Below are 112,438 nucleotides of genomic sequence, written 5' to 3' on the forward strand. Positions count from 1 at the left end.
GCGCGCGAATCCACTGGATCGGTTTCATTGGCCCAGACATCCGTCACGCCCTGAATGGTTGTGCCGGGTCGACCAGTGATTTTCAGCGGCTTCTTTGGGTTTACCAATATGGGCTTGGCGAAATAGGTGCCGGGCGCCCCGTCGAGATCGCTGTCTTTCGCCAGAATGGCTTCGCTCTGGTTCTTTGCGCAATCGTCCAGCCATTCGGCAGCGAGTTCCGAATTGTCGTCATTGTCGGTGCGCCCGCCGACCTCATTGAGCGTCAACTGGCCCCGCGTGCGCTTGATCGCGGGAGCGGTGACCACCGCGACATTACCGTCCGCAATGACCTTTTGGCGCTCGATGCACGGCATATAGACGGTCTGACCGTTGACGTTCCTGACCGGGTAATAGCCAAGATCGCCGACCTTCCCGCCGACAGAATTGAAGCTGGCAGGATCGTCCTTTGTGCCCGCAAGCAACATGACCTGCGCGTCCGCCCAATCATTTTGCCGGCCAATCACCGTATTGGTGCGGGCAAGCAGCGCCGAAAGATCGCTGTCGATGCTCATGCGCCGCCTCCGATCGGCACGACCGCGCCGTCCACGACATGATGCGTCACGTCCCAGTCGGGGCGGAACGCGGGCACTTCAAGGAAGGGCCGACCGTCCGCCTCGATCCAGGCCTGCGGCGACGATGTGCATTCAAGGATGCGCCCGTCCTGGGCGTCATAGAAAATGACAATCATGTGTAGACGATCGTGGTTGAGAGGTTGCGGCCATGGACCGACATGTTCGACGGCCCGGAGAAGTAGATTTCGACGGCGTGGGTGCCCGCAGCGAGGCTATGCGAGCCGGCAAGGATGATGCTGATTTCCGTGGTCGCCCCGCCGACCGAGAAGATCGGCTGGCCACCGATCACCAGCGAGAAGGCGGAGTTGCTGACCGACCCGGCATAGGCCACGGCGATGGCGGCAACCGCCTGGATCGAGGCCGGCGCGAGCAGTTCGATCGTCTTGGTGAGGATCAGGATGTCATTGCCGAAGCCCGAACCGGGCACCGATGCACTGGCCGCCGCATTGGCGAACTGGGCGCTGTTGCCCGATCCGGCCTTGATCTTGTCGACCTCGACATCGTGCATCTTGAGCACGCCGCCGCTGTAGTCGAACACCGCCTGGCTGATCGTGCCGTCCGCGTCCCAGATGCGAAAATAGTCGGCGACGAAATCGAAGCCGCCTTCCTCGCCGTCATTGTTCGCCATGAACCCGACGATATGCCCGTTGCTGTCGAGCTTGAGGCCATAGCGCAGCAGCACGCCATCGACGGACTCCAGCAATTCGGTGATGCTGGCGCTATGATCGCCCAACGTGGTCTCGACGCCCGTGATCTGCGAGGCAAGCGCCGCGTCGGCCGACACGCGGGCACTGGTTTCGGTGATGACGGATGCTGCCACATTGTCGATATCGCCCTGGAGCAATGCGACGGCCGCTTCGCGCGCGGTCACCTCGGCCGCATCGGCGCTGGCCCGGGTAGTGGCCTCTGTCGTCAAAGCCGCATTGAGATTGGCGTCGGCGCTCTGCAAGGAAGATATCGCCGCCTGCCGCTGGGAGGTTTCGGCCGCGTCATTGGTCGCCCGTGTCGTCGCCTCCGATGCTATGGCCGCCTCCAGATCGGTGACATGGCCGTCCATCGCCGTCGTGAGGCTGGAGATAGCCCCGTTGCGCGCCGTCGTCTCCGCCAGATCGGCGCTGGCGCGGGTGGTCGCTTCCGACGTGATCGCCGCCATGACGGTGCTGATTTGGCCGTTGATCGTGGTCTGGAGCGTCGAGATGGCGGTGTTGCGCGCGGCGGTTTCGGCAAGGTCCGCCGTGGCGCGGGCCGTGGCCTCATCCTCGATCGCGGCATTCGCGGCGGCGATATCACTGCCGACCTGCGCGGCCAGCGCCTGCCGGGCTGTCGCCTCCGCTTCGTCCGCTGTGGCGCGGGTGGTCAACTCTGTGGTCAGCGCCGCGTTCAGATAGGCGTCGGCGCTCTGCAAGGAAGATATCGCCGCCTGCCGCTGCGACGTTTCGGCCGCGTCATTGGTGGCGCGCGTCGTCGCCTCCGATGCTATGGCCGCCTCCAGATCGGTGACATGGCCGTCCATCGCCGTCGTGAGACTGGAGATAGCCCCTTCACGCGCCGTGGTCTCCGCCAGATCGGCGCTGGCGCGGGTGGTCGCTTCCGACGTGATCGCGGCCATGGCGGTGCTGATCTGCCCGTTGATCGTCGTCTGGAGCGTCGAGATGGCGGTGTTGCGCGCGGCGGTTTCGGCAAGGTCCGCCGTGGCGCGGGCCGTGGCCTCATCCTCGATCGCGGCATTAGCCGCGAAGATGTCGCTGGCGACCTGGGCGGCGAGCGCCTGCCGGGCTGTCGCCTCCGCTTCGTCCGCCGTGGCACGGGTGGTCGACTCTGTGGTCAGCGCCGCGTTCAGATAGGCGTCGGCGCTCTGCAATGAAGATATCGCCGCCTGCCGCTGCGACGTTTCAGCCGCATCATTGGTGGCGCGCGTCGTCGCCTCGGTAACGATCGCGGCGCTCAGACTGGCATCCACCGTTTGCAGCGAGGATATCGCCGCTTCGCGGGCCAGCGTCTCAGCGGCGTCGGCCGTGGCGCGGGTGGTCGCCTCCGACGTGATCGCCGCCCGCGTGACGGCCATGTCGCTGTCGATGCGCGACACGGCAATCTGCCGCTGTTCAGTTTCGGCCAGATCGGCGCTGGCACGGGTGATAGCCTCGGTGGCGATGGCCGCCGTGACGACATCAATCTGGCCGTCGACCTCTACCCGCAGTTCAGAAATCGCCAGATTGCGCTGCTCGGTTTCGGCCAGGTCCGCATTCGTCCGCGCAAGGGCTTCGTCCACGATCTGGCTTTGCACAAGTGTAACGCCGTCCGCCATTTCGGTGCGGACCTCGGCAATCAGCACTTCCCGCGACAGCGCTTCGGCACTGTCCGCATTGGCGCGGGCGGTCGCTTCCTGCTGCACCAGCGCGCGGACCGCCTGCTGGTCGACCGTCATGACCGCTTCCAGCGTGACGATGGTGGACGCCAGCGCCTCGTATCCCTCGACGCGCGCCACAGTTTCCTCTGTGATCTTCGCGCCGACGGGCACGCCGTCCAGATGGGTCAGATTGTCGAAATATTCGCGCCGCTCCTGGTTGAGGAGCAATTGATCCAGGGCGGCCATGTCGGCCGAGCGGGCGCGATCGACCAGCGCCTGTGCGCCTGCCACAATGTCATCGGCGTTGGTGGCCTGCGCGAGCGCCTTGACCGCATCGGCCAGCGCCTGCGCGCCTGTCACGATCTCGGCGGCATTGGTGGTCAGCGCCAGCGCCTTGACGGCGTCAGCCAGCCTCTGCGCACCCGCGACCACGTCGGCCGGATTGGTGGTCAGGCCGATCGCCTTGATGGCCGCGACGATATCGTCCACCGTCACGTCGCCGATATTGGTGCCCGATGGCGAACCCGCCGTGGCGCCCGGCTCGGCCGGCTTCAAATCCTCGACACTGGTCCCGTCCTCATAGACGACATCACTGGCGAGCAGCGTGATCGAAATCTCGCCATCACCATGGACCCGCTCATTGCGCTTGTAGCCGACCTGCCGCGAATAGACGGGCGGCACCGTGCTTTCACGGCTGATGAAGGTCGCGCGCAGCGTCTCGATCGGGCCGTCGAAGGTCCAGGGCTGGATATCCACCTGGCCAAGCGGCGTCAGCTGCCAGATCAGCGTTACGCGCTGGAGCAGCCGGTCGAGCGCCGTCGCGCATGTTTCGGTGCCATCGCCGATATGCAGGCCGCAGGCGGCCGGGCGCAGGGCGGACGCAGCCGCAAGGTTCGCGATTCCCGGCCCGCCCGCCGAGGCCAGCAACTGCGCGGCGATGCCGGCAGCGGTCTGCGAATAGCCCGCCGCTTCGCCCAGCAGGTCGGCGGTGAGCGGCCCGGCCGGCTGGGTCCACCATTTGCCGCAGGCGATCGACGGGGCGAAAACACCGCCGCCGCGTTCCGGCGTGGCGAGCTTGAGAACGGCCAGCGTTGCATCAATGCTGCCCTGCCAGGCAACGATGCCCAGCGGCCCGGCGCGTCCCATGTCGCGCAGCGCGCTGCATCCCTGCAACGGGAAGGCCGGGTCGCCAAATTCATAGATATTGTTGGCGGCGTCGAGCAGCCGGCCTTCGACGTTCCACACCTTGCCGAAGCTGCGGCGCTTGACACGGCCGGTCGCGGACTCGCCGCCCTCGATGCCGCCCGTGCCGGCGAAGGTGCCGGTCGCAAAGGGCTTGTCGAGGCGATTGGAAAGGTCGGCGCAGGTGATGACCAGCACGCCGTCCTTGATCGTCGCCTCGGCCACGGTGCCGGTCAGACGGCGCTGGATCGCATTGCCGCTGATCCGGTCCACCTCGATCGCGGCGTCGCGCCAGTAGAGCGCCGCGACGGGATCGAGGCGGGACGGCTCGGCCGGTTGCCAGCCGATCGCGCTGACCGCCGGCACGGCGCGCGCCGACCAGCCTTCCTCATCGAAGCTGAGCGCGGCCTCGAACCGGGGATGCGCGACGATCCCGGCCAGATAATGATCCGACCCGTCATAATGCGGCGCGCCATTATTGCCGCCCGCCAGGAAGATCGCCACCGCCGCCCCGGTCAGGGCGTTGCGCGGCCAGGCGCGGATGCGGGTGACGACGCTCATGCGCTCCTCGCCACAAGATCGGTGTTGGTGAGGATCGTGCCGCTATAGGAGGAAGACACGGCGGAAAGCAGGCTGTCGAGCGTGCTGCTGATCTGGACCAGTTGATCGGCCTGCTCATTGGCGATCTGGTTTGCGGTTTCCAGCTTGGCGTTGGTGACCCCGGCCGCATCCTGCGCCGCCGCGATCCGGTCGCTTTCCGCCTTGATGACGGCCTGGGCGTCGGCGATCGCGCTGTCGCGGTCGTTCGTATATTCGGTGCCCGCCGTCCCATAGGCGTTGCGCGACAGCTCGATCAGCTGGCGCGACAGCGTGGCGAGCGTGTCGGCCGCGCCGTCCTCGCCTGCCTCGGCCGCAGATCGCGCCTTGGCGATCTCGGCCAGCAGTGCGGTGCGCTGGTCGGCGGCCGAGCCTTCGAAGAGGTCGCCATAGGAAAGGTCATCCAGCATGTCCTGGAGTGAACCGACCCGCGACGAGAGGATTTCATCGACCAGGGCGGCCCGGTCCTCGGCATTCTTCTTCTCGATCGCGACGATATCGAAGCCATATTCGGTCGCGATTCGCAGCCGCTCCTTGGCCTGCGCTTCGAACGTCTTGAACTGGCTGGTCATCTCGGCGGTGATCCCGCCCAGCAGGGTTTCGACCTCCTGCACCTTGAGCGCTTCGGCCAGCGCGTCTTCCAGATCGTCGGAAGATTTGAGCGCCTTTTCAACGGCCGCTGAAAGGCCTGTCACAGCCCCCTGGGAGACGGCCAGCTGGATCGCATAGGCGATCGCGCCCGCCTGATCGTCATCAAACTCCTTGGCGCCCTTCGCGACCTTGAGCGAGCCGGTGCCGCTGCGCACGCGCCAGTCACCATGGCGCTGGCCGATGGTGACGTTGAACGACCCGATCGCGCCGCCCAGCATCTCTGCAAGCTCGGACAACCCGTCCTGGACAGAACTGGCAGCGCCCGATGCGGCCTGTTTGTAGGCGGAGCTGTTGCCGCTCAGCGTAGCGTCACCATCGACGCTGGTGATGTTGGCCGACCCGGTCTTGGTCTTCTTCAACAGGCCGCCCACGACCGAACCAAGGGTGCCGCCGACGATCGAGCCGATAGGACCGGCAATGGCGCTGCCGATCGCGCCGCCGATCGCGCCACCCGTTGAACTGCCCTTGATCCCCAGCAGGCTGGTCGCCAGGCTGCCGGCCGTCGCACCGGTCTGCGCGCCCGCAGCAAGGCCCCCAAGCGTCTTGCCCAGCGACTTGCTGAACACGCCGCCGTCCCCGAAAATGTCGGAGAAGATGGAACGGAAATCGCCCTTCAGGTCACCGAAGAACTGGCCATAGCCTTCCGCGAATCCCCCCTTCGACCCACCGCTCCCTGCCGTGCCGCCGCTTTTGAACAGCGCCGCCATCGGCCCCGTGCCGAACAAGGCCCCTTCCATGGCGGCGGCCGAAATGGTCTTGGCCAGCCCGCCGATCACGTCGGTCGCTTTCTGGCCGCCCTCAATGATCGCGCTGAAGGCGTCGCCCGCCGCCCGCGCCAGCTGTTCCTTGGCGCGCTGCGCGTCCTCGGTCGCCTGCCGCATCGCCTCGGTCGCGTCGCGTTCCTTCAGCGCGTTGGCGATGCGCCCTTCGGCCGCCGCCCGCTCCTCGGGCGAGAGGGCCAGCAATTCCTTGCGATAGCCCAGCATCGCGCGCTGGACGGGATCGAGCGTCGCGAGCGCGGTGGTTTCGTCTTCAATCGACTGGACGATCTGGTCGATCGCGCCCGATGCGTCGATCGCGGCCTGCTCCTGGGCGGCCATGTCCTTGATGTCGCCCAAGGGGAGCGCCTTGCTCAGATAGGCGGCGCTCGCCTGGGCGCGGTAATTGGCGACATCCTCGCCCGAAATCTTGCCCGCCTTGGCCAGCGCCGCGATCCGCTCCAGTTCATCGGCATAGTCCTTCGCCGCCTTGCGTGCCGGATCATAGCGGCCGATCACCCCCTCCAGATCGGCCTGGAGCTTCTTCGTCGCCTCGGCCGCCGCGCGATCGGCGGCGGTCGCGGACGCCCGCGTGCCGGCCAACGTCTTGCCGCTGGCGCTGGCCTTGCGTTCCGCCTCGCTGACCGCGTCCAGCGCGGCGGCGCGATCCTTGTCGAGCTTGACCTTCGCGCGCGCATAGTCCTGCTCGGACATCTGATCGCGACGGCTGTCGAGCCGGGCTAGCCTCTGATCGTAGTTCAAGCCGACGCGCGCGCGGGGATCGGTTGTCGCCTCGATCCCCCGATCTACGAAGTACTTCCTGTTACCAGCAACGAGCTTATTGGCTGACACCAATGCAGCCTCGGCGTCCGCGAGTTGCGCTTGCAAATCCCGCACATTGGCGTTCGCCTGCATCGAAGCAGCCTGCTGGATCGCCTGGCCAGGGCCAGCCACCGACCATCCAGGCGTTCTCTTCTGCTCGGCAATTGAAAGATTAAGCGCCGCCTTGGTCGCTTCAATCGTGCGAATCGCCAATAGCCGCTTAGCTTCGGCATTTTTCAGGGACTCGACGCGCGAGGTATATTGCGTCTGGGTTTCTCGCTTCAGCGCCTCGTTGAGTGCGTCGATCTGCTCGGTGAGCGAGGCGGCGGCGTCCTCTTCCTCCGCCATCGCATCCGCACCTTCCAGCGCCTCGGAGGCAAAGCCCGACAGGAAGCCAATCACCAGCGGCAGCACCAGCGCCAGGCCGCCGGTCAATATGCCCTCGACCGCGCCGGCCGACACGCCGAACGCAGACATGGCCGTGGCCGCCGCGCCGCTCGCCTTGGTGATGGCGCCCTGCGCGGCCGAGGACTCCAGCGCGCTGTCGGCCAGGCCGCCCAGCTGCTCTTCCAGCGCGCCCGCAAATTCGGACGCCTCCTCGGAGGAACCGCCGACATTGCTGAGCGCGCCGTCGAGGCCCGCCGCCTTGGCGACCGTGTCCTTGATCGCGCCGCCGATATTGCCCAGCACATTGTCGAGCAGGCCGGCATCATTGGCCGCCGCCCGAGCGCTGTTCCCGATCTGCCCGATCGACCCGTCCGCCGCCGCCGCGCGATCGGCGACAGCGCCGGCACTCGCTGCGACACTATCCAGTGCGCCGTCCAGCTCGCCGATCGCGCCGGTGGCGGTGGCGGCGGTGGACGCCACCGATCCGACCGCCGTCTCCATCTGCGCGGCGGCCGGCGCGGTGTCCTTGGTCCGCGTGCCCAGCTGCTCGACACTCTGGGTCAGCGCATCGACCGCCGCTTTCGCGGTGGCGCTGTCGCCGGTGATGATGAGGGAAGTCTTGAGGCTCATCGCGCGCTCACCCGCGATAGCCGTTGAGCGCCGCGACGGCTGCGCGCTCCATCACGCGCAGCCAGGACCATTGATGCGGCAACAGTGCGATCTGCGCCTGGCGCAGCCCGGCGCGTGCGCCGGCATAGTCCAGGGAACGGAGCAACGAGCGCGCGATACAGGGCAAGGTCATCGCGGATCGTCCGCTTCGACATACCCAGCGCTTCAGCCGTCGCGTCCTGCCATCCATATACGGTGGCAAAGTTTGCCGCCGTATGGTCGACCTCGGCATCATTCAAGTCATCATCACGCTCGACCCCCGGCGCTTTCGCCCTCATCGCATCCCAACGGGCGCGCACAGCGATTTGCTGCTGGCTCAGCCCTTCATGCTGCCCCTGCATCCGCCGTTCTGCTGCATCGGCAATGGCGCGGACGAAACATGCCCTTTCGATCGGGCTGCGGTTTGGCCGCATATTTTCCATAGCTTCGATCGCTGCCAGATCGGCGGCGTCATCAGCCACGATCGCATTGATCGTCGCCAGACCTTGCAACCGCACACCTTCCAGCCGGTGATGGCCAGCAACCAAAGTCCACGGCGTCTCTGCGCGCGCACGCGGTCCACTGGGCCGCACGACGATCGGGACGATCTGACCATCCTGCGCGATCAGCGCGCCAAGACCGGCAGCCTTATCAGGCCAGAACGCACCCAATCGCTCGCCGACCAGAATATCATTGGGGGAAAGCGCCATGACGGTACGGGCCGTTTCCACGACCTTCTTCGCTGCGGTAGCCATGTCTATCGGGCCTCCGCATTTTGACGGTGCCTGCGCTTAACCAGTCTGCTATCAAACTCCACGTTGGTGGAATTTCTGGAGATTGTCAGTTGGTCGGGCGTTACCCCCAACTCCTTTGCGACGGCAGGCTTTGCGGTGGACGATTGTCCACGCAAGAAGTCCCGCAACGCATAGCGTTTCAGCCCCTTATTCTCGGAAAACCGCTCCATTGTACCGTAGCGCATGCGCAATATTCCGCGCACCACATCGGGATGGAGGCTCAAGTCTGACATGAGCGCTGCTCCTGCATCTAATTCCACGAATGTGGAGAATAGTTCCACGTTAGTGGAGAGGCAAGACACATTTGTAGTGGATATGGCGCAGCGTGTGCGAGATCGCGCTAATGAATTGAATTTAAACGCAACTTCTTTGGCGGCGAAGCTGAACGTAAAATCTTCTGCTATGGGCAATTATTGGAACGGCAAGCGTCCATATCCCGCCGAAGCGATCGCACGAATGTCCAGTGCACTTTCCACGAGCGTGGATTATCTCATAAGCGGTCGACGAATCGCATCTGTAGCGGTCGCAAGCGTGGAAGACGCAGAGTGGGAGGACGTCCCGTTTTACGACCTTCGCAATGTCACCGACACCGGGAAAGGCGATGCGCAATCTTGGACGCCATTTCGGAAGGACTGGCTGAACCGAACGCTAGGAACGTCTTTCGATCTTTACCTAGTGCGCTTGCTGTCTGATTACCGCAGTCGCAACGGCGATCGCGATCTGGTCGAAGGTGATTTGGTTTTTGTCCGCGAGATCACGTCAGGTGAGCTGGCTGATGGCCATGTTGTAATTTGGAGACGAGAAGGCGGCCTTACCGTAGCCCGCTATTCGCTAAGAGATCGGGACGATGGCGATGTCATATATCCGCACGAAGTCGCAGATGACCTATTTGTCCCAATCTGTCGCATATATGGAAAATTCTTACAGAGAATTTAATGCCTTAGAGTTCGGCCAAGCTGCACTCAATGTCTGACCTCAACTTCCAAATTTTGTATTTTTCTTCGTTCTTGGCATTCAGATATGCATCCGCAACACGCTGTCCCTGTTTGCAGAGTTCGCGAGCACGATATTTCTCTGGATACGTGGCGTTCTGGCGCTCGACCATTTGATATTTTTGTTCTTCTTCGGCCCCAGCGTCAGAGCAGGCGGCAAGGGTGCAAATGGCAAGGATCACAACGCTGCGCATTCTTGATAACTCCGCGATTCGCCTGGATCGTACAGGCAAAGCATTAAAACGAAAGATAGCTCAACATCGCATTCTGTCCCGGATTGACTCATTTGTTCTCTTTATGTTCTCATCCATCAACCGGCCCGAGTCGGTGGATGGAGGAACGTTATGGAACATGCAGGTCCGGCGCAGTTCGCCGCCGGTAAGAAGCCGCCCTTCGGACAGTGGTTGATCGAACAGGACAAGCGCACCGGCGCCATCGGTGATCTGGCAAAACATGCCAGGGCGGATCGGGCCTTTCCCAGGAACGGCGGCGTCAAGGATGTCTGGAAGCGGCTGAACAGCATCCAGGTCGAAAGCGAAATCTACGATGCTATGGAGGAAGCAGAACTGGACTATCTGGCGCTATGATTAGTCGGCGCCGCGAACCCGCTTATTGCTTCGGCCTCTTCGGCAAGGCCAAGGCGCCATGGCGCCCGACCTTGCTGGAGGCCGAGGCGGACGCTGTTGATGCCGGATACGGCTCATGGTGCGAGCATCCTGTTCCGGCCGGCAAGGTCGGCAAGATTTACCTCGACCCGCTCGCCGAAATCTGGACCACGTCCGACCTGGTGCCGGCCTTGCCGCGCGAAGTCTCGCCACCAGGCAAGCCGGTCCCGATCGCCGAGGATGACTATGCCGGTCTCAGCCGCATTGACCGCATAATCGCCCGGCGCGAAGGGCGCCGCTGAAACGACAAAAAATTCGGCCCGGTTCGATCGGTGCAGCTTCGATCGTCACCTGTGTCCAGAAACAGAAAAGGCGCGGATTTCCGCGCCTTTTCCAAACTGGGACCTGTTTGCCGAACTGGGCCCCCCTTGGTCCCAGTTATTTTTTGATTTCGCCGGTCCATCCGATGGCGGGGCACCCAACCAAATATCCCTTCAAAGGCCTCAAAGCCCCGTTTGAAGCGGCTTCAAAGGATTTTGGAACGCTGTCCTTTGAAAGCCTTTGACGCCACCCGGTTTAAAAAAGGTCTGGTCCCTGCAACGTCAATTTGCCGATCCATTATAGACACAGCTTCCCGGCCAGGTTTTTCGGCGATCCTTAGAAAACCCCAGATTTTGGCCGTTCCTGTCCACGCCTCCCCGCGAAATCCCGGACTATCCCGCCTTCCAACCCCACCTGTCCCCTTTCATTCACATTGCCGCCTATGACGCGAACTTTGTCTGCTTCGACGGCGACGACGATATCGCCATGCGACGGATAAAATCCGTCGTTTTGATAGGAGGTCGCAGCCTGATCATAGGTGAAGCTGCTGGCATATTCCCGACCGGCGCAGATAATGTCCCCGATTTTCGGTTTATATTGTTCGTAGCGGCGCGCGGCATAGGCAAATCCTTTACCATGCTGCGCTTCTTTCATTGCCGCAGAAATATAATGGCAATGCGCTTCCTTATATATGAATTTGCCGCCTGCTCCTGCCTTCCCGACGCAATAGGCCACGAAAGCGGATGACCATGCAGGCTTTATCCCATGTTCGACCGTCTTTCCGTCCAATTTGCTATTGCCGATGCTCAGCCAATAATCCTTGACGAACAGATAATAATCCTTCGGCGCGCCGTCTATTTTTCCTTTATCTTCTTTACCCGCGCCATCATCCCAACGTGCATATTCATGCAGACAAATATTGGCGAGATTTTGACAGAAGGTCATGATCCTATCCTATGATTGGATTATCGACCATAATTTGTTTTGAAAATTCATTGCCGTCAAGAAACGATCAGAATAACATGATCCAATACAGATGTATTTTCTTGGCGGTGTAGAGATGGGGTCACCGCTTCCGCGTCAGTTCCCGCATGGCCGCGTCGATGCCGTCGATCGTCAGCGGATACATGCGGTCGCCGATCAGGTCGCGGATCATCTTCGTCGACTGGCTATAGCCCCAATGGGCTTGCGATGCCGGATTGAGCCAGACGGCGGCAGGATAGGTCTGGAAAGCGCGCTGGAGCCAGACGGCGCCCGCTTCCTCATTCATATGTTCGACCGATCCGCCGGGCTGGATGATTTCATAGGGGCTCATGGCGGCGTCGCCGACGAAGATCAGCTTATAGTCATGGCCATATTTGTGGAGGATGTCCCAGGTGGGAATGCGTTCGGAAAAGCGGCGGCGATTGTCTTTCCATACGCCTTCATAGAGGCAGTTATGGAAGTAGAAAAATTCCATATTCTTGAATTCGCCGGTCGCGGCGGAGAAGAGTTCCTCGCACAGCCGGATATAGGGATCCATCGATCCGCCGACGTCGAGGAAGAGCAGCAGCTTGACCGCATTATGCCGTTCGGGCCGCATGCGGATGTCGAGCCAGCCCTGCCGCGCGGTGCCGCGAATGGTTTCGTCCAGATCCAGCTCGTCCGCCGCGCCTTCCCGCGCGAAGCGGCGCAGGCGGCGCAGCGCGACCTTGATATTGCGGGTGCCCAGTTCCCGGCTGTTGTCGAGATTGGCGAATTCGCGCTTTTCCCAGACCTTGATCGCGCGCTTGTGGCGGCTTTCGCCGCCGATCCGGACGCCTTCGGGATTATAGCCGCCATGGCCGAAGGGGGAGGTGCCGCCGGTGCCGATCCATTTATTGCCGCCCTGATGCCGCTCCTTCTGTTCCTCCAGCCGTTTTTTCAGCGTCTCCATGATCTCGTCCCAGTCGCCTAGTGACCTGATCTTCTCCATCTCCTCGGGGCTCAGATATTTTTCGGCGACGAGGCGTAGCCATTCCTCGGGAATGTCCGCCTCTACTCCGTCCTGACCGAGCACGCCCTTGAAGACCTTCGCGAATATCTGGTCGAAGCGGTCGAGAAGGGCTTCATCCTTCACATAGGTTGCGCGGGCGAGATAATAGAAATCCTCCGGCCGGCGGGCGATGACGTCCCGGTCGAGCGCTTCGAGCAGCAGCAGATGCTCCTTGATGCTGGCGTTGATGCCGGCGGCGCGGAGTGCGTCGAGGAAGTTGAGCAGCATGGCCCCTTGTCGAACAGGACGGGGCGCGGCGCAAGATCGGGTCATTGGCCGAATATTAAGTGTTGCAGTGCAAGGTTAATGCGTCACTATCCAGACATAATCGATTTTGCGGGGCGCAATTGGAAAACGGGGATTTGCTGGCCGATCTGGGGGAGAGGTCTAGCGATATAGCATTGCAGTGCAGCGAGACGGCAGGCTTTCTGGGGGAACTTAATCGCCGCATTCAGGGCGATTCGTCGCGTCTGAGCAATTTGCAGAGCAATATGGACATGCTGGTCGCCAGCCAGAGCGAAAGCGTCGCGGCCGCGCAGGAACTGAGCCTGACCGCGCGGCGGGCCGGGCATATCATCGCGGACGGCCATGATGTGATCGGCCTGTCGCTGGGGGAAGTGGCGGGGCTGGTCGAGCATGTCACCGGACTGGAAGGGCATTTGCGCCGTTTCCTGAAGGTGATCGAGGCGGTCGGCGATATTTCCGAGGATCTGGGCGCGATTGCGCGGCAGACGCGGCTGCTGGGCGTCAATGCCGCGATCGAGGCTGCACGGGGCGGCGCGGCGACGCAGGGCTTTGCCGTGGTGGCGGACGAAATCCGGCGACTGGCGGGGCAGGCGGGGGAGTCCGCCGCGTCCGTGGGGGACAAGCTGGGACAACTGGACCGCGATGCACGCGCGCTGATCGGCCGGGTCGAGGCGAATATCGTGCGGGGGCGCGATGTCGGCACGCATATCGACCGGCTGCGGCTGAGCATGGCGGAAATCGCATCGCTGGTGACGCAATTTGGCGAGCGATCCGATGCGATCGTGACCTGTACCGATGCGGCCGATGGCGATGTCTCCGCTTTGCGGCAGGGGTTGTTCCTGTTCAGCCGGTCCTCCAGTGAGAGCGCGGCGCGGGTGGATGTGGCGCGCGAGCAGGTGGAAGGGCTGGAGGGGATGGCCAACGCCATGCTCAACAGCGCCGCCCATGGGCCGCAGAAGACGCGCAACAGCAAATATATCGCCCTGGCGGAAGAGGGCGCGGAGGAAATCGGCGCGCTGATCGAGACGGCGGTGGCGGAGGGGCGGATCAGCCTGAGCGACCTGTTCGATACCGGCTATCGGCCGATCGAGGGATCGGAGCCGGCGCAATATCTCAACGGCTTCACCCATTTCGCCGACGCCGCGTTGCAGCCTTTGCTGGACCGGCATACGGCGCAGGACGGGGCGATCATCGGCTGTTGCCTGATCGACATGAACGGTTATCTGCCGACCCATGTCAGCGCGCGCAGCCAGCCGCAGCGGCCCGGCGCGCATGACTGGAACATGGAACATGCCCGCAACCGGCAGATCTTCATGGACGCCCAGACGCGCCGGGCGCTGGATGAGGAGGGGGATTTCTTCCTGTTCACCTACCGGCAGGATCTAGGCGAGGGGCGCTATCGCGCGCTGCGCAGCGTGTTCGTGCCGCTGGTCTTCGCGGGGCGGCGCTGGGGGCTATATGAGGTGGGCTATCTGATCTGATCCTGGTCCGTGCGGATACCGTGGATCAGTGACACGAGCACGAAGGAGATGATCATCAGCAGATACCAACTGCCCAGCTTGGCGAGGCCGACCATCTGCCATGTGTGCCGCTGGTCGGGATAGGTCCAGGCATTGGCGAAGGTGCCGATATTTTCGGCGAACCAGATGAACAGCGCGACGAGGAAGAAGCCGAGCAATAGCGGCATCCGGCGCGGTTCGCGCCAGGGCGTGAAGATGATCCAGCTTCGCCCCAGCAGCAGGACCGCAGCAGCGAAAAGCGCCAGGCGGATATCCGGCAGCCAGTGATGGGCGAAGAAATTCCCATAGATAAGGCAGGCCAGCAGGACCGTCGTCCAGACCGGCGGATAATGGGTGAAGCCAAAGTCGAAGATGCGCCAGATGCGGGCGATATAGCTGCCGACCGCCGCATACATGAAGCCGGAGAAGAGCGGCACGGGGCCGATATGGAGCAGGCTGGCCTCCGGATAGAGCCATGATCCGGCCTGTGTCTTGAAGAGTTCCATGATCGTGCCGATCAGGTGGAAGGCGAAGATCACCTTTGCCTCTGCCCAGCTTTCGAGGCGAAAGGCCAGCATGCCGGCCTGAATGACGAGTGCCGCCAGCGTCAGGAAATCATAGCGATGGAGTGGCGCGCCGGGTGGGTAGAAAAGGTGGGTGGCGAGCAGCAGCGCCAGCATCAGGCCGCCGAACAGACAGGCCCAGCCCTGTTTGAAACCGAAGAGCAGAAATTCGAAGGCCCAGGCCGTGGGGCCGGGCGGAATGCGGATGGCTTCGAGATCGGCGCGGATGCCCGCGAAGCGGGTCGCGCCCGGTAATCGGATCATGGCAATGATCTAGACCGGGCGCGCCGTGGAAGGAAGTGGTCAGTGGGCGGCGGAGGTCAAACGGCTGACCGTGACGTCGCCATTGGCGGCATAGGTGGCGGTGGCTTCCGCTTCGGCCGTCTGTGTGTCCTTGCCGTCCAGGATCGCGGCAACCTGATGCGGGGTGGGGACTTTGTCATAGACGCCATAGAGGTCGGTCTGGCCGACCATGTGGATCGACAGCTTATAGCCTTCGCCCTGCGCTGCGGGATCGAAGGCCAGCACGGTGCCGCTGTCGTCCACCGGCACGATGATCGCGCCGTCGCTGCGGCCGGCCTGCTGGAGCATGTCATAGCTGCCGTCGGCGGTGGTCACGGCGCCACGGATGCAGAGCGCATCCTTGCCGTCGCGCGGGATGCGCACTTCGGCAGGGATGGCTTCTTCCCCGGCCTTTGGCGGGGTCAGGCGGGCGTCGGTGGCGTCGGCGACCGGGCAGGCGGCGAAGCTGGCGGGGGTGGTGGCGTGCAGGCTGGCGGCATCGTCGAAGTGCAGACCGGCCAGCATGCCGTCCAGCCCGGAGAGGACTTCGGCGCGGCGTTCGGTGGGGCCGGTGATGCGGATCTTGACGATCCAGCGCCCGGCATGGACGAAGCCCGCCGCCGTCGTGAGTGCCCCATCTGCGGCATGATCGTACACGGCGCGGATGGCGCGACCCGCCTGTCCAGCGGCAGGGGCGCTGGCATAGGCGGTGCGGCGGGTCTGGCTGCCGAACCGCTCCATCACTGCCTTGTCGGTCATATAGGCGGCGAGAGAGGCGTCGGCATAGGTCGGCATATAGACATAGAGGGTCGCCTGAATGACCCCGTCTTCCGACAGATATTGGGCATAATTGTCGACCGCGCGGCCGCCATTGGAGGCTTCGCCGCTCTTGGCGAGGGACAGGCCGGCGACGGTCTGGGGCAGGCTGATCCCCGCAGCGGTCGCGCGGATCGCGGTATCGCTGGGGGTCCAGGCTTCGGCGTCAGCCGTGGCGTGCGCGGGGACGGCCAGGCACAGGCTCATCGGCGCGAGAAGGGCAGAAATGATAATTTGGGCGCGCTTTGGCATTCAGCATCCCTCTCCAGATCCAGACCGTCTTGGCGCGGCCTTGAACTATGACAGGGAGGCTACAGACTATGCGCGCGGGCGCAAGGGCGAAATTCAGGCGACGGGCGGGATTTGTGCGGGATAATGGGGCAGGTCGGGGTCGTGATGCGCCCAGGCGGGGGCGGCTTCGGTCCATATCTCCGCCTGCGGGCCGATCAGCGAAGGATCGTCCAGCGCGCCGGCGCGGATGAAGGTTAGATGCGGGCGCGATTCGGCCATGCTGAAGAGGGGCGTGCCGCAGGTGGGGCAGAAGCCGCGCTTCATGGCGTTGCCGCTGTCGGCGACGCTGTCATGCCAGCGGACCTCGCCGGTCGTGGTTACATACTCGGTGGGGAAGCAGACATTCACCGTGGCCGATCCGCCGCCCAGATATTGGCACAGGCGGCACCAGCACATGCGGGCGGCCATGGGCTGCGCGTCGATGGTGATGCGAACGGCGCCGCAGAGGCAGCCGGCGGTGTGGGCGGCGGTGTGGGCGGCGGTGTGGGCGGCGGTGTGGGGCATGGGGAGGTCCTTATAGTGGTGCGCGGGGGTGGCCCACCCCGCTGCGACTAACTCGCTGCGCTCGTAAGTCTCGCTGCCCTTGGCCGGAGACACGTGTCTCCGGCCAACGTTTACGGGAGGGGAATGGTTCTTTCAGCGCCCCTGACGGCGGGCCATGAAGGCGAGGCGTTCGAAGAGCATGATGTCCTGCTCATTCTTCAGCAGCGCGCCGTGGAGGGGCGGGATGGCCTTGGTCGGGTCGCTGTTCTGGAGGATGTCGAGCGGCATATCCTCGTTCAGGAGCAGTTTCAGCCAGTCGAGCAGTTCGGAGGTGCTGGGCTTTTTCTTGAGGCCGGGGACGTCGCGGATCTCGTAGAAAATCTCCATCGCCTTGCTCACCAGGATTTTCTGGATGCCGGGGAAATGGACGTCGATGATGGCCTGCATCGTCTCGCGGTCGGGGAATTTGATATAGTGGAAGAAGCAGCGGCGCAGGAAGGCGTCGGGCAGTTCCTTTTCATTGTTCGATGTGATGACCACCACCGGCCGTTCGGCCGCCGCGATCGTCTCCCCCGTTTCATAGACGTGGAAGGCCATGCGATCGAGTTCCTGCAACAGGTCGTTGGGAAATTCGATATCGGCCTTGTCGATCTCATCGATCAGCAGGACGGGGAGTTTGGGGGAAGTGAAGGCCTCCCACAGCTTGCCCTTGCGGATGTAGTTGGCGATGTCGTGGACGCGCGCGTCGCCAAGCTGACCGTCGCGCAGGCGGGCGACGGCATCATATTCATACAGGCCCTGATGCGCTCGCGTCGTGGACTTGACGTTCCATTCGATGAGGGGGGCGTCGAGCGCCTTGGCGATTTCCTGGGCGAGGACGGTCTTGCCGGTGCCCGGTTCCCCCTTCACCAGCAGGGGACGACGCAGCAGCACGGCGGCGTTGACCGCGACCTTCAGATCGTCGGTGGCGACATAATCCTGTGTGCCTTCAAAGCGCATCATCCCGTCCCATTCGGTTGTCGATGACAACCGGACTAGGCAATGCGGCAGGCAGGTGCAATCGGTAAAGGCGCGATCAGCCCTGCTTCGCGCGCACATCGGCGCGGGCGGCGAGCAAGTCCCACAGGCCGCGATGCTGGTTCAGAAGCTGGCGGGCGCCGAACTGGATGGCGCGGTCGATCGCATCGTCCCCGCCGATCGAGCGGGCGACCTCCAGCGTGAGGCTGCGTTCGGGGAGGGCGCAGGGATGGGGTTCGATACCGGCGCGGATCGCCGCCATGTCGAGCACATGGCGTACGGCGCGCCAGTCGAGCACCAGCGCCATCGCCGCGCCCATGGCGCAGCCGCGCCGGTCGGACTGGGCGAGCATATCGAGCGCGTGGCGTTGCTGGCTGACGACGGTTTCGCAATCAGCCTGACCTGCCGTGCTGGGGGCCGGACCGGCAGCGACCGTGACCTGAGCCAGATAGGCACGTTCGCGGGCGAAGCCGTCGGCCGCTTCGATCAGCCATTGGCGGGCGGCATTGTCGGCCGAGCGGGTGGCGGCATGATCGATGACGCCGGGCTGGCGACCGTGGAGCAGGCAGAGATAATAAGCGGCGTCGGCCAGATCGGCGAGCGACAGCAGGGTTTCGCGTGATACGCCGGTGCTGGCGCGATTGGCATAGGCATGGGATGCCGTTCCATCGGCGGCGACCAGCGCCTCAAGAATGCGCGCTATGTCGCCAAACTGATATCGCGGTGCGGCTTCGCTCATCCCAGACCCCTGTACTGCCCGGCGCGCCGGGTGAAGCCAGACAATAGACTGGTGCGAGTAAACGTCCGGTTTACGGAATCAGAAAGGGCGACCGTGAAAGCCGCCCTTTTCCGTCAAGGATGGTTAATTTAAATTTACCGATCCAAATTAATTTTACTGATCCAAGAAAGACCGCATCTTCCGCGAGCGGCTCGGGTGCTTGAGCTTGCGCAGCGCCTTCGCTTCGATCTGGCGGATACGTTCGCGGGTCACGCTGAACTGCTGGCCCACTTCCTCAAGAGTGTGGTCGGTGTTCATGCCGATGCCGAAACGCATGCGCAGCACACGCTCTTCACGCGGGGTGAGCGAGGCCAGAACGCGGGTGACGGTTTCCTTCAGGTTCGCCTGAATAGCGGCATCCACCGGGATGATCGCATTCTTGTCTTCGATGAAGTCGCCCAGATGACTGTCTTCCTCGTCGCCGATCGGCGTTTCGAGGGAGATCGGCTCCTTGGCGATCTTCATCACCTTGCGCACCTTTTCGAGCGGCATCGACAGACGCTCGGCCATTTCTTCCGGCGTCGGTTCGCGGCCCTGCTCGTGCAGGAACTGGCGGCTGGTGCGGACCAGCTTGTTGATCGTTTCGATCATATGGACCGGGATGCGGATGGTCCGCGCCTGATCCGCGATCGAACGGGTGATCGCCTGCCTGATCCACCAAGTGGCATAGGTGCTGAATTTGTAGCCGCGGCGATATTCGAACTTATCCACCGCCTTCATCAGGCCGATATTGCCTTCCTGAATAAGATCAAGGAATTGCAGGCCGCGGTTCGTATATTTTTTAGCGATGGAGATGACGAGGCGCAGGTTCGCTTCGACCATTTCCTTCTTGGCGATGCGCGCTTCACGCTCGCCCTTCTGCACCATGTTGACGATGCGGCGGAATTCGGACAGCGACATGCCGGTCGCCTGGGCGATTTCGCCGATCTCGTTACGGATGCGATCGACAGCGCGTCCTTCGGCAGCGGCAAAGGCGGCCCATTTCTTGTCGAGGCCTTGCACCTTTTCCAGCCAGGCGTCGTCCAGCTCATGATTCACATAGCGGTCGAGGAAATCCTTGCGGCTGACCTTGTGACGCTCGGCCAGACGCAGCATCTGGCCGCCCAGCGCGGTCAGGCGCCGGTTATAGGCATAGAGCTGGTCGACCAGATATTCGATCTTCTGCTGGTGGAACTTGACGCTCTCGACCTCGGCAGTCAGGTTTTCGCGCAGCTCGTGATAGCTGTCCTCGGCCTTCTGGCTCAGGCTTTCGCCATTGGCCATGGCGATCATGCGCGCTTCCTGCGCCTTTGAGAACGCGCGGAAAATGTCCGTGATGGTCGCGAACTTCTCAAGCGCCATCGGCTTGAGCGTCTCTTCCATCTGAGCAAGGGACAGGGTGTTGTCCTCTTCCTCTTCTTCCTCGTTGCGCCGGGCGCGGGGCGCACCATCCTCATCCTCGCCGTCGGCGGACTCCTCCTCCGGCTCTTCTTCTTCCTTGAAGCTGGGACCGGCGGTCTTCTCGCTGATCTCGCCATCATCATCCTCGGCGCCTTCCTCCAGATTTTCCGGAGCAGGATCCTTGGAGAGCATGGCGTCGAGATCGAGAATCTCGCGCAGCTGCATTTCGCCATTGTTGAGCGCGGTCGACCATTCGATGATCGCGTTGAAGGTGGTCGGGCTTTCGCACAGACCCAAGATCATCGTGTCGCGACCAGCCTCGATCCGCTTGGCGATGGCGATTTCGCCCTCACGGCTGAGCAGTTCCACTGCGCCCATTTCGCGCAGATACATGCGAACGGGATCGTCGGTGCGATCGACCGTTTCCTTCTTCTTTTCGGTGACGAGCTTGGGCCCGCCATCATCGTCGCCCGAATCGTCGTCGGAGTCGTCGGCTTCTTCGCGCTCGCGCTGTTCGTCGCCGTCTTCGCCGGCTTCTTCATTCTCGACGATGTTGACGCCCATTTCGTTGAGCGCCGACATGATGTCCTCGATCTGATCGGTGGACATCTGATCCTGGGGAAGAGCCTCGTTCAGCTCGTCGACCGTGATGTAGCCGCGCTTTTTCGCGCGCGAAATCAGCTTCTTGACGGAGGCTTCGTTGAGGTCGAGCAGGGGGGCGTCGCCGCCATCCTCTCCGTCACCCATACCACCATTTTTGCTGTTCGCCTTGGTCGCCATTTATTCGCCTTAACTTCGCTGCCCCTGTTGAAAGAGCTAGCTTCAATCAAACAATGTCTTCGGACTGCGCCAGTTCCGCGACGCGGCGATCATGATCGGCTTTCAGCACGCGGATGCGTTGCTGCTCAGCGAAATTTTCTTCGCTGAAGTCGTTCTCGAACCGCCTCGTCGCTTCCACCAGAGCTGCTTCCAGTTCCGGTCCCTGCGCCATCACCCGAACGGCCTCCTCCAGATCGCGCGCAAGGCGGTCAGGGTCGGTGGTCATCCTGTCGGGAGTGAGTGTAAACGCGTCGGCCCGGAGCATTCCCTTGGCCATATTATACAACTCACCTTGCCCCAATATGGTAAGGAGGGCCTGCGTTTCAACTGTTTCTTTTCGGAAGGACGCAGAGATCATCGCGGCAAGCAATTGGGCAAGCAGCGAATCGCCGATTTGCAGGGCCGAGAGCATCTCCCGATGGGGGCCAATCTGTTCGGGATGGCGCAGCAGCGCGGCCAGGATTGCGCGCAGCAGCCGCTGCTCCATGCCGCTGGCGCCGATGGCGCGTGCTTCGGTGCCGGCGGGGGGAATGGGGGCTTTCCAGTTGCCGCGCTTGTCGCGTTGCCAGCGTTGGCCGCCGCCGCTGAAGTTACCGCTGCTGCGCTGTTGCGGGGCTGAGTTACGCCGCGCGAAGAAGAGCGCGTCGTACCGCTCGCGAAATTCATGGGCGTAATGGGCGCGTACGTCGGGATGGGCGATCGCATCCGAAATGGCGCGAAGCCGCTGCTTGAGCGCGGCCTTCTGTTCGGGGGTTTCGAGTGGCGCTGCGCTGATCTCCTGCTTCCAGAGCCGTTCGATCAGCGGTTCGGCGGCGTTCAGCACCGCTTCCATCGCCTGGGGGCCGCTGGCGCGGATCAGGTCGTCGGGGTCTTGCCCGGTGGGGAGCGTCGCGAAGGCGAGACTGTGGCCGGGGTGCAGCAGGGGCAGGGCGCGGGTGGCGGCGCGGATCGCGGCTTTCTGCCCGGCGGAGTCGCCGTCGAAGCAGAGGATGGGCACGTCCACCATCTTCCAGAGGCGTTCGATCTGATGTTCGGTCAGCGCCGTGCCGAGCGGAGCGACCGCTTCGCCGAAACCTGCCTGGGCGAGGGCGATGACGTCCATATAGCCTTCGACCACGATGACGCGGCCGGTCGAGCGGCTGGCGGGGGAGGCCTTGTCGATATTGTAGAGGGTGCGGCCCTTGTCGAACAGCGGCGTGTCGGGCGAATTCAGATATTTGGGTTCGCCAGAGCCGATGATACGGCCGCCGAACGCGATCACGCGGCCGCGAATGTCGCGGATGGGGAGCATGAGGCGGCCACGGAAGCGGTCGTAGGTGTCGCGTTTTTTTGTTTTACCGCCATCCGGCTCGGCACCATCGGGATCAATGAGCAGCCCGGTTTCGACCAGCATGGGTTCGCCGAAGTCGCGCAGGGCGGTTTTCAACTTGCCGCGCGAATCCGGGGAATAGCCGAAGCCGAAGGCGCGACGGGTGGCGTCGGTGATGCCGCGCTTCTGCATATAGGCGCGTGCTTCCCCGCCATCGATGCCGCCCAGTTGCTCCTCGAAGAAGCTTTGAGCGGCGGCCATGGCGTCATGAAGCCCCTTGGCCTGTTCGGCGCGTTTGGCGGCGCGCGGGTCGGCGGCGGGGACGTCCATGCCGGCGGTGGCGGCCAGTTCCTTCACGGCTTCCATGAAGGGGAGGCCGCGCTGATCGGTCATCCAGCGGATTGCATCGCCATGCGCGCCGCAGCCGAAGCAATGGTAAAAGCCCTTCTCGTCGTTGATCGTGAAGCTGGGCGTCTTTTCATTATGGAAGGGGCAGCAGGCCTTATATTCCCGGCCAGCCTTGGTGACCTTGACGGTCTTGCCGATAAGGGTCGACAGCGACGTGCGCGCGCGCAGTTCGTCCAGCCATTGGGGGGTGAGGGTCATGCGATCAAAGCCCCTCCCTTCCAAGGGAGGGGTTGGGGTGGGTGATCTTCTGCCTCTCGGGCAAGGCGCTCGCGCGTTCTAGGATGACAGTCAGCACGCCATCCAGATTGTCACGAATGTCGGCATTGGAGAAACGCAAAACGAGATAGCCCTGATGAGCGAGATCAAAGTCGCGATCCCGATCCTTGATCGGATCATGGCGATCATCATCGACTTCCACGATCAGTCCGATGGACGGGCAAAGGAAGTCACAGATATAGGGTTCGATCACGGCCTGCCGGCGGAATTTGAAGCCACCCAATTGTGAAGCGCGCAAGGCGCCCCATAGGCGGCGTTCATAATCGGTGGGTTCGCGGAGCATGTCGCGCGCATATTGGCCGAGTTTCGCATTGATGCGTAGCGCCATCACCCACCCCAACCCCTCCCTTGGAAGGGAGGGGCTTTTTTATGTCAGCCCAAAGCCGCCTTCACCAGCCCGCTCGCCTTGCTCATGTCGATCACGCTGCCGTGGCGTTCCTTCAGCACGGCCATCACCTTGCCCATGTCCTTCACGCTTTCCGCGCCGATTTCGGCCTTGATGCTTTCGATCGCGGCCTTGGTTTCCTCTTCGCTCAACTGGGCGGGGAGGAAGCTTTCGATCACGTCCAGTTCGGCCTGTTCCTTGGCGGCAAGTTCGTCGCGGCCGCCGCTCTTGAACATGTCGATCGATTCGCGGCGCTGCTTCACCATCTTCTGGAGCACTTCGACCACCACGGCGTCATCGTCCGGCACGGTGGATGCGGTGCGCAGTTCGATGTCGCGATCCTTCAGCTTCGCCAGGATCAGGCGCACGGCAGCGAGGCGTTCCTTGTCGCCGCCCTTCATGGACTCGATCTGGGCGCTCTTTACCTGCTCGCGAATCATCGGCGAATATATCCTGTCTCTTCGGGAAAGGAGCAGATATAGCGGCAAAAGAGATTTTTAACAGACGTTGACCTGTAGAGGATGCACGCCTACCTGACCGGCCGTTTAACCCGCAGCAGACGGGTTCCCGCAAAAGCATAAAGGACCGCGACCATGGCAGACGCCAAGACCCTCATTGTGCCTAAAGGAGCGACAGGGGTCGTGGTTTTTGCCGATGGCAGCGCCGTGTTCGGTCGCGGTTTCGGCGCGGTCGGCGATGCGGTGGGTGAGCTGTGCTTCAACACCTCGATCACCGGCTATCAGGAGATCATGACGGACCCGTCCTATGCCGGGCAGATCATCAACTTCACTTTTCCGCACATTGGCAATGTCGGCACCAATCTGGACGATGTGGAGGCGAACAGCCCCTATGCGCTGGGTTGCATCGTGCGCCAGGACGTCACCGCGCCGAGCAATTTCCGCAATGTCGAACCGTTCGATCAGTGGATGCGCGAAAATGGTCGCATCGGTCTGGCCGGGGTCGACACCCGCGCGCTGACCCGCCTCATTCGCATCAAGGGCGCGCCCAATGTCGTCATCGCCCATGATCCCGAGGGCAAGTTCGATATCGCGGCGCTTGCCGCCAAGGCCGCTGCCTGGCCGGGGCTGGAAGGCATGGACCTCGCCATCGAAGTCACGGGCAAGGAAAGCCGCCTGTGGAAGGACGGCGTGTGGAAGCTGGGCCATGGCTATGGCCTGAACGAGGCGGGTGATGAGCGCCCCCATGTCGTTGCGATCGATTATGGCGCTAAGAACAACATCTTCCGCAATCTGGTGCAGGCTGGCGCGCGCGTGACCGTGCTGCCCGCGACGGCGACCTTTGAACAGGTTTCGGCGCTGAACCCCGATGGTGTGTTCCTGTCGAACGGGCCGGGCGATCCGGCGGCGACCGGCGACTATGCCGTGCCGGTGATCCAGAGCGTGCTGGCGGCGGACATTCCGGTGTTCGGCATCTGCCTTGGCCACCAGTTGCTGGGTCTGGCCGTGGGCGCGAAGACGATCAAGATGCATCAGGGCCATCGCGGCGCGAACCATCCGGTCAAGCGCCTGTCGGACGGTCTGGTCGAGATCACCAGCATGAACCATGGCTTCGCGGTCGATGTCGACACGCTGCCCGCCAATGCGCGATCGACCCATGTGTCGCTGTTCGATGGCAGCAATTGCGGCATCGAGCTGACCGACAAGAGCGCCTTTTCAGTGCAATATCATCCCGAAGCTTCGCCGGGGCCGCAGGACAGCTTCTATCTGTTCCGCAAATTTGTTGCGGGCCTGAAAGGCGCGGTCGCGGCGTGAGCCAGAACCTGCCCCCCGTCGACGAAGCGCGCCTCGCCGCAGAGTGGGAGGCGGACAAGGACGTCCTCGCCAATCTGAAGCGCAATGGCGATGTGGCGCGCATCGCGCGGCCCGTGGACGTCAGCTTCCGGGGCAGCGAGAAGGATTTCGAGCGCGTCCTGATCATCGCCAGCCAGTTCGGCTTTGTCGAACTGGATCGGGAAGAAGATGAGGATGGCGACCTCTTCCTGTTCCTGGAATGCGTGCAGCCGGTCGATGAAGCGTCGATCCGCGCACTGACCAAGAAATGCCTCCAGATCGAAATCCTCTGCGGCGTCGAATATGACGGTTGGGGCTGCGAGGCGCAGGCGGGGGGCGTGCATTGAGTATGAAAAGCAATTTGTGATGCAGGCCGATACGCCACCTCGTTTTGACAATCTCGCGCAGGTTGAGCGTATCGATTCCTCGTCACCCAGTCTGGTCTTCGGATTTCAGGCGTATGGCGAGGAAGGCGATCTACATCGGCTTGAAAAAGCGTTGAAGGCGGCTCGTATCGAGTTCCAAAGGTTTGATTATCATACGAGAAGCGTCGTTGTGTCCCCGCCATATTCCGTCGCTGCTTCCATGGTGACCAATATGTGGAAGAAGGCCGCATCGGGTGAGTTCGGTACGCTTCGCGTTGACATATTGTTGGTAGATAAAGATGCCGCTGCGGACGGTGTCGAAATTGATGAACTGGAAGTAGTGCGTCCTGACGAAATTCGTTGATAGCACTTAATTCCGATTTGGTTGAACTTCGTAGCTAAGGTCAAATAATCGTGCCCAAACGCACCGACATCTCCTCCATCCTCATCATCGGCGCTGGTCCGATCATTATCGGCCAGGCGTGCGAGTTCGATTATTCGGGCACGCAGGCGGTCAAGGCGCTGAAGGAAGAGGGCTATCGCATCATCCTGGTCAATTCCAACCCGGCCACGATCATGACCGACCCGGAATTTGCCGACGCGACCTATGTCGAGCCGATCACGCCCGAAATCGTGGCGAAGATCATCGAGAAGGAGCGGCCCGATGCGGTGCTGCCGACCATGGGCGGGCAAACGGCGCTGAATACCGCGCTGGCGCTGTTCAACGACGGTACGCTGGAGAAGTTCGGCGTGCAGATGATCGGCGCGGATGCCGAGGCGATCGACAAGGCGGAGGACCGGATCAAGTTCCGCGACGCCATGGACAAGATCGGGCTGGAATCGGCCCGCTCGCGCATCGCGCACACGATGGAAGAGGCGCTGGAGGCGCTGGAATTTACCGGTCTTCCCTCGATCATCCGTCCCAGCTTCACCATGGGCGGCACCGGCGGCGGCATCGCCTATAATCGCGAAGAGTTCGTCAACATCGTGCGCGGTGGTCTGGACGCATCGCCGACGACCGAGGTGCTGATCGAGGAATCGCTGATCGGCTGGAAAGAATATGAGATGGAGGTCGTTCGGGACAAGAACGACAATTGCATCATCATCTGCTCCATCGAGAATGTCGATCCGATGGGCGTCCATACGGGCGACAGCATCACCGTCGCGCCGGCGCTGACGCTGACCGACAAGGAATATCAGATCATGCGCAACGCGAGCATCGCGGTGCTGCGTGAAATCGGCGTGGAAACAGGCGGTTCCAACGTGCAGTTCTCGGTCAATCCGAAGGACGGCCGCCTGATCGTGATCGAGATGAACCCGCGCGTGTCGCGTTCCTCCGCGCTGGCGTCGAAGGCGACCGGCTTCCCGATCGCCAAGGTCGCGGCGAAGCTGGCCGTGGGCTATACGCTGGACGAGATCGAGAATGACATTACCGGGGCGACCCCGGCGTCGTTCGAACCGACGATCGACTATGTTGTGACCAAGATCCCGCGCTTCGCCTTCGAGAAGTTCAAGGGCGCCGAGCCGCTGCTGGGCACGGCGATGAAGTCGGTCGGCGAAGTCATGGCGATCGGCCGCAACATCCATGAATCGATGCAGAAGGCGCTGCGCGGACTGGAAACCGGCCTGTCGGGCTTCAATCAGGTCGATCATCTGGTCGGTGCGCCCAAGGACGACATCATCGCCGCGCTGGCGCAGGCGACGCCCGACCGGCTGCTGGTCGCCGCGCAGGCGCTGCGTGAGGGGCTGTCCGTTCAGGAAATCCACAATATCGCCAAGTTCGATCCCTGGTTCCTGGAGCGGATCAAGGAAATCGTGGACGCGGAAGGCGAAGTGCTGGAAAACGGCCTGCCGCAGGATGCCGATGGCATGCGCCGCCTGAAGTCGATGGGCTTTTCCGACAAGCGGCTCGCCTATCTGGCGCTCAAGTCGGCCAATCTGCGCGGCATGGAACGCGGCATCGCGCGCGGGTCGGGCCTGATCCACGAAGCGGTCAAGGCGATGACCGGCGGCGTGACCGAGGATGAAGTGCGCAAGCTGCGCCACAAGCTGGGTGTGCGCCCCGTCTTCAAGCGCATCGACACCTGCGCCGCCGAGTTCGAGGCGAAGACGCCGTACATGTATTCTACCTATGAAGCGCCGCTGTTCGGCGAGGCGGAGAATGAGGCGCAGCCCAGCGACCGCAAGAAGGTCGTCATTTTGGGCGGTGGTCCAAACCGGATCGGGCAGGGCATCGAGTTCGACTATTGCTGCGTCCATGCCTGTTTCGCGCTGAGCGAGGCTGGCTATGAGACGATCATGGTCAACTGCAACCCGGAAACCGTGTCGACCGACTATGACACGTCCGACCGCCTCTATTTCGAGCCGCTGACGGCGGAAGATGTGCTGGAAATCCTGCACGTCGAAATGTCGAAGGGGACGCTGGCGGGGGTGCTGGTGCAGTTTGGCGGGCAGACGCCGCTGAAGCTGGCGCAGGCGCTGGAGGATGCGGGCGTGCCCATATTGGGTACTTCGCCTGACGCGATCGATCTGGCCGAAGATCGCGAGCGTTTCGCGGCGCTGATCGACAAGCTGAAGCTGAAGCAGCCGGCCAACGGCATCGCCCGCAGCCGGGAGGAAGCGATCGCGGTCGCCAATCGCATCGGCTATCCGGTGCTGATGCGGCCCAGCTATGTTCTGGGCGGCCGGGCGATGGAGATTGTCGACGGTCAGGCGCAACTGGAGGAATATATCACCACCGCCGTTCAGGTGTCGGGTGATTCTCCGGTGCTGATCGACCAGTATCTGCGCGATGCCGTGGAAGTGGACGTCGATGCGCTGTGCGATGGCGACGATGTGGTCGTGGCCGGCGTGTTGCAGCATATCGAGGAAGCGGGCGTTCACTCGGGCGACTCGGCCTGTTCGCTGCCGCCCTACAGCCTGTCGGCGGACATCATCGCGGAAATCGAGCGTCAGACCGAAGTGCTGGCCCATGCTCTGTCGGTGCGTGGCCTGATGAACATCCAGTTCGCGGTGAAGGATGGCGTGGTCTACCTGATCGAGGTCAACCCGCGCGCCAGCCGTACCGTGCCCTTCGTCGCTAAGGCGATCGGCACCCCCATCGCCAAGATCGCGTCGCGCGTGATGGCGGGCGAGAAGATCAAGGATCTGCCCAAGATCGATCGGAATGCGATTTCGCACGTCGCGGTCAAGGAAGCGGTCTTCCCGTTCAACCGCTTCCCCGGTGTCGATCCGGTCCTGTCACCGGAAATGAAGAGCACCGGCGAAGTTATGGGAATCGATAGCAATTTCGCGACTGCTTTCGCCAAGGCGCAGATCGGTGCGGGTACGATATTGCCGACCGAAGGCACCGTGTTCGTATCGGTCAAGGACAGCGACAAGCCGGTGATCCTGCCGGCGGTGCAGAAGCTGTCGACGATGGGTTTCACCATCATCGCGACTGGCGGCACGGCCGCTTATCTGGCGGACCATGGCATCACCATCGAGACCGTCAACAAGGTGGCCGAAGGACGCCCGCACATCGTGGACCGGATTACCGATGGCGACGTGCAGTTGATCTTCAACACCACCGAAGGCTGGCAGTCGCTGAAAGACAGCAAGGCAATCCGCACGTCGGCGCTGCGCGCGAAAGTGGCGATCTTCACCACGGCTGCCGCCGGTGTGGCCGCAGCCGATGCGATCGAGGCGCTTCGGGGGCATGCCCTTGAAGTGCGCTCGCTCCAGTCCTATTATCCCCTGTCGCACGCCTGAACCCCTGAACCAGGAAACATGCTGCGGGTGGCCCCATGGTCGGGGCCGCCAAAGGGAAGTTTTGACGAAGGATTTGCAATAATGGCGACCGTCGAGAAGATGCCGATGCTGCAAATGGGCTATGACAAGCTCAATGCGCAGCTCCGCGAACTGAAGGCCGAACGGCCTTTGATCGTGGACGCCATCGAAGAAGCGCGCGCGCACGGTGATTTGTCCGAAAATGCCGAATATCACGCTGCCAAGGAACGGCAGGGTCAGGTTGAGGCGACGATCAACGATCTGGAGGACAAGATGTCCCGCGCCCAGATCATCGATCCGACAACCCTGTCGGGCGACAAGATCGTGTTCGGCGCGACCGTGACCTTGCTGGACGAGGAAGACAAGCCGGTCAAATATCAGATCGTGGGTCAGGCCGAGGCGGATGCCAAGCTGGGCATGATCAGCTATAACAGCCCGCTGGGCCGGGCGCTGATCGGTCGTGAGATCGGCGACGAGGTGGAAGTGTCGGTCCCGTCGGGCGACAAATTCTACCTGGTCGACAAGATCGCGTTCATCTGACGCCGTGAAACTGCCATCCGGTCGCGCCACCAATGGCATAGCGGCGATCAGCATCGCCGCCTTTGCATTGCTGTATCTGGGTGGATGGGTGAATGATGCCGCCATTGTCGGTGGCTTCATTCCCGCGCGTCTGGGGCAACCCGCCTTGCTGGATGGCATGGCGGCTGCTCCTGCGTGGTTGACCCCGATCAGTTGCACATTGATCCATGCGGGCTGGATGCATATCGGCTTCAACATGTTCATGCTGCTGTTTTGCGGGCGGCAGGTGGAACATGTGCTGGGCTGGGGCGGGACGCTGTTTCTCTACGGCGTCGGCGCCTATGCCGCCTGTCTGGCGCAATGGGTGATCGATCCGGCGTCGACCAATCCGATGGTGGGGGCGAGCGGCGCGATTTCCGCGATTATCGCCACCTATTCGCTACTTTATAGCCAACAACAGGTGCGCCGCATCGGGCCGCTATCGGCTAACGTGGTGCGCGTGCTGTGGCTGGCGGCGGGGTGGATCGGCATCCAGTTGATGATCGGGGTGGCGACTGCGGGAGGTTTTGGCGATCTGGGTCAGATCGCGATTGCCGCGCATATTGGCGGCTTTCTGGCGGGGTTGGTCCTGACGCGCCCGCTGTTGCGCTGGCGGTTTCGGAAAAAGCCGCGGGCGGTGCATTAAAAACAAAACCCGTTCGCCGGGGCGAACGGGTTGAGTTGAGTAGCCAGAAATCAGGCGCTCGGCAGTTCCGGTTCCATCAGGCGGTGCAGGTGCACGATGACATAGCGCATTTCCGCGTCGTCAACGGTGCGTTGGGCCGCGCCGCGCCAGGCCTTTTCGGCCGAAGCATAGTCGGGGAAGATGCCGACCAGATCGACCTTGCTCAGGTCCTGAAATTCCAATGTCTGCGGGTCAGTGACGCGGCCGCCCATCACCAGATGCATCTTGCTCATGGTTTATCTTTTCTCCTTTGGCTGATAGCGGCGCTTTAGCATCGCGACCGCTGCCAGCCAAGGAGCGCAGGGGCATGGATCGATTGCGTTTCCCGCAATCGCGATTAGTTTTTCGGCAATCGTGCCTTGATCGCGTCACTCAGCGCGTCGACCTTGGCCGCAACCAAGGCGGCCACGTCATCGGCCAGCTTCGATGCCTTGGCCGGCAATTCCGCGGATACGACGCTGTCCTTCGCGCTGGAGGCGACATCGCCGGCGGCATGAAAGGCAGTGCTGGCGCCCTGCTTCACGGTTTCGGCGCCATCGACCGCCACATCGCGTGCGGCAACCGCCGCCTCGGCTGCGGCAGCACGGGCGGCGATCGCGGCTTCCACCACCTTCGCGCCGGCGGTGGCGGCGAGGCCCGGCAGCGCCTTCATCGCGCGGCGGCTCTTCGGAAACATCCAGGCGACGACCGCGCCCACGGCCACCGCGCCGGCGACGGCGACGATCGGATGTTCCTGCACGATCTCATTGGCGCGGGCGGCGACACGCTGTGTCTTGTCGCGAGCGTCGCTATAGGCTTCATTCGCCTTGTCGCGGCTGTTCTGGATCAGGTCGCCGGCGCTTTCGCGCGCCTTTTCGGTGCCGTCCTTGATGATGTCGGTTGCGCTGATCGCCGCATCGTTGGCGGCTTCGCGAACGCGGGTCAGTTGGGCGCGGATGTCAGCCATCGTCAGTCTCCGAAATATCCGGTGTAGGGTCAGTAAAGCGAACGTATAGCCGACGGAAAAGTGCCGCCAGCGGACGCCGCGCGAGAAAAAGGGCAAAGGCGCCGGTCGCTGCGCCGAATGCGACGGGGCGTTGCTGCACCTGCACCGCGACCCGCGCCACGCCATCAAGTGCGGCGTTGCTGATCTTGTCCTTCACATCCTGTTTCAGGCGGGCAGGGGCGACGCGCGCCTTGGCGGCATCTGCGCTGGCCATCAGTTGCGCGCGGGCCGCATCCACCCGGACGCAGGATTCGCGATAGGCATTTTCACGGCTCATGCTTTGATCGCCTTTGCCATACGACTGATGCAACCCTTGGCCAGTAGCAGCAGGATCATAGCAACCGCCAATGCACCGCCGACCACGATTAGCGTCGCCCAGATCGGCGCCATATCCTGCGCCAGGGTAATCACCAGACCCACGAGCAACGCAACGATGCTGGAAAAGACCAGTATCAGCGCGATGATGCCCAATATGGCGGCATTGCGCACGCCCACGCCGACAATGCCGAGGCGCAGCTTCTGCCGCTCCGCCTCGGCTGAGGCATAGGCGCGACCGTCCTGATAAAGGCGATTCAATACCTCGCCCACGCTCTCCTGCGGCGGCGTATCTGCACTCGCGCCCGATTGTTCAATGGGCGTGCCGTCAGGCTGCCCGTCGGCGTGCGGCGTTACTACCGTTTCCGCTGGCTCGTCTGTCAATTAACCCTCCGCCCCGCCTTGCGGGCCTGTGCGTCGGTGTTGGGAAAGGACCGGTCAGGCCTTGTCGTCGTCGGAACCCTTGGCAAGGCGCATCAGCACATAGCCGACCACCGCTGCCGCACCGATCGCCACCGCCGGGCTTTTCCGCACGAAATCGCGCGCTTCGCCGAGCAACTGGTCGACATCCTTGCTGTCGAGCGTGTCGGCAGCGCCAGCCACCGATTCCGCCGCCTGACGGGCATAGTCGCCATATTGCGGACCCAGCTTCGCATCGACCGTGCCAGCGGTGTCGGAAATCAGCTTGGCAAGGCTTTGCAGCGTGGTGCCGGTCTTGTCCTTCGCGACGCCGGCAGCGGACTTGGCGGTCTTGCCTGCCTGCTCCTTGATCGGATCGATATGCGCTTTCCAGTCGACGGCATTCAGCTTGTCGACAGCCGCCTTCGCCGTCTTTTCAGCCTGCGCCTTGATCGGCGCGATCTGTGCTGTCCAGCCCTGTGCTGTGGCGCCATTGCCCGGTTTCTTGGGTGCTGCGGCCTTGCGGGTCGCGACCTTCTTGACCGGCGTGGCTGCCGCAGCGGCGGGCTTGGCGGGCTTCGCCTTGACGGGCTTGGCCACAGTCGCCTTCTTCACGCGCTTGACGGGCGGGGTTTCCGGTGTGTCGGCCATCGTCCTCAATCTCCCTTTCATGTCAGCAAAAATGCCGCGCTGCGCGACGGGGTATATGACCCAAATGCTTGGCAACGGCCTACAGTTCCGTTGCCGTTACATTTAGACCATCGGCATTTTTTGCATCTGCGCAACCCCCTGCATTGCCAATATGGAGGGCGCTGTCTAAGCGGGGCGCGAATTCACAGGCCATAGGTCCGCGTTACGACCGCAAGAGCAGGAGCGATCATGACTGCCATTCTTGATATTCACGCCCGTCAGATTCTGGACAGCCGTGGCAACCCCACCGTCGAAGTCGACGTCATGCTGGAAGATGGCAGCTTCGGCCGCGCCGCCGTGCCTTCGGGTGCGTCCACCGGCGCCTATGAAGCGGTCGAAAAGCGCGACGGCGACAAGAGCAAATATCTGGGCAAGGGCGTGCTGACGGCGGTTGCCGCCGTGAACGACGCGATCGCGCAGGAAATCATCGGTCTGGAAGCCGAGGATCAGGCCGAAGTCGACGCCGCGATGATCGCGCTGGACGGGACGGAGAACAAGTCGAACCTGGGCGCCAACGCGATCCTGGGCGTGTCGCTGGCCGTGGCGAAGGCTGCGGCGGATGCGCGCGGCCTGCCGCTCTATCGCTATGTCGGCGGCGTTTCCTCCCATGTTCTGCCGGTGCCGATGATGAACATCATCAACGGCGGCGAACATGCCGACAACCCGATCGACTTCCAGGAGTTCATGATCATGCCGGTCGGGGCGGAAAGCATCGCCGACGCTGTGCGGATCGGCTCGGAAATTTTCCACACGCTCAAGAAGGGGCTCCACGACAAGGGGTTGGCGACGGCGGTCGGCGACGAAGGTGGCTTTGCGCCCAATATCGCCTCGACCCGCGACGCGCTCGACTTCATCATGTTGTCGGTCGAGAAGGCCGGTTACAAGCCGGGCGACGACGTCGTGCTGGCGCTGGACTGCGCTGCGACCGAATTCTTCAAGAACGGCAAGTACGAGATTTCGGGCGAAGGCCTGTCGCTCTCGCCGGTCGAGATGGCCGATTATCTGGCCGCGCTGTGCGCCGACTATCCGATCAAGTCGATCGAGGACGGCATGAGCGAAGATGATTTCGAAGGCTGGAAGGCGCTGACCGACAAGATCGGCAACAAGGTGCAGCTGGTCGGCGACGACCTGTTCGTGACCAACCCGGCGCGTCTGGCCATGGGCATCGGTAAAGGCCTCGCCAATTCGTTGCTGGTGAAGGTCAACCAGATCGGTACGTTGACGGAGACGCTGGCGGCCGTCGATCTGGCGCACCGTTCGCGCTACACCGCAGTCATGTCGCACCGTTCGGGCGAGACCGAGGACGCGACCATCGCCGACCTCGCCGTCGCCACCAATTGCGGTCAGATCAAGACCGGTTCGCTGGCCCGTTCGGACCGGCTTGCAAAATATAATCAGCTCATCCGTATCGAGGAAGAACTGGGCGATGTCGCCGTCTATGCGGGTCGTTCGATCTTCCGTTAAGCTGTAAGAGAATCGGCTGGTCGCAAGCGTTTGAATTTTCGCTTGCGGCCAGCCGAATCCTGTGATTCATCTGACTTATGGCGCATATCGCGAAACTCCGTCTTCTGCTTTTCTCGGCCCTTGGCCCTGCGATCGCGCTGCTCTTGCTGCTGTTCTTCGCCGGCTATGTCGTGCTGGGATCAAACGGGGTGTTGGCATGGGGCGATTACACGCGCCAGCTGCATGCGGCGCAGGCGGAACTCAAGCAGACCCAGCATGCGCAGGCGGAATTGCGCAATCGCGTGGACGCGCTGAACCCGCGTCGGGTCGATCCCGATCTGGCGGACGAATTGATCCGCCGCCAGCTCGGTGTGATTCACCATGACGAAGTGGTCGTGCCGCTCAATTGACGTTACGGAAGCGTAAAGCCTGCGAAATGATTTTGCGCAGAAAAGCATGTCCTAGCAATTTTGCTGCGAGCGCGTTTTGCTGGTCTGTGACACAGCCGTTCAAAGCCATCAATTTTCGGTAATAGCTATTGGTTCTGGCCGGATTCCGCGGGGTCCGCAGTTGCAATATATGCAACTCTGCCGCTATATCGGACTTCCTTCCATCCTACCTCCACGCAAAAGGATAATAGCCTTGGCGAAACCAACCACGCCGCGCGCTGCGAGCGCAAAGGCAAAGGCGGCTGCACCCGCCCCTGCCGGTGCGGACCATAACCGGCCCCGCCCGGAAACGCCGACCGACTATAAGGCCAGCAAGGAAGAACTGCTGGAATTCTATCGGCAGATGGTCCTCATCCGCCGTTTCGAGGAAAAGGCCGGCCAGCTTTATGGTCTCGGTTTCATCGGCGGCTTCTGCCATCTCTATATCGGTCAGGAAGCGGTCGCCGTCGGCATCCAGTCGGCTTTGAAGCCCGGCAAGGACAGCGTCATCACCGGCTATCGCGACCATGGCCACATGCTGGCCTATGGCATCGATCCCAAGGTCATCATGGCCGAACTGACCGGCCGCGAAGCGGGTATCTCGCGCGGCAAGGGCGGTTCGATGCACATGTTCAGCGTCGAACATAAATTCTTCGGCGGCCACGGCATCGTCGGTGCGCAGGTGTCGCTCGGTGCGGGCCTCGGCTTCGCGCACAAGTACAACAATGACGGCGGCGTCTGCGTCGCCTATTTCGGTGACGGCGCGGCCAATCAGGGCCAGGTCTATGAATCCTTCAACATGGCCGAACTGTGGAAGCTCCCGATCATCTTCGTGATCGAGAACAACCAGTACGCCATGGGCACCAGCGTCAACCGCGCATCGTCGGAAGACCAGCTTTATCGCCGTGGCGAGAGCTTCCGCATCCCCGGCATCCAGGTCGACGGCATGGACGTGCTCGCCGTGCGCGGCGCGACCGAGGAAGCGCTCAAGTGGGTGCAGGAAGGCAATGGCCCGATCCTGCTCGAAATGAAGACCTACCGCTATCGCGGCCACTCCATGTCCGACCCGGCCAAGTACCGGTCGCGCGACGAAGTGCAGGCCGTGCGCGAAAAGTCCGACCCGATCGAGGGCGTGAAGAAATATCTGATCGATGCCGGCGTCAGCGAAGACGAGATCAAGGTTATCGATCAGGACATCCGCAAGGTCGTGGCCGAAGCCGCCGACTTCGCCGAAACTTCGCCTGAACCCGAAGCGCATGAACTCTATACCGACGTGCTGGTGGAGCAATATTAATGGGTATCGAAATCAAGATGCCGGCACTCTCGCCGACGATGGAAGAGGGCACGCTGGCCAAATGGCTGGTGAAGGAAGGCGACGAAGTGAAGTCGGGCGATATCCTGGCGGAAATCGAAACCGACAAGGCGACGATGGAATTCGAAGCTGTCGATGAAGGTCTGATCGGCAAGATCATGATCGCTGAAGGCACCGAAGGCGTGAAGGTCGGCACCGTCATCGCGACGATGGCGGGTGAAGATGGCGAGGCTGCCCCGGCCCCTGCTGCTCCGGCGGCCGCAGCGCCGAAGGCGGAGGAAGCGCCCAAGAAGGCCGAGAGCGGCACGTCCAAGCTGGCGTCGGAAGCCCGTGCGACCGTGCAGGACCCGGACCTTCCGGCCGGCACCGAATTCGTCAAGACGACCGTCCGCGAAGCGCTGCGTGACGCGATGGCGGAAGAGATGCGTGCCGATGAGCGCGTGTTCGTGATGGGTGAAGAGGTCGCCGAATATCAGGGCGCCTATAAGGTGACCCAGGGCCTGCTGGCCGAATTCGGCGACAAGCGCGTCATCGACACGCCGATCACCGAATATGGCTTTGCCGGCATCGGTGCGGGCGCGGCCATGGGCGGCCTGCGCCCGGTCATCGAGTTCATGACGTTCAACTTCGCCATGCAGGCGATCGACCACATCATCAACTCGGCCGCCAAGACCAACTATATGTCCGGCGGCCAGATGCGCTGCCCGATCGTGTTCCGTGGTCCCAACGGCGCGGCCAGCCGCGTCGGCGCGCAGCACAGCCAGAATTATGGCCCCTGGTATGCCGCCGTCCCCGGCCTGATCGTCATCGCGCCTTATGACGCGGCCGACGCCAAGGGCCTGCTGAAGGCCGCGATCCGCTCGACCGACCCGGTCGTGTTCCTGGAGAATGAACTTCTCTACGGTCGCAGCTTCGACGTGCCCAAGGTCGACGACTATGTCCTGCCGATCGGCAAGGCCCGCATCATGCGTCCGGGCAAGGACGTGACTTTGGTCAGCTATTCGATCGGCGTGGGCCTGGCGCTGGATGCAGCGGAAACGCTGGCGGCCGAGGGCATCGACGCCGAAGTGATCGACCTGCGCACGCTGCGCCCGCTCGACACGGCGACGGTGCTGGAAAGCCTGAAGAAGACCAACCGCCTGGTCGTGGTGGAAGAAGGCTGGCCGACCTGCTCGATCGCGTCGGAAATCGCCGCCGTCGTGATGGAAAAGGGCTTCGACGATCTCGACGCCCCGGTCCTGCGCGTCACCAACGAGGATGTGCCGCTGCCTTATGCCGCCAACCTCGAAAAGGCGGCGCTGATCGACGCGGCCCGTGTGGTCGAAGCGGCCAAGAAGGTCTGCTACAAGTAAGATCGGCTATCGTCGGAAACAGGAAAGGGCGGCTCGAAGGAGCCGCCCTTTTTCATATCCCGTCGATGTCGTCTCTGCCTGTGGTTCAGGTGCAGGCGGCGGTCGCCGACGTTGCAAGACTGCCGGCATTCTTGATCGCCTGGTCGGTTCGCTCGCGCACATTGAATGCGCTGGAATAGCGAATGACCTTGTTGCCGAAGATGGCATTGCTGATCAACGGCTGATAATTATAGGCGACCTCAACGAACATGACGGCCGTGCCGCTGGCGGACTTCACCTTGGTGGAGGCCGTCGTGCCCGGTCCCATGCCGTCCTTCATGCTGGCACTTGTCTTGCCGTCATTGGCGACGCCATAGCTGGAGACGAAAGGCCCGCTGCCCCAGCAACGTTGCCACCGTATATACTGGCCTTCGTTCGATCCGGTCAGGCCATTGGGTTCCAGGTCAGACAGGAAAACCCGACCATTGTCCTTCAGCTTCAGCGATGCCGTCGACAGATCCGCGCCGGTCAGGATTTCATTGACGTCCGCTTCATCGATGGATGTGCGCACGCGCGCGGCATTGTCCGCGATCAGCATCGCGACCTGACTGACGCGTAGATGGGCCAGCGCCAGATTGGCACATTCCAGTCCTGCCATGCACAGGATGACCAGAACCGGCAAGGAAAAGGCGAATTCGATCAGCGCCAGGCCGCGATCATCGCGGCGCAGGCGGCGGACAAAGCGATATAGGCGCGTGATATTGCTCATGAACAACGGATCGTTGGTGTGCTCTGGTTGGACCAGGGCTGGTTGCGGACCATGGTGGTGGCGGTGGCGGACTGGGTGGCGCTCCATCCCAGCATCTTAGCCATGGGGAACAGGCGCGGCATCGATACCGTCACTTCATAATAGACGATGTCGTCCGCACCGCCCAGACCGCTGGCGCCACTGTTTGTATCGTAGCTGCCATTATTATTGGCATCCTCATAACAATCACCGGCGTTGTAGGTGCCGAGCGGCGCCGTGTCGGTGGTGATCTTCTCCGGCTTGCCCACGCGCGAGAAATTATAATAGCTTTTCTTGGTCGTGGAGGTCGTCCCGTTCTTCGAATTGATCGCCGACATCTGCTGTTCGATATAGGTGTCGATCTGGGTGGCGTTGAGCGTGCCGACGGAGGCCGCGCGGGCGGCTTTCTCCAGCACACCGCGGGTCACCGCGCGCAAATAGGATTGATAGGCGAGGTCGCCGATGCCCATGATCGTCAGGATCAACACCGGCGCGACCAGCCCGAATTCCAGCAAAGTCGCGCCGCGCCTGTTGTCGCGCAGACAGGTCAGGAAGCGCCGGATCATTGCGACAGCCGCAACCCGCCGATATTCTTGGCGATATCCTTGAACTTCTGGCTGAGCGCGGACGCGGTATAGGCCATCGTCCAGTGGTTCGACGATGAAGCGCAGCCCTGGAGCGGCGTCTGGATGTCGCCTTCCGACTGGTTGCGGAAGCCGATGACCCAGACGGTAATGCCCTTGCCCTTGATGGCGTTGCACAGCATCGTCAGACGGTTGTTATGTATAGAGGTCAGATTGGCGTCACTGGTGCTGGTGGCTGCGACACGGCCGTCCAGCAACTGATAGCCATAGGCGCCATAGACTGCCTGATAGGCGCTCATGTCCCCATCCGTCATGAAGACGATGTGGCGGGAGATGTTGAAGCCGTTCGGCGCACTGGCATTGTCGGTGGCGAACAGCCCGGTGGGCGACAGGAAGCGGGCGCCCCACAGCATGCCGATGTCATGATAGGTGCCACCGACGGCGACCAGACCGTCGACATAGCTGTTGAAGCTGCTGGACTGTCCGGTCGGCGTGGCCGTGCGGCTGGCATAGCTCGTCAGGCGGCGTGCCTGGCTGGGGCAGGCATTCCAACCGCCGCTGATACGGGTGGCGCTGTTCAGATAGGCGCCGGCGCGCGTGAATTCGACCTCCGGCCAGTGCGGGCGCCATTTGGTGTCCTGATCATCTGGGTCCGGTATCTCGTCGATGTTGAGATCATGGGCGTCGTCTGGCACCGTCGCGGTCGAACTGGTGGCCGTGATGGTCTTGTCGGTCTTTCGTTCTTCGATACAACCCGACCAGCTTGCGGTCGACGGCACGGGATTGCCGCTTGTGTCGTTGGGCGAACTGCTGTGATAAGTCGGATTGGCCACGGCGTTACCCGTGATGAAGTCGGACACAGGCCACTTATACTGACCATATTGCCAGCTATATTGCGGCGTCTGGGTAGTCGTGCTGGTCTGCGTTTCCACATAATTATTATAGGTAACGGAGGTATAGGCCTGCGTGCGTGAGCCTCTGCTGCCGCCGCAACTGCCGGACGAGCTATAGTCGGTGCCGGTGGAGGTGCGCGTCGTCGTTGTCGTGGTCGTGATCACGCCATTGCTGTCGGTCGAACTTGTCGATGTCGGATTGTTCGTCGTCACCGTTTTCGTATCACTCGGCACGGACGGGCAACTGTTGCTGGGACCTGCGGTGCCGCTGCCATTGCTGGTCGACCCGGACGTATAGTTCCAACTGCCGTTGCTGGTGGAACTGTTGTAGCTGCTGATATAGCGGCGTCGGGTCTGATAGTCCCAGGTTTCCCCGCTGATACCGCCGACCAGCGCCGTTGTCGGCAACTGATAGCCGACATTGACGGTCGAGCTATAGGGCATGAAGCCATAGCGGATGCGACCGGTGGTGTCGGAGCCGGCGCCGAGCGTATCGTAGAAATCCTTCACCGCCTGCTTCAGCGCGGCCATGCGGGTGGTCGTGCCACCATTGCCGTCCGAAATGGCAGAGGTCATGGAGCCGGTCGTGTCTAGCACCAGCATGACGTCGGTATTGCCGATGTCGAACCGGCTTTCGCAGGTCACTTCCAGCGGGAGGGTTTCATAGCGGAAAATTTTCATCACCGTGGTCGGCATGGTGGTGGATGCCGTAACCTGAACGGTGGTGGTTTCCCCGGGCTTGCTTCGAATGACGGGGGTAAACCGTTCCGACTGGAACGTCTCTTGCGGGAAGTTGAAATTGAAAAATTTCGTTGCTTCGGTAATGTCCGACGAAGACATGGTCGACCCGGTCATCGCGCGGCGCCCGGCCAAAGCGGCGGCGTCGCAGGCCTGTTGCAAGCGGGCGCGCGCCATATAGGCGCGGCCCATGTCGAGGCCGCCGCCGATCAGCGCCGCAAGCGGGATGATCGCCGCGGCGACGATCGCCATGGTGTTACCCGCCTGATTCTTCGCCAGACGCCCCAGAAAGCCCAATTGCCGATCCTTTGACTTGCCCATATGCCCGCAATCACCCATGTCGCGTCCGCCATAATCAGGACGGACAGCTTGCCTGCCTATGCAGGCTCACTCGTTAGAATGTGTATGAGGAAGATGGTTAAAGGACCGATAATCTCCGTAAGCCGCCTTTCGCGGGGAGTCGCGGCATGATCGCCGATGCGGAGTTGCCGCCGCTGGCGGCCTTGCTGAGCGCGCATGCGGGCGCGCGTGTGGCGCAGCATCGGGCGATCTGGGCGTTCGACGCGCGGCTGGCGAAGGTAGCCCGCACCACCAGCGAGGCGGCGATCGGGCAGATGCGCCTTGCCTGGTGGAATGACGTGGTCGAGGACGCCCAAGGGGTTAGAGGGCAGGGCATCAAGGGGCAGGGCGAGCCGGTGGTCGATGCCATGCGCGCGGCGGGCGTGATGGCCGGGCCGGGGCTGGTCGCGATGATCGATGGCTGGGAAGTGCTGGTGGTCGAGCCGGAAATCGATGCGGCGGGGCTGCGTGATTATGCCGTGGGTCGGGGCGGCGGGCTGTTCCGTGCGCTGGCGGGCGCAGAGGATGCGCCGGACTGGCTGGTGACGGCGGGGCAGGTCTGGGCCCTGTGGGATCTGGCCGGGCATGTCGGGGACGAGGCGCTGGCCAATGCCGCGATCGGGCAGGCGCGTGACCTGTTGCCGCAGGTGGAGGCGGCGCGGTGGGAGGCGGCTTGGAAGCCGCTCCGCATCGCCTTCACGCTGGCGCGGCAGGATGTGCTGGCGGGGCGGGGCGCACCGCTGGGCATATCGCGGGCGCTGGCGTGGCGGTTGCTGCGGATCGCGCTTGTCGGGCGCTGACTTGTCGGGATAGGCTACACCCTCTCGTGGCGGTGGAGGGCTTATGGGGCGAATGCTGGCGGGCGGCATGGCGGCGTTGCTGCTGGTCGCGGGCGGGCTGTTCTGGTGGCAGGGGCGGGCGGACAATGTGCCCGCGCCGCAACTGGCGCTGGCGGCGCCTCCGCCGCCTGCCGTCGAGAGCCTGCCGGAGGGCGATCCCGATGCGGTGGGCGATGCGCCGCCCATGCCCGGCGAGGCCAGCCCGCAGAGCCGGGAGGAAAAGCGCTTTGCCCGTTATGACCGGAACCGGGATGGGGTGATCACCCGGATCGAGATGCTGGGCAGCCGGACCAAGGCGTTCAAGGCGCTGGACAAGGATGGCGACAACCTCTTGTCCTTCGAGGAATGGGCGGTGGCGACGTCCGACCGGTTCGGCGCGGCGGATGCCGATAAGGATGGCAAGCTGACCCCGGCGGAATTCGTGGCGACCGCGCCGAAGCGGGCGGTGAAGGCGAAGTGCAAATGCTGATATCTGGTTTCCCGGCGCAGGCCGGGGTCCAGGTCCTGCGCATCGACTGGACCCCGGCCTTCGCCGGGGAACAGGGCGTCAGGCGATCTCCATCGCGCCCATCCACTGGCCCAGCGATGCGCGGGCGCGGGCGGTGTAGGCTTCCTTGCGCTGCTTCTTCTTCACGTCGTCCAGTGTGGGGAACAGGCCGAAATTGACGTTCATCGGCTGATAGTCGGCGGTCGCCACATTGCCCGTCACATGACCGAGCAGCGCGCCCAGCGCGGTGTCGGCCGGGGGCGGGGTCAGTTCGCGGCCCAATAGCTCCGCCGCAGCGAAGCGCCCGGCAAGCAGGCCGATGGCGCCGCTTTCGACATAGCCTTCGCAGCCCGTCATCTGCCCGGCGAAGCGGATATGCGGCGCGCTCTTCAGGCGCAGGGTGGGGTCGAGCAGCTTGGGGCTCTGGATGAAGGTATTGCGGTGCAGTCCGCCCAGCCGTGCGAATTCCGCCTTTTCGAGGCCGGGGATGGTGCGGAACAGTTCCACCTGCGCGCCATGCTTCAGCTTGGTCTGGAAGCCGACCATGTTCCATAGCGTGCCCGACGCATTATCCTGCCGCAACTGGACTACGGCATAGGGCCAGCGGCCGGTCTTCGGATTGTCGAGGCCCATTGGCTTCATCGGGCCATGGCGCAGCGTTTCCGGTCCGCGCGACGCCATCACCTCGATCGGCATGCAGCCCTCGAAATAGGGGGTGCTCGACTCCCATTCCTTGAACTCGGTCTTCTCGCCGTCGAGCAGGCCCTGAACGAAGGCCTGATACTGATCCTTGTCCATCGGGCAGTTGATATAATCCTTGCCCTCGCCACCGCCGGGGCCGATCTTGTCCCAGCGATTGGCCATCCAGCATTGCTCCATGTCGATGCTGTCATGATGGATGACCGGCGCGATCGCGTCGAAGAAAGCGAGATGCTCCATCCCCGCCGCCTGCCCGATGCTCTGCGCCAGCGCGGGCGCGGTCAGCGGGCCGGTGGCGACGATGGTCATGCCTTCAGTCGGCAGCGTGTCGATCCGCTCGCGCACGATCTCCACATTGGGATGTTCGGCGAGCGCGCGGGTGACGCCGTCCGAAAAGACATGGCGATCGACCGCCAGCGCCGAGCCGGCCGGCACCTTGGCCGGTTCCGCCTGCGCCATCAGCAGCGATCCCAGCCGCCGCATTTCCTGATGCAGCAGGCCCACGGCGCTCTTGTCCGCATCGTCCGAACGGAAGCTGTTGGAGCAGACAAGTTCGGCAAGGCCGTCGGTCTGGTGGGCGGGCGTCATGTCCCCGGTTCCGCGCATTTCGGACAGGCGCACGCGGATGCCGGCCTGCGCCAGTTGCCATGCGGCCTCCGTCCCCGCCATGCCGCCGCCGATGATATGAACCTGATGATTAGACACGCGCTTCGCCTTAACTTCGCAATTGTCCCGTGGAATCGGGAATTTCCGGTCGCCAGTGGGATATATTGTTGCGGGATGCAATGCGTATAGCGGAGCAGGGTCGGGTAGGACAGGGCGTTGCGGGGCCGGGGCGGCGGGTGGTCGGGCCGGGGGCAAGCGAAGGCTTGCGAAGTTCACAGTGTCGCAGGCCGCATCTTTGCATGGGCGGGGTGGTGGAAGAGGGACTTCGCAATAGGAGGGGTTTTGCGAAGTGGGAGAAGTGGCGTGGCAGGAATAGCCGTTAGGCGAATGTACGTTCCCGAGCGGGATGCTGGGATAGCCGTCGCTCGCATGGCTTCGCTAGTCGGCTGTGCGCATTCCACTGATCCACTGCCTCAGAGTCTCCCGATCGGCAGCCTCGACGTTATAGCCGCGTGCGGTCCGCATGTGTTCGGCGCCGGGTGAAAGATAGGAAGTAGTGACTATCAAGCCAGAACTGGCCTTTTCGTGAAGAACATCAGCATAGACTGACTTGATCAGTGTTTTGTCGATCTTCGCTTTGACACGCTTACACTGAACGATGATCAGTGGTGGGCCATTCTCTATCTCTGTGATAGGATAGACACGCAAGTCGATGCCATCGTCGTTTCGGCCGGGCCCCATGTCGATTTTATAGCCTTCACGTGCGAAAAACTCGCCGGTGAGCCCTTCAAATTTTCGCCAATGGATATTACTAATTTGCTCGAAATTACGATCAAGGTAATCGATGAACCGTTGATCAAGGAATGTGCCGTGCGAAGTGGCAAGATTTTCACTTTTGAATAAATCTGCTAGCTCGATTTCGTCCTTCCAATCTATTGATCGGTGCGGACCCCATGCCGATCGATTGAGGTCGCGGCTGACTCCAGTGATCATCTCAATTGCCATGTCAAGGCCAAGTCGACCGTAACGGCGCGTCGCCTCCGTCATGAATGCGGTCGGATCGATAGACCTACCTTGGGAAGGCCTAGCCATCGCTTCGCGCATCGCTATTTTTATTGATGAATTATAGAGTTTCCCTATCTCCATGTAGAGATCGAGCATGGCAGGGTCGCCTTTGTATTTGTGATACATCTCGGCGAGGAAAAAAATATTGTTGGGTGAAGACGTGCGACCTAATTTGTAGAGTAGTAGAACCACTGCATTCTCATACTCCTCTGATCGAATACGCCCTCCACCCGAACCGTCAGAGGCAAGGATTTTCTCGAAGTACCCACTAGCACGGAGTAGCTCGACGAGCTCCCCTTCAGCGACAACCAGCCCTGATTTGTAGCCAATGACCTCTGTGAGGCTTTCGATAAGCGACACGCGCGAGAGATGAATTGATCCCATTCAGATGTACGCCAGATCGCAAAGCTGGTGCAGCCGATGATAGAGAGTGAAAAACATTTTCATAGCTTTAATACCTGAATGCCTGCGTTATAAAATTATAATATCAATTCTAATTGTTAAGTGATTTTTCATTTGAATAGAAATGTTTACGCATGGCGATTGAATCATCTTCGTTTAGAAATGACACAACAAACATGTAGCTCTTGAAATCTATGTTTCCAATTTTCCGAAGGTCACCATACGCGCACCCCTCCTTGAGCCGAAATTTATTCAACCATGCCAAGGCTATCTCGCGGTCTTCACAGCGGAAATGTACATTAAATGCTTTTGGTTCGTTCATAGCGCCATTCCTACAGCTCGACCCCCGTATACCGCAATAGAATGGGATAGAGTTAATTATCGCTTAGCGCAGTAGCTTTCTGGAATTCAGTTTCGCTTTCTTGGCGTCCGAAAGGGGCGCTACGCCGCCGCCAACGCCCCCTCCCCATAATAAGCACCCTCGTCCCAGATCCCCTCACGCTTGGCGACGACCACGCCGACCATTCCCTTTCGCGCAACGCCATCCTATCCTCTATCCCAATGTTCGGTTGCCGCCTTGTTCGGCTGCGGCAAGCGCGCTGGAGCGGGCCATTTCCAATATGGCTTCCGGCTCTTCGCTCCGGCTCGTCACGATGCCCGCCGATGCCGTGACGGTGCCGATCCATTCGCCGGTCCCTCTCAGTCGCAGGCGACGCGCGGCAAAGGCGGTCAAGGCTTCGTCTGCCTGTATGCGCGCGGCCATAGCCGAGACATCGGTGACGACGATCAGAAATTCATTCCCGTTCCAGCGGATCAAATCCTCCTTGGGGAATTCCTGTCGCAAGGTCGCGGCGAAGGCATTGAGCACATTATCGCCGACATCCCGTCCAAATCTGGCATTGATGCTGACCAGATCGTCGATGATGAACATGATCAGGACATAGCTATGCCCCTCTTTCAAGAGGGGTTCGAGGATGCGCCAGGCACCCGTCTGGTTTAGCGCCTTGGTCAGTTCGTCCTGACCGAGATCGGCGCGGGGCTGGCTGGGCAGGTTGATGGCATTGCGCAACGTCACGAATTCGTCGCGCAGTTCGGCGAGTTCACGCTCTGCCGCAGACAGGCGTGTGACGAGATTGTCCGTATTGATCAGGGAGCGATCGGGCTGGTTCACGATCACGCCGACATCGCGACCGAGCGCTTCGGTCAGATCATGCGCGTCGGACGTCAATGTCCCCAGTTCCTGGGCCTGGCGTGCGACGGTGCGTTCCCGATGGTCGATCGCAAAGTTGGCATCTTCCGTGCCATGACGCTGCATCAGCATCATCATCGCATTCACCGTCAATCGCAGCCCATCGGATGTCAGATCATCAATGTCGCGCGCCAGTTTGGATGTGGGTTCCATCACATAGCGAAGTGCAACATCGTAATTTTTGACGGATGGATCGAGCCGATGATGTTCCAGAAAATCCAGAGCGCTTCGCGCTTCTTGGTAATAAGACGTCATAATGCCCTTTGCCGACCCCTCTGCGCGCCAAACATGTACATAACGCAGTAGAAAGTAACGGCGTTCCGGGTCAACGTCGTTAGGCATGATTGCGGATCGGGCGACGGCCGGACATTATGGTTTCGATCGTCGCCCGAGAGGGACAGCCTTACCATATGGGTATTTCAAGGGTTTGTGGACGCTGCGCCCATTTTCGGCGGGGATAGGTTCCGGGAGAGCGAGCCGCTCCTAAGCCGTCGCCAACGCCCCCTCGCCATAATAAGCGCGCTCGTCCAAAATCCCTTCGCGCTTGGCGACGATCACGCCGACCAGCACCTGCCCCGCGACGTTGACGGCGGTGCGGCCCATGTCGAGGATGGGATCGATGGCGAGCAGCAGGCCGGCGCCTTCCAATGGCAGGCCGAGGGTCGAAAGGGTCAGGGTCAGCATCACGATCGCGCCGGTAAGGCCTGCGGTGGCGGCCGATCCGATCACCGAGACGAAGACGATCAGCGCATAGTCGATGAAGTGGAGCGGTATGCCGTAGAATCCCGCGACGAAGATCGCCGCCAGCGCGGGATAGATCGACGCGCAGCCGTCCATCTTGGTGGTCGAGGCCAGCGGGATGGCGAAGGCGGCATAGCCCCTGTCCACGCCGAGGCGTTCGGTCACGGCTTCGGTGACGGGCAGGGTGCCGACCGAGGAGCGCGAGACGAAGGCGAGTTGGATGGCGGGCCATGCCTTGGCGAAGAAGGGGCCGGGCTTGAGGCCATTGGCGATCAGCAACGTCGGGTAGACGACCAGCAGCACCAGCGCGAGGCCGAGATAGATGGCGGCGGTGAAGGTGCCAAGCTGGGCGAGTGCGCTCCAGCCATAGGTGGCGACGGCGGTGCCGATCAGCGCGGCCGAGCCGACCGGCGTCAGGCGGATGACCCAGCCCAAAATGGCGCGCACGACCGCGAGCAGCGAGCGGACGAAGGCGAGGAAGGCGTCGGCCTTTTCCCCGACCTTGAGCGTGGCGAGACCCACCGCGATCGAAATGACCAGCAATTGCAGGATGTTGAAAGAGAGCGTGGTGCTGGCCGATCCGTCCGTGATCTTGGTGCCGGCCGACAGGGCCAGGCTGTTGCCGGGGACGAGGCCTTTCAGGAAATCGAGCCAGCCGCCGACCGAGTCCGGTTGCTTGGCGGCCAGCGCCGCGCTGCTGAGGCCGATGCCCGGCTGGACGATGACGCCGATGGCGATGCCGATGGCCACCGCGATCAGGGCGGTGATGGCGAACCAGAGGAGGGTTTGCCCGGCGAGGCGCGCGGCATTGTCCAGCGCGCGCAGATTGGCGATCGACGCGACGATGGCGGCGAAGACGAGCGGCGGCACGATCGCCTTCAGCAGGGAGACGAAGATCGATCCCGTGGTCTTGAGCGCGGTCGCCAGCCAGTTGAGATCGCCATCCGGACCCGCGCCGATCTGACGCGCGACGAGGCCGAGCGCCAGCCCCACGGCCATGCCGACCAAGACCTGAAATCCGAAACTGCGATAATGGAGGGCCATCTGTCTTTCCTCTGGGCGAATGGCGGCCATATCGGATGTCTGCGATCCGATTGCGCGCAAGCAATTCTTTACGGGTGTACAATGTGGGTAAAGCGCGCGGATAAGGTGGCCCTCTTTCCGTGCAACTGGGTCAAACGCATTGGCCCGGCCGGTCCGCTATGCCACAGATGCGGCATCGGTCCATCAAGGAGTGCAAATATATGGTGATGCGGGGCGTGTTTCTGGGGGCTGCTTTGCTGGCCGTGCCGCAAGGGGCCTTTGCGGCGGCGGATGCGGGCGCGGCCAAGGCCATATTGATGCGCTCCATCGCGGTGAAGACGGTGCAGGGTGAAGGCAATGTGCCCAAGCTGGCGGCCTATTATGCGTCGGTGCTGAAGGCGGCGGGCTTTGCCGAGGCGGATATCGTGATCACGCCGATGGGCGAGACGGCGACGCTGGCGGCGACGATCCGGGGCAGCGACCCGACGCTCAAGCCCATGGCGCTGATCGGCCATATGGATGTGGTGGCGGCGAACCGGGCGGACTGGACCCGCGATCCCTTCGTCCCGGTGGAAGAGAATGGCTATATTTTCGGGCGCGGGTCGGAGGATAATAAATATGACGTCGCGATGATGGTCGCGACCATGGCGCAGCTGAAGAAAGAAGGGTGGAAGCCGCGCCGCACCACCATATTGCTGCTGTCGGGGGACGAAGAAACCGACATGGTGACGACCAAGGTGCTGTCGCAGCAATATAAGGATCTGGAATTGCTGCTGAATGGCGATGGCGGCGGCGGGTTGCTGAATGACGAGGGCAAGCCGGTCCTGTATCAGTTGCAGGCGGGCGAGAAGAGCTATGCTGACTTCGAATTCGCCTTCACCGATGCGGGTGGCCATTCGAGCGCGCCGACGCCGGGCAATCCCATCTATCGCATGGCGAAGGCGATCGACGCGATTGCCGCCTATCAATTCCCGCCGATGCGCAATGAACTGACCAGGGCGTCGCTGGCGCTGTCCGCCGACCGGATCGGTGGCGAGGTGGGGCAGGCGATGCGGCGCTATGCGGAGACGGGCGATGGCGCGGCGGCGGAATTGCTGTCGAGCCGGCCGGAATTTATCGGGCAGGTGCGCACCACCTGCGTCGCGACGATGGTGCAGGCGGGGCATGCGCTGAACGCTCTGCCGCAGAGCGCTAAGGTGGATGTGAATTGCCGCATCTTCCCCGGCGTGACGATCGATCAGGTGAAGGCGCAACTGGTGAAGGTGGTCAATGATCCCAGCGCCACGGTGAAGACGCTGGGCGATCCTTTGGCCAGTGACGCCTCACCCTTGCGGGCGGACGTGATGAAGGCGGTGAAGGACGCCGTGACCGCGCGCGCGCCGGGGGTGACGGTGATGCCGGGCATGTCGGCGGGGGCGACCGACAGCCTCTATTTCCGGGCGCTGGGCGTGCCGAGCTATGGCGTGTCCAGCCTGTTCATGAAGGCGGAGGACGGCTTCGCCCATGGCCTGAACGAGCGGGTGCCGGTGGCGGGCATTGCGGAATCGCTGGAGCAGTGGGACCGGGTGGTTCGGGCGCTGGCGAAATAGGGAAGACCGTGCTCCTGCGAAAGCAGGAGCCCAGTTCCAAGGTTTGTTATTATCGAAAGCGCTGAACTGGGTTCCTGCTTTCGCAGGAACACGGCAGTTCTGGTGGGCCGACTTAACCCCGCACCGCGATCCCGTTGGCGGCCGACAGCACGGCCTTGACCGATGCGGTGGCGACGTCGCTGTCGGTGCCGACGCCGAAGACGGTGCGGCCGTCGGGCGTGCGGCATTCGACATAGGCGGCGGCGTTCACGTCGCTGCCCGCGCCGATCGCATGTTCGCTATAGTCGGCGATTTCCAGGGTCACGCCCAGTTCGTCGCGCAGGGCGGCCAGCACCGAGGAGAGCAGGCCGTTGCCGCGCCCGGAAATGCTCCGTTCGCCGCCTTCATAGCCGATCTTGCCAGTGAAGATGCGGTCGCCCGCCGCGCCGCTTTCATGATAGTCGATCAACGCATAGGGCTGGTCGCCGGTCTGGTGATAATGGACGTCGAAGGCGGCCGAAATGTCGGCGGCGTTGAGTTCGCGGCTGGAGCCGTCGGCCAGCGCCTGCACCACCTTCGAGAAGTCGGCCTGCATCCGCTTGGGCAGCTTATAGCCCTTATCCTGTTGCAGCACCCAGGCGACGCCGCCCTTGCCCGACTGCGAATTGACGCGGATCACCGCTTCATAGTCGCGGCCCAGATCCTTGGGATCGATCGGCAGATAGGGGACGTTCCAGATCAGGTCGTTGCGCGCTTCCTGCGCGGCAAAGCCCTTCTTGATCGCGTCCTGATGCGAGCCGGAGAAGGCGGTGAACACCAGTTCGCCGGCATAGGGATGGCGCGGATGGACCGGCAGCTGGTTGCAATATTCGACGGTCTGGATGACTTCGTCGATATCGCTGAAGTCCAGGCCCGGATTGATGCCCTGCGTGTACATGTTCAGCGCGACCGTCACCAGATCGCAATTGCCGGTGCGTTCGCCATTGCCGAACAGGCAGCCTTCGACACGGTCGGCGCCGGCCATGATGCCCAGTTCGGCGGCGGCGACGCCGGTGCCCCGGTCATTATGGGTGTGCAGCGAGATCACCACGCTGTCGCGCCTGGAGATATTGCGGCAGATCCATTCGATCTGGTCGGCATAGATGTTGGCCGTCGCACATTCGACAGTGGCGGGCAGGTTCAGGATCAGCGGACGGTCGGGCGTCGGCTGGAGAATGTCGATCACCGCTTCACAACATTCCAGGCTGAAATCCAGTTCGGCGGTCGAGAAGGTTTCGGGCGAATATTCGAAATGCCAGTCGGTGTCGGGCTGGGCCGCGGCATGGTCACGCAGCAGCTTGGCGGCGTTGACGGCGATCTGCTTGATCTCCGGCCGTTCCATCTGGAACACGATGTTGCGCCATGCGGGCGAAATGGCGTTGTAGACGTGGACGATCGCCTGTTTCGCGCCGCGCAGGCTTTCGAAGGTGGTGGCGATCAGGTCGGCGCGCGCCTGCGTCAGCACCTGCGGCATCACGTCGTCGGGGATCGCGCCGGTCTGGACCAGGCCGGAGATGAAGTCGAACTCGGTCGCGCCGGCGCTGGGGAAGCCGACTTCGATTTCCTTGACGCCCACCTTGAGCAGCAGGTCGAAGAAACGGCGCTTCTTTTCCGCGTTCATCGGGTCGATCAGCGACTGGTTGCCGTCGCGCATGTCGGTCGACAGCCAGCGAGGGGCCTTCGTGATGACATTCGAGGGCCATTGGCGGTTGGGCAGATCGATCTGCGGGAAAGCGCGATATTTCTGCGAGGGATCGGTCAGCATCATGGGATCAAACTACTTCCTGCAACGGGGCGCGATTGCGCGCTCCCGGTGTACGACTTGACTGTTCTGGATGCCCTTAGGCGGATCAACGCTGCCCTTAGCCGGAAGGCAGCACAAAAGCCACGCCTAAGGGCGTGTAAGTCGTAGCAGGGTAAGAAGGCTGGCGCGCTGCATGATGTTGCCCCCATAAACGCGGGGAGGGGTGGCCGTAAAGCCGTTTCTTTCGTGGCGTCGATCAGGAGCGATGGAAAATTGCGTCGATGCTGAGGTCGACCTTGTCGGAAACGAAGGGGCGGCCAAAGCCCATGCCGAATTGGCTGCGCTCGATCGACAGGGTGCCGGTGAAATGCAGCACCGACAGGCCGGGCGCTTCATCCGGGGTGACGCCGGCCAGACGGACGGACAGGGTGACGGGGCGGGTTTGCCCATGCATGGTGAGTTCGCCGGCTATGGCTGTGGGCGTGTCAGGCGTCGCCAGTGGCGCGTCCTGCGCGGCGAAGCGGATGGTCGGGAATTTCGCGCCGTCGAAGAAGCTGTCCCCTTTCAGCATGGCGTCGGTCGAACTATCGCCGGTGGTCAGTTTGTCGACCGGGAACCGGATGTCGATGGAGGCGCGATCAGGATGTTCGGGCGTGATCACCACCGCCCCTTCGGGCGCGACGAAATCGCCGTCGTAGCCGCCGACCAGCGCCTTCACATGGAAATGCACCCGTGTAGCCGCACTGTCGACCAGATAATGGCCGGGGGCATAGAGTGACGCAGGCGCTTGTGCGGGCCTTTGTTCAGGCCCCGATACCGGCCTGTGTTCAGGCGCCTGGCCCGATGCCGCCGGCACAAGCATCCCCATGCTCAAAAGCAGGAGAAGCCGTGCCGGGCGGCGCATGATGCTTACTTCTGGAAGCCGGCGATGATCTTCAGCTCGACGGTGTCGCCCACGACGGGGACATAACCGCCCATGCCAAATTCGCTGCGCTTGATCGAACCGGTCGCGACGAAGCCGACATTTTCCTTCTTGTTCATCGGGTTGGCGCCCGCACCGTAAAATTCGGCGTCCAGCGTCACCGGCTTGGTCACGCCCTTGATCGTCAGGTTGCCGGTGATGGTGGCGCTGGTGCCTTCAGCCTTGACGGCGGTGGACACGAAGGTTGCGGTCGGGAATTTCGCGCCATCGAAGAAGTCGGGCTTCAGCAGATGTTCGTCGAGCGCGGGGATGCCGGTCTTGAGGCCCGCGATCGGCAGTTCGATGCTGACCTTCGACGCGGAAAGATTGGCCTTGTCCAGCGTCAGCGTGCCGGTCGGCTGGGCGAAGATGCCCATATTGTTGGTGAAGCCCATATGGTCATAGGCGAACAGCACCTGCGTATGGCCGCCATCGACGGTGTAGGTGCCGCCGGTGACCTTGGCGACATCCTTGGTGCCGGGCGCCGAGGCGGGGGCCTGTGCAATGACGACAGTACCGCCGGCGATGGCGACGAGGGCGGCGGCGGGGATCAGAAACTTACGCATGAAAAAAGGACTCCACAAAGGCTCAAGGGATGCGGTGAGAATAAGCCGCGCGCTCGACAAGCGCCATAGCCGTAACCGGAAACGGATCGTTCCCCGTAACGAACCGGTTTTATGGGGTTTCCGTCTGGAAATCGATGCGTTCGGACGGTCTGACGGGCGTGCTGCCACCGGTATCGCTTGCCCGATGGCGCACATTTCTCCATGGGACATTATGACAATTCAAAGACCATCCTCAAATCAGGCGGCCACGAACCAACTCGACCGCATCCAGCAGAACTGGCTGGCGGCCAGCGAACGGCGCCTGCTGAACTGGCTGTGCGCGCGGATGCCGGCCTGGGTCACGCCCGATGTGCTGACCAGCACCGGCATGGTCGGCGCGCTGATGATCTTCGTCGGCTATGTCGCCAGCAATATCGGCCCGGCATGGCTGCTGCTGTCGATCATGGGCTATGTGGTTCAGTGGTTTGGGGACTCGATGGACGGCAGTCTGGCGCGGTTCCGCCATGTCGAGCGGCCATCCTACGGCTATTTCATCGATCATAGCTGCGATGGGCTGGCCACGCTGCTGATTTTGGCGGGCATCGGCCTCAGCCCGTTCGTGACGATGGACGTCGCGCTGATCACGCTGGCGGGCTATCTGCTGCTGTCGATCCACGCCTATCTGTCGGCGCGGGTCATCGGCGAGTTCAAGCTGTCCTATCTGTCGGCGGGGCCGACCGAATTGCGGCTGGTGCTGATCGCGCTGACGGTGATGATGATGGTGCTGGGCGCAGGGCCGGGGCTGTTCGGCCTATGGTCGGGTTTTGACATTTTTGTGGGTGGGGTGGGCGCGATCCTGATCATCCTGTTCGTTTTGCAGACTTTGGTGACGGGGCAGCGGCTGGCGCGGAAGGATAGCGGGCGGTCGTGAATTACCTCCGCTGGGCCCTTCGACAGGCTCAGGGCGAACGGATCATATTTGAAGCGCCATATTCCAAAGAAAAGGGGCGCCTCGCAATGCGGGGCGCCCCTTTTTTGCTGTCCTGCCCCCCTCCCTTTGCAGGGAAGGGGAGGCCGGATCAGTTCTTTTCCTGATCGACCAGCTTATTGGCGCTGATCCAGGGCATCATGGCGCGCAGCTTCGAACCGGTCTCTTCGATCGGGTGACGCTGGGCGGCGATGCGGCTGGCCTTCAGCTCCGGCTGGCCGGCGCGGTTGTCGAGCACGAAGTCCTTGACGAAGCGGCCCGACTGGATGTCGGCCAGAACGCGCTTCATTTCTTTCTTGGTTTCTTCGGTGATGATGCGCGGGCCGGTCTTGATATCGCCATATTCGGCGGTGTTCGAGATCGAGTAGCGCATGTTGGCGATGCCGCCTTCATACATCAGGTCGACGATCAGCTTCAGTTCGTGGAGGCATTCGAAATAGGCCATTTCCGGCGCGTAGCCGGCTTCGACCAGGGTTTCGAAACCAGCCTGCACCAGCGCGGTGGCGCCGCCGCACAGCACGGCCTGCTCACCGAACAGGTCGGTTTCGCATTCTTCACGGAAGTTGGTTTCGATGATGCCACTGCGGCCGCCGCCGACGCCCGAAGCGTAGGACAGGGCGATGTCGTGGGCGTTGCCGGTGGCGTCCTGATGGATCGCGATCAGGCAGGGCACGCCGCCGCCGCGCTGATATTCGCCGCGCACGGTGTGACCGGGGCCCTTGGGCGCGATCATGATGACGTCCACGTCCTTGCGCGGTTCGATCAGGCCGAAATGGACGTTCAGGCCATGGGCGAAGGCCAGCGCCGCGCCGGGGCGCAGATTTTCGTGCACGTCGGAAGCGTAGATGGCGGCCTGATGCTCGTCGGGCGCCAGGATCATGAACACGTCGGCCCAGGCGGCGGCTTGCGCGTTGGGCAGAACCTTGAAGCCTGCGCCTTCGGCCTTCTTGGCGGACGGCGAACCGGCGCGCAGGGCAATGCACACTTCGGCAACGCCCGAGTCACGCAGGTTCTGCGCATGGGCATGACCCTGCGAACCATAGCCCAATATGGCGACCTTCTTGCCCTTGATCAGGCCGATATCCGCGTCGCGATCGTAATAAACCTTCATTGTCTGTCTTCCCTTTTCATATCCTGACCCTCTCCCTGGAGGGAGAGGATACGAAGACTTGGGCCGACAGGCCCCAGTCGAAGTTGGTGAGGGGGAACCACCGGGCGTTGGCGCTTGCGTCGCCCTCACCCTCCCACCGCTGCGCGGCGGGCCCCTCCCTCTCCCGGTGGGAGAGGGGTCAAATCCTCAGTTCGCTTCCTTGCCGCGGATCAGGCCGACGACGCCGGTGCGGCCGACTTCGACCAGGCCGATCTGACGCATCAGGCCGACGAAATTGTCGACCTTCTCCGTCGTGCCGGTGATTTCGAAGATGAAGCTTTCGATCGTGGTGTCGACCACCTTGGCGCGGAACACGTCGGCCAGACGCAGCGCCTCGATCCGGTCCTCGCCAATGCCCGCGACCTTGACCAACGCCAGTTCGCGCTCGACGAAGGGGCCGTTTTCGGTGAGGTCCGTCACCTTGTGCACCGGCACCAGACGGTCGAGCTGGGCGATGATCTGGTCGATCACCTTGGGCGGGCCGTTGGTGACGATGGTGATGCGGCTGACGCCATGATCGGCCGTAATGTCCGCCACGGTCAGGCTGTCGATATTATAGCCGCGCGCGGTGAACAGGCCCGCAATGCGCGCCAAGATGCCCGCTTCGTTGGAAACGGTCAGCGACAGAACGTGTCGCTGGCTCAATTCTTCCTGGATATGCATCAGATTGCCCCATTATCCTGGTCTTCGTGTCCCTCATCCGAAGGACGCTGCGAAATCATTGCGGCGAAGGCATATTGCCAGCCATCATCCTGTCGGTGGGCGAGGCGGACCGGAAAGCCCGCCACGGCATCGAACATGCGGGTCAGATGTTCGCCCACATAACGGGGGCTGACCAGCATGGTGCCGACATGCCGCTCGTTAAAGTCGAACCCCTCGTCCAGATGCACTTCCCATTCCTCATTGTCCGGGTCGGCATGATCGGTGGTCCAGCCGGTGAGTTCGGCCGTGCCCGCGATCCTTTCGAAATCCCAGGGCTCCGTCACATGGATGCGGAGCATCAGATGCTGCGTCACACCAGCGCCTTCGCCTCGTCGGTCATGCTGCCCTTTACCTGGCTGGGATCGAGCAGCATTTCGGTGTGCGCCGCGCCCGACGGGATCATCGGGAAGCAGTTGCTGAGCTTGGCGACGCGGCAATCGACGATTACCGGGCCGTCGGTTTCCAGCATCTGGCGGATGCCGGCCTCCAGTTCCTGCGGTCCTTCGATACGGATGCCGGTCCAGCCATAGGCTTCGCCCAACTTCACGAAATCGGGCAGGCTGTCCGAATAGCTGTTGGAGTAACGGCTTTCATAGGTCAGTTCCTGCCACTGGCGGACCATGCCCATATATTCATTGTTCAGGATGAAGATCTTGACCGGCAGGCGATATTGGCTGGCGGTGCCCAGTTCCTGAATGTTCATCTGGATCGAGGCGTCGCCCGCGATGCAGATGGTGATGCTGTCGGGGTTGCCCATCTGCGCGCCGATGGCGGCCGGGAAGCCATAGCCCATCGTGCCGAGGCCGCCCGAGGTCAGCCATTTGTTGGGGGCATCGAAGCCGAAATGCTGGGCAGCCCACATCTGATGCTGGCCGACTTCGGTGGTGATGATGACATCCTTGCCGGTCGCCTTGGTCGCGGCATAGAGGTCCGCGATTGCGCGCTGGGGCATGATTTCCGCGCCGCCTTCGGCATAGTCGAGCGACTTTTTCGCGCGCCAGCCGGCGATGCGCGCCCACCATTCGGTCAGGTCGACCTTCTGGTGGTTGCGCTGCTTCCACAGGGCGATCATGTCGTCCAGCGCGCTGGCGATGTCAGCGACCACGGGCACGTCGACGTCGACGATCTTGTTGATCGAACTGCGGTCGATGTCGATGTGGATCTTCTTGCTGTTAGGCGCGAAGGCATCGAGGCGTCCGGTGACGCGATCGTCGAAGCGGGCGCCGATGCACAGGATCAGGTCCGCTTGGTTCATCGCCCAATTGGCTTCATAGGTGCCATGCATGCCCAGCATGCCGACCCACTGGTCGGACGATGCCGGGAAGGCGCCCAGACCCATCAGGGTCGAGGTGACAGGCGCGCCGGTCAGCGCGGCCAGTTCACGCAGCAAGGCGCTGGCCTGCGGGCCGGAGTTGATGACGCCGCCGCCAGTGTAGAGGATCGGGCGTTCGGCTGCGGCCAGCATCTCGACCGCCGCGTCGATCGCCGACGCATCGGCCTTCGTCTGCGGGTGATAGCTGGCGTGAACCTTCAGTTCCGGCTTCGCATAGGGCGCGGTCGCGATCTGGACATTTTTGGGAATATCGACGACGACCGGGCCGGGACGGCCGGTGGTGGCGATATGGAAGGCCTCATGCACGACCTCGGCCAGCTTGGCCGGCGTCTTCACCAGATAATTATGCTTGGTGCAGTGGCGCGTGATGCCGACCGTGTCCGCTTCCTGGAAAGCGTCCGTGCCGATCAGTTGCGTGGGCACCTGACCGGTGATGACGACCATGGGGATCGAATCGAGCAGCGCGTCGGTGATGCCGGTGACGGCATTGGTCGCGCCGGGGCCGGACGTGACCAGAACGACGCCGGGCTTGCCGGTCGAACGGGCATAGCCCTCCGCCATGTGCGTCGCGCCCTGTTCGTGGCGGACGAGCACATGCTTGATCGTGGGATGGTTATAGAGCGCGTCATAAATGGGTAGCACCGCGCCACCCGGATAACCGAACACGACTTCGACGCCCAGATCGACCAGGCATTGAACCAATATGTCCGCGCCGCTCTTTTCGGCCACGATATGCTCCTTCGTTGATGCAAATCCGCTGATGTGGGGGCGTGCTTTGCGCCCAACCGCTATCCTTGGCAAGGCGACTGCCTCTAGTGGACAGAAAATGACGGGTCAACCCCTATGGTTGTAATTTAATTACTAATTCAGAGATAATTTTGTCATCTATTGCGCATTCTTCGCGTGGCCAGCCGGGTGGGGGCTGGTTTGTAAACCAGGTATATTGTCTTTTGGCATATTGGCGGGTGGCGAGACTCCCCTTCGCGATGCAACTGTCCCTGTCGCTGTCGCCTTTCAGATAGGCAGCGATTTCGGGCACGCCGATCGCCCGCATCACCGGCAGGTCGGGGTTGAGGTTGCGGGGGAGGAGGGCGGCGACTTCCTCGATCGCGCCGCCTTCCATCATCTGGACGAAGCGCCGGTCGCAGCGGTCGATCAGCCAGTCGCGCGGCGGGCGCAGGATCATCGGGGTCAGGCTGATCTGGCCGCCGATGCCGCCTTCCTTATGCTGCTGCCATGTCTTGAGCGGCTTGCCGGTCGATCGGACCACCTCCAGCGCGCGGGCGACGCGGGTGGTGTCGGCAGGGGCGAGGCGGGCGGCGGCCTCCGGGTCTTCGCGGGAGAGGGCCTCATGCGCTTCAGCGACCGGCATAGCGCGCACGGCAGCGCGGATAGCGGGATCGATTTCCGGCACCGGGGCGATGCCGTCCAGCAGGGTGCGGATGTAGAGGCCGGTGCCGCCGACCAGCACGGGCAGCTTCCCCGCTGCATGGGCGGCGGCGATTTCCGCCTTCGCCTCGGCCGCCCAGCGGGGCGCGGTGCAGGCCTCCGCGCCGTCGATATGGCCGAACAGGCGGTGGGGGACGTCGCCCATTTCCTCCGCCGAGGGGCGGGCGGACAGGATCGCCAAGTCGGCATAGACCTGACTGGCGTCGGCATTGATGACGATGCCGCCGGTGGCTTTGGCGAGGGCAATGGCCAGCGCGCTCTTGCCGCTGGCGGTCGGCCCGGCAATAAGCGCGACCCGTGGGCGGGATTCGCCTGTTTCTGGTTCGGAGTTTGACATGTTCGTCGCGACCTTAGTGGCAAGTGGCTCGATCGGGCAGGGGGATATTGCGCAGGGCGTCGATCGGCTGCGCGATGCCGGATGTCAGCCGGGCGATGTCGCATGGCTGGACGAGGGCAAGGCCGCCGATCTTTTCTTCGCGGTCGATCCGGTTGCGGCGCGGGCGGCGCTGACCGGTATCGGTGACAAGGTGGACGTGATCGTCCAGCCGGTCGCGGGGCGCGAGAAGAAGCTGCTGATTGCTGACATGGATTCGACCATGATCACCGTCGAGTGCATCGACGAACTGGCCGACTATGCCGGGATCAAGCCGCAGATTGCCGAGATTACCGAGCGGGCGATGCGCGGGGAACTGGATTTCGAAGGCGCGCTGCATGGGCGTGTGGCGCTGCTCAAGGGCCTGCCCGACAGCGCGATCGACCAGTGCCGCACCGAGCGGGTCGTCATCATGGGCGGGGCCAAGGCGCTGGTGCGCACGATGAAGGCGCGAGGCGCTACGACCTTGCTGGTGTCGGGCGGTTTTACGCGCTTCACCGGGCCGGTGGCCCAAGAAATCGGTTTCGACGCGAATGTCGCCAATGTGCTGGAGATTGCCGACGGCGCGCTGCTGGGCACCGTCACCACGCCGATCGTGGATGCGGCGCGCAAGCGGACCGAACTGGAGGCGGCGATCGCGGGCGGGATCGACCGGGCGCTGACCATGGCGGTCGGCGATGGCGCCAATGATATTCCGATGATCCAGGGCGCGGGGCTGGGCGTTGCCTATCATGCCAAGCCCAAGACCCGTGAGGCGGCCGCTGCCGAGATCGTGCATGGCGATCTGTCGGTGCTGCTCTATGCGCAGGGCATCCCTTCGGCGCAGTGGGTGCTGGGGTAAAATAAGCGCGGTGCTCCTGCGGAAGCAGGAGCCCAGATTTCTGGCGCAGCGCCTGCCGCTCTGGGCTCCTGCTTCCGCAGGAGCACGGCGTTAAGCTTTGTCGCTGATACGCCACGCTTCATCGTCATTTCGGTCGGGTAATGGATTTTATTGCGCCCCTGAACGTTAGCGTCGAGCCGCAAGGGTCGCGGTGAAAGGTCTAACGGCGCAGGGCGGCTTCGGCTGCTCCAGCGTACAGGGAGTATTTATGCACTTCAAATATCTGGCTTTGGCCGCTGGCGGGCTGTTGGCGCTGAGCGCCTGCTCCAAGAATGAAGCCCCGGTCACGACCGCGCCGCCGGTCGGCCCCGGCGCCATTGCCGGCACCGTCGCCGCCGACCGGGACGGCGACGGCTATGTCGACGGCTATTATACCGCCGATGGCATCTATCATGCGGTTCAGGGTCCGCCCTGCCCGCCGCCTCCGCCGCCGACCGCGCCGCGCCGGGGAGAACGCGGCTGATTCACGCAGCATTTCGGGCGCGGCACTATCGCCGCGCCCTTTCGCTTCTGCCCTGCCTGCTGATCGCGCTGGCGCTGCCGCCTCCTGTGCTGGCGCAGCCAAGTGCCGTGCAGGCGGCGAAATCCAGTGTGGCCGGTGAAATCCGGTCGCAGGTGGGGGGGAAGTATAAGGATTTTTATGCGCCGCGCGGCTATTGGCCGTTATGGGTCGAGAAGGACCGGATCGGTCCGCAGGCCGATGCGCTGCTGGCGATCATCGAGGATAGCGATGCCGACGGACTGAACCCGCGCAGCTATGATGCGCGCGACCTGCGGCAGATGATCGAGGCGGCGGATGCCAGTGGAGATCTGAAGATGCTGGCGCGGGCCGATCTGGCGCTGTCGCGCAGTTTCGCTTCGCTGATTTCGGACATGCGCCGCCCGGCCAAGGGCATGAAGATGCGCTATCTCGACAAGGAGGTGGAGCCAGGGGATGCCAGCCCGTCCGATATCTTGCGGGCGGCGGCGCTGACGCCATCGCTGACCGACTATATCCGGACCGCCGGCTGGATGAGTCCGCTCTATATGCGGTTGCGCAATGCGCGGGCGACCTATTTCAGGACATGGGGTGATCTGCCCGCCGTGCCGGTGCCCGAAGGGGTGAAGATGCGGCCGGGCGGCAAGAGCGATGCCATCGGCGCGTTGCGTCACCGGCTGGGGCTGTCGGACGGGGCGAGCTATGACAAGGCGCTGGTCGCCAAGGTGAAGGCGTTCCAGACCGATCATGGGCTGAGGCCCGATGGCGTGGCGGGCGCGATGACGATCGCGGCGATCAATGAAGGGCCACGGCGTTATGACCGGCTGTTGTCGCTCAATCTGGAGCGGGCGCGGTTGCTGCCCGGCCCCTGGACCCGGCATGTGGTGGTGGATGCGGCGTCGGCGCGGCTCTTCTACTATAGCAAGGGTTCGATGGACGGCACGATGAAGGTCGTGGCCGGGACGAAGGAGACGCAGACGCCGCTGATGGCGGGCATGATCCGCTATGCGACGCTGAACCCCTATTGGAATATTCCGCCCGATCTGGTCGAGAATAAGGTGGCGCCCAAGATATTGAACGGCGGGACGCTGAAAGGGCTGCGCTATGAGGCGCTGGCGGACTGGAGCGCGAACCCCGCGCCGCTGGCGCAGAGCGCTGTGGACTGGAATGCGGTGGCGGCCGGGCGGCAGGAAGTGCGGGTGCGCCAGTTGCCGGGCGGGAATAATGCCATGGGGAAGGTGAAGTTCATGTTCCCCAACGATCTTGGCATCTATCTGCACGATACGCCGCAGCGGGATTTGTTCGACAAGCCGGACCGGCATTTCAGCAATGGCTGCGTGCGGCTGGAGGATGCGCAGCGGCTGGGGCGCTGGTTCTTTGGCGCGGCGATCGGCGCGGACGGGGACAAGCCCGAACAGCACAGGCCCTTGCCGCAGCCGGTGCCGGTCTATCTGACCTATCTGACCGCCGTGCCGACCGCGCAGGGGGTGCAGTTCTTGCCGGACGTCTATGGGCGGGATGGGGAGTAGGGCTGCGTTGCTCTCTATTCCCAGTCGTCACCCTGAACTTGTTTCAGGGTCCATTCATCCTCTTGGTTAATGGACCCGGCCGTTGGATGGATGCTGAAACAAGTTCAGCATGACGTATAATTGTGGGGCGCTCAGTGGATGCCCGCCAGCATCCGCGCTTTTGGTTCAGTGGATGCCTGTCAGCATCCGCGCTTTTGGTTCAGTGGATGCCTGTCAGCATCCACAGGGCCATGGCCACCATCATCACATTTTCGGTGAGGGAGACGAAGCTCAGCGGGACATTGCTGTTGCCGCCGACGCAGGCGCATTTGAGGTCGCGCTTTTCGACGTAGACCGCCTTGAACACCGATACCGCGCCAATGCCGCCGATGAACAGGGCGATCGGGATCGACAGCCAGTCCAGCGCCCGTGTCAGCATCAGCAGGCCCGCGCCCAGTTCCAGAAAGGGATAGGCCTGACCATAAGGTGGCAGGCGGCGGGCGAGCAGATCGTAATTGAGGAACATCGTCGCGAACCGGTCGACATCCTGCAATTTCAGCATGGCCAGCAGCATCATGGCGATCGCGACGAAGCGCTCCAGCGTGACGAAGCTGATCAGCGGCAGGAAAGTCAGCCAGTTGACCGCCAGCGCCAGCAGCGCCGCCACCGCGAAGACCGCCAGCACCGGGACATAGCTGGTCGCCTTCGGGTCTTTCACCTTCAGGCCCAGATAGCGGCGCAGATCGTCATGGCCGCCGATCCGCTGGCCATCGATGAAGATTTGCGGCGTGGTCTTCACATCATGCTGCGCCTTGAAAGCGTCGGTTTCCGCGCGGGTGGTGAGCCAGTGGTCGTCGATGGCGTAGCCGCGCCGCTGGAGCAGCCAGCGGGCCTTGACCCCATAAGGACAAATGTGGCCGGGCATCACCATGCGGTAGAGGCTGGCGCTTTTGGGGCCGGTTTCGGAGGCGGGGCTGGTCATCTGATATCCCTGTTGTCGGTCGGATGACGCCTATATAGGGTCCGTACCATAGTACGGAGTCAAGGCATGAGCATGACGATTTCCGCGCTGGCCCGCACGGCGGGGGTGAATGTGGAGACGGTGCGCTATTATCAGCGGCGCGGGTTGCTGGACAGGCCGGAGCGCGGCGAAGGGATACGCCGCTATGCCGATGGCGATGTGCGGCGGCTGGGCTTCATCCGGTCGGCGCAGCGGGCGGGCTTCACGCTGGAGCAGATTGGCGAGTTGCTGCAACTGGACGCCGGGCAGGACCGGGCGCGGGCGCGCGAACTGGCGGCGGAGCGGATGGCGGCGCTGGACCTGAAGATCGCGGAATTGCAGGCGGCACGTGGGGCGCTGGAGCGGCTGGCGCGGCAATGCCATGCGCGCGAAGAGGGGCCATGCCCGATCATCGCGGCGTTCGAGGGATAGGATTTGCGCCGCTTAACTTCGCATATGTCCCGTGGATTTCGACATTTTGTTACGCGAGGGTGATCCTATCGGAAAGTCGGGGTGCCGGACGGTGGAAAGAGCCGGGCGGGATTTTAGCGGGGGGATGGGGGTGTAGGATAGGGCGGGGGCTGAGGAAGATCGACAGCTTACCGCTTCTTCCTGGTCGCCTTCTTCTTTGCTGCGGGCTTGGCTGTGGGGCAGGGCCATGCTTTTCGGGTGGCGGCGAAGACCTGGGAGGAGGCGGATTTGGCGCGGTCCTTGGGGTTCTTGCTCATGTAGGTGACGGCGGTGCCGCGTAGCTGGCTGATGGTCACGTCGCCGGGGATGCAGCTTTTGAGGCCAACGGCTTCGCGCGTCGTGTTGAACGCATCCACTGCGCCGCTGATATAGCCCAGGCATTCATAGGATTTTTCGAAAAATTCCTTGTCGTCCTTCTCCGTAGTGCAGACGGCGTAGAGATCGTTGCCGCTATAGAAACCGGCATGGGCCGTGGCGGGGAGGAGCAGGGCGGCGGCCAGTGATGCAGCGTGCAGGATGGGGCGGGGGGGCATGTTTGAAGTCTCCATCTTTGGCTTTGGCGCTTTGCCTTCCCGGCCATCACGCGCCTTCGCCTGAGACCCCAGCCTTCGCTGGGGTGACGGTTAAGTTGGGGGTGACGATTTTTGCGTTATTCCATCCCCGCGACCAGGCCGTCGATCGCGCCCTGCAAGATATAGCTGGCGGCGAGTTTGTCGACCAGTTCGTCGCGGCGGGCGCGGCTGGCGTCGGCTTCCAGCAAGGTGCGGGTGACGGCCTGGGTTGACCAGCGCTCGTCCCAGAGCAGGACGGGGCATCCCAGATCGGCGACATTATGAGCGAAAGCGCGGCTGGACTGGCTGCGCGGGCTGTTGCTGCCGTCGAGGTTCAGCGGCAGGCCGATGACGATGCCCTTCACCTGCTGCTGCTCGATGAAGGCGGCGAGGCCGATCTTGTCCTTGCTGAATTTGCCACGGGTGACGGTGTAGGCGGGGCTGGCGATCGTCCAGTGGGCGTCGCACAGGGCGAGGCCGATCGTCTTGGTGCCGACATCCATGCCGATCAGCCGTCCGCCCTGCGGCAAAGCCTCCCGAAAGGCGACGCGATCCGTTGTTACCAATTTCATGGTGTCGCCCTGCCACGTCCCGGCGGCGAAGTCACTTCTTCGTGAAAGCGGCCAGTCGTTTCTGCGCGTCTTCCCGAACATTGCCCCAGAAGAGGCTATAGTCGTAGACGTGGTAATTGTTGCCCGGCAGCGTGTAGGGGCCCATGTCGACCGGTTCCCCGATCATCAGCACGCCGCTGGTGTCGCAGCGGGCGGGGACGACGCCGGTGACGAGCCTGGGCGGCTGGCCCTGTTCGCGGGCGTCAAGCGTGCCCTTGTTGGCGCTGGCCGCAGCCTTGCCATTGAAGGCGCCGGTGATCGGGTTGGTGCAGAGCATATGCGTGCCCTTGCGCGGCTGGCCGGTATAGCCGGTCTTGCGTTCGAAGCTTTCGACCACGGCGGACGGATCGGCCGGTTCGGCATAGCTTTGCCAGCTGACGATGCAATGGGCCTGATTCTGTCCCGCGCAGGCGGGGAGGCCCAGAGCGGGCAGGTCTGCCTCCACCGATACCGGCCAGCCCACGACATAGGCGGCGACCACGCGATCGGCGACGGGCTTTCCGGCGACCTGTTCGCGCAGCAATTGCAACAGGTGGCGCGACCCTTGACTATGGCCGGCCAGGATCAGCGGGCCGGTGGGGTTCGCTTTCAGGAAGGCGGCGAAGGCCTGCGCCACGTCGCGATAGGCGGCGTCCAGCGCCTGATCCCCGGCGGGCTTTTCGGTGAGGAAGGCGCCATAATTGGCCTGGCGATAGCGCGGCGCCCAGACGGTGCCGGCGGCGTTGAAGGCGCTGGCCTGTCCCATGACGAAGCGGCGGGCGGTGGCGTCCGCATCCTTGTCATCCAGTCGGGCGTTCCAGTGGGAATCGCCGAAGGTGGTGATGTAGCTGGTGGGGTGGATGAAGAAGATCGCGGCCTTGCCGGGCGTTTTGTTCGCGGGAACGCCGGCGGGCGTCCAGAGCGCGACATTATCCTTTTCGATGTCGGGCCGGGCGATCCACATCTTCGCGTCGATATAGGCATCGGCGGGGAGCGGCTGAAGCTGGGTGAAGGGTTCGCGCGGCACCATCACCATGCGGATGAGCTGCATGCCCCAGACGCGATAGACCAGCAGTGCGGCGATCACCAGCACTACCAAGGTCGCGATGACATAGAGGAATTTGCGCGCCACCCACACTCTCCGAAATTGTCGCCCCTGTCTGACCGAAGCAAGCCATGGGCGCAAGAGGCGGGAGTCTGTTTGAAAATGCGCGGAAGAGCGCATTTTGCAGCGGCACCAGCCCACTCCTCCACCCGACCGCCCATATTATGCTGCCGTTGAGCGGCCGGGCGGGGAGTGGGCCGGTGCTTAAAGCCGCTTGAAGCGGGCAGGTGCGGGTGCTAGCGGCTTGGCCCATGTCGATAGACCTTCAGACCGTGAAAAAGATCGCCAGCCTTTCGCGCATTTCGGTGACGGATGCAGAAGCGGAAGCCATGGTGCCCGAACTCAACAACATCCTTGGCTGGGTGGAGCAACTGGGCGAGGTGGACGTGACCGGCGTACAGCCGATGACGGCCGTCATCCCCAACCATCAACGCCTGCGCGACGACGTCATCAATGATGGCGATGTGCGCGACAAGGTGCTGGCCAATGCGCCGCAGGCCGAACATGGCTTCTTCGCGGTGCCCAAGGTGATCGAATAATGAGCAAGACACCCATGATGGGCTTCATGATGGCCCAAAATTTTACTCCGCCCCCGTCAGTGCCTAAGACGTCGAAGACCGATCTGACTGATCTTACCGTAGCCGAAATCCGCGACGGCTTTCGCGCGGGCGATTTTTCGGCGCGTGAAGTGGCGGAAGGCTTCAACGCCAATGTCGCCGCTGCCAAGGCGCTGAACGCCTTCATCGTGGAAACGCCCGAAAAGGCGCTGGAAGCGGCCGATGCGGCCGACAAGGCGAAGGCCGCCGGCGAAACGCTGGGTCAGCTTGCCGGCGTGCCGATCGGCATGAAGGATCTGTTCTGCACCAACGGCGTGCAGACGACCGCCGCCAGCCACATGCTGGAAGGCTTCGTGCCGACCTATGAATCGACCGTGTCGGGCAAGCTGTGGGCGGCGGGCGCGGGGATGCTGGGCAAGCTGAACCTCGACCAGTTCGCCATGGGATCGTCCAACGAGACGAGCTATTATGGCAATGTGATTTCGCCCTGGCGGCGCAAGGACGGCGGCAACGCGGCGCTGGCGCCCGGTGGGTCTTCGGGTGGTTCGTCCTCGGCCATTTCCGCGCGGCTTTGTCCGGCGGCGACCGGCACCGATACGGGCGGGTCGATCCGCCAGCCGGCCGCCTTCACCGGCATCAGCGGCATCAAGCCGACCTATGGCCGTTGTTCGCGCTGGGGCATTGTGGCGTTCGCGTCGTCGCTGGATCAGGCCGGGCCGATGGCGCGCACGGTGCGCGACAATGCGATCCTGCTGGAGGTCATGTCGGGCTTCGATCCCAAGGATTCGACCAGCCTAGATCTGGCGGTTCCCCAGTGGGAAGCGAATTTGTCGAGCGATCTCAAGGGCAAGAAGGTCGGCATTCCCAAGGAATATCGCCCCGATGGCCTGAACGCAGAAATCTCCGCCATGTGGGATCGCGGTATTGCCTGGCTGAAGGATGCCGGCGCCGAGGTGGTGGACGTGTCGCTGCCGCATACCAAATATGCGCTGCCGACCTACTATATCATCGCGCCGGCAGAGGCGTCTTCGAACCTCGCCCGCTATGATGGCGTGCGTTACGGCCAGCGCGACCTGCCCGATGGGGCGGGATTGCAGGACATGTATGCCGCGACCCGCGCCGCCGGTTTCGGGCCGGAAGTGAAGCGCCGCATCATGATCGGCACCTATGTTCTGTCGGCCGGCTTCTATGATGCTTACTATACGCAGGCGCAGAAGGTGCGGGCGCTGATCGCGCGCGATTTCGAGCAGGCTTTCGAGACGTGCGACCTGCTGCTGACGCCGACCGCGCCGAGTGCGTCGTTCGCGCTGGGCGAGAAGCAGGCCGATCCGCTGGCCATGTATCTGAACGACGTCTTCACCGTGCCGGCTTCGCTGGCGGGGCTGCCGGCGATGGCGGTGCCGGGCGGGCTGGATTCGGCGGGTCTGCCGATCGGCTTGCAGATCATCGGCAAGGCGCTGGACGAGCAGACCGTACTGAATGCCGCCCTTGCGATCGAGGAGCGTTCGGGCTTCACGGCGCGGCCGGACAAGTGGTGGTGAACTGGACCGGCGAGATCCTTTTCCAATTCATTGGAGAAGGCCTCGTCGAAGGTTTCAAGCGGCTGAAATTCGGACGGACCGGTGTCGCAGTTCAAACGCCCGCTCGGCGGAAAATTCTGAAACGGCGTGCGCGTAATCGTGTGAACCGATGGAACGGTAGCTGACCATATTGTATTCGACCGGCGAAGTGTTACCTGTGGTAACACTGGAGTTTCCATGATGAACATGCACAGCAGGATCGACGAGGAGACGGTGGTCAACATGACCAGCAAGGGGCAAGTGCTCATGCCCAAGGCTATCCGCGATCGTATCGGTCTGGTGCCGGGTCAACCCGTGCGGATCGGGATCAACGATCGCGGTGAGGCTGTTGTTTTGCCCGCCGCCCCGGCCGTCGAGGAAACGGCGGAGGAACGGCGTGCCAGAATCAAGGCGGCGATCCTTTCCGTCGCAGGTTCCATCGATACGGGTTTCGCTACGACGGATGAATATATGGACTATATCCGTCCGCACAGATTGGAGCCCGAATGACATTTGTTGATACGAACATCGTTATCGACATCTTGTCGGGCGATGATGTGTGGGGTGATTGGTCCATCGACAGGTTGAGCGACGCACGGCGTGATGGCCCCGTACTGTTCAACGCCATCATTCTGGCCGAGCTGAGCCGCAATTATGCTTCTCTCGCAGATTTGCACGATGCATTGTCTTTTCTGGGACTGGTATCAGAGCCGATCGACGACCGGACCGCCTTTATTGCGGGGCAGCGTTTTGTCACCTATCGGGGCATGCGCGACAAGGACAAGGCCTATCGCGTCCTGCCTGACTTTTTCATCGGTGCGCATGCGATCGTTTGCAACATGCCCTTGCTGACTCGCGACCCAGCCCATTACCGGCGTTATTTTCCAGAGCTTATCCTCATCACTCCCGAAACGGATCGAACATGACTGAATCAACCTATCGCATCCAGGGCGCAACCGGCGAGTGGGAGGTCGTGATCGGCCTGGAAGTCCATGCGCAGGTGACGTCGAACGCCAAGCTGTTTTCCGGTGCTGCGACCGCTTTCGGCGCGGAGCCGAATACGCAGGTGAGCCTAGTCGATGCGGCCATGCCCGGCATGCTGCCCGTGCCCAACCGCGAGTGCATCCGCCAGGCTGTGCGCACCGGCATGGCGATCGACGCGCAGATCAACAAATGGTCGCGCTTCGACCGCAAGAATTATTTCTACGCGGATCTGCCGCAGGGCTATCAGATCAGCCAGCTTTATCACCCGATCGTGGGTGAAGGGCAGATCGAGATCGTGCTGGACGAAAAGAACCCCGACGCCAGCAAGAAGGTGATCGGCGTCGAGCGTATCCATGTCGAGCAGGATGCCGGCAAGCTGATGCATGACCAGCATCCGACGAGCAGCTATGTCGACCTCAACCGGTCGGGCGTGGCGCTGATGGAAATCGTGTCGAAGCCGGACATGCGTTCCCCTGCTGAAGCAGGGGCTTATCTGTCGAAGCTGAGAACGATTCTACGTTATGTCGGGTCGTGCGACGGCAATATGGATCAGGGCTCGATGCGCGCTGACGTGAACGTCTCCGTGCGTCGTCCGGGTGAAGAGTTCGGTACGCGCACCGAGACGAAGAATGTCAATTCGGTCCGCTTCGTGATGGCCGTGGTCGAGCATGAGGCGAACCGTCAGGTCGACGTGCTGGAAGCCGGCGGCAAGATCGTGCAGGAAACGCGCCTCTATGATCCGGATCGCAACGAGACGCGGTCGATGCGGTCGAAGGAAGATGCGCATGACTATCGCTACTTCCCCGATCCCGACCTGTTGCCGCTGGAACTGGACGACGCATTTCTGGAGGCATGCCGCCAGTCGCTGCCCGAACTGCCCGACGCCAAGCGGGCACGTTATGAAGGTGCTCTGGGCCTGTCCGCCTATAATGCCGCGACCCTGACTGCCGACGCCGACACGGCGCGCTGGTTCGAGGCGCTGCTGGCCGAAGGCGCACGCATCCAGAAGAAGAGCGAGGGCGACGTCGCCAAGGCATCGGCCAACTGGCTGCTGTCGGAACTCTATGGCGCGCTCAACCGCATTGGCAAGTCGCTTGAGGAAAGCCCCGTAAGTCCCGAGGAAGGCGCGGAATTGCTGGCGCTGGTGGCCGATGGCACGATTAGCGGCACGATCGCCAAGCAGGTGTTCGAGATCATGCTGGAAACGGGCGACAAGCCCGGCAAGATCGTCGAGGAGAAGGGCCTGAAGCAGACGTCCGACACCGGCGCGATCGAGGCGGCGGTGGCTGAGGTGCTTGCCCGGAATGGCGACAAGGTCGAGCAATATCGCGGCGGCAAGGAAGCGCTGTTCGGCTTCTTCGTCGGCCAGACGATGAAGGCGATGCAGGGCAAGGCAAACCCGCAGGTCGTCAACGAACTGGTGAAGAAGGCGCTGTTGGCCTGATCGACAGTCTTCCCCCTATACGATTGTAAAATCAGGCGATAAGCCTCTGTTCAGGCCATTTCGAGTCGGGGGATTCGTGGCCTGGACAGGGGGGGAATATGCTGCGCAAGGGGCTGTGGGCCGTTGCGTTTTTGGGGCTTGGCGCGGGGGCGCAGGCGCAGGTTGCAGGCGAGCCGATCATGGCGACGCCAGCACCGCTGACGACAGTCGTACCGGCCGGCACCTATGTCGATTTCGAGATATTGGACCCGATAAACTCCAAGCTGTCCAAGCCTGGGGACCGTTTTCGCATTCGCACGACGGTACCGGTTGGAGCGAGTGGCGCGACCGTCATTCCCGCCGGTGCGCTGGGCGAAGGCGAAGTGATCCATGCTGCACGCGCGCGGGCAGGCGGGAAGGCGGGTGAGCTAATATTGGCTGCCCGGTTCATCGAGCATCAGGGGCAGAAGATCGGGTTGCGCAGTTTCCGCTTCGCGCAGGTGGGGGACAGTCGCACGGATGAAGCCATTCTGGTCGGGCTGGTCGCCGCGCCGGTCGTGCTGTTCATCGCGGGAAGCGATGTCGATGTGCCGGTTGGTGCAAGGGGACAGGCGAAGCTGGTCGCCGATCTTCCGTTCACGCTGTCAGCGAACGGAAACTGAATTTTCAACAGGAGGGCAATGAAATGAAGAGCCATATGTTTCTGGCGGCGATCGCGCTTGGCTGCGCAACGTCCGCTGTAGCGCAGGATGCACCGGTCGCGGCGGATACTGTCGCCGCCCCGGCTTCGGATATTCCGGACGGCAAGGGCAAGATCGTCTTCTTCCGCAAGGGCGGTTTCGTCGGTTCCGCCATTTCCTGTGCAGTGCACGAGAAGGGCGAGAAGCTGACCAGCCTGCCGCCGGGCAAGTTCGCGGTCGTCTATGCCGAACCGGGCATTCACGAATATTCGGTCAAGAGCGAGGCGACCGACACGCTGCGGCTGGAGATCGAGCCGGGCGAAACCTATTATTCCAAGTGCAACATCCAGATGGGGATCATGGCCGGGCGCCCGAACCTGTCGCCAGCCGACAAGGCGGCATTCGATGCGATGAGTGCGAAGCTGAAGCCGGTGGAAATCAAGGCGGAATAAGCCTTTAAAGCCACCAGACAAAAAGAAGGGGCGCCGCCGGGGGGACCAGCGACGCCCCTCTTTTATGCCCGGCGCCCTTGGGGAGGGTTTTGTGCCGGAGCGGAACAGACGGACCGGGAGGGTCTGTGGGGTGTGGCCCGCCTGTTCAACCCTTAGACGTCACAGGACGAAGTTAACCGTCGCCCGAAATGAGATAGCGACGTGACTTTGTTGTTCCTCCGCGCCGAATTCGCCGCCGACGCGGAAGGTGTCGGTGCCGCCATAGAGGCGGGCACGGCCGGTCCATCCGTTCGTGCGATCTTCCGACACCAGGGTGAAGCGATCGCCATCCTTGAAATAGGCGGTCGTGTCGCCCAGCGACCCGCCGACGATCTGCCGACGGCCGCCTTCCAGTTCGATACGGACCCAGCCATCTTCCTTGTTCAGGCTGCCAAAGTCGTATCCGGCCGTGACCGTGCCGTTGGCGGTCAGTTCGTCGCTGGTGCGGCCCAGCACGGTCAGGTTGAACGCATCGCCGCCGCCGGTTTCGCTATAGCCATTCTCCTTGAGCCGGTAATAGTCGATGCCGACTGCCGGACGCAGGCTGAACCGGCCCATGTCCACCTGATAGGCGACGCCTGCCGTCGCGGACATGAGCGTGCCGTTCCAGTTGCCGTCCGCCGTTCGGATGACGTCGCCACTTTCGAAATGGCGGGTGCCGTCGAACTTGATGCGGGCGGCGGACAGGCGGGCGAAGCTGAGCAGCGGACCCCATTGGCCGCGCCAGTGTGCCGCCAGCTCGAACTGGTCGGAATCGACCGCATTGTTCGACCCGCCGTTGTCGCTGCCGTGAATATAGGCGAAGGAGCCACCGAACGCGCCGATGTCGCTCAGATATTCCAGGCCACCGCCGGCGCCCCAGCCGGTGATGTCGTAGGAGGCGGTGCTGCCTACGCTCTTGGCGCTGCCGAAGGCCACCTGCTGCAACCAGAAGCCGAGGCGTCCGTCCTTGGTGCGGTAGATGCCATTGGGGTCGGACAGGATACGGGCGGTGGCGCGCGATCCCGACGTGACCGCTTCGAACGTGCCGCCTGCATGGTCGGGCAGCATCTGGCGCAGATTGCTGGTCAGGGTCGATCCGTCGTTGATCGCCAGATAGGCGGCGGCGACGTCGGCATCATTGTCCAGCGCGTTGAAGATCGCCGAATAGGCGCTGGCGGTCGAACCGCTCAGGCCCAGTTCCGACACGCTCTTCGCCGCGATCGACAGGGTCACGGTGCCGGCGGCGCTGTCGCCGGTGACGCTGCTCTTGAACATATAGGGCAGCAGGGCGGCGCTGGTGAGCGTCGGTGATCCGCTGAGCGATCCGGCGCGGACGATGACATAGTCGCCAACCGATCCGCCGACCTGGGTGAGGTTGACCTTGACCTGCGATCCGCTGGCGAAGTTGGCGGCCCCGGCCACGTCATAGACGGTGCTGGCGCCGGTCTTGCCATTGATCGTGACGCCGAGCGTCGATGTGCCGCTGGCCGAGAGCGAAGCCAATGCGACCGAACCGGTGCCGGTGCTGTTGAGCGTGCCGCCGTTCAGTGCCACGGCGACATTGCCGCCATTGGCGATCGCGCCCGACAGGGACGATGTGCCGCCCAGCGTCAGGGTGCCGGCGCCGCCGCCGAAATCGACCGTGCCAGCGACCGAGGATGTGCCCGCCAGCGACAGGCTGTTGGCGCCTGTGCCAAAGGCGATATTGCCGGTCAGGCTGGAGGCGCCGGACAGGGCGATGCTGTCGTTGCCGGCGCCCAGGCTGAGATTGCCGGTGATGGTGCCGGCCGACACGGTCAGCACGTCATTACCCGATCCCAGCCGAATGTCGCCGATGATGCTGGGCATGGTTGTAGCGGTGGCGGAGGCCGCCGCCTGCGTCAGCGTGACGCCGCTGCTGCTGGCGCTCAGGTCGATCGCGACGTTGGAGCCGCTCTTGCCCCCGGTCGCGCTGATCTTGCCGGTGTTGGACAGGCTGGAGACGGTGCCGGACGAATCGAGGATCGCGATGGCGCTGCCCTTTTCCGTGCTGCCTGCCGCCGCCGCCACGGTGCCGCTGACGATGATCGATCCGGCGGTCGCGCCGGCGTCGATCACCAGACCGCGTGCGACCGTGCCGTCCTTCGTCGATCCGCTGGCTGCAACCGATCCGCTGACCTCGATCGTGCCGGCGCTCGCGCCGGAGCCAAGGCGCAGGGCGGTGGCGTTGCTGTCATAGGAGACGGCGGCGACCGTGCCGGCGACCTTTACGCCCTTGGCGATGCTGACGTCGCCCCCCAGCCCGCCGATGGCCAGGCCATTGGCATCGACGCCGTCATAGATGCCATAGCCGGCGATGCCGCCATTGACGATCAGGCCATAGCCGGTGTTGCCTGCCGCGACCGCACCAATGGTGGTGTCGCTGCCCGCCGCGCCGATCTGGACCGCTGCGGCCTTGCCATAGGTGATGACGGCGGCGCTGCCTTCCGTAGCGTCGGTCAGTCCGTCGCCATCGACGTCGGGCTTGGTGCTGTCCAGCGTGGGTGGAACGTCGAAGATGATGCCGCCGGTGACGTTGCCGGCGATGACCAGCGCGGAACCGCCCTGCAACAGGTCGTCCGCGTCCAGCTTGGTCACGTCGGTCGGGCGTGTGGTGCTGCGATAACCGGTGCTGGTGATCGTGCCCTGGATCTTGACCGCGCCGGTGACGTCGCCCAGCAACGCCGCGCCGATGCTGTTGGCCCCCGTGACCGATGTGCTGCCGCGCAGCGTGACATTGCCGGTCACGTCATTGGCGACCACGCCATAGCTGTTGTCGCCGATCACGCTGGTGGTGCCGCTGGTCGACAGATTGCCCGTGAGCGCGCCGTCCAGACGAATGCCGGCCGACTGATTGCCCTCGATCGTGATCGTGCCGCTATGGTCGATATTGCCGACATGGGCCGCGCCGGACTGAACCCAGATGCCGTTCTTGCCCGAGCCCTTGGCGAAGGCGCCGTCGATATCGCCGTCGCTGTCCGTGTCGGTCGCGGTATAGTCTTCGGTCAGCGTGATGGTGCCGCTGTTGGTGATGGCGCCGCTGGTGCCGGGGCCGACCAGAATGCCGGTGACGTTATTCGCGTCGTTGATGGTGATGGTGCCGGCGTTCGACACTTTGTTGTTGCTGTCGATGGTGACGGCGGCGCCGCTGGTCAGCTTGATTGATCCGGCGGAACTGATGGTGATGTCGTCAGCCGCACCGTTGGCCACGGTGGAGGTCTTGACGGCAGCGGTGGTGGCGGTGCCGATGGTGGTTTCTGCCGCCGCGTCGGCCACGGTAAGGGCCGCCAGAACCGGGGCGATGGCCGTGCAGGCCAGTAGATGTCGCATGATGTCTCCTCTGCGTGCCGCGCTCGATATTCTGGGGGCGCGTCCGCATGGGACGGTGCCGAAGCGTGGCTTCCGTCAGGCAATGCGATGAATATTTATTCAGAAAGCGAAGTCGACGCCGATCCGTATGGTTCGGGGACGCAGGGGCGTATAATAATCGGTCTGAAGATCGAACGGAGTGCCCAGCGAGAAGCGATTACCGTTGCTGTCGAACAGGTTGGTAAGCGACAGCGAATATTGCACCCGCCCGCGCGTGACGCTGGCCGAGAGGCTGGTGTCGACATAATCGCCCTGCGTCTGTCCCAGGATCGGGCCGACGCCGAGGCGCGACTTGCCGATATAGCGGGCGGACCCCATCAGGTGCAGGTCCATCTCCGTCGTCAGCGGCGCGCGATAGTCGAGGGCGAGGCGCCCGCCCAGATTGGCGACGTTGGGCAGGCTGAGCGAGCGGCCTTCATAGGAGAGCGCACGCACGAAATCGGTCGGCTGGGTCAGGCGGCTGTCATTATAGATGGCGCTGGCATCCAGCGTGAGCGAACGAGTGGGGCGCAGGACGATCCGCCCTTCGACCGTATAGATGCGCCCGTCGCCGATATTGGCGGTGGTGGGCAGGCCGATCCGGTCGGTGACGTCGGCCTGAATATTGCGCCAGTCGGTATAGGCGACATTGGCGCTGGCGGCGAAGACATCGCGCCCCGGCACGCCCTTGCGCGCACCGATCTCCACGGTGGAGGCGCGGTCATTCTGGAAGCGGCGGACGCGCTGGTCGTCGACGGCAAGGCCGCCGGGCCGGAAACCCTGCTGGAAGCGGGCATAGAGGGTGACATTGGGGATCGCGTCGGTCAGCAGCGAGGCCGACGGCAGGAAGAAGGTTTCGCTGCGATTGGCCTGTGCTTCGGCGCGGGCGAGATCGCTGGAGGAAAGAAAGGCGCCAGGATCGAGCGCTTCGCCCGACAGGCGGCTGTTGGTCAGGCGGCCGCCGAAAGTGGCGATAAGGCCCTTGACCGGTTCGAACGAGGCTTCGCCGAACAGCGTGGCTTCCTTGACGCTGTTGCGCACGCCGGTCGCGGCGGCGGCGCGGCCCATGCCATAGAGGGGGACGCCGGGAATGATCGGCGGTTCGATCGTCTGCGTGCCGAAGGATGTCAGCGACCGGTCGAGGTCCGACGTGCTCTGGAGGTAGGAGGCGCCCAATATCCAGCCCAGCCCATTGTCCAGATCGCGCACCAGCCGGTTTTCGGTGGAGAAGATGCTGACCTGATTGCGCTGGCGGAAGAGGGCCGGGGCGCCATCTGGCTGGGTGGCGTCATAGCTTTCGGCCAGTATGTGGCGGACATAGCCGGTCGAGGAGACGAAGTGGAGCGAATCCCACTGGCGTTCGATGCGGACATTGCCGAGCAGATAGTCGGCATAATAGGGCTGGGCGACCGAGGAGGCGCGTTTCAGGCGGCCGACGCTGCGGGTGGCATATTGGGCGTCGTCCCCGTCGATATGCTGGTAGACGCCGTTCAGGTCTATCGTCCAGTCCTCATTCGGGGTGAAGCGCAGCGCGGCGCGCCCGCCATAGGTGCGCACCTGATTGACGTCATCCTTGTCGCGGCTGACATCATCGATATAGCCGCCATCCTGCACGCCATAGCCGACCACGCGCAGCGCCAGCTTATCCGAGACGATCGGGATGTTGAGCGTGGCGGACAGGTCGCCGCCCGGATCGCCATGCTGGGTGGCGGAGGCGCCAGCGGACATCTGCCCACCCCATTCGGTCATGTTGGGCGCATTGGGCATGATGCGGATGATGCCGCCCAGCGATCCGGCGCCATAGAGCGTGCCCTGTGGCCCCTCCAGCACTTCGACCCGGCCGATATCATAGAGTTTCAGGTCCGGGTCCGGCGCGGCATAGTTGAGGCGCATGTCGCCCAGATACTGGCCTGTTGTCGCCTGCGTTGGGCCAGCCAAGGCGGAGTCCGCGATCGCGCGGATGAACAGCTTGTTGCGGCCGGTGCCGGCATGGGTGGAACTGAGGCTGGCGACCCGGGCCAGCAAGGTAGCGCTGCCGCCCGCTGCCTCGGCCGTGGTGAAGATGCCGTCGCCCAAAGTCTCCACAACGCCTGCATAGCGGAGCAGGGGCACCTCCCGCTTGGAGGCGGTGACGATGATCGCGGCCTGTGGTTCTTCAGGGGCGGCTGCGGGCAGAGCAACCGGCGTGGGAGCGAGAAGCGGCGCGGGGCGGGCGCGGACGATGCGCCAGCCATTGCCGCCGACCGGTTGTGCCTTTGCGCTCGTACCCTTGAGCAGGCGCCGCAATGCCGCGTCGGCCGACATGCGCCCCCTGACCTGCGGGGTGCGGATGCCCGCCAGCGACTGGTCCGACATGCCGATGCTGATGCCCGTCTGACGGCCAAGCGCTATCGCCGCCTCACCGAGCCTGCCGGGGGCGATATCGATATCCTGTCTGTCCGCCGCCACGGCGGCTATGGGGGTCGCTGTGGCGAGGACGGTGACGATCAGGAGGTCAGTTTTGCGGACCATCCCCTTCCTTAGCGGGCCCTTCCTTCAACAGCCAGCCATCGCCCTGACGGACGGCGGTCAGGCCCATGAGCGGCGCGGCCTGGGCAAAGAAGCGCGCCGGATCGCGATCCAGCCGGATGGTGCCGGTGAAGCGCATCGCTCGCGCGCCCGGTGCTGCGGTCAGCGTCACGCCCAGCGAGCGGCCGATATCCTGACTGATGTCGGCGATGGAGGCGTTGGCATAGACCAGTCGGCCCTGTCGCCAGCTGGCAACGGCCCCCGGCGCCACGTCCATCAGGCGCAGGCCCTGCGCATCGTCGGACAGGGCGCGACCGGCGGGCAGGGCGATCGCCTCCGCATCCGGATTATAGACGACCTTGCCTTCCGACACGCCGATATGGGTCGCGTCCTTTGTGTGGACGATGTTGAAGACCGTACCGGCATCTTCGAACACGGCGTCGCCCACGGTCACGCGGAACGGATTGGCGGCGTCATGACGCACGGTGAAGGCGGCTTCGCCTGCGTCGAGCGCAGCGAAACGGGCATCCTTGCGATCGAAGCGCATGGTCGTGCCGCCGTTCAGTTCGACGCGCGTGCCATCATCCAGCGCAATGGTGCGGGTTTCGCCGGGGCGGGTGGTGACGCTGTAAATGTTGCTGCGGTTGAGCAGCCCGACCGAGATGACGCCGACCAGTGCCGCCGCCACCGCGCCGCCTGCGATCCAGCGCAACGGGCGGCGAGGGCCACGATCATTGGCGGCCACCGGCATGATGACGGGTTCTTCGGGCACGATGTTGTCCAGATCGCTATCCGCCGCCATCAGGGCGTCATAAGCGGGCGCATGCGCTGGATTCGCCTCCAGCCACAGGGTGAAGGCCTCCCAATCCTGAAATTCCGGGTCGCGGGTACGGATGACCCAACCCAGCGCCTCCTCGTTAATCATGGCTCCAGCCCTGTTCCTTATTGCCCCTTGCTGACCCTGACGCCGCCAGCCCGCTCATTCCGTATCGATTTTCTGCTTGAGGAGCAGCATGGCACGATAGGCCTTTTGCAGATCCTTCTCCACCGTGGTCAGGCTGACGCCCAGTTCCTCCGCGATGAGGCGCTGGCCCACCCCTTCGATCCGGAAGCGGCGAAACACCAGTTCGACCCGTGGTCCCAGATCGCGCAGCACGGCGCGCGCTTCGTTCAGCCGCTGGTTGAGGATCATGCGTTCATCGACGCCGATATCCTCGCTGGGATCGGCCATGACGCCGCCGGCCCCTTCCGCCCAGTCCTGTTCGCGCCGTTCGCGCCGGCTGGACGACCGGTAGCGGTCGAGCATCAGATTGTTCGCCATGCGATACAGATAGGGCAGGGGATCGGTGACGGGACCAAGATCCTTGGCCTCCAGCTTCATCCACATGTCCTGCAACAGATCTTCGGCGTCTTCCCCCGCGCCGCGTGCGCGCAGGAAGCGAAGCAGCGCCGCGCGGTTGGTCATGAAAATTGCGGAGAGGCCAGTGGCCATATGCCTGTGCGGGTCCGTTATGCTGTTCTGGCCGCTGCCATAGAGGGCCGGGCAGGGTCTTGGCAACGGCCAAGCTGTTTACCTGCGCGCGTGGCTGCTCTAGCGCTGGAAGGCAGGAATGACGAGGATGGCGATCGGCGCATGGTGGGAATGACGGACAGGGCAGCGGCGCAGGCGGCGGGAATGGACCCGGATCGGCTGGATGCGCTGGTGGAATCCCTCGATCGCCGCTATCTGGCCAGCGGCAAGCTGCCCCATATGCAATTGCTGCTGTCGCGGGACGAGACGGTGCTGTTGGCGGGCGTGCGGGGGCAGGCGCGCGCCGATGGTGCGCCGCTGCGGGAGGATGCGCTCTATCGTATCGCGTCGATGACCAAGCCGGTGACGTCGGTCGCCTTCATGATGCTGGTCGAGGCGGGGCTGGTCGCGCTGGATACGCCAGTGACGGATATCATTCCCGAATTTGCCGATCTGCGCGTGGGGCGGGCCAACCGGGCGCGGCTCAAGCGGCCGATGCTGATGATCGACCTGCTACGCCATACATCCGGACTGACCTATGGCTTGCAACGGCAGACGGCGATCGACGCGCGCTATCGCAAGCTGGGGCTGGACGAATTCCAGCAGCCGCGCACGTCCGACCAGTTTGTTGCCGATCTTGCCACGCTGCCGCTGGAATTTTCACCGGGCGAGCGCTGGAATTATTCGGTGTCGACCGATGTGCTGGGCGTGGTGGTGGAGCGGTTGACGGGGCTTGATCTGGAGACGGTGTTCCAGACGCGCATCTTCGGGCCGCTGGGGATGGTCGATACGACCTTCATGCTGCCGGACGAGAAGGCGGACCGGATGACCGACGCCTGGCGACTGGACGAGCGGCCCGGCAAGCCCACGGGACTGACCGTGGCCGATCTGGGCGCACGCAGCGGGTGGCGGCGCAAGGGGCGGTTCCAGTCGGGCGGCGGCGGGCTGGTATCCTGCGTGGCGGACTATCACCGGTTCGCCCGGATGCTGTTGCGCGGTGGCGAACTGGATGGCGTGCGGCTGTTGCAGGCTGATACCGTGGCGCAGATGCGCAGCAACCATTTGCCGGGCGGCGGCGATCTGGCCAGCATGTCCGGTGCGATGTTCAGCGAGGCGGATTATCAGGGCGTGGGCTTTGGCCTGGGCTTCGCCATGGATATGGCTTTGCAGGAATATTATTGGGGTGGTGTCTTTTCGACCTATTTCTGGATCGATCCGATCGAGCGGCTGATCGGCATCTTCATGACCCAGCATCTGCCATCCAGCACCTATCCTGTGCGGGCCGAATTGCGGGCCGGGGTGCGCGCGGCGCTGCTACGCCGAAATGGATGAAGAATGGTTTAGGAAACTGGCTGAAATTGGCCGATATTTCTTGTTGCGCTGCAAAAATGCCGATGGCGCGGGGCAAGGGGCTGTGTCATCATCCTGTTCGACTCAGCAGGGGGACCAGCGCCGATGAACCTCAAGGGCCAGACCGAACTTCCCAAACCCGCACCGCGGCAATTCACCCCGGAAGTCCTAGCTCATGAGATTGTCGAGCGGCTGACCTATCGCATCGGCAAGAATGCGGCGGCGGCCAAGCCGCATGACTGGCTGCATGCCGTCATCCTTTCCATCCGCGACCGGGTGATTGACGCCTGGATCACCTCCACCCAGAAAACCTACGAGGAAGAAGGGCGGCGGGTTTACTATCTGAGCCTGGAATTCCTGATCGGCCGGTTGATGCGCGATGCCGCGTCCAACATGGAAATGCTGGACGATGTGCAGGCGGCGCTCGATTCGCTGGGTGTTGATATCGACATCATCGCCGCGCTGGAGCCGGATGCGGCGCTGGGCAATGGCGGTCTGGGGCGTCTGGCGGCCTGCTTCATGGAAAGCATGGCGACGGTCGACGTGCCCGCCTATGGCTATGGCATCCGCTATGTGAACGGCATGTTCCGGCAGGAGATCAGCGACGGCTGGCAGGTGGAACTGCCGGAAAACTGGCTGGCGCATGGCAATCCCTGGGAATTCGAGCGGCGCGAGGCGAGCTATGAAGTCGGCTTCGGCGGGCGTGTCGACCCGGCCGAGGGCGAGGATGCCGGGCCGCACCAGATGCGCTGGCGCGCGGCGGAGCGGGTGATCGCCACCCCCTATGACACGCCGATCGCGGGCTGGCGCGGCAAGCGGGTCAATACGCTGCGCCTGTGGGAAGCGCAGCCGATCGACCCGATCCTGCTCGACAAGTTCAATGCGGGTGACCATCTGGGCGCGCTGTCCGAAAGCAATCGGGCCGAAGCGCTGACGCGGGTGCTCTATCCGGCCGATAGTTCGCCTGCGGGGCAGGAATTGCGGTTGCGGCAGGAATATTTCTTCTCCTCCGCGAGCTTGCAGGACATCGTCCGCCGCCACATTCAATATTTCGGCGATATTCGCACGCTGGCGGAAAAGGCCGCGATCCAGCTCAATGACACCCATCCGGCGGTGTCGGTGGCGGAATTGCTGCGCATCCTGGTCGACGATCATGGCGTGGATTTCGGCGAAGCCTGGGACATTACGCGCAAGACGTTCAGCTATACCAACCATACGCTGTTGCCCGAGGCGCTGGAAAGCTGGCCGGTGCCTTTGTTCGAGCGGTTGCTGCCCCGGCACATGCAGATCGTCTATGCGATCAACAGCCGCTTGCTGGGCGAGGCGCGCAAGTCGGGCCAGTTCACCGACGATGCGATCGGCACGATATCGCTGATCGACGAGGGCGGCGAGCGGCGGGTGCGGATGGGCAATCTGGCCTTTGCCGGATCGCACAGCGTCAATGGCGTGTCGGCGCTGCACACCGACCTGATGAAGGTCACGGTCTTTGCCGACCTGCACAAGCTGTATCCGGCGCGGATCAACAACAAGACCAATGGCGTCACTTTCCGCCGCTGGCTGATGCAGTGCAATCCGGGGCTGACCGGGCTGATCCGTGAGGCGATCGGCGACCGGTTCATGGACGATCCCGAGGCGCTGCGCGATCTGGACGGCTTTGCCGACGACAGCGCGTTTCAGGAGAAGTTTCTGGCGGTGAAGCGGGCCAACAAGGGCGCCCTGTCCGACCTGCTGCGCCGTCGCATCAATGCGCGGATCGATCCGGCGGCGCTGTTCGACATCCAGATCAAGCGCATCCATGAATATAAGCGGCAGTTGCTGAATATCGTGGAAGCGGTGTCGCTGTATGACCAGATCCGGTCGCATCCCGAAAAGGATTGGGTGCCGCGCGTCAAGCTGTTCGGCGGGAAGGCGGCGCCGAGCTATCATAACGCCAAGCTGATCATCAAGCTGGCCGGCGACGTTGCCCGTGCGGTCAATCATGATCCGGCGGTGCAGGGGCTGCTGAAGCTGCAATTCGTGCCCAATTATAATGTGTCGATGGCGGAGATGATGATCCCGGCGGCCGACCTGTCCGAACAGATTTCGACGGCGGGCATGGAAGCGTCCGGCACCGGCAACATGAAGTTTGCTGTGAATGGCGCGCTGACCATCGGCACGCTGGATGGCGCCAATGTCGAGATGCGCGACCATGTGGGCGAAGAGAATATCGTGATATTCGGCCTGACCGCGCAGGAGGTGAATGACGAGCGGGCTGGCGGCTATAATCCGCGCGATGTGATCGGCCGCAGCCGCGAACTGGGGCAGGCGCTCGATGCGATCGCCAGCGGTGTCTTTTCGCCGGACGATCCGGATCGTTACAAGGGGCTGGTGCAGGGCATTTACGATCATGACTGGTTCATGGTCGCTGCCGATTTCGACAGCTATTCCGCTGCCCAGCGCAAGGTCGATGCACTGTGGCTGGACCAAAGCGTCTGGGCGAAGAAGGCGATCCATAATGTCGCGCGCATGGGATGGTTCTCGTCCGATCGCACGATCCGCGAATATGCGACCGATATCTGGAAGATGCCGACATGATCGCCAACATGACCGGAGTGGACGGATAGGTGCTGACCCGCGAGCAGATCGATCTGCTGGTGCAGGGGCAGGATGACGATCCTTTCGGCACGCTTGGCGTTCATCCGGCGGAAGGGGGCGGATTTAGCGCCTGTGTTCTGTTGCCCGAAGCCGTTGCTGTCGAGGCGCAGACGCTGGCGGGCAAGGCGGTTGGCACGCTGGAACGGGTGCATCCCGACGGGCTGTTCCATGGCAAGGTCACGATCCGCAAGCGCCAGCCGTTGCGCTATGTCGCCACCTATGGCGATGGCGGCCGCTATGACCTGATCGACCCCTATGGCTTTGGCCCGGTGCTGGGGCCGATGGACGATCATTATTTTTCCGAAGGGTCGCATGGCCGGCTGTTCGACAAGCTGGGCGCGCATATCATCGATCATGAAGGGGTGACCGGCACGCATTTCGCAGTCTGGGCGCCCAATGCCCGGCGGGTGTCGGTGGTCGGCGATTTCAATCGTTGGGACGGGCGGCGGGGTATGATGCGCCATCGCGCCGATGCCGGCGTGTGGGAGATTTTCCTGCCCGAAGTCGGTCCGGGCAGCGCCTATAAATATGAGATTGTTGGTGCGGACGGGGTGACATTGCCGCTGAAGGCCGATCCCTTTGCCTTCAAGAGTGAATTGCGTCCCTCTACCGCGTCGATCGTGGCGGCGCCGCAGGACCATATATGGGGCGATGCACGGCATCGCGAACATTGGCGGACCAGCGATGCGCGGCGCCAGCCGGTATCCATCTATGAAGTGCATGCCGGTTCCTGGCAGCGGAACGACGACGGCGATTTCCTGACCTGGGATGAACTGGCCAACCGGCTGATCCCCTATGTCGTCGGGATGGGCTTTACCCATATCGAATTTCTGCCGATCAGCGAATATCCCTATGACCCGAGCTGGGGATATCAGACGCTGGGCCTCTATGCGCCGACGGCGCGGTTCGGCGATCCGGCGGGCTTTGCGCGCTTCGTGGACGGGGCGCACCGGGCCGGGGTGGGCGTGATACTGGACTGGGTGCCGGCGCATTTCCCGACCGACGAACATGGGCTGGCCCATTTCGATGGCACGGCGCTGTATGAACATGCCGATCCGCGCAAGGGGTTCCACCCCGACTGGAACACCGCCATCTATAATTTCGGGCGGCGCGAGGTGGCGCAATATCTGGTCAATAACGCGCTGTTCTGGGCCGAGCGCTATCATATCGACGGGCTGCGCGTGGATGCGGTGGCGTCGATGCTCTATCTCGATTACTCGCGAAAGCCCGGCGAATGGGTGCCCAACGACCATGGCGGGCGGGAGAATGTGGAGGCGGTCGCCTTCCTCCAGCAAATGAACAAGGCGCTGTACGGCAATCATCCCGGCGTCATGACCATTGCCGAGGAATCGACCAGCTGGCCCGGCGTGTCGCAGCCGGTGCATAGCGGCGGGCTGGGCTTCGGCTTCAAATGGAATATGGGCTTCATGCACGACACGCTGCGCTATCTGGCGCGCGATCCGGTGCATCGCGCCCATCATCATGACGACATCACCTTTGGCCTGATGTACGCCTTTAGCGAGAATTTCGTGCTGGCGCTGAGCCATGACGAGGTGGTGCATGGCAAGGCGTCGCTGCTGCACAAGATGGCCGGGGAAGACTGGCAGAAATTCGCGACGCTGCGGGCTTATTATGGCCTGATGTGGGGCTATCCGGGCAAGAAGCTGCTGTTCATGGGGCAGGAATTCGCCCAGCGGGACGAGTGGGACGAGGATCGCGCGCTCGACTGGCAATTGCTGGACCATGGGCCGCATCTGGGGGTGCAGCAACTGGTCGGCGACCTCAACCATCTCTACCGCAGCCGTGCCGCGCTGCATGCGCGCGATTGCGAGGTGGAAGGGTTTGAATGGGTGCTGGTCGATGGCGCGGCGGATTCCGTCTTCGCCTGGCAGCGCCGTGCGCCCGGCGCCCGGCCGATTATCGTGATCAGCCATTTTACCCCGGTGTTGCGCCATGGATATCGGATGCGGCTGCCTTCGGGTGGGCGGTGGCGCGAAATATTGAACAGCGACGCCAGCGTCTATGGTGGCAGCGGCGCAGGCAATATGGGCATGGTGCATGCGGATGAGGAGGGATGGGCGAATATTACCATCCCGCCCTTCGCAACCTTGATGCTGGAACTGGATTATTGATTACCGACGGAGCGCGTGCAGGCGAAACGCGGGCAAAGTGAGGAGAGGCCCAGTAGTGCAGACCAAATATCAGCCGATTGCGCGCGATGCCATGGCCTATGTCCTGGCGGGAGGGCGCGGCAGCCGCCTGTCGGAACTGACGGACAAGCGCGCCAAGCCCGCCGTGCATTTTGGCGGCAAGGCGCGGATCATCGATTTTGCCCTGTCCAATGCGCTGAACAGCGGCATCCGCCGCATTGGCGTGGCGACGCAATATAAGGCGCATTCGCTGATCCGCCATTTGCAGCGCGGCTGGAACTTCCTGCGACCCGAACGCAATGAGAGTTTCGATATCCTGCCTGCGAGCCAGCGCATTTCCGAAAGCCAGTGGTATGAAGGCACGGCCGACGCCGTGTTCCAGAATATCGACATCATCGAAAGCTATGCGCCCGAATATATGGTCATCCTGGCGGGCGACCATGTATACAAGATGGACTATGAGCTGATGCTCCAGCAGCATGTGGACAGCGGCGCGGACGTGACCGTGGGCTGTCTGGAAGTGCCGCGCAAGGAGGCGGTGGGCTTTGGCGTGATGCATGTCGATGAAGCGGACGTCATCACCGCCTTTGTCGAAAAGCCCAAGAATCCGCCAGCCATTCCGGGCCAGCCCGACATGGCGCTGGCGTCGATGGGCATTTATGTGTTCCGCACCCGCTTTCTGATCGAGCAATTGCTGCGCGATGCCGACGATCCGACCAGCAAACGCGATTTTGGCGGGGATATCATCCCCTATATCGTCAAGCATGGCAAAGCGGTGGCGCATCGCTTTTCCAGCAGCTGCGTGCGGGCTGAAAGCGAGCTTGTCCCCTATTGGCGCGATGTCGGTACGATCGATGCCTATTGGCAGGCGAATATCGACCTGACCGATGTGGTGCCGTCGCTCGACCTTTATGACCGCAGCTGGCCGCTCTGGACCTATTCGGAAGTCACGCCGCCGGCCAAGTTCGTGCATAATGAGGATGGACGACGTGGGTCGGCGACATCCTCTCTGGTGGCGGGCGGCTGTATCGTGTCGGGTTCCTCGCTGCATCGCAGCCTGCTCTTTTCGGGCGTGCGCACGCACAGCTTCTCGTCCGTCACCGAAAGTATCATCATGCCCAATTGCGAGATCGGGCGCGGCGCACGGCTGCACAAATGCGTGGTGGATTCCGGGATCATCATTCCGTCGGGCCTGATCATCGGCGAAAATCCAGACCATGATTCGCAGCGTTTCCGGCGCACCGGAAGCGGCATCTGTCTGGTGACGCAGGCGATGATCGATCGGCTGGCGGCCTGACCCGACCCATGACGATCAAGCTGCTGTCGGTCGCGTCCGAAATCTATCCGCTGATCAAGACCGGGGGGCTGGCCGATGTGGCCGGCGCTCTGCCGGGGGCGCTGGCCGGGCAGGGCGTGGCGGCAAGGACATTGGTGCCGGGCTATCCCGCCGTCATGGCAAAGCTGGGCAAGACGAAGGTCGCGCGCCGCTATGACGATCTGTTCGGGGCGTCGGCCACGGTGCTGGCGGGGGAGGTCGCGGGCCTTGACCTGCTGGTGCTGGATGCACCGGAATATTTTACGCGCGAAGGCGGCCCCTATGGCGATCATGGCGGCAATGACTGGGCCGACAACTGGCGCCGTTTCGCTGCGCTGTCGCGGGTGGGCGCGGATATAGCCGAAGGCGCGCTGAAGGGATGGCGCCCCGATATCGTCCATGTGCATGACTGGCAGGCGGCGATGACCGCCGCCTATATGCGCTTTGGCCCGGCGGCGTCGGTGCCCAAGGTGGTGACGATCCATAATCTCGCCTTTCAGGGGCGGTTTTCGGCGGATATCTTCCCCCGGTTGGGCCTGCCGCCCGAAGCCTGGGGCGTGGATGGCGTCGAATATTATGGCGGTATCGGCTATCTGAAGGCGGGTCTGGTGTCGGCCGAGGCGATCACCACGGTCAGCCCGACCTATGCGCAGGAAATCCGATCTTCGGTGCATGGCATGGGGCTGGACGGGCTGATCAACGGGCGGGTCGACCGGCTGCACGGGATATTGAACGGCGTCGATACCGATATCTGGAACCCGGCGGCCGATCCGCTGATCGCCAGGCCTTATAGCGCGCGGGCGCTGGCGGGACGAGCGGTCAACCGGCGGGCGCTGGAGCGGCGGTTCGATCTGGATGCCGACGATGCGCCGATCTTCATCATCGTCAGCCGCCTGACCTGGCAGAAGGGCATGGACCTGATGGTCGAGGCGCTGGACCATCTGGTCGCCGCCGGCGCGAAACTGGCCGTGCTGGGATCGGGCGATCATCCGCTGGAAGGCGCGTTTCTGGGCGCGGCGGAGCGGCATCGCGGGCGGATCGGCGTGCAGATCGGCTATGACGAGCCGCTGTCGCATCTGTTGCAGGCGGGCGGGGACGCGATCCTGATCCCGTCCCGGTTCGAGCCGTGCGGCCTGACCCAGCTTTATGGCCTGCGCTATGGCTGCGTGCCGGTGGTGGCGCGGGTCGGCGGGCTTGCCGATACGGTGATCGACGCCAATGAGGCGGCGGTGGCGGCCGGGGCGGCGACCGGGCTGGTCTTCACGCCATCCGATCCGCTGGCGTTGCATGGGGCGATCAACCGGGCGGTGGAGCTGTACCGCGACAAATCGGGCTGGCAGGCGATGCAGCGGGCGGGGATGCGCGCCGATGTGAGCTGGACGCACAGCGCGGCCCGCTATGCCGAGCTCTATCGATCGCTGATCGCGGAGGCGGCGTGATATTGGGACCGGTGGTCAGTGAGGGCGGGACGCGCTTTTCGGTCTGGTCGCCCGAGGCTGCGCAGCTGTGGCTCTGTCTGTTCGATGCGGCGGGGCGCGAAAGTCGCCTGCCGATGCTGCGCGATAGTGACGGGTGCTGGCATCTGGAAGTGGCGGGCGCGGGCGTGGGGATGTGCTATGGGCTGCGCGCCGATGGCCCCTATGATCCCGCGTCGGGCCTGTGGTTCGATCCCGACAAGCTGTTGATCGATCCCTATGTGCAGGCGATCGACCGGCCGTTCCGCTATGATCCTGCGCTGGCCGCGCCGCGCGGGGAGGGGCGCGATACCGCCGCGCTGATGCCCAGAGGCGTGGTCACGGCGGCCCTGCCGCCGGTGGAGGCCGCGCCGCCGCGCTTCGATCCGGGCGGGCTGATCTATGAAGTGCAGGTGCGTGGCTTCACCATGCTGCATCCCGACGTGCCGGAGGCGCAGCGCGGGACGATCGCCGCGCTGGCCCATCCGGCGGTGATCGCGCATTTTAAGCGACTGCATGTTTCGGCGATCGAACTGATGCCGATCAATGCCTGGATCGATGAACGGCATCTGGGGCCGCTGGGGCTGAGCAACGCCTGGGGCTATAATCCGGTCAATTATTTTGCGCTCGACCCGCGTCTGGCGCCGGGCGGGCTGGCGGAGTTGCGGACGACGGTCGCGGCGCTGCATGACGCCGGGATCGGCGTGATCCTGGACATGGTCTATAATCATGACGGGGAAAGCGACGCGCTGGGGCCGACATTGTCGCTGCGGGGGCTGGATGCGCGCAGCTATTTCCGGCACGAACCCGACGGGCGGCTGATCAACGATACCGGGACCGGCAACAGCATCGCCTGTAACCATCCCGTGGTGCGTCGCCTGATCCTCGATTCGCTGCGGCATTTCGTGACGCAGGCCGGGGTGGATGGCTTCCGTTTCGATCTGGGGCCGGCGCTGGGGCGGATGGCGGACGGCTTCGATCCGGCCGCGCCGCTATTGCAGGAAATGCGGGCCGATCCTGTGCTGGCGGATCGGATCATGATCGCCGAGCCATGGGATATCGGGCCGGGCGGCTATCAGCTTGGGCGGTTCGGCGACGGCTGGCTGGAATGGAATGACCGCTATCGCGACGATATGCGGCGCTTCTGGCGCGGGGACGCGGGGACGATCGGCGCCCTTGCCACGCGATTGACCGGATCGTCCGACATATTCGGCGACGGGGTGAGCCGCAGCGTCAATTTTCTGGCGGCGCATGACGGCTTCACGCTGGCGGACCTGACGGCCTTCGAGCAGCGGCATAATCACGCCAATGGCGAAGATAATCGCGATGGCCATGGCGAGAATTTCAGCTGGAATAATGGCGTCGAGGGGGTAAGCGACGATGTGGCGGTGCTGGCCGGGCGGCAGCGCGATGTGATGGCGTTGCTCTCCACGCTCTTCTGCTCGCGCGGGGCGATCATGCTGACGGCGGGGGACGAGTTCGGGCGGAGCCAGCAGGGCAATAATAATGCCTATGCGCAGGATAATGCGATTAGCTGGATCGACTGGGACGGGCGCGATCAGGCGTTGGAGGCGCATAGCTTCAGCCTTGCTGCGCTGCGGGCGGAGGCGCCGGAATTGCGCGATGTCGCCATGTTGAAGGACGGCGATGTCGATTGGCTGGACGAAGCGGGGCAACCGATGCGCATCGGGCAATGGGAAGAGCCAGGGCGGCGCCGACTGGCGTTGCACTATCGGGAGAGCGGACTGACGATCTGCGTGAATGGCGATGGCGCGCCTTGTCCTTTTCACCTGCCCGGCGGCGATGTTCTGGAAGTGGCGGCGCGATCGATCGGGATCAGGCGACCGGGACGCTGAACAGGTCCGGCCGCCGGAGCCGCAGCGCCATCAGCAGGATGGCGAGCTTGCCGTCATTGATCTGTTTTTGCGCGAACATCGTCCAGAGCTGGTCCAGCGGCAGTTCGTGGACGGTGATATTTTCCTGCTCCTCGTCCAGCCCGCCGCCTGCGGCGATGCGGTCGTCGGCGCTATATTCCGCCAGGAAATAGTCGATCTTTTCGGTGACGACGCTGGGGATGCTCCAGATCTGGCCGAGATGCACCAGGTCGCCCAGTTGCACGCCCGCTTCCTCCAACGCCTCGCGCCGGGCGCAATCGGCCGGTTCATCCTCCAATATGCCGGCGATCGCCTCCATCATGTCGGGCAGGCCGGCAAGCATGACGGGTGTGCGCGGCATCGATACGGTGAGGGCCGTGCGACGCTCCGCATCATAGGGCAGCACCGCGACCGCCCGGTTCATTTCCACCACATGGCGTTCGAACAACTCGCCATTGGCGGCGCGCATGTCGACCATCAGCAGGTTGAGCCAGCCCTGATAGAGGGGCCGGGTGGTCAGGATCACGGTCATGAGGAACCTCCGCTGTTCCACCCTGCCTAGCGGGATGGCGATGCCGCGCCAATGGCGGAGGTGGTGAGTCCAGCTGGGTTCGAACCAGCGACCTACTGATTAAAAGTCAGTTGCTCTACCGACTGAGCTATGGACCCTTCCGTGCGGTGGAGGTCGCCCTAATGGGGGCGGGGCGGATGGTCAACCTTGGCGTTTGCCTTTTTGTAGGCGCGCGTGAAGATGGCGCACCGCAAGGCCGGTCCGGGGATCGCGCCAGTCGGGTGCTACTGCCAGCAATGGGGTCAGCACGAAGTCGCGTATGCGGCAGGCTGCATGGGGAATGGAAAGGGTACGACTGCGCCAGATGCCGCCCGACCAGAGGATGATGTCGATATCGATGCTGCGTGCACCCCAGCGGCGATGACGGCGGCGACCGAGCCGGGTTTCGACCGATTGGAGGAAGGAGAGCATGGCGGGCGGCGGCAGCAGGCTTTCCACCAGCAGCGCGCCATTGGCGAAGATGCGGGTCGAGGGGCCGAGCGGGGGCGTCGGGATCGTAGGCGATACGGCCAGCACCCGCGCCTGCGCCCCGATCAGCGTGACCGCTTCGGCGAGCAGGCGTGGTGGCGTGCGGCGGGCGGACAGCGGGCGGTTTGACCCCAGCGCCAGCGCGTAGAGATGGGAGGGCGGCGTCTGTTCGGGCACCAGGGCGATCCGTTTCGTCATTGCGAGCGCAGCGAAGCAATCCACGGGCGCGCCATTGGGTTGGTTGGGCTTCGCCCGCCTTCGGCCCGCTGCGCTCGCAATGACGCCGTAGAAAATGTCATGCCAGCTCTATCGCGCCTTGTCTTTGACATGCGCCTTCATGACGGCATAGGCGGCCTCGCGCGGTTCGGCGGGTAGCGACAGGAGATAGCGTGCAGCGTCGCGATAGGTGAGGAAAGCGCGATCATCGACCAGGATCGGAACAGTGCGGGCGTTGTAGAGGCGCTTGAGCATGCGCTTTTGCGGGCGGCTCAGGTCTGGATGGGCTTCAACGGTGGCGTCTTCCACAGTCGCATCTTCCACGGTCGCATCTTCAACAATGGCTTCTTCGGCGATGATCGGGTCTTCTTCGGTGGTCAATTGCGTGTCTTTCGGGGTTTGGCGGCATTCAGGGCTGCCGCGGCCTGGATCAGGGTGATGAAGGCGGCTTCGTCGATCGCGTCGCCTTCGTGCAGGTCGATGGCGCGGCGGACATGGCCGCCGAGGCTGGCGTTGAACAGGCCTGCCGGGTCATCGAGAGCTGCGCCCTTGGCGAAGGTCAGTTTTACCGCGCTCTTGTAGCTTTCGCCGGTGCACAGGATGCCGTCTTTCTCCCAGACGGGCACGCCGCGCCATTTCCATGTTTCGACCACATCGGGGATCGCACGGTGGATAAGGGCGCGGAACTGCGCCAGCATGTCCCCCCGCCAGTCGCCGAGCGCGGCGATGCGCGCGTCGATCAGGGCGGAGGGGCTGTCCGTCATGGTCAGATATCCTGCGCGATGCGGCCATAGAGGTCCGGGCGACGATCGCGGAAGAAGCCCATGCCAGCGCGGTGGATCTTCGCCTTGGCAAGGTCCAGCGTGGCGACGAGGGCGCCGTTGTCCTTCGCGTCGGCTTCGGCCAGATAGTCGCCCCATTCGTCGCTGATGAAGCTGTGGCCGTAGAATTTCTGGCCTTCCTCCCCGTCTCCACCTTCTAGGCCGATGCGGTTGGCGGCGATCACCGGCATGCAGTTGCTGACCGCATGGCCGATCATCGCACGGCGCCACATGCGGTTGGTGTCGAGGTCCGCATCATAAGGTTCGGAGCCGATTGCGGTCGGGTAAAGCAGCATTTCCGCGCCCATCAGCGCCATGCAGCGGGCGGTTTCGGGATACCATTGGTCCCAGCAGATGCCGACGCCGATGGTGCCGTACTTCGTCTTCCACACTTTGAAGCCGCTATTGCCGGGGCGGAAATAATATTTTTCCTCATAGCCCGGACCGTCGGGAATATGGCTCTTGCGATAGACGCCCATGATCTCGCCCTCGTCATCGATCATGGCGAGCGAATTATAATAATGATGGCCGTCGCGTTCGAAGAAGCTGGTCGGGATATAAACGCCCAGTTCCTTGGCCAGCTTGCGCATTTCCTGCACGGCGGGATGCTCGTCGGTCGGCAGGGCGCCCTCGAACAGCGCCTCATCCTCGACCCGGCAGAAATAGGGGCCTTCGAACAGTTCGGGCGGCAGGATGATCTTCGCCCCGCGCATCGCGGCCTTGCGCACATGATCCGCAACCTTGGCGATATTATCGGCCCTGTCGTCGGAAAAGGCGAGTTGCAGGGCGGCGACGGTCACGCGAGTCATTCTTCACTCCATGGCGGGGAACAGGGGCGGGGGGATTGGGCGCCCTATAGGGAATGTCGGCCGGGCATGCCACCGGCCTTGATATCATCGGTTCAGATCACAGCAGCGACGTGGCGTGGTTGAGGACCATGTCGCAGGCCTTGGTCTTGGCCTTGGCTTTCAGCCCGCCTAGCGAAAAGGCGCTGCCGTCGGTCTTGATCGTGCCTTGTTGCCCCAGCTTGAAGCCGTTCGATTCCTTGACGCCGGGCTTGCCGGTCAGCTTGCCCAATATCGAGCTGGCGCTGGTGGCGTTCACCAGCTTGTTCTTCATGCAATAGCTGAGCACGCCCGCCGCATTGCCCGCGCCGACCGAGGCGATATTGGGCAGTCCGCCGCCCAGCATGCCGCCCAGGCCGGACAATTGGGCGGAGGAGGCGGAAGCGCCGATCAGGATCGCCAGGGTCAGGGCGGCGCGAAGGGGCATGCGGATCATCGGTTCTTCTCCCTGCCCGGCGAGTCCCGCCGGGTCGATATGCAGACTGATCCCATCCGCGCCGGTGCGCAACAGGCTCAGACCAGCGAGGGCATCTGCTGGCTGCAACAATGGAAGCTGCCGCCGCCCGACAATATGGCGTCGCTGCGCAAGCCGACAATCTCCCGACCGGGGAAGAAGGGGCGGAAGGCGTCGAGTGCGGCCTGATCATTGGGCTGGCCATAGATGGGCACGATGACGGCGGCGTTGCCGACATAGAAGTTCATGTAGCTGGCCGGGATCGCTTCGCCATCCACCACTACAAGGCCCGGCGAGGGAATGTCGACCACCTCGACGCCATGCGCCTTTGCGCGGGCGCGGGCGTCGGCATAGATGGCCGCGTTGGGATCGTCATCCGTGGTCGCGATCGGCAGGCCCAGCTTGCCGGGGGCCAGGAAGCGGGCGAGATTGTCGACATGGCCGTCGGTATGATCGTTGAGCAGGCCATCGCCCAGCCAGAGCATGTCGGACAGGCCAAGGCTGCCGGCGAGCAGGGTTTCGATCTTGCCGCGATCGAGATCCGGATTGCGGTTGGGGTTGAGCAGACATTGTTCGGTGCTGACGAACAGGCCGGTGCCGTCGGTGTCGATCGCGCCGCCCTCCAGCACCCAATGCTGGGTCGAGGTGACAAAGCCTGTCGTCGCGGCGAGGCGCGCGCCGATATCCTCGTCGCCGGGCATCTGATATTTGCCGCCCCAGCCGTTGAAGCCGAAGTCCACCAGCGCGCGCTCACCCGCGCCGTTCAGCACGGCGATCGGCGCGGTATCGCGCAGCCAGACGTCGCCCAGCTTGTGGACAGCGATGGTGACACCTGCTGCAACCAATGCGCGGGCGGCGACGGCATCCTCTTCATTGGCGACGACGAGGCGGACTTCCTCGCCTTTGCCGTCGGCGTGGAGGGCGCTGGCGAAATCGGCGATCTGCTGCCGCGCGCCATCGAAAGCGCCGGGCCATTCGGCGGGGTTGGTCGGAAAGCCGATCCAGGTCCAGTCGTGCGGCGCCCATTCGGCGGGCATGCGGAAAGTCATGGCTTTTATCCTTGCTCGCTGGGGCTTGCGGCAGGCGCACGCCCCAAATTCTGTTATCGCATCGCTAAAAGCGGAAAACCGGTTCCCACTTTTCCCTGCGATGCTTTAAGGCCGATCCGCAAAGTGCGGAAATGTCGCGCGCTCCATAGCGTGCCGGATCGCATGTGGACAGAGGGCGAAAGCCATGAAGAAAAGAGTTTCCGCCATCGCCGCTGCCTGCATGCTGGCGCTGTCATCAGGCGCATGGGCGGGCGAGTTGCCGGACTGGCTGACCGGCGAATGGCAGCAGCAAAATGGCGACCGGTGGAGCGAGGAAGTCTGGACCCTGCCGCGCGGGGGCACGATGATCGGCGTCGGGCGGACCGGGCGCGGGGAAAGCCTGCGATCCTGGGAAGTGATGCGGATCGTGCGGGCGGCTGACGGATCGCTGACCTTTCATGGCGCGCCCGAGGGCGGCGCTGCGACAGTCTTTCCGGCCGTGGAGCAGGGCGTTCGCGATATCACCTTCGCCAATCCGGACCATGATTATCCGCAGCGCATTCGTTACTGGCGCGAAGGGCGACTGCTGATGGCTGAGACATCCAAGATGGATGGCAGCGGGGCGCAGAACTGGACCTATTCGCCGGCAACCCCCACCGGGCAGTGAGCGGTCAAGGCTGTTTGCCGCCACTCCATGCCCGTTGCGCCTGGGCCAGGCTCTGGAGCGCAAGCCCCTGCATGTCGAGTTCGCGCCGTTCGCTATAGCTGAGGCCATCGCGGCCGCTGCGATCCGCCAGCGCCTGCGCGCGATCGGCTTCGCGGCGCAACTGGCGGGCTTCCTTCCGGTCCAGCGCGCCGCTCTTGCGGGCCTTGCGAATATCCTTGCGGGCCTGCTCCAGTTCATAGGTGCCGCTGATAGTGGGATCCACCCGGACCGTGACGGGGCCGGGCGTATCGCGCGGCGGCGATCCAGACGCGATCTGGGCCATGGCGCTGGTGCTGATCAGCATGGATATGAGGAGGAGGGCAGGATTGCGCATCATCAGGCTCCCATCAAGGCGAGGCAGGATCACGGCTGCGGACTGAACCAGCAGTGAACCGGTCGGCGGCGGATGTCCCGCCGCCGACCCGTGGTTTATTTGCTAGCCCGATCCTTGTCACGGATGGCGCGGAATTCGTCGCCTTCCACCCAGTTGGGCCAGTCGGTCGTCGTCGCCAGCGCGCGCCCGACATCATAATAGAGCTTCAGGTCGGCGGAGATGCCGGTCCAGTCCCAGTTGGGATCATATTCATCCTTGGGGCCGTGATAGCGATGCTCGGTATAATCCTCCGCGGCGGCCATGCCCGCTGCGGTGCCGCCCTTCACCAGATCCTCGCCGCCCTCGAAATAGAGCATCGGCAGGCCATGCTTGGCGAAGCTGAAATGGTCGGAGCGATAATAATAGCCCTTTTCTGGCGTGGGTTCGAGCGTGGCGACGCGGCCCTGCGCGGCAAGGGCGCGGTCGAGATAGGCGTCCAGCTCTGACTTACCCTTGCCGATGACCACGACATTCTTCGCAAGGCCAGCGACGGACAGGGCGTCCATGTTCACGCCGCCTACGGTCTTGCTGAACGGGAAGATCGGGTTCTTGCCATAATAGTCGGAGCCCAGCAGGCCCGATTCCTCGCCGGTGACGGCCAGGAACACCTGACTGCGGTCGGTCGGGCCGGCCTTCACATTGGCCTGGGCCAAGGCGACCAACGCGGCGGTGCCGGTGGCGTTGTCGACCGCGCCGTTGCAGATATCGTCGCCGTCGGGCGCGGCCTCGCAATGGCCCAAATGGTCCCAATGGGCGCTGTAGAGGACATATTCGTCGGGCCGCGTCTTGCCGGGCAGCAGGGCGACGACATTCTTCGAGCTATGCTTGCGCAGGTCGTTGTCGAAAGAGACGTTGGCGGTCACGCCGGTCAGCGGCACGGCCTTGAAGCCCGGCCGCTTGGCGGCGGCCATCTGGGCATCGAGGTCCAGCCCGGCGCTGGCGAAGAGGGCGGCGGCCTTGTCCTTCTGGACCCAGCCGATCGCCTGGCTCTGTCCGGCATTGCCGTCGGCGCTGTCGGCGACGTGCTGCGCGCCGGTCCAGCTCGATTGCACCACGTTCCAGCCATAGGCGGCGGGCACGGTGTCGTGAATGATGATCGCAGCGGCTGCGCCCTGTCGCGCGGCTTCCTCATATTTATAGGTCCAGCGGCCATAATAGGTCATGGCGCGGCCGTTGAACGGGCCGGTCAGCCCCTGCGTTTCATAATCGGGATCGTTGACCAGAATGACGACCGTCTTGCCCTTCACGTCGAGGCCAGCATAGTCGTTCCAGCCCTTTTCCGGGGCGTTGATGCCATAGCCGACGAAGACGACCGGGCTGTTCTTCACGTCGATGTGCTTTTCCGTGGTGCGATAGGTGCCGATCACCATTTCCGGGCCATAGGCGGCGGAGACAGGCGCCTTGCCGCCGGTGAAGCTGAGCGCCGAGACATTCTTCGCGGTGATCTCGACCAGCGGCACGTCCTGGAACCAGCTACCCTTGTTGCCGGGCTTGAGGCCCAGCTTCGCAAATTCGGCGGAGAGCAGGGCGAGCGTCTTTTCTTCACCCGCGGTGCCGGGCGCGCGGCCCTCATAGGCGTCGGACGACAGTTCCTGCACCAGCCGCTTCATCGTGTCGACCGATGGCGTGGCGCCCTTCGCGGTGGATTTTGCGGGCGCGGCGCCCGCGACCGCTGGCGCGGACAGGGCAAGGATGGCGGCGATGGCCGCGATGGAACTGCGCATGGAAGGATTCCCTTATTTTACGAATGCGCAGGTGATGCCACCGTGCGGAGGCAAGGGCAAGCAAGGCGATAGCCTTTGCTTTTGGCTTGGCTTAGCCGTTGTTACTTGGGGTTTTTGGGGGATTTGAAGTATGAGGGGGATTTCCAGGGCGACGCTGGCGCTGCTGTCGATGAGCGTGGCGCACGGGGCGCTGGCGCAGGGACAGCCGGGTGAACTCGCCAAGGCATCCGGCGCGCGCGACGGTGATTTCCGCCAGCCTGTCGGCTGACGGATCGAAGATTTCGCTGGTGGCCGCCGGGCCGGGGCGCATGACGCGCGTCCATGTGATGGATGCGCAGGCAGGGCTGAGCCAAAAATCATCCTGTCCGGCAGTGGCAAGCCGGAATATCTGACGAATTGCGACTGGATCGGCGCCGCGCGGCTGAGTTGCAACATATTCAGCACGCGGCGCTATGGCGACGATGTCTATAGTTCCAGCAATGTCGTGGCGGTCGATGCGGCAGGCGGCAACATAAAGAGCCTGAGCAGAAGCGCGGCGAAAATGCGCTGGGCTATGACCTGCGTGGCGGCGAGGTGCTGGATTACCTGCCCGAGGAGGATGGCGCGGTGCTGATGGCGCGATCCTATGTGCCGGAAGCCAAGGTGGGCAGCCTGATTGAGAAGAAGACGGAAGGTCTGGGCGTCGACAGGGTCGATAGCCGGACCGGTTCGATCCGCCGGGTGGAGGCGCCCGATAAGAACGCCTTCGACTTCATCGCCGACGGGCATGGGCGCGTGCGTGTGATGGGGTTGTGGGAACGCAAGGATAGCGGCTATTTCACCAGCCAGTATAAATATCTGTATCGTCCCGCCGATGGCGGCGGCTGGCGCCAGCTTTCCATCTATGACTGGCAGTCGGAAACCGGGTTCAAGCCGGTGGCTGTCGATCCGGCCAAGAATGTCGCTTATGGTTATGAGCGCAAGGATGGGCGTTTTGCGCTGATGACGGTGCAGCTTGATCCTGGACTGGAAAAGAAGCTGGTCTATGCCAATCCGGATGTGGACGTTTCAGGCCTGGTCATGACCGGGCGTGATCGGCGGGTGGTCGGCGTCAGCTATGTCGACGATTATCGCCATACGGCCTATTTCGATCCTGCGGCGCTGTCGATGGTCCAGTCGCTCGGCAAGGCGTTGGGTGGCAAGGCGGTGCATATCGGCGATCTGAGCGCGGACGGACAGCGCGCTTTGGTCTGGGCGGGCAGCGATGTCGATCCGGGGCAATATTATCTGTTCGACAAGGGTGCGCGGAAATTGTCGCCGATCATGCCGATCGTCCCGAACTGGCAGGGCGCACATTGGCGGTGATGAAGCCGGTCCGGTATAAGGCGCAGGACGGCACCAGCATCCCGGCCTATCTGACGCTGCCGCCGGGGAAGGACGATGCCAAGGGGCTGCCCGCGATCGTCATGCCCCATGGCGGCCCGCAATCGCGCGACGAATGGGGTTTCGACTGGCTGGCGCAATATTATGCGGCGCGCGGCTTCGCTGTCATTCAGCCGCAATTTCGTGGCTCCTCCGGCTTTGGTGAAAACTGGTTGATGGGCAATGGCTTCCGGTCTTGGAAGACGGCGATCGGCGACGTGGTGGATTCTGGCCGCTGGCTGGTGGCGCAGGGCATCGCCGATGCCGCGCATCTGACGATCCTTGGCTGGTCCTACGGCGGCTATGCGGCGTTGCAGGCGCAAGCGATCGATCCGAAGCTGTTCAAGGCGGTCGTGGCGATCGCCCCGGTGACGGATATCAGCGACATGTTGCGACGGGGACGCTATTCGGCCACCTATCTTCAGGACAAGAAGACTTTGGGCACCGGTCCTGAAGCGGCCGATGCTTCGCCCGCCAATCATGCCGCCGAGTTTCAGGCGCCTGTGCTGATGTTCCATGGCACTGACGACAATAATGTCGACATCACGCAGGCGAAGATCATGCAGTCCAAGCTGGAGGGAGCAGGCAAGCGCAGCCGGCTGGTCGTCTATGACGGGCTGGCTCATGATCTTGACGACAGCGATGCACGCGCGGACATGTTGCAGCAGAGCGCGGATTTTCTACTGGGACTGGGGAAGTAGCTGAGAGACCGTTTGAAAAATGCGCGAAAGAGCGCATTTTTGTAGCCGCACCGGCCCACACCCCCACCCGACCGCCCAACAGGGTACCATATGTGGGCGGTCGGGTGGGGGTGTGGGCCGGTGCGGATGCGCCAAAGGCGCATTCCCAAACAGACTCTGATAGCGGGGGAGGCCTGTCTGCCTTCCCCCTTTTGTCCATACTATCCGGTCAAAGAAAAAGGGCGGTCCCTTCCGGGGCCGCCCTTTCCTGTAACTTTGCTCGGTAAACCGATTAGCGCGAATAGAATTCGACGACCAGATTCGGTTCCATCTTCACCGGGTAGGGCACTTCGTCCAGCGTCGGAACGCGGACATAAGTGATCTTGGCGGCGCCGTCCGGCGACACATAGTCGGGGATGTCACGCTCGGGCAGGCTCTGTGCTTCCAGAACCAGCGCCATTTCCTGCGCCTTCTTGCCCAGGGTGACTTCGTCGCCCGGCTTCACCAGACGCGAGGCGATGTTGCACTTCACGCCGTTCACATAGATGTGGCCGTGCGACACGATCTGACGGGCCGAGAAGATGGTCGGCGCGAACTTGGCACGGTAGACGACGGCGTCCAGGCGGCGCTCCAGCAGACCGATCAGGTTCTGGCCGGTGTCGCCCTTCATGCGGCTGGCTTCGAAATAGTTCTTCTTGAACTGCTTTTCGGTGATGTCGCCATAATAGCCCTTCAGCTTCTGCTTGGCGCGCAGCTGGATGCCATAGTCCGACATCTTGCCCTTGCGGCGCTGGCCGTGCTGACCGGGACCATATTCGCGCTTGTTGACGGGCGACTTGGGGCGACCCCAAATATTTTCGCCCATGCGACGGTCGATTTTATACTTGGCGCTGGAGCGCTTCGACATAGGTAATTCCTTACAACTGCTACTACGTTATCCGCCCTCCTGATCCGAAAACCGGGGGGTCCGCAGGTGCGGAGGGCGAAAGCTTCCCGGTCATCGCCTGTTTCCATATTTCAGGGACAGGGCCACCACTTCACCGGGATGCGGGGCCAATCGCGAAGGCGCGCCTATGGCCATGTGACGGGGATATGTCAAGCATGGACTGGGCCTCGACAGGGATGGCGCGGAGGCTTAAATCCGGCGGCCATGAACCCAGACAGCTATACCAATATGGCGCAGGTGCGCGCGGGCGTGGATGAACTCGACCGGCAGATCGTGGCGTTGCTCGGCCAGCGCTTCGCCCATATGCGCGCCGCAGCCCGGATCAAGCCGGACCGCAGCGCCGTGCGGGACGAAGCGCGCAAGACGCAGGTGATCGATCAGGCGCGCGCCGAAGCCGAACGGATCGGCGCACCCGGCGCGGTGATCGCCGACCTGTGGGAGCAACTGGTCGAAGCGTCGATCGCCTATGAAATGGCGGAATATGACCGGACGCGCGGTTAACGTTCGCGCGGGCGGTTGAGGTGGGACAGCACGCCGCGTAGCGTGCGGACCTCCAGATGATTCCAGCCCGGCTTGGTCAGCAGGTTGCGCAGCGTCAGCTTGGTGGCGGGTGCGCGATCGGGCGGGAAGAAATAGCCGACCTTTTCCAGCAGCGTATTGAGCTGTTCGATCATGCCTTCCAGTTCGACCTGTGGCGCGGGTTCGCCAAGGTCGGTGACGGTCGGCTGGGCCAGATCGGCATTTTTGGACCATTCATAGGCGCACAGGATGACCGCCTGCGCCAGGTTCAATGATCCGAATTCCGGGTTGATCGGGACGGTCAGGATCTTGCGCGCGACCGCAACGTCTTCGGTTTCCAGGCCTGAGCGTTCTGGGCCGAAGACATAGGCGCTGCGGCCCTGCGCGGTGTGGATTTCGCGCGCGGCTTCTTCCGGCGTGACGACGGGCTTGGTCACGCCGCGCTTGCGGACGGTGGTGGCGTAGACATGGGCGCAGTCCGCGACCGCATCGGCCAGCGTTTCGAACACTTCCGCCTTGTCCAGGATGAAGTCCGCGCCGGCCGCCGCTGGGCCGGCATCCGGATTGGGCCAGCCATCGCGCGGGGTGACGAGCCGCATTTCGGTCAGCCCGAAATTCAGCATCGCGCGCGCGGCCTTCCCGATATTCTCGCCCAGTTGCGGGCGGACCAGAACGATGACGGGGGGGAGGGGATTATTGTCTTTCATTTCAACACCGTTCGTCCTGAGTAGGGGCTGAGCCTGTCGAAGCCCCGTATCGAAGGACTTGCGCGCCGCTTGCCTGATTGCGTCCCAATCGCCGGCAATCAACGCTTCCTTCTTTTTTCGTGACCAGCCTTTTATTTGCTGCTCGGCGGAAAGAGCCTCATCCCTTGATCCGAAATCCTGGCTCCACACCAGCGACACGGGCAAGCGGCTCTGTGTATATCCGGCGATTGCGCCGGACTGATGCTGCGCGATGCGCTGCTCCAGATTGTCGCTGTGGCCCACATAATAGCTGCCGTCAGCACATTGCAGCATATAGGCGTGGAACGTCATCGCAGGGTCCTTCGATACGCCATTTCGGCTTCGCTCAATGGCTACTCAGGACGAACGGCGGAAGGAAGAGGGCTTCGACTTCGCTCAGGCCGAACGGCGAAGAGCTATTTAGACCATTACTCCCGCCCGACTTCCTTCACTGTCCCCGCAAATTCCTCGAAATCCTTGGCGTCGGTGAAGTCCTTGTAGACGCTGGCGAAGCGGATGTAGGCGACGCTGTCGAGGCGTTTGAGGCCCTGCATCACCATTTCGCCGATCGCGCGGGCGGGGACTTCGCCGTCGCCGCTGGTTTCAAGCTGGCGCTGGATGCCGGAGATCAGCTTTTCGATGCGGCTGGGATCGATCGGCCGCTTGCGACAGGCGATGCCGATGGAGCGGGCCAGCTTGTCGCGTTCGAAGGCTTCCTTGCGGCCTTCGCTCTTCACCACCCAGATGTCGCGAAGCTGGATGCGCTCGAAGGTGGTGAAGCGCGCGCCGCACGCTTCACACTGGCGGCGACGGCGGATGGCGTTGCCATCTTCCGTCGGCCGGCTGTCCTTCACCTGGCTGTCTTCATGGGAGCAGAAGGGGCAGCGCATTGATTTTGTTACTCCGTTCGCCCTGAGCGAAGGTTGAAGCCTGTCCTGAGCGACTGCTGCAAGCAGTCAGTCGAAGGGGGCGCGGCTGAGCGTAGCGAAGCCCTCACTCCGTTCGGGCAGCGGCTTCGACTTCGCTCAGCCCGAACGGATTTAGGGATATTAGTAGATCGGGAAACGACCTGTCAGGCCCAGCACCTTTTCGCGGACATGCGCTTCGACCTGGCCGTCGCCTTCGTCGCCGTTGCGCTTGAGGCCTTCCACGACTTCGGCGATCAGGCGGCCGATTTCGCGGAATTCTTCCTCACGGAAGCCGCGCGTCGTGCCCGCAGGCGTGCCGAGCCGCACGCCCGATGTCACGAACGGGCTGGCCGTGTCGAACGGGACGTTGTTCTTGTTGCAGGTGATATAGGCGCGATCGAGCGCCTTTTCGGCCGCCTTGCCGGTGGTGTTCTTGGCGCGCAGGTCGACCAGCATCAAGTGATTGTCGGTGCCGCCCGACACGATCGACAGGCCTGCGTCGCTCAGCGTTTCGGCCAGCGCGCGGGCGTTGGCGACGATCTGATGGGCGTAGGCCTTGAACTCTGGCGTCAGCGCTTCCTTGAACGCCACCGCCTTGCCCGCGATGATGTGCATCAGCGGGCCGCCCTGAAGGCCGGGGAAGATCGCGCTGTTCAGCTTCTTGGCGATCGCCTCGTCATTGGACAGGATGATGCCCGAACGCGGACCGCGCAGCGACTTGTGGGTCGTGGTGGTGGTGACATGAGCATAGGGCACCGGCGAGGGATGCGCGCCGCCGGCGACGAGGCCGGAGAAGTGCGACATGTCGGCCAGCAGATAGGCGCCCACTTCGTCGGCGATCTCGCGGAAGCGCGGGAAGTCCCAGACGCGCGAATAAGCGGTGCCGCCGCAAATGATCAGCTTGGGCTTGCACTCGCGCGCGATGCGGGCGACTTCGTCCATGTCGATCAGATGATCGTCGGGGCGGACGCCGTAAGCGACCGGGTTGAACCACTTGCCCGACATGTTGACCGGCGAACCGTGGGTCAGGTGGCCGCCCGACGACAGGTCGAGGCCCATGAAGGTGTCGCCCGGCTGGAGCAGCGCCAGGAACACGGCCTGGTTCATCTGGCTGCCGCTATTGGGCTGAACGTTGGCGAAGTTCGCGCCGAACAATTGCTTCGCACGTTCGATGGCGAGGGTTTCCACCACGTCGGCATATTCGCAGCCGCCATAATAGCGCTTGCCCGGATAGCCTTCAGCATATTTGTTGGTGAAGATCGAGCCGGCGGCTTCCAGCACGGCCTTCGACACGATGTTTTCGGACGCGATCAGTTCGATCTTGTCCTGCTGGCGCTTCAGTTCCTTGCCGATCGCGCCGAAGATTTCCGGGTCCGCGCTGGCGAGCGATTCGCTGAAGAAGCCGTCCTGGCGGATGGCGGGGGCGAGGGTGTCAGTGCTCATCGAAACTTCCTTTCAGAGCGCGGGCTGGGAGAGTTTTTCGACGCGGCCGGCATGGCGGCCACCGCCGAATTCGGTGGAGAGAAAAGCGGTGACGCAGGCCTTGGCCATGTCGATACCGGTCAGGCGCGCGCCCATGGCGAGGACGTTGGCGTCATTATGTTCGCGCGACAGGGCGGCGGACAGCGGTTCGCCCACCAGCGCACAGCGGCAGGCCGGATTGCGGTTGACCGCGATCGAGATGCCGATGCCGGAACCGCAGAGTGCGATGCCCCGTTCGGCGGCGCCCGAAGCGACGGCCGTCGCGAGTTTGTAACCATAATCGGGATAATCGACGCGATCGGCAGTCGCCGGGCCAAGGTCGTCGACCTCATGGCCTTCATCGCGCAGCCATTGCGCAAGTTCCGCCTTCAGATCGACAGCGGCATGATCGGAAGCGATGGCGATTTTCATGGGCTAGCGTCCCTTCACCGACAGGGTGATTCGTTTCTGCGCGCCTCATAGGGGGAGAGGCGCGCAATTGCCACCGTCCAGCTTGATCCCTATGGCAAGCGGCATGGCTGGAACGATTTTATCCATTTTGATGCTGGCGGGCGTGCTGCTGACCGGCGGCGGGATTTACGCGATTGCAAAGAAGGGCGACCGCAAGCGTGGCGCCCTGATGATCTTTGCCGGGCTGGTGATGTTCGGCAATGTCGCGATCAGCGCGATCCCGGGGCCGGACCTGCCGGTGCTGGAGCGGCGCTGACCGAAGAAGCGCGCAACCAGTAGGAGGAATGGACGAAGCTCTTGTCCGGTCCGCCAAAACTGGCCGTTGCCCCCGTAAGCCCGATTTTGGCCAGCGAGTCCGCCAGTTCCTTGCTTTGCAACGCCTCCGTCAGCTTCGCCATCTGATCCAACGGCAGATCGAGTTTCATGGCGATTTCGCAACTCTTACTGCCGCACAGAGCACGAACGGGTTGATGCACGCCATATTTGCCGAGCAAGATGGCATAGCGGGCGATCAGCGCCTTTTCGGTCTTGTCTGCCCAAGGCGCGTCGCGCTTTTCCGCCCGCACCATGGCATAGCGCTCCGAAGGCATGGGGCCAAAAAGGAGCCGGCGAGCAAAGGATCTTCCTTTGCGGGGTTGGCGACCTGTTCGTGCGCGGGCGATTGCGGCGCAGAGGGCGCGCTTTGGAGCAGATAGGCGCCTGCGGTCAGGGCGATGGCGGCGACGATGGTCATGGCAACTCCTCGAAACAGCGCGGACCGGGATGGTCCGACCGCTTCGGGCAGGTCTGACGTGGCAGGGTCGGCGGGGTCGACATCGATTAAATCGTCCCGATTTTCTTGGGCGACGAAGGCGCGGGACAGGGCGCGGCTGCTGCTGACACCGGTCTTGCGCCGGGCGTCGCGCAACCGCTCATTGACCGATCCTACGGACCGACCGGTTAGTTCCGCCACGCTCTTGGCGGTATGCCCCTGCGCCAGAAGGCGTAATATCACGCGCTCGCTATCATTGAGGCGCGAGAGGTCCGTCGTCTCATCCTGCATGGGCATGATCCTGTCATGCGAGGCGGCGGACGCAATCCCAAAAAAATCGTGACGGGTTCAAGAGGAGGGCGTGAGGCCGGTCTGGGTAGCAAAACGCACTGCCATCAGAGCGATCAGGTCGGTCTGCGTGATCAGGCCCTGTAGTCGCTGGTCCGCGTCAACCACAATGGCCGCCCGGCGTGCGCCGCTGCTCAGCGGGCCGATAAGACGCGCGACCGGCGTATCGGCGTGGACAAGGAGGGGGCGACGGCTGATATCGCCGACGCATGCAGCAGCATCATGGCCAAGGTCGAGCGCGCCGATCATTCCCTGCACCCGGCCGGCGTCGTCGAGTACCGGCAGCGACAGCAGATCGCGATCCTGCATCAATGCCCTGGCGGCGGCGATGGGCTGGCTCGCCGCGATATAGACTATATCGCGCGACATGATCTCGCGGCAGCTTATGTTGCCATGGTTTCGCTGCGCCGCGCGTAGTTCCGCGTCGGCCAGCAGGGCGCGTAGATCGTGGCTGTCCACGTCCAGCGTCTCGCCGAAATCGTTGAGGGCGTCAGCGATATCCTGATCGCTGGGGCCGGCGCGCAGCAGCGGAGCTGGATCGGTGGTGCCGTGGGGTGCTGGGCTTTTGGGCGCGACATGGGGATAAGTATGGCCGACGATGCGGTGGAAAAGGATTGCGACCAGGATCAGCAGCAGCGTGTTCGCGCCGACCGGCACCAGTGCGAACATATAGCTGCCCGCCACGCCCTTTGCGCCCAGTACGGCGGACAGCGCCACCGCGCCGCCGGGCGGGTGGAGGCAACGCAACAGCGACATGATGGCTATGGCAGCGCCCACCGCCAGCGCGGCGGCGACGGTCGGATCGGGCACGGCCTTGGCCACGAAAATGCCGACCAGCGCGGAAATGACATTGCCGCCCAGGACTGGCCAGGGCTGGGCGAGCGGGCTTGCCGGGACGGCGAAGAGCAACACCGCAGATGCGCCCATCGGCGCGACCAGCAACGGATGCGCCAGGCCATTGCCCAGCATCAGGCCACAGAGCAGGCCGGTGATGGCGATGCCGCCAATGGCGCCGCTTGCGGCCTTCAGCCGGTCGAGCAAGCCAGGGCCGGCGGGCGCGGGAATGAACGCGCTATAATAGCGGCTCCAGATCAGGCGAACGTCATCTTTGGGGGCCTCGGACATTCCGGGGCTGCTAGGCCGCCTTGGCAGGATGACCAAGCGGGAAAAATTTCGGGCCGGCTAAGGGCAGCTTTGCCGATCCTTATCGGTAACAAAAAAAACGGCGCCCTGTGAGGGGCGCCGCTTCTTCATTGTCCGTAATGCCGTTGCTTAGCGCGCATCGACCGGGACGTAGTCGCGCTCGGTCGGGCCGGTGTAGAGCTGACGCGGGCGGCCGATCTTCTGCGCTGGGTCCGAAATCATTTCGTTCCACTGCGCGACCCAGCCGACGGTGCGGGCAAGGGCGAAGAGCACGGTGAACATTTCGGTCGGGAAGCCGATGGCCGACAGGATCACGCCCGAATAGAAGTCGACATTCGGGTAGAGCTTCTTCTCGACGAAATAAGGATCGTTGAGCGCGATCTGCTCCAGTTCCTTGGCGACGTCGAAGATCGGATCGTTGACGCCCAGCTTTTCCAGAACATCCTTCGCCGTCTTCTGCATCACGGTCGCGCGCGGATCGTAATTTTTGTAGACGCGGTGGCCAAAGCCCATCAGGCGGAACGGATCGTCCTTGTTCTTGGCGCGGGCGATATATTCCGGAATGCGATCGACGGTGCCGATTTCGCGCAGCATGTTGAGCGCGGCTTCGTTCGCGCCGCCATGGGCCGGGCCCCACAGGCAGGCGATGCCCGCCGCGATGCAGGCGAACGGATTGGCGCCCGACGAACCGGCCAGACGCACGGTCGAGGTCGAGGCATTTTGTTCATGATCGGCATGCAGGATGAAGATCTTGTCCATCGCATCCACGATCACCGGATCGGGGATATATTCTTCCGCCGGGACCGAGAAGGTCATGCGCAGGAAGTTGGCGGTGTAGGACAGGTCGTTGCGCGGATAGACGAAGGGCTGACCCACCGAATATTTATGCGCCATCGCGGCGATCGTCGGCATCTTGGCGATCAGGCGGTGGCTGGCGATGCGGCGCTGTTCCGGATCGTTGATGTCGGTCGAGTCATGATAGAAGGCCGACAGGGCGCCGACGACACCGACCAGGATCGCCATCGGATGCGCGTCACGACGGAAACCGCGGAAGAAAGCGGTCAGCTGTTCGTGGACCATCGTGTGGCGGGTGATGGTGTTGGTGAAGTCCGCCAGTTCGCTCTTCGAGGGCAGTTCGCCGTTCAGCAGCAGGTAGCAGACTTCCATGAAGCTGGACTGTTCGGCCAACTGACCGATCGGATAGCCGCGATGCAGCAGCACGCCGGCGTCGCCATCGATATAGGTCAGGCCGGATTCACAGCTGGCGGTCGAGGTGAAGCCTGGATCATAGGTGAACATGCCGGTATTGGCGTAGAGCTTACGAACGTCGATGACCTGTGGACCGACGGCGCCATCCATGATGGCATAGTCCTTACTCTCTCCCCCAACGGTCAAACTGGCTTTGTTATCCGACATGTTTTTCTCCTTGTATGCCATCAACCGGCCGTTGCGTGCCCTGCATCGGCCAGTCGTTCCAAGCTTTCCTCTTTCCCCAGAAGGAAGAGGACATCAAAAATGCCTGGCGAAGTCGTGCGACCGGTGAGCGCCGCACGGAGCGGTTGTGCCACCTTGCCCAGTCCCAGGCCGGCATCCTCCGCCACGCGGCGTATTGCGTCTTCGATCGCTTCGACCGTCCAGGACTGGACGGGTTGGAGAGCGTCGGCTGTCTTGACCAGCAACGCGCGCGCGGAATCCTCTAGCAGAGCGGACGCCTTTTCGTCAAAATCCAACGGGCAAGTTTTGAACAGAAATTCGGCGCCTTCGGCAATTTCGTTAAGGGTTTTTGCCCTTGGCTTCAGCGATGCCATGGCCTGGGTCAAAATGCCCAACCCGTTTTCAGGTAAAACCTTTCCAAGCCGGTCGGCGACACGCGGCGCAACCAGTTCGGCCAGTCGCGAGTCGTCTGCTTCGCGCAGATAATGGCCGTTGAGATTTTCCAGCTTCTTGATGTCGAAGCGTGAGGGCGAGCGGCCGACGCCACTGATGTCGAACAGTTCGATCGCGCGGGCGATGGGAATGAATTCCTCGTCGCCATGGCCCCAGCCCAGCCGCAGCAGATAGTTGAGCACGGCTTCAGGCAGCATGCCCATCTCGTCGCGATAAGCGTCGACACCCAGCGCGCCATGACGCTTGGACAGTTTCGCGCCGTCCGATCCGTGGATCAGCGGGATATGGGCATAGGTCGGCTCTTCCCAGCCCCCTTCTATCTCGGCCATGGCTTTAATGATGCTGAGCTGACGGAAGGCGTTGTTCAGATGGTCGTCGCCGCGAATGACATGGGTGACGCCCATGTCATGATCGTCGACCACCACGGCCAGCATATAGGTGGGCGTGCCGTCCGAGCGGAGCAGGATCATGTCGTCCAGCTCGGCATTCTGCACGACCACGCGGCCCTGCACCTGATCCTCGATCACGGTTTCGCCGTCGCGCGGCGCCTTGATCCGGATGACGAAGGGGGCGCCTTCGGGGGCTTCGGCGGGCGAGCGGTCGCGCCAGCGGCAGTCATAGCGCATCGGCTGCTTGGCGGCGCGCTGTTGCTCGCGCAGCTCGGCCAGTTCTTCCGGCGTGGCGTAGCAGCGATAGGCGTGGCCGGCGTCGAGCAACTGGTTGGCGACTTCCGCATGGCGCGGGGTGCGCTCGAACTGGAAGACGGCCGGTTCGTCACCGCCCAGACCCAGCCATTCCAGACCGTCGAAGATCGCGGCCACGGCTTCCTCGGTGGAGCGGGCGCGATCGGTATCTTCGACACGGAGCAGGAACTTGCCGCCATGGTGGCGGGCATAGAGCCAGTTGAAAAGCGCAGTCCGGGCGCCGCCGATATGCAGGAAGCCGGTCGGCGATGGGGCGAAACGGGTCACCACCTGCTTGTTCATTCCCGTTGCACTTGCCGTCATATTCTTTGACATTCGCCTTACTGACCCATGGATGCGACGCCCCCTAGCATGGCTTTTGAGCCACGACAAACCTCCCTTGGCAGGAGGCTGGCTGTGCTGTCCCGAAGCGGGCTGGAAGCGGTTGAAAGCTGGCTGGAAAGGGAGCGGGAACAGATCGGCCTGTGGGCGCCGATCGGGCTGGGCGCGGGGATATCCGCCTGGTTCATCCTGCCCGATGCCATGGGCTGGCTGGCCTTTTGCTGCGGGATGCTGGCGCTGGCGTGCATCGGCGCGATGCTGCCGCCGGGCGGACGGTTGCGGCGAATGATTGTCGCGGGCGCAATATTGGCTTGCATCGGATGCTTGCTGGTGTGGGGGAAGGCGGCCTTGTGGGGGCAGCCGCCGCTGGCGCGTGCGACCTTCGTCCAGATGACGGGGCAGGTGCTGTCGGTGCGGCAGGTGCCGGCGCAGGCAATGGTGCGCGTGATGCTGCGACCGATGGATGAGCCGCACCTGCCAGCGGTGGTGCGGGTGAATATCGGCGATGGAGATATGCCGGCGGGACTGGGTGAGGGGGCGCTGATCCGCTTTCGGGTGCGGTTGATGCCGCCAGCGCCACCCAGCGTGCCGGGCGGCTATGATTTTGCTGCGCGTGCTTATTTTCTGGGGATCGGCGCCACCGGCAAGGCGTTGAAACCGGTGGAGGTGTTGCGTGCTTCCACCGCATCGCCGCCGCTGCGGGCGCGATTGTTCGATCATATAGTGGAACGGGTGGACGGTCCGGCGGAAGGGATTGCGGTCGCTCTGGCGACCGGGGATCAGGGTGCGATTCCCGAGGCGGATGCCGAGGCGATGCGGCGCAGCGGGCTGGCGCATCTGTTGTCGATCAGCGGCCTGCATGTGACGGCGCTGATCGGCGCGGTGATTTTCCTGCTGATGCGGGTGATGGCGCTGAGCCAGCGGGCGGCGCTGCACTGGCCGTTGATGCTGATCGCGGCGGCTGGCGGCGCGCTGGCGGGGATTGGCTATACCTGGCTGACCGGCGCGGAGGTGCCGACCTTGCGATCCTGTGTCGCCGCGCTGCTGGTGCTGGGCGGGCTGGCGATGGGGCGGGACGCGATCACGCTGCGGCTGGTGGCGAGCGGGGCGTTGCTGGTGCTGGTGTTCTGGCCCGAAGCGCTGGCCGGCCCGAGTTTCCAGATGAGCTTTGCGGCCGTGACGGCGCTGGTGGCGTTGGCGGAGCATGGACGTTTTCGGGCCTTTGCTGCCGCGCGGGATGAGGGCGTGATGCGCCGGGCGGGGCGGGCGCTGGCGGTTACGCTGGCGACCGGCATTGCCGTGGAACTGGTGCTGATGCCCATCGCGCTGTTCCATTTCCACAAGGCGGGGATGCTGGGGGCATTCGCCAATCTGATTGCCATCCCGCTCACCACTTTCGTCGTCATGCCGCTGGAGGCGATGGCGCTGCTGCTGGACGTGGTGGGGCTGGGCGCGCCCTTCTGGTGGATGACGCAGCAGGCGCTGAACCTGTTGCTGGCGCTGGCCCATGGCGTGGCGGCCAGTCCGATGGCGACGCTGCTGGCGCCGACCATGGGCATGGCGCTGTTCGGGATGACGGTCGTGGGATTGCTCTGGTGCCTGCTCTGGCGGACGCGGTGGCGCTGGCTGGGGCTGGCGCCGGTCCTGATCGGCGTGGGCGTGACTTTTGCCGCGTCGCCGCCGGACCTGCTGGTGACGGGGGATGGGCGGCATGTCGCGGTGCGCACGCCCGATGGCATGGCGATCCTGCGCGACCGGGCGGGCGATTATGTGCGCGATGTGTTGTCGGAAAGCGCGGGTTATGACGGGGAACTGGCGGCGATCGCGAGGCTGCCGGGTGCGCGATGTTCGACCGACCTGTGCGCTGTCCGGTTGAAGGATGGGAAAGGGCGAAGCTGGCGCCTGCTTTTCACCCGAAGCGACATGCTGATCGAGCGGCGCAGCTTTGCTCGGGATTGCGCCATGGCGGATATCGTCGTCAGCGACCGGGGCTTGCCGGGCTGGTGTCATCCGCGTCGGATGAAGATCGACCGCCGGTTGCTGATGCGCACCGGCGGCCTGTCGATTACCCTTGCAACGGGTGAGGTTCGCACTGTCTTCCGGCCCGATGACGCGCATCCGTGGATATCGCGCCCCAGGCCGCGAAGGCCTCAATTATAGCGGCGAAGCAATCCGGCGAGCTTGCCCTGGATGCGGACCTGACGCGCGTCATAGACTTGCGGTTCATAGGCCGGATTGGCCGGGTCGAGCCGCACCCGGCTGCCTTCGCGGCGGAAATATTTGAGCGTGGCTTCCGCCTCGTCGATCAGGGCGACGACGATCTGGCCTTCGCGCGCGGTTTCGGTGCGCTGGATCAGGGCGAAGTCGCCATCGAGAATGCCGGCCTCGACCATCGAATCGCCGGACACTTCCAGCGCATAATGATCGCCCGAACCGAGCAGGGCGGCGGGGACGGACAACATGGTCTGGCCCTCCATCGCCTCGATCGGGACACCGGCGGCGATGCGGCCATGCAGCGGGATTTCGATTACGTCATTGGCCGCGATCGGCAGCGCGGGGGCGGACGGCGCAGCGCGAGGACGGGCCGGGATGACCGGTGCGACATCGCGGTGCATGGCGTCCGGCAGCTTCAGCACTTCCAGCGCGCGGGCGCGATTGGGCAGGCGGCGAATGAAGCCGCGTTCCTCCAGCGCATTGATCAGCCGGTGGATGCCCGACTTGGAGCGCAGGTCGAGTGCGTCCTTCATCTCCTCAAAGGAAGGCGACACGCCGCCCTCCTCCAGCCGGGTCTGAATGAAGCTCAGCAATTCCTGCTGCTTTGGCGTCAACATCGCTGCGGTCCTCCGTGGAACGTATGAGGAACGCATAGGAAACACATGGAGATTAGTCAAGCGTTGCCGGCATCAACGTCAACATGGATTTGCTACTATTGCCGCAGCCGTTCGATCGCCTGCGCCAGCGCGACATAGAGCTTGCCCATGTCGGACGAGAGAACCGCCACGCCCAGCGCATTGCCGTCGCGCGCGGACAGGATGATCCGCAACATCGCCTCGAAATCGTGGATGTAGCGGTTCACATGATCGCGGAAGTCGGCGTCATTATCATAATGCAGCGCGATTTCGCGGGATTCGCCGGCATCCAGCAGCTTGACCGCACGGCGCGTGAAGACGCCGCGATCGCCCTTCAGATAGGCGGACCAGGCGGAGTCGGTGACGTCGTTCGACAGGATCTTGGCGACGTCGATCGCGGTGCTGTTGAGCGATTCGATCAGCAGGGCAGACCGCCGCGCGAAATGGTCGCGGTCGCGATGCTCGGCCGCCTGTTCCGCGTCGAGGATGCGCTGTTCCACGCTGGCGCTGGTGTCGGCGATGGTCAGCAACTGGCGGGTGAGACGTTCGGAGGCCTGATGTGCGGCCTGAACCGCTTCCTCCGCGACACGGGCGACCTGCTCGATCTGCGCCGTCACCCTGTCACCGATGACATTTTCCAGCGCTTCGTCGCTGGCCTGCGCCAATTGCTGGGCTGCGTCAGGAATGGCGCGGCCCAGCGCCTGACGCGCGCGTTCGGCCGCCTGATCGGCGGTGTCCTTGACCCGCAGCAGAGCCGTGACCAGCAGCGGTCCGGCGCCTTCGGTAATACGCCGGGCATCCTGATCCGCCGCTTCCAGCGCGGTGCGCAGACGGTCGACCAGTTCGCGATTGGCATGCAGCCCGCTCTGGGTGCTTTCCAGCCATTCGGTGAGACGGCTGCCCTGACCGCGCAGCAGCGATTCCGCTTCTTCGGTGCGGCCGACCAGCGCTTGCGAAATGGCCTCCAGCCGCTCGATCTCGGGCGTGGCGCTGCCCAGCAGGGTGCGGCTCTGTTCGACGCGCGCGTCGAAGCGCTCCAGTGCG

Annotated in this window: 108 protein-coding genes, 1 tRNA gene and 1 pseudogene (1 of these 110 cut by a window edge); 42 read left to right on the plus strand and 68 right to left on the minus strand. The window is 63.2% G+C overall.

The annotated features are described in order from the left end of the window. The 6 genes and pseudogenes from BMX92_RS08445 to BMX92_RS28365 form a co-directional block, all read right to left on the minus strand. Window positions 1-551: hypothetical protein (locus tag BMX92_RS08445; RefSeq protein WP_143066746.1), on the minus strand; the 551-nt coding region annotated here is incomplete at its 3' end. Then, complete coding sequence (locus tag BMX92_RS08450) at window positions 548-727, minus strand: hypothetical protein (protein WP_093014923.1); 180 nt, start codon at window positions 725-727, stop codon at window positions 548-550. The genes BMX92_RS08445 and BMX92_RS08450, both read right to left, overlap by 4 nt. Further along, a complete protein-coding gene (locus BMX92_RS08455) occupies window positions 724-4,701 on the minus strand; it encodes a hypothetical protein (protein WP_093014926.1) in 3,978 nt (1,325 codons plus the stop codon). The genes BMX92_RS08450 and BMX92_RS08455 overlap by 4 nt, the downstream gene beginning before the upstream one ends. Beyond that, window positions 4,698-7,985: a hypothetical protein gene (locus BMX92_RS08460; RefSeq protein WP_093014929.1), complete on the minus strand. Its 3,288-nt coding sequence runs from the start codon at window positions 7,983-7,985 to the stop codon at window positions 4,698-4,700. Before BMX92_RS08460 ends, BMX92_RS08455 begins: the two co-directional genes overlap by 4 nt. A gap of 7 nt (window positions 7,986-7,992) precedes the next feature. Continuing rightward, entirely contained in the window at window positions 7,993-8,130 is a 138-nt protein-coding gene (locus BMX92_RS27920) for a hypothetical protein (protein ID WP_256213328.1), read from the minus strand. Window positions 8,131-8,509: 379 nt separating this feature from the next. Continuing rightward, window positions 8,510-8,758: pseudogene (locus BMX92_RS28365) on the minus strand (ParB N-terminal domain-containing protein); the annotation flags it as partial. Between the two features lie 270 nt (window positions 8,759-9,028). Here BMX92_RS28365 and BMX92_RS08475 point away from each other — a divergent pair. Then, window positions 9,029-9,733: a helix-turn-helix domain-containing protein gene (locus tag BMX92_RS08475; RefSeq protein ID WP_143066747.1), complete on the plus strand. Its 705-nt coding sequence runs from the start codon at window positions 9,029-9,031 to the stop codon at window positions 9,731-9,733. Between the two features lie 4 nt (window positions 9,734-9,737). Here BMX92_RS08475 and BMX92_RS08480 read toward each other — a convergent pair whose 3' ends face one another. After that, on the minus strand, window positions 9,738-9,983 hold the full coding sequence (locus tag BMX92_RS08480) for a hypothetical protein (RefSeq protein ID WP_093014941.1): 246 nt from the start codon (window positions 9,981-9,983) through the stop codon (window positions 9,738-9,740). A 150-nt stretch (window positions 9,984-10,133) separates the two neighbouring features. On the opposite strand from BMX92_RS08480, the gene BMX92_RS08485 reads away from it, so the two are divergent. Both BMX92_RS08485 and BMX92_RS08490 read left to right on the plus strand, forming a co-directional pair. Further along, entirely contained in the window at window positions 10,134-10,376 is a 243-nt protein-coding gene (locus BMX92_RS08485) for a hypothetical protein (protein WP_093014944.1), read from the plus strand. Further along, a complete protein-coding gene (locus BMX92_RS08490; RefSeq protein ID WP_093014947.1) occupies window positions 10,373-10,696 on the plus strand; it encodes a hypothetical protein in 324 nt (107 codons plus the stop codon). The genes BMX92_RS08485 and BMX92_RS08490 overlap by 4 nt, the downstream gene beginning before the upstream one ends. Window positions 10,697-11,051: 355 nt before the next feature. Here the strand turns inward: BMX92_RS08490 and BMX92_RS08495 are convergent, their stop codons facing one another. Together BMX92_RS08495 and BMX92_RS08500 are read right to left on the minus strand one after the other, a co-directional pair. After that, the gene (locus tag BMX92_RS08495) at window positions 11,052-11,660 is read right to left on the minus strand and encodes a DUF2272 domain-containing protein (RefSeq protein ID WP_093014950.1); all 609 of its coding nucleotides are present in this window, start codon (window positions 11,658-11,660) and stop codon (window positions 11,052-11,054) included. A 121-nt stretch (window positions 11,661-11,781) separates the two neighbouring features. After that, complete coding sequence (locus BMX92_RS08500; RefSeq protein ID WP_093014953.1) at window positions 11,782-12,957, minus strand: vWA domain-containing protein; 1,176 nt, start codon at window positions 12,955-12,957, stop codon at window positions 11,782-11,784. A 134-nt stretch (window positions 12,958-13,091) separates the two neighbouring features. Between BMX92_RS08500 and BMX92_RS08505 the strand changes: the two genes are divergently transcribed. Further along, window positions 13,092-14,456 carry a methyl-accepting chemotaxis protein gene (locus BMX92_RS08505; protein ID WP_177184978.1) on the plus strand — a complete coding sequence of 455 codons (1,365 nt, stop codon included), beginning with the start codon at window positions 13,092-13,094 and terminating at the stop codon, window positions 14,454-14,456. Here BMX92_RS08505 and BMX92_RS08510 read toward each other — a convergent pair. From BMX92_RS08510 to BMX92_RS08550, 9 genes are all read right to left on the minus strand, one after another. Beyond that, complete coding sequence (locus BMX92_RS08510) at window positions 14,444-15,301, minus strand: DUF817 domain-containing protein (protein ID WP_093014959.1); 858 nt, start codon at window positions 15,299-15,301, stop codon at window positions 14,444-14,446. The genes BMX92_RS08505 and BMX92_RS08510 overlap by 13 nt on opposite strands. A gap of 39 nt (window positions 15,302-15,340) precedes the next feature. Continuing rightward, on the minus strand, window positions 15,341-16,387 hold the full coding sequence (locus BMX92_RS08515; RefSeq protein ID WP_093014962.1) for a hypothetical protein: 1,047 nt from the start codon (window positions 16,385-16,387) through the stop codon (window positions 15,341-15,343). A 93-nt stretch (window positions 16,388-16,480) separates the two neighbouring features. Then, window positions 16,481-16,930, minus strand: coding sequence for a GFA family protein (locus BMX92_RS08520; protein WP_093014965.1), 450 nt, complete (start codon window positions 16,928-16,930; stop codon window positions 16,481-16,483). 132 nt (window positions 16,931-17,062) lie between these two features. Then, window positions 17,063-17,908 carry an AAA family ATPase gene (locus BMX92_RS08525; protein ID WP_093015588.1) on the minus strand — a complete coding sequence of 282 codons (846 nt, stop codon included), beginning with the start codon at window positions 17,906-17,908 and terminating at the stop codon, window positions 17,063-17,065. Between the two features lie 76 nt (window positions 17,909-17,984). Further along, complete coding sequence (locus BMX92_RS08530) at window positions 17,985-18,665, minus strand: DUF6975 family protein (RefSeq protein ID WP_093014968.1); 681 nt, start codon at window positions 18,663-18,665, stop codon at window positions 17,985-17,987. A 153-nt stretch (window positions 18,666-18,818) separates the two neighbouring features. Next, window positions 18,819-20,864 carry an RNA polymerase sigma factor RpoD gene (gene rpoD / locus BMX92_RS08535; RefSeq protein WP_093014971.1) on the minus strand — a complete coding sequence of 682 codons (2,046 nt, stop codon included), beginning with the start codon at window positions 20,862-20,864 and terminating at the stop codon, window positions 18,819-18,821. Window positions 20,865-20,910: 46 nt separating this feature from the next. Beyond that, window positions 20,911-22,818, minus strand: a complete 1,908-nt coding sequence (gene dnaG, locus BMX92_RS08540) for a DNA primase (RefSeq protein WP_093014974.1) — start codon at window positions 22,816-22,818, stop codon at window positions 20,911-20,913. Between the two features lie 4 nt (window positions 22,819-22,822). Continuing rightward, a complete protein-coding gene (locus tag BMX92_RS08545; protein ID WP_093014977.1) occupies window positions 22,823-23,224 on the minus strand; it encodes an endonuclease domain-containing protein in 402 nt (133 codons plus the stop codon). A gap of 44 nt (window positions 23,225-23,268) precedes the next feature. Then, window positions 23,269-23,721 (minus strand): GatB/YqeY domain-containing protein, encoded by a 453-nt coding sequence (locus BMX92_RS08550; protein WP_093014979.1) that lies wholly within the window; start codon window positions 23,719-23,721, stop codon window positions 23,269-23,271. Between the two features lie 153 nt (window positions 23,722-23,874). On the opposite strand from BMX92_RS08550, the gene carA reads away from it, so the two are divergent. The 6 genes from carA to BMX92_RS08580 all read left to right on the plus strand — a co-directional run bounded on the left by carA (window position 23,875) and on the right by BMX92_RS08580 (window position 30,408). Beyond that, window positions 23,875-25,053: a glutamine-hydrolyzing carbamoyl-phosphate synthase small subunit gene (carA, locus tag BMX92_RS08555; protein WP_093014981.1), complete on the plus strand. Its 1,179-nt coding sequence runs from the start codon at window positions 23,875-23,877 to the stop codon at window positions 25,051-25,053. Then, window positions 25,050-25,418, plus strand: a complete 369-nt coding sequence (locus tag BMX92_RS08560; RefSeq protein ID WP_093014983.1) for a ribonuclease E inhibitor RraB — start codon at window positions 25,050-25,052, stop codon at window positions 25,416-25,418. The genes carA and BMX92_RS08560 overlap by 4 nt, the downstream gene beginning before the upstream one ends. Window positions 25,419-25,437: 19 nt before the next feature. Continuing rightward, entirely contained in the window at window positions 25,438-25,800 is a 363-nt protein-coding gene (locus BMX92_RS08565) for a hypothetical protein (RefSeq protein ID WP_093014985.1), read from the plus strand. Between the two features lie 50 nt (window positions 25,801-25,850). Further along, on the plus strand, window positions 25,851-29,186 hold the full coding sequence (gene carB / locus BMX92_RS08570; RefSeq protein WP_093014988.1) for a carbamoyl-phosphate synthase large subunit: 3,336 nt from the start codon (window positions 25,851-25,853) through the stop codon (window positions 29,184-29,186). Between the two features lie 81 nt (window positions 29,187-29,267). Continuing rightward, complete coding sequence (greA, locus tag BMX92_RS08575; RefSeq protein ID WP_093014991.1) at window positions 29,268-29,744, plus strand: transcription elongation factor GreA; 477 nt, start codon at window positions 29,268-29,270, stop codon at window positions 29,742-29,744. Window positions 29,745-29,748: 4 nt separating this feature from the next. Next, window positions 29,749-30,408 carry a rhomboid family intramembrane serine protease gene (locus BMX92_RS08580; protein ID WP_093014993.1) on the plus strand — a complete coding sequence of 220 codons (660 nt, stop codon included), beginning with the start codon at window positions 29,749-29,751 and terminating at the stop codon, window positions 30,406-30,408. A 50-nt stretch (window positions 30,409-30,458) separates the two neighbouring features. Here BMX92_RS08580 and BMX92_RS08585 read toward each other — a convergent pair whose 3' ends face one another. The 5 genes from BMX92_RS08585 to BMX92_RS08605 all read right to left on the minus strand — a co-directional run bounded on the left by BMX92_RS08585 (window position 30,459) and on the right by BMX92_RS08605 (window position 32,797). After that, complete coding sequence (locus BMX92_RS08585; RefSeq protein ID WP_093014995.1) at window positions 30,459-30,680, minus strand: DUF4170 domain-containing protein; 222 nt, start codon at window positions 30,678-30,680, stop codon at window positions 30,459-30,461. A gap of 104 nt (window positions 30,681-30,784) precedes the next feature. Then, entirely contained in the window at window positions 30,785-31,393 is a 609-nt protein-coding gene (locus BMX92_RS08590; RefSeq protein WP_093014997.1) for a DUF883 family protein, read from the minus strand. Continuing rightward, window positions 31,386-31,709: a hypothetical protein gene (locus tag BMX92_RS08595; protein WP_093014999.1), complete on the minus strand. Its 324-nt coding sequence runs from the start codon at window positions 31,707-31,709 to the stop codon at window positions 31,386-31,388. Before BMX92_RS08595 ends, BMX92_RS08590 begins: the two co-directional genes overlap by 8 nt. Then, complete coding sequence (locus BMX92_RS08600) at window positions 31,706-32,131, minus strand: phage holin family protein (protein ID WP_093015001.1); 426 nt, start codon at window positions 32,129-32,131, stop codon at window positions 31,706-31,708. The genes BMX92_RS08595 and BMX92_RS08600 overlap by 4 nt, the downstream gene beginning before the upstream one ends. 54 nt (window positions 32,132-32,185) lie before the next feature. Then, on the minus strand, window positions 32,186-32,797 hold the full coding sequence (locus tag BMX92_RS08605; RefSeq protein ID WP_093015003.1) for a hypothetical protein: 612 nt from the start codon (window positions 32,795-32,797) through the stop codon (window positions 32,186-32,188). A 228-nt stretch (window positions 32,798-33,025) separates the two neighbouring features. Here BMX92_RS08605 and eno point away from each other — a divergent pair, with 228 nt between their 5' ends. The 4 genes from eno (at window position 33,026) to BMX92_RS08625 (ending at window position 37,371) form a co-directional block, all read left to right on the plus strand. Further along, window positions 33,026-34,300 carry a phosphopyruvate hydratase gene (gene eno, locus BMX92_RS08610; RefSeq protein ID WP_093015005.1) on the plus strand — a complete coding sequence of 425 codons (1,275 nt, stop codon included), beginning with the start codon at window positions 33,026-33,028 and terminating at the stop codon, window positions 34,298-34,300. Window positions 34,301-34,377: 77 nt separating this feature from the next. Beyond that, the gene (locus BMX92_RS08615) at window positions 34,378-34,689 is read left to right on the plus strand and encodes an FtsB family cell division protein (protein WP_093015008.1); all 312 of its coding nucleotides are present in this window, start codon (window positions 34,378-34,380) and stop codon (window positions 34,687-34,689) included. Between the two features lie 232 nt (window positions 34,690-34,921). After that, complete coding sequence (pdhA, locus tag BMX92_RS08620) at window positions 34,922-36,001, plus strand: pyruvate dehydrogenase (acetyl-transferring) E1 component subunit alpha (RefSeq protein ID WP_093015011.1); 1,080 nt, start codon at window positions 34,922-34,924, stop codon at window positions 35,999-36,001. Then, window positions 36,001-37,371, plus strand: coding sequence for a pyruvate dehydrogenase complex E1 component subunit beta (locus BMX92_RS08625; protein ID WP_093015014.1), 1,371 nt, complete (start codon window positions 36,001-36,003; stop codon window positions 37,369-37,371). The genes pdhA and BMX92_RS08625 overlap by 1 nt, the downstream gene beginning before the upstream one ends. An 85-nt stretch (window positions 37,372-37,456) precedes the next feature. Here the strand turns inward: BMX92_RS08625 and BMX92_RS08630 are convergent, their stop codons facing one another. The 3 genes from BMX92_RS08630 to BMX92_RS08640 are packed head-to-tail and all read right to left on the minus strand — an operon-like array spanning window position 37,457 to window position 40,691. Next, window positions 37,457-38,119 (minus strand): TadE/TadG family type IV pilus assembly protein, encoded by a 663-nt coding sequence (locus BMX92_RS08630; protein ID WP_093015017.1) that lies wholly within the window; start codon window positions 38,117-38,119, stop codon window positions 37,457-37,459. Continuing rightward, window positions 38,116-38,703 (minus strand): TadE/TadG family type IV pilus assembly protein, encoded by a 588-nt coding sequence (locus BMX92_RS08635; protein WP_093015020.1) that lies wholly within the window; start codon window positions 38,701-38,703, stop codon window positions 38,116-38,118. The genes BMX92_RS08630 and BMX92_RS08635 overlap by 4 nt, the downstream gene beginning before the upstream one ends. Beyond that, window positions 38,700-40,691 (minus strand): TadE/TadG family type IV pilus assembly protein, encoded by a 1,992-nt coding sequence (locus BMX92_RS08640; protein ID WP_093015023.1) that lies wholly within the window; start codon window positions 40,689-40,691, stop codon window positions 38,700-38,702. Before BMX92_RS08640 ends, BMX92_RS08635 begins: the two co-directional genes overlap by 4 nt. A 128-nt stretch (window positions 40,692-40,819) precedes the next feature. On the opposite strand from BMX92_RS08640, the gene BMX92_RS08645 reads away from it, so the two are divergent. Both BMX92_RS08645 and BMX92_RS08650 read left to right on the plus strand, forming a co-directional pair. After that, window positions 40,820-41,491 (plus strand): hypothetical protein, encoded by a 672-nt coding sequence (locus tag BMX92_RS08645; protein ID WP_177184967.1) that lies wholly within the window; start codon window positions 40,820-40,822, stop codon window positions 41,489-41,491. 43 nt (window positions 41,492-41,534) lie between these two features. Next, window positions 41,535-41,999 carry an EF-hand domain-containing protein gene (locus BMX92_RS08650; RefSeq protein ID WP_093015027.1) on the plus strand — a complete coding sequence of 155 codons (465 nt, stop codon included), beginning with the start codon at window positions 41,535-41,537 and terminating at the stop codon, window positions 41,997-41,999. A 78-nt stretch (window positions 42,000-42,077) separates the two neighbouring features. Here the strand turns inward: BMX92_RS08650 and trmFO are convergent, their stop codons facing one another. The 4 genes from trmFO to BMX92_RS08670 form a co-directional block, all read right to left on the minus strand. Further along, a complete protein-coding gene (trmFO, locus tag BMX92_RS08655) occupies window positions 42,078-43,421 on the minus strand; it encodes a methylenetetrahydrofolate--tRNA-(uracil(54)-C(5))-methyltransferase (FADH(2)-oxidizing) TrmFO (protein ID WP_093015030.1) in 1,344 nt (447 codons plus the stop codon). 339 nt (window positions 43,422-43,760) lie between these two features. Continuing rightward, the gene (locus BMX92_RS08660) at window positions 43,761-44,771 is read right to left on the minus strand and encodes a restriction endonuclease (RefSeq protein ID WP_093015034.1); all 1,011 of its coding nucleotides are present in this window, start codon (window positions 44,769-44,771) and stop codon (window positions 43,761-43,763) included. Between the two features lie 571 nt (window positions 44,772-45,342). After that, complete coding sequence (locus tag BMX92_RS08665) at window positions 45,343-46,293, minus strand: GGDEF domain-containing protein (RefSeq protein ID WP_177184968.1); 951 nt, start codon at window positions 46,291-46,293, stop codon at window positions 45,343-45,345. Between the two features lie 228 nt (window positions 46,294-46,521). Next, window positions 46,522-47,823 (minus strand): dicarboxylate/amino acid:cation symporter, encoded by a 1,302-nt coding sequence (locus tag BMX92_RS08670; RefSeq protein WP_093015040.1) that lies wholly within the window; start codon window positions 47,821-47,823, stop codon window positions 46,522-46,524. 200 nt (window positions 47,824-48,023) lie between these two features. On the opposite strand from BMX92_RS08670, the gene BMX92_RS08675 reads away from it, so the two are divergent. After that, window positions 48,024-49,391 (plus strand): M20/M25/M40 family metallo-hydrolase, encoded by a 1,368-nt coding sequence (locus tag BMX92_RS08675; protein ID WP_093015594.1) that lies wholly within the window; start codon window positions 48,024-48,026, stop codon window positions 49,389-49,391. A 112-nt stretch (window positions 49,392-49,503) separates the two neighbouring features. Here BMX92_RS08675 and leuA read toward each other — a convergent pair whose 3' ends face one another. The 3 genes from leuA to BMX92_RS08690 all read right to left on the minus strand — a co-directional run bounded on the left by leuA (window position 49,504) and on the right by BMX92_RS08690 (window position 52,680). Next, window positions 49,504-51,177: a 2-isopropylmalate synthase gene (gene leuA / locus BMX92_RS08680; protein WP_093015043.1), complete on the minus strand. Its 1,674-nt coding sequence runs from the start codon at window positions 51,175-51,177 to the stop codon at window positions 49,504-49,506. Between the two features lie 232 nt (window positions 51,178-51,409). Then, window positions 51,410-52,015 (minus strand): YceI family protein, encoded by a 606-nt coding sequence (locus tag BMX92_RS08685; RefSeq protein ID WP_256213348.1) that lies wholly within the window; start codon window positions 52,013-52,015, stop codon window positions 51,410-51,412. Window positions 52,016-52,062: 47 nt separating this feature from the next. Next, window positions 52,063-52,680: a YceI family protein gene (locus BMX92_RS08690; protein WP_093015048.1), complete on the minus strand. Its 618-nt coding sequence runs from the start codon at window positions 52,678-52,680 to the stop codon at window positions 52,063-52,065. 211 nt (window positions 52,681-52,891) lie between these two features. On the opposite strand from BMX92_RS08690, the gene BMX92_RS08695 reads away from it, so the two are divergent. Then, window positions 52,892-53,590: a CDP-alcohol phosphatidyltransferase family protein gene (locus tag BMX92_RS08695; protein ID WP_093015051.1), complete on the plus strand. Its 699-nt coding sequence runs from the start codon at window positions 52,892-52,894 to the stop codon at window positions 53,588-53,590. A gap of 148 nt (window positions 53,591-53,738) precedes the next feature. Here BMX92_RS08695 and ilvC read toward each other — a convergent pair whose 3' ends face one another. From ilvC to miaA, 5 genes are all read right to left on the minus strand, one after another. Beyond that, complete coding sequence (gene ilvC / locus BMX92_RS08700; RefSeq protein ID WP_093015054.1) at window positions 53,739-54,758, minus strand: ketol-acid reductoisomerase; 1,020 nt, start codon at window positions 54,756-54,758, stop codon at window positions 53,739-53,741. 186 nt (window positions 54,759-54,944) lie between these two features. Continuing rightward, window positions 54,945-55,460 (minus strand): acetolactate synthase small subunit, encoded by a 516-nt coding sequence (ilvN, locus tag BMX92_RS08705; protein WP_093015057.1) that lies wholly within the window; start codon window positions 55,458-55,460, stop codon window positions 54,945-54,947. After that, window positions 55,460-55,813, minus strand: coding sequence for a hypothetical protein (locus BMX92_RS08710; protein ID WP_093015060.1), 354 nt, complete (start codon window positions 55,811-55,813; stop codon window positions 55,460-55,462). The genes ilvN and BMX92_RS08710 overlap by 1 nt, the downstream gene beginning before the upstream one ends. Continuing rightward, a complete protein-coding gene (locus BMX92_RS08715) occupies window positions 55,810-57,561 on the minus strand; it encodes an acetolactate synthase 3 large subunit (RefSeq protein ID WP_093015140.1) in 1,752 nt (583 codons plus the stop codon). Before BMX92_RS08715 ends, BMX92_RS08710 begins: the two co-directional genes overlap by 4 nt. A gap of 112 nt (window positions 57,562-57,673) precedes the next feature. Next, window positions 57,674-58,618, minus strand: coding sequence for a tRNA (adenosine(37)-N6)-dimethylallyltransferase MiaA (miaA, locus tag BMX92_RS08720; protein WP_093015143.1), 945 nt, complete (start codon window positions 58,616-58,618; stop codon window positions 57,674-57,676). Between miaA and serB the strand changes: the two genes are divergently transcribed. The 3 genes from serB (at window position 58,617) to BMX92_RS08735 (ending at window position 61,541) form a co-directional block, all read left to right on the plus strand. Beyond that, window positions 58,617-59,495, plus strand: a complete 879-nt coding sequence (serB, locus tag BMX92_RS08725) for a phosphoserine phosphatase SerB (RefSeq protein ID WP_093015146.1) — start codon at window positions 58,617-58,619, stop codon at window positions 59,493-59,495. The genes miaA and serB overlap by 2 nt on opposite strands. A gap of 247 nt (window positions 59,496-59,742) precedes the next feature. Beyond that, window positions 59,743-59,997, plus strand: a complete 255-nt coding sequence (locus BMX92_RS08730; protein WP_093015149.1) for a hypothetical protein — start codon at window positions 59,743-59,745, stop codon at window positions 59,995-59,997. A 56-nt stretch (window positions 59,998-60,053) separates the two neighbouring features. Then, window positions 60,054-61,541: a L,D-transpeptidase family protein gene (locus tag BMX92_RS08735; RefSeq protein WP_093015152.1), complete on the plus strand. Its 1,488-nt coding sequence runs from the start codon at window positions 60,054-60,056 to the stop codon at window positions 61,539-61,541. 199 nt (window positions 61,542-61,740) lie between these two features. On the opposite strand, the gene BMX92_RS08740 is transcribed toward BMX92_RS08735, so the two are convergent. Beyond that, a complete protein-coding gene (locus BMX92_RS08740) occupies window positions 61,741-62,502 on the minus strand; it encodes a MauE/DoxX family redox-associated membrane protein (RefSeq protein WP_093015155.1) in 762 nt (253 codons plus the stop codon). 66 nt (window positions 62,503-62,568) lie between these two features. Here BMX92_RS08740 and BMX92_RS08745 point away from each other — a divergent pair, with 66 nt between their 5' ends. Further along, window positions 62,569-62,952, plus strand: a complete 384-nt coding sequence (locus BMX92_RS08745; RefSeq protein WP_093015158.1) for a MerR family transcriptional regulator — start codon at window positions 62,569-62,571, stop codon at window positions 62,950-62,952. Between the two features lie 167 nt (window positions 62,953-63,119). Here BMX92_RS08745 and BMX92_RS08750 read toward each other — a convergent pair whose 3' ends face one another. From BMX92_RS08750 to BMX92_RS08760, 3 genes are all read right to left on the minus strand, one after another. After that, window positions 63,120-63,524: a Rap1a/Tai family immunity protein gene (locus BMX92_RS08750; RefSeq protein ID WP_093015161.1), complete on the minus strand. Its 405-nt coding sequence runs from the start codon at window positions 63,522-63,524 to the stop codon at window positions 63,120-63,122. Between the two features lie 116 nt (window positions 63,525-63,640). Beyond that, the gene (gene ruvX, locus BMX92_RS08755; RefSeq protein WP_093015164.1) at window positions 63,641-64,114 is read right to left on the minus strand and encodes a Holliday junction resolvase RuvX; all 474 of its coding nucleotides are present in this window, start codon (window positions 64,112-64,114) and stop codon (window positions 63,641-63,643) included. A gap of 31 nt (window positions 64,115-64,145) precedes the next feature. Beyond that, window positions 64,146-65,264: a DUF3089 domain-containing protein gene (locus tag BMX92_RS08760; protein ID WP_093015167.1), complete on the minus strand. Its 1,119-nt coding sequence runs from the start codon at window positions 65,262-65,264 to the stop codon at window positions 64,146-64,148. A gap of 224 nt (window positions 65,265-65,488) precedes the next feature. Between BMX92_RS08760 and gatC the strand changes: the two genes are divergently transcribed. From gatC to BMX92_RS08795, 7 genes are all read left to right on the plus strand, one after another. After that, entirely contained in the window at window positions 65,489-65,776 is a 288-nt protein-coding gene (gene gatC / locus BMX92_RS08765) for an Asp-tRNA(Asn)/Glu-tRNA(Gln) amidotransferase subunit GatC (RefSeq protein WP_093015170.1), read from the plus strand. A gap of 29 nt (window positions 65,777-65,805) precedes the next feature. Further along, window positions 65,806-67,335, plus strand: a complete 1,530-nt coding sequence (gatA, locus tag BMX92_RS08770) for an Asp-tRNA(Asn)/Glu-tRNA(Gln) amidotransferase subunit GatA (protein ID WP_093015597.1) — start codon at window positions 65,806-65,808, stop codon at window positions 67,333-67,335. A gap of 216 nt (window positions 67,336-67,551) precedes the next feature. Further along, window positions 67,552-67,863, plus strand: coding sequence for an AbrB/MazE/SpoVT family DNA-binding domain-containing protein (locus BMX92_RS08775; protein WP_256213330.1), 312 nt, complete (start codon window positions 67,552-67,554; stop codon window positions 67,861-67,863). After that, window positions 67,860-68,279 carry a type II toxin-antitoxin system VapC family toxin gene (locus BMX92_RS08780; protein ID WP_093015173.1) on the plus strand — a complete coding sequence of 140 codons (420 nt, stop codon included), beginning with the start codon at window positions 67,860-67,862 and terminating at the stop codon, window positions 68,277-68,279. Before BMX92_RS08775 ends, BMX92_RS08780 begins: the two co-directional genes overlap by 4 nt. Beyond that, complete coding sequence (gene gatB / locus BMX92_RS08785; RefSeq protein ID WP_093015176.1) at window positions 68,276-69,781, plus strand: Asp-tRNA(Asn)/Glu-tRNA(Gln) amidotransferase subunit GatB; 1,506 nt, start codon at window positions 68,276-68,278, stop codon at window positions 69,779-69,781. The genes BMX92_RS08780 and gatB overlap by 4 nt, the downstream gene beginning before the upstream one ends. Before the next feature lie 98 nt (window positions 69,782-69,879). Continuing rightward, window positions 69,880-70,422 carry a hypothetical protein gene (locus BMX92_RS08790; protein WP_093015179.1) on the plus strand — a complete coding sequence of 181 codons (543 nt, stop codon included), beginning with the start codon at window positions 69,880-69,882 and terminating at the stop codon, window positions 70,420-70,422. Window positions 70,423-70,445: 23 nt separating this feature from the next. Continuing rightward, entirely contained in the window at window positions 70,446-70,892 is a 447-nt protein-coding gene (locus tag BMX92_RS08795) for a DUF2846 domain-containing protein (protein ID WP_093015182.1), read from the plus strand. A 159-nt stretch (window positions 70,893-71,051) separates the two neighbouring features. On the opposite strand, the gene BMX92_RS08800 is transcribed toward BMX92_RS08795, so the two are convergent. From BMX92_RS08800 to BMX92_RS08815, 4 genes are all read right to left on the minus strand, one after another. Continuing rightward, entirely contained in the window at window positions 71,052-74,261 is a 3,210-nt protein-coding gene (locus tag BMX92_RS08800) for an autotransporter domain-containing protein (protein ID WP_093015185.1), read from the minus strand. Window positions 74,262-74,360: 99 nt separating this feature from the next. Continuing rightward, window positions 74,361-76,790 carry a TonB-dependent receptor domain-containing protein gene (locus tag BMX92_RS08805; protein WP_093015188.1) on the minus strand — a complete coding sequence of 810 codons (2,430 nt, stop codon included), beginning with the start codon at window positions 76,788-76,790 and terminating at the stop codon, window positions 74,361-74,363. After that, on the minus strand, window positions 76,774-77,712 hold the full coding sequence (locus tag BMX92_RS08810; protein WP_093015191.1) for a FecR family protein: 939 nt from the start codon (window positions 77,710-77,712) through the stop codon (window positions 76,774-76,776). Before BMX92_RS08810 ends, BMX92_RS08805 begins: the two co-directional genes overlap by 17 nt. A 54-nt stretch (window positions 77,713-77,766) precedes the next feature. Next, a complete protein-coding gene (locus BMX92_RS08815) occupies window positions 77,767-78,279 on the minus strand; it encodes an RNA polymerase sigma factor (protein WP_093015195.1) in 513 nt (170 codons plus the stop codon). A 141-nt stretch (window positions 78,280-78,420) separates the two neighbouring features. Here BMX92_RS08815 and BMX92_RS08820 point away from each other — a divergent pair, with 141 nt between their 5' ends. The 6 genes from BMX92_RS08820 to glgX all read left to right on the plus strand — a co-directional run bounded on the left by BMX92_RS08820 (window position 78,421) and on the right by glgX (window position 89,056). Continuing rightward, window positions 78,421-79,629 carry a serine hydrolase domain-containing protein gene (locus BMX92_RS08820; RefSeq protein ID WP_093015602.1) on the plus strand — a complete coding sequence of 403 codons (1,209 nt, stop codon included), beginning with the start codon at window positions 78,421-78,423 and terminating at the stop codon, window positions 79,627-79,629. A 123-nt stretch (window positions 79,630-79,752) separates the two neighbouring features. Beyond that, window positions 79,753-82,221, plus strand: coding sequence for a glycogen/starch/alpha-glucan phosphorylase (locus BMX92_RS08825; protein WP_093015198.1), 2,469 nt, complete (start codon window positions 79,753-79,755; stop codon window positions 82,219-82,221). Between the two features lie 29 nt (window positions 82,222-82,250). Beyond that, window positions 82,251-84,413, plus strand: a complete 2,163-nt coding sequence (glgB, locus tag BMX92_RS08830; protein ID WP_093015201.1) for a 1,4-alpha-glucan branching protein GlgB — start codon at window positions 82,251-82,253, stop codon at window positions 84,411-84,413. A 55-nt stretch (window positions 84,414-84,468) separates the two neighbouring features. Beyond that, window positions 84,469-85,728 (plus strand): glucose-1-phosphate adenylyltransferase, encoded by a 1,260-nt coding sequence (glgC, locus tag BMX92_RS08835; RefSeq protein WP_093015204.1) that lies wholly within the window; start codon window positions 84,469-84,471, stop codon window positions 85,726-85,728. Window positions 85,729-85,736: 8 nt separating this feature from the next. Then, entirely contained in the window at window positions 85,737-87,185 is a 1,449-nt protein-coding gene (gene glgA / locus BMX92_RS08840; RefSeq protein WP_093015207.1) for a glycogen synthase GlgA, read from the plus strand. Beyond that, the gene (gene glgX, locus BMX92_RS08845) at window positions 87,182-89,056 is read left to right on the plus strand and encodes a glycogen debranching protein GlgX (RefSeq protein WP_093015210.1); all 1,875 of its coding nucleotides are present in this window, start codon (window positions 87,182-87,184) and stop codon (window positions 89,054-89,056) included. The genes glgA and glgX overlap by 4 nt, the downstream gene beginning before the upstream one ends. Here the strand turns inward: glgX and BMX92_RS08850 are convergent. The 8 genes from BMX92_RS08850 to BMX92_RS08885 form a co-directional block, all read right to left on the minus strand. Next, window positions 89,037-89,606, minus strand: coding sequence for an NUDIX domain-containing protein (locus BMX92_RS08850; protein WP_093015214.1), 570 nt, complete (start codon window positions 89,604-89,606; stop codon window positions 89,037-89,039). The two genes, glgX and BMX92_RS08850, sit on opposite strands and share 20 nt — an antisense overlap. A gap of 61 nt (window positions 89,607-89,667) precedes the next feature. Then, window positions 89,668-89,743 (minus strand) — tRNA-Lys (locus BMX92_RS08855). Between the two features lie 43 nt (window positions 89,744-89,786). After that, window positions 89,787-90,311, minus strand: a complete 525-nt coding sequence (gene folK / locus BMX92_RS08860) for a 2-amino-4-hydroxy-6-hydroxymethyldihydropteridine diphosphokinase (RefSeq protein WP_177184969.1) — start codon at window positions 90,309-90,311, stop codon at window positions 89,787-89,789. 108 nt (window positions 90,312-90,419) lie between these two features. Beyond that, window positions 90,420-90,710 carry a hypothetical protein gene (locus tag BMX92_RS08865; protein ID WP_093015218.1) on the minus strand — a complete coding sequence of 97 codons (291 nt, stop codon included), beginning with the start codon at window positions 90,708-90,710 and terminating at the stop codon, window positions 90,420-90,422. Next, entirely contained in the window at window positions 90,707-91,093 is a 387-nt protein-coding gene (locus BMX92_RS08870; protein WP_093015221.1) for a DUF1801 domain-containing protein, read from the minus strand. The genes BMX92_RS08865 and BMX92_RS08870 overlap by 4 nt, the downstream gene beginning before the upstream one ends. Before the next feature lie 2 nt (window positions 91,094-91,095). Further along, window positions 91,096-91,959 (minus strand): N-carbamoylputrescine amidase, encoded by an 864-nt coding sequence (gene aguB, locus BMX92_RS08875; RefSeq protein WP_093015224.1) that lies wholly within the window; start codon window positions 91,957-91,959, stop codon window positions 91,096-91,098. Between the two features lie 97 nt (window positions 91,960-92,056). Next, a complete protein-coding gene (locus BMX92_RS08880; RefSeq protein WP_256213331.1) occupies window positions 92,057-92,542 on the minus strand; it encodes a DUF2501 domain-containing protein in 486 nt (161 codons plus the stop codon). Then, on the minus strand, window positions 92,509-93,498 hold the full coding sequence (locus tag BMX92_RS08885) for an agmatine deiminase family protein (RefSeq protein WP_093015227.1): 990 nt from the start codon (window positions 93,496-93,498) through the stop codon (window positions 92,509-92,511). Before BMX92_RS08885 ends, BMX92_RS08880 begins: the two co-directional genes overlap by 34 nt. Before the next feature lie 184 nt (window positions 93,499-93,682). On the opposite strand from BMX92_RS08885, the gene BMX92_RS08890 reads away from it, so the two are divergent. Next, the gene (locus BMX92_RS08890) at window positions 93,683-94,144 is read left to right on the plus strand and encodes a DUF6265 family protein (protein ID WP_093015230.1); all 462 of its coding nucleotides are present in this window, start codon (window positions 93,683-93,685) and stop codon (window positions 94,142-94,144) included. A 4-nt stretch (window positions 94,145-94,148) separates the two neighbouring features. Here BMX92_RS08890 and BMX92_RS08895 read toward each other — a convergent pair whose 3' ends face one another. Both BMX92_RS08895 and BMX92_RS08900 read right to left on the minus strand, forming a co-directional pair. Next, window positions 94,149-94,520 carry a hypothetical protein gene (locus BMX92_RS08895; RefSeq protein WP_093015233.1) on the minus strand — a complete coding sequence of 124 codons (372 nt, stop codon included), beginning with the start codon at window positions 94,518-94,520 and terminating at the stop codon, window positions 94,149-94,151. A 92-nt stretch (window positions 94,521-94,612) separates the two neighbouring features. Beyond that, window positions 94,613-96,280, minus strand: coding sequence for a M28 family peptidase (locus BMX92_RS08900; RefSeq protein ID WP_093015236.1), 1,668 nt, complete (start codon window positions 96,278-96,280; stop codon window positions 94,613-94,615). A 130-nt stretch (window positions 96,281-96,410) separates the two neighbouring features. Between BMX92_RS08900 and BMX92_RS28370 the strand changes: the two genes are divergently transcribed. The 3 genes from BMX92_RS28370 (at window position 96,411) to BMX92_RS28380 (ending at window position 98,382) form a co-directional block, all read left to right on the plus strand. Then, window positions 96,411-96,548 carry a hypothetical protein gene (locus BMX92_RS28370; protein ID WP_371262298.1) on the plus strand — a complete coding sequence of 46 codons (138 nt, stop codon included), beginning with the start codon at window positions 96,411-96,413 and terminating at the stop codon, window positions 96,546-96,548. 305 nt (window positions 96,549-96,853) lie between these two features. Next, complete coding sequence (locus BMX92_RS28375) at window positions 96,854-97,624, plus strand: hypothetical protein (protein ID WP_371262299.1); 771 nt, start codon at window positions 96,854-96,856, stop codon at window positions 97,622-97,624. Then, window positions 97,624-98,382 (plus strand): alpha/beta hydrolase family protein, encoded by a 759-nt coding sequence (locus BMX92_RS28380; RefSeq protein WP_371262300.1) that lies wholly within the window; start codon window positions 97,624-97,626, stop codon window positions 98,380-98,382. Before BMX92_RS28375 ends, BMX92_RS28380 begins: the two co-directional genes overlap by 1 nt. A gap of 271 nt (window positions 98,383-98,653) precedes the next feature. On the opposite strand, the gene rpsD is transcribed toward BMX92_RS28380, so the two are convergent. Continuing rightward, window positions 98,654-99,268: a 30S ribosomal protein S4 gene (gene rpsD, locus BMX92_RS08910; RefSeq protein ID WP_093015239.1), complete on the minus strand. Its 615-nt coding sequence runs from the start codon at window positions 99,266-99,268 to the stop codon at window positions 98,654-98,656. Window positions 99,269-99,511: 243 nt separating this feature from the next. Between rpsD and BMX92_RS08915 the strand changes: the two genes are divergently transcribed. Beyond that, window positions 99,512-99,808 (plus strand): chorismate mutase, encoded by a 297-nt coding sequence (locus BMX92_RS08915; RefSeq protein ID WP_093015243.1) that lies wholly within the window; start codon window positions 99,512-99,514, stop codon window positions 99,806-99,808. On the opposite strand, the gene BMX92_RS08920 is transcribed toward BMX92_RS08915, so the two are convergent. The 4 genes from BMX92_RS08920 to rpiB form a co-directional block, all read right to left on the minus strand. Beyond that, complete coding sequence (locus BMX92_RS08920; RefSeq protein WP_093015246.1) at window positions 99,805-100,863, minus strand: TrmH family RNA methyltransferase; 1,059 nt, start codon at window positions 100,861-100,863, stop codon at window positions 99,805-99,807. The genes BMX92_RS08915 and BMX92_RS08920 overlap by 4 nt on opposite strands. A 116-nt stretch (window positions 100,864-100,979) precedes the next feature. After that, entirely contained in the window at window positions 100,980-101,441 is a 462-nt protein-coding gene (nrdR, locus tag BMX92_RS08925) for a transcriptional regulator NrdR (protein WP_093015249.1), read from the minus strand. A 159-nt stretch (window positions 101,442-101,600) separates the two neighbouring features. Beyond that, window positions 101,601-102,902 (minus strand): serine hydroxymethyltransferase, encoded by a 1,302-nt coding sequence (gene glyA / locus BMX92_RS08930; RefSeq protein ID WP_093015252.1) that lies wholly within the window; start codon window positions 102,900-102,902, stop codon window positions 101,601-101,603. A gap of 12 nt (window positions 102,903-102,914) precedes the next feature. Continuing rightward, the gene (gene rpiB, locus BMX92_RS08935; protein WP_093015255.1) at window positions 102,915-103,352 is read right to left on the minus strand and encodes a ribose 5-phosphate isomerase B; all 438 of its coding nucleotides are present in this window, start codon (window positions 103,350-103,352) and stop codon (window positions 102,915-102,917) included. A 103-nt stretch (window positions 103,353-103,455) separates the two neighbouring features. Here rpiB and BMX92_RS08940 point away from each other — a divergent pair, with 103 nt between their 5' ends. After that, complete coding sequence (locus BMX92_RS08940; RefSeq protein ID WP_093015611.1) at window positions 103,456-103,647, plus strand: hypothetical protein; 192 nt, start codon at window positions 103,456-103,458, stop codon at window positions 103,645-103,647. On the opposite strand, the gene BMX92_RS08945 is transcribed toward BMX92_RS08940, so the two are convergent. The 5 genes from BMX92_RS08945 to gltX all read right to left on the minus strand — a co-directional run bounded on the left by BMX92_RS08945 (window position 103,601) and on the right by gltX (window position 108,506). Continuing rightward, a complete protein-coding gene (locus BMX92_RS08945; RefSeq protein WP_093015258.1) occupies window positions 103,601-103,960 on the minus strand; it encodes a hypothetical protein in 360 nt (119 codons plus the stop codon). The genes BMX92_RS08940 and BMX92_RS08945 overlap by 47 nt on opposite strands. Beyond that, a complete protein-coding gene (locus tag BMX92_RS08950) occupies window positions 103,903-104,433 on the minus strand; it encodes a hypothetical protein (RefSeq protein WP_177184970.1) in 531 nt (176 codons plus the stop codon). The genes BMX92_RS08945 and BMX92_RS08950 overlap by 58 nt, the downstream gene beginning before the upstream one ends. 57 nt (window positions 104,434-104,490) lie before the next feature. Then, a complete protein-coding gene (locus BMX92_RS08955; protein WP_093015264.1) occupies window positions 104,491-105,615 on the minus strand; it encodes an HPP family protein in 1,125 nt (374 codons plus the stop codon). 147 nt (window positions 105,616-105,762) lie between these two features. Then, complete coding sequence (locus BMX92_RS08960) at window positions 105,763-107,049, minus strand: citrate synthase (RefSeq protein ID WP_093015614.1); 1,287 nt, start codon at window positions 107,047-107,049, stop codon at window positions 105,763-105,765. 20 nt (window positions 107,050-107,069) lie between these two features. Continuing rightward, complete coding sequence (gene gltX, locus BMX92_RS08965) at window positions 107,070-108,506, minus strand: glutamate--tRNA ligase (RefSeq protein ID WP_093015267.1); 1,437 nt, start codon at window positions 108,504-108,506, stop codon at window positions 107,070-107,072. Between the two features lie 69 nt (window positions 108,507-108,575). On the opposite strand from gltX, the gene BMX92_RS08970 reads away from it, so the two are divergent. Then, complete coding sequence (locus BMX92_RS08970; protein WP_093015270.1) at window positions 108,576-110,705, plus strand: ComEC/Rec2 family competence protein; 2,130 nt, start codon at window positions 108,576-108,578, stop codon at window positions 110,703-110,705. Here BMX92_RS08970 and lexA read toward each other — a convergent pair. Both lexA and BMX92_RS08980 read right to left on the minus strand, forming a co-directional pair. Beyond that, window positions 110,696-111,376 carry a transcriptional repressor LexA gene (gene lexA / locus BMX92_RS08975; RefSeq protein WP_093015273.1) on the minus strand — a complete coding sequence of 227 codons (681 nt, stop codon included), beginning with the start codon at window positions 111,374-111,376 and terminating at the stop codon, window positions 110,696-110,698. The two genes, BMX92_RS08970 and lexA, sit on opposite strands and share 10 nt — an antisense overlap. A 95-nt stretch (window positions 111,377-111,471) precedes the next feature. Then, window positions 111,472-112,438, minus strand: partial view of a hypothetical protein gene (locus BMX92_RS08980; RefSeq protein WP_093015276.1) — the 3' portion only. 1,712 nt of this gene lie beyond the right edge of the window; 967 of the gene's 2,679 nt are visible here — the last part of the coding sequence; its start codon lies off the right edge, out of view — the gene reads right to left on this strand; its stop codon occupies window positions 111,472-111,474.

Source organism: Sphingobium sp. YR768 (assembly GCF_900111125.1).
GTDB lineage: Bacteria > Pseudomonadota > Alphaproteobacteria > Sphingomonadales > Sphingomonadaceae > Sphingobium.

Excerpts from the sequence above, each read along its gene's own strand:
- lexA (WP_093015273.1), bottom strand. The coding sequence starts at position 111,376 with ATGTTGACGCCAAAGCAGCAGGAATTGCTGAGCTTCATTCAGACCCGG.
- carA (WP_093014981.1), top strand. The coding sequence starts at position 23,875 with ATGGCAGACGCCAAGACCCTCATTGTGCCTAAAGGAGCGACAGGGGTC.
- glgA (WP_093015207.1), top strand. The coding sequence starts at position 85,737 with ATGACGATCAAGCTGCTGTCGGTCGCGTCCGAAATCTATCCGCTGATC.
- BMX92_RS28380 (WP_371262300.1), top strand. The coding sequence starts at position 97,624 with ATGAAGCCGGTCCGGTATAAGGCGCAGGACGGCACCAGCATCCCGGCC.
- BMX92_RS08630 (WP_093015017.1), bottom strand. The coding sequence starts at position 38,119 with ATGAGCAATATCACGCGCCTATATCGCTTTGTCCGCCGCCTGCGCCGC.
- BMX92_RS28370 (WP_371262298.1), top strand. The coding sequence starts at position 96,411 with ATGAGGGGGATTTCCAGGGCGACGCTGGCGCTGCTGTCGATGAGCGTG.
- ilvC (WP_093015054.1), bottom strand. The coding sequence starts at position 54,758 with ATGAAGGTTTATTACGATCGCGACGCGGATATCGGCCTGATCAAGGGC.
- folK (WP_177184969.1), bottom strand. The coding sequence starts at position 90,311 with ATGACGAAACGGATCGCCCTGGTGCCCGAACAGACGCCGCCCTCCCAT.
- BMX92_RS08805 (WP_093015188.1), bottom strand. The coding sequence starts at position 76,790 with ATGGTCCGCAAAACTGACCTCCTGATCGTCACCGTCCTCGCCACAGCG.
- gatB (WP_093015176.1), top strand. The coding sequence starts at position 68,276 with ATGACTGAATCAACCTATCGCATCCAGGGCGCAACCGGCGAGTGGGAG.
- BMX92_RS08945 (WP_093015258.1), bottom strand. The coding sequence starts at position 103,960 with ATGGTGCGGGCGGAAAAGCGCGACGCGCCTTGGGCAGACAAGACCGAA.
- BMX92_RS08565 (WP_093014985.1), top strand. The coding sequence starts at position 25,438 with ATGCAGGCCGATACGCCACCTCGTTTTGACAATCTCGCGCAGGTTGAG.
- BMX92_RS08525 (WP_093015588.1), bottom strand. The coding sequence starts at position 17,908 with ATGCGCTTTGAAGGCACACAGGATTATGTCGCCACCGACGATCTGAAG.
- eno (WP_093015005.1), top strand. The coding sequence starts at position 33,026 with ATGACTGCCATTCTTGATATTCACGCCCGTCAGATTCTGGACAGCCGT.
- BMX92_RS08455 (WP_093014926.1), bottom strand. The coding sequence starts at position 4,701 with ATGAGCGTCGTCACCCGCATCCGCGCCTGGCCGCGCAACGCCCTGACC.
- BMX92_RS08740 (WP_093015155.1), bottom strand. The coding sequence starts at position 62,502 with ATGACCAGCCCCGCCTCCGAAACCGGCCCCAAAAGCGCCAGCCTCTAC.
- BMX92_RS08545 (WP_093014977.1), bottom strand. The coding sequence starts at position 23,224 with ATGGCGCTACGCATCAATGCGAAACTCGGCCAATATGCGCGCGACATG.
- glyA (WP_093015252.1), bottom strand. The coding sequence starts at position 102,902 with ATGAGCACTGACACCCTCGCCCCCGCCATCCGCCAGGACGGCTTCTTC.
- dnaG (WP_093014974.1), bottom strand. The coding sequence starts at position 22,818 with ATGACCCTCACCCCCCAATGGCTGGACGAACTGCGCGCGCGCACGTCG.
- BMX92_RS08650 (WP_093015027.1), top strand. The coding sequence starts at position 41,535 with ATGGGGCGAATGCTGGCGGGCGGCATGGCGGCGTTGCTGCTGGTCGCG.
- BMX92_RS08745 (WP_093015158.1), top strand. The coding sequence starts at position 62,569 with ATGAGCATGACGATTTCCGCGCTGGCCCGCACGGCGGGGGTGAATGTG.
- BMX92_RS08885 (WP_093015227.1), bottom strand. The coding sequence starts at position 93,498 with ATGACTTTCCGCATGCCCGCCGAATGGGCGCCGCACGACTGGACCTGG.
- BMX92_RS08450 (WP_093014923.1), bottom strand. The coding sequence starts at position 727 with ATGATTGTCATTTTCTATGACGCCCAGGACGGGCGCATCCTTGAATGC.
- BMX92_RS08500 (WP_093014953.1), bottom strand. The coding sequence starts at position 12,957 with ATGCTGCTCAACTTCCTCGACGCACTCCGCGCCGCCGGCATCAACGCC.
- BMX92_RS08460 (WP_093014929.1), bottom strand. The coding sequence starts at position 7,985 with ATGAGCCTCAAGACTTCCCTCATCATCACCGGCGACAGCGCCACCGCG.
- BMX92_RS08515 (WP_093014962.1), bottom strand. The coding sequence starts at position 16,387 with ATGCCAAAGCGCGCCCAAATTATCATTTCTGCCCTTCTCGCGCCGATG.
- greA (WP_093014991.1), top strand. The coding sequence starts at position 29,268 with ATGGCGACCGTCGAGAAGATGCCGATGCTGCAAATGGGCTATGACAAG.
- BMX92_RS08695 (WP_093015051.1), top strand. The coding sequence starts at position 52,892 with ATGACAATTCAAAGACCATCCTCAAATCAGGCGGCCACGAACCAACTC.
- BMX92_RS08550 (WP_093014979.1), bottom strand. The coding sequence starts at position 23,721 with ATGATTCGCGAGCAGGTAAAGAGCGCCCAGATCGAGTCCATGAAGGGC.
- BMX92_RS08800 (WP_093015185.1), bottom strand. The coding sequence starts at position 74,261 with ATGCGACATCTACTGGCCTGCACGGCCATCGCCCCGGTTCTGGCGGCC.
- miaA (WP_093015143.1), bottom strand. The coding sequence starts at position 58,618 with ATGTCAAACTCCGAACCAGAAACAGGCGAATCCCGCCCACGGGTCGCG.
- rpoD (WP_093014971.1), bottom strand. The coding sequence starts at position 20,864 with ATGGCGACCAAGGCGAACAGCAAAAATGGTGGTATGGGTGACGGAGAG.
- BMX92_RS08475 (WP_143066747.1), top strand. The coding sequence starts at position 9,029 with ATGAGCGCTGCTCCTGCATCTAATTCCACGAATGTGGAGAATAGTTCC.
- BMX92_RS08890 (WP_093015230.1), top strand. The coding sequence starts at position 93,683 with ATGAAGAAAAGAGTTTCCGCCATCGCCGCTGCCTGCATGCTGGCGCTG.
- BMX92_RS08485 (WP_093014944.1), top strand. The coding sequence starts at position 10,134 with ATGGAACATGCAGGTCCGGCGCAGTTCGCCGCCGGTAAGAAGCCGCCC.
- BMX92_RS08510 (WP_093014959.1), bottom strand. The coding sequence starts at position 15,301 with ATGATCCGATTACCGGGCGCGACCCGCTTCGCGGGCATCCGCGCCGAT.
- rpiB (WP_093015255.1), bottom strand. The coding sequence starts at position 103,352 with ATGAAAATCGCCATCGCTTCCGATCATGCCGCTGTCGATCTGAAGGCG.
- ilvN (WP_093015057.1), bottom strand. The coding sequence starts at position 55,460 with ATGCATATCCAGGAAGAATTGAGCCAGCGACACGTTCTGTCGCTGACC.
- ruvX (WP_093015164.1), bottom strand. The coding sequence starts at position 64,114 with ATGAAATTGGTAACAACGGATCGCGTCGCCTTTCGGGAGGCTTTGCCG.
- nrdR (WP_093015249.1), bottom strand. The coding sequence starts at position 101,441 with ATGCGCTGCCCCTTCTGCTCCCATGAAGACAGCCAGGTGAAGGACAGC.
- serB (WP_093015146.1), top strand. The coding sequence starts at position 58,617 with ATGTTCGTCGCGACCTTAGTGGCAAGTGGCTCGATCGGGCAGGGGGAT.
- BMX92_RS08940 (WP_093015611.1), top strand. The coding sequence starts at position 103,456 with ATGGCTGGAACGATTTTATCCATTTTGATGCTGGCGGGCGTGCTGCTG.
- BMX92_RS08670 (WP_093015040.1), bottom strand. The coding sequence starts at position 47,823 with ATGGCCCTCCATTATCGCAGTTTCGGATTTCAGGTCTTGGTCGGCATG.
- BMX92_RS08625 (WP_093015014.1), top strand. The coding sequence starts at position 36,001 with ATGGGTATCGAAATCAAGATGCCGGCACTCTCGCCGACGATGGAAGAG.
- BMX92_RS08675 (WP_093015594.1), top strand. The coding sequence starts at position 48,024 with ATGGTGATGCGGGGCGTGTTTCTGGGGGCTGCTTTGCTGGCCGTGCCG.
- BMX92_RS08530 (WP_093014968.1), bottom strand. The coding sequence starts at position 18,665 with ATGAGCGAAGCCGCACCGCGATATCAGTTTGGCGACATAGCGCGCATT.
- BMX92_RS08790 (WP_093015179.1), top strand. The coding sequence starts at position 69,880 with ATGCTGCGCAAGGGGCTGTGGGCCGTTGCGTTTTTGGGGCTTGGCGCG.
- BMX92_RS08870 (WP_093015221.1), bottom strand. The coding sequence starts at position 91,093 with ATGACGGACAGCCCCTCCGCCCTGATCGACGCGCGCATCGCCGCGCTC.
- BMX92_RS08950 (WP_177184970.1), bottom strand. The coding sequence starts at position 104,433 with ATGCAGGATGAGACGACGGACCTCTCGCGCCTCAATGATAGCGAGCGC.
- BMX92_RS08955 (WP_093015264.1), bottom strand. The coding sequence starts at position 105,615 with ATGTCCGAGGCCCCCAAAGATGACGTTCGCCTGATCTGGAGCCGCTAT.
- BMX92_RS08615 (WP_093015008.1), top strand. The coding sequence starts at position 34,378 with ATGGCGCATATCGCGAAACTCCGTCTTCTGCTTTTCTCGGCCCTTGGC.
- BMX92_RS08480 (WP_093014941.1), bottom strand. The coding sequence starts at position 9,983 with ATGCGCAGCGTTGTGATCCTTGCCATTTGCACCCTTGCCGCCTGCTCT.
- BMX92_RS08730 (WP_093015149.1), top strand. The coding sequence starts at position 59,743 with ATGCACTTCAAATATCTGGCTTTGGCCGCTGGCGGGCTGTTGGCGCTG.
- BMX92_RS08660 (WP_093015034.1), bottom strand. The coding sequence starts at position 44,771 with ATGGGATCAATTCATCTCTCGCGCGTGTCGCTTATCGAAAGCCTCACA.
- BMX92_RS08685 (WP_256213348.1), bottom strand. The coding sequence starts at position 52,015 with ATGCTTGTGCCGGCGGCATCGGGCCAGGCGCCTGAACACAGGCCGGTA.
- BMX92_RS08920 (WP_093015246.1), bottom strand. The coding sequence starts at position 100,863 with ATGACGTTCCACGCCTATATGCTGCAATGTGCTGACGGCAGCTATTAT.
- gltX (WP_093015267.1), bottom strand. The coding sequence starts at position 108,506 with ATGAACAAGCAGGTGGTGACCCGTTTCGCCCCATCGCCGACCGGCTTC.
- BMX92_RS08915 (WP_093015243.1), top strand. The coding sequence starts at position 99,512 with ATGAACCCAGACAGCTATACCAATATGGCGCAGGTGCGCGCGGGCGTG.
- rpsD (WP_093015239.1), bottom strand. The coding sequence starts at position 99,268 with ATGTCGAAGCGCTCCAGCGCCAAGTATAAAATCGACCGTCGCATGGGC.
- BMX92_RS08775 (WP_256213330.1), top strand. The coding sequence starts at position 67,552 with ATGATGAACATGCACAGCAGGATCGACGAGGAGACGGTGGTCAACATG.
- BMX92_RS08810 (WP_093015191.1), bottom strand. The coding sequence starts at position 77,712 with ATGATTAACGAGGAGGCGCTGGGTTGGGTCATCCGTACCCGCGACCCG.
- BMX92_RS08970 (WP_093015270.1), top strand. The coding sequence starts at position 108,576 with ATGGCTTTTGAGCCACGACAAACCTCCCTTGGCAGGAGGCTGGCTGTG.
- gatA (WP_093015597.1), top strand. The coding sequence starts at position 65,806 with ATGGCCCAAAATTTTACTCCGCCCCCGTCAGTGCCTAAGACGTCGAAG.
- aguB (WP_093015224.1), bottom strand. The coding sequence starts at position 91,959 with ATGACTCGCGTGACCGTCGCCGCCCTGCAACTCGCCTTTTCCGACGAC.
- BMX92_RS08645 (WP_177184967.1), top strand. The coding sequence starts at position 40,820 with ATGATCGCCGATGCGGAGTTGCCGCCGCTGGCGGCCTTGCTGAGCGCG.
- gatC (WP_093015170.1), top strand. The coding sequence starts at position 65,489 with ATGTCGATAGACCTTCAGACCGTGAAAAAGATCGCCAGCCTTTCGCGC.
- BMX92_RS08895 (WP_093015233.1), bottom strand. The coding sequence starts at position 94,520 with ATGATGCGCAATCCTGCCCTCCTCCTCATATCCATGCTGATCAGCACC.
- BMX92_RS08635 (WP_093015020.1), bottom strand. The coding sequence starts at position 38,703 with ATGATCCGGCGCTTCCTGACCTGTCTGCGCGACAACAGGCGCGGCGCG.
- BMX92_RS08820 (WP_093015602.1), top strand. The coding sequence starts at position 78,421 with ATGGTGGGAATGACGGACAGGGCAGCGGCGCAGGCGGCGGGAATGGAC.
- BMX92_RS08590 (WP_093014997.1), bottom strand. The coding sequence starts at position 31,393 with ATGGCTGACATCCGCGCCCAACTGACCCGCGTTCGCGAAGCCGCCAAC.
- BMX92_RS08605 (WP_093015003.1), bottom strand. The coding sequence starts at position 32,797 with ATGGCCGACACACCGGAAACCCCGCCCGTCAAGCGCGTGAAGAAGGCG.
- BMX92_RS08495 (WP_093014950.1), bottom strand. The coding sequence starts at position 11,660 with ATGACCTTCTGTCAAAATCTCGCCAATATTTGTCTGCATGAATATGCA.
- BMX92_RS08750 (WP_093015161.1), bottom strand. The coding sequence starts at position 63,524 with ATGCCCCCCCGCCCCATCCTGCACGCTGCATCACTGGCCGCCGCCCTG.
- BMX92_RS08825 (WP_093015198.1), top strand. The coding sequence starts at position 79,753 with ATGAACCTCAAGGGCCAGACCGAACTTCCCAAACCCGCACCGCGGCAA.
- BMX92_RS08640 (WP_093015023.1), bottom strand. The coding sequence starts at position 40,691 with ATGGGTGATTGCGGGCATATGGGCAAGTCAAAGGATCGGCAATTGGGC.
- BMX92_RS08690 (WP_093015048.1), bottom strand. The coding sequence starts at position 52,680 with ATGCGTAAGTTTCTGATCCCCGCCGCCGCCCTCGTCGCCATCGCCGGC.
- BMX92_RS08960 (WP_093015614.1), bottom strand. The coding sequence starts at position 107,049 with ATGTCGGATAACAAAGCCAGTTTGACCGTTGGGGGAGAGAGTAAGGAC.
- BMX92_RS08520 (WP_093014965.1), bottom strand. The coding sequence starts at position 16,930 with ATGCCCCACACCGCCGCCCACACCGCCGCCCACACCGCCGCCCACACC.
- BMX92_RS08795 (WP_093015182.1), top strand. The coding sequence starts at position 70,446 with ATGAAGAGCCATATGTTTCTGGCGGCGATCGCGCTTGGCTGCGCAACG.
- BMX92_RS08595 (WP_093014999.1), bottom strand. The coding sequence starts at position 31,709 with ATGAGCCGTGAAAATGCCTATCGCGAATCCTGCGTCCGGGTGGATGCG.
- BMX92_RS08815 (WP_093015195.1), bottom strand. The coding sequence starts at position 78,279 with ATGGCCACTGGCCTCTCCGCAATTTTCATGACCAACCGCGCGGCGCTG.
- BMX92_RS08780 (WP_093015173.1), top strand. The coding sequence starts at position 67,860 with ATGACATTTGTTGATACGAACATCGTTATCGACATCTTGTCGGGCGAT.
- BMX92_RS08490 (WP_093014947.1), top strand. The coding sequence starts at position 10,373 with ATGATTAGTCGGCGCCGCGAACCCGCTTATTGCTTCGGCCTCTTCGGC.
- BMX92_RS08585 (WP_093014995.1), bottom strand. The coding sequence starts at position 30,680 with ATGAGCAAGATGCATCTGGTGATGGGCGGCCGCGTCACTGACCCGCAG.
- BMX92_RS08850 (WP_093015214.1), bottom strand. The coding sequence starts at position 89,606 with ATGACCGTGATCCTGACCACCCGGCCCCTCTATCAGGGCTGGCTCAAC.
- BMX92_RS08900 (WP_093015236.1), bottom strand. The coding sequence starts at position 96,280 with ATGCGCAGTTCCATCGCGGCCATCGCCGCCATCCTTGCCCTGTCCGCG.
- BMX92_RS08665 (WP_177184968.1), bottom strand. The coding sequence starts at position 46,293 with ATGACGTCTTATTACCAAGAAGCGCGAAGCGCTCTGGATTTTCTGGAA.
- leuA (WP_093015043.1), bottom strand. The coding sequence starts at position 51,177 with ATGATGCTGACCGATCCCTCGCAGAAATATCGCGCTTTCCCGCAGATC.